At 70.0% G+C, this 115,343-nt stretch carries 91 protein-coding genes and 1 tRNA gene (1 of these 92 cut by a window edge); 57 read left to right on the top strand and 35 right to left on the bottom strand.

Going from position 1 to position 115,343, the window contains the following annotated elements:
* Positions 1-151: 151 nt before the first annotated feature.
* The gene (bamA, locus tag POL67_RS31690; RefSeq protein ID WP_271930923.1) at positions 152-2,809 is read left to right on the top strand and encodes an outer membrane protein assembly factor BamA; all 2,658 of its coding nucleotides are present in this window, start codon (positions 152-154) and stop codon (positions 2,807-2,809) included.
* 109 nt (positions 2,810-2,918) lie between these two features.
* Positions 2,919-3,722 carry a rhomboid family intramembrane serine protease gene (locus POL67_RS31685; RefSeq protein ID WP_271923930.1) on the top strand — a complete coding sequence of 268 codons (804 nt, stop codon included), beginning with the start codon at positions 2,919-2,921 and terminating at the stop codon, positions 3,720-3,722.
* A 48-nt stretch (positions 3,723-3,770) separates the two neighbouring features.
* On the opposite strand, the gene POL67_RS31680 is transcribed toward POL67_RS31685, so the two are convergent.
* From POL67_RS31680 to POL67_RS31640, 9 genes are all read right to left on the bottom strand, one after another.
* Positions 3,771-4,112 (bottom strand): hypothetical protein, encoded by a 342-nt coding sequence (locus POL67_RS31680; protein ID WP_271923928.1) that lies wholly within the window; start codon positions 4,110-4,112, stop codon positions 3,771-3,773.
* Positions 4,113-4,150: 38 nt separating this feature from the next.
* Entirely contained in the window at positions 4,151-6,037 is a 1,887-nt protein-coding gene (gene rpoD / locus POL67_RS31675; RefSeq protein WP_271923926.1) for an RNA polymerase sigma factor RpoD, read from the bottom strand.
* Positions 6,038-6,145: 108 nt separating this feature from the next.
* Entirely contained in the window at positions 6,146-8,071 is a 1,926-nt protein-coding gene (gene dnaG / locus POL67_RS31670; RefSeq protein ID WP_271923924.1) for a DNA primase, read from the bottom strand.
* Positions 8,072-8,186: 115 nt separating this feature from the next.
* Positions 8,187-8,741, bottom strand: coding sequence for an ATP synthase F1 subunit epsilon (gene atpC / locus POL67_RS31665; protein WP_271923921.1), 555 nt, complete (start codon positions 8,739-8,741; stop codon positions 8,187-8,189).
* Positions 8,742-8,743: 2 nt separating this feature from the next.
* Positions 8,744-10,171 carry a F0F1 ATP synthase subunit beta gene (gene atpD / locus POL67_RS31660; protein WP_271923918.1) on the bottom strand — a complete coding sequence of 476 codons (1,428 nt, stop codon included), beginning with the start codon at positions 10,169-10,171 and terminating at the stop codon, positions 8,744-8,746.
* A gap of 104 nt (positions 10,172-10,275) precedes the next feature.
* Positions 10,276-11,100 (bottom strand): 16S rRNA (adenine(1518)-N(6)/adenine(1519)-N(6))-dimethyltransferase RsmA, encoded by an 825-nt coding sequence (gene rsmA, locus POL67_RS31655; protein WP_271923916.1) that lies wholly within the window; start codon positions 11,098-11,100, stop codon positions 10,276-10,278.
* Positions 11,101-11,168: 68 nt separating this feature from the next.
* Positions 11,169-12,821: a DUF58 domain-containing protein gene (locus POL67_RS31650; protein WP_271923914.1), complete on the bottom strand. Its 1,653-nt coding sequence runs from the start codon at positions 12,819-12,821 to the stop codon at positions 11,169-11,171.
* A 2-nt stretch (positions 12,822-12,823) separates the two neighbouring features.
* A complete protein-coding gene (locus POL67_RS31645; protein ID WP_271923912.1) occupies positions 12,824-13,795 on the bottom strand; it encodes an AAA family ATPase in 972 nt (323 codons plus the stop codon).
* Positions 13,792-15,201, bottom strand: a complete 1,410-nt coding sequence (locus POL67_RS31640; protein ID WP_271923911.1) for a DUF4350 domain-containing protein — start codon at positions 15,199-15,201, stop codon at positions 13,792-13,794. Before POL67_RS31640 ends, POL67_RS31645 begins: the two co-directional genes overlap by 4 nt.
* A gap of 777 nt (positions 15,202-15,978) precedes the next feature.
* Between POL67_RS31640 and rpsP the strand changes: the two genes are divergently transcribed.
* Genes rpsP through POL67_RS31595 form a run of 9 tightly spaced genes read left to right on the top strand, consistent with a single transcriptional unit; the run spans position 15,979 to position 22,266 of the window.
* The gene (gene rpsP, locus POL67_RS31635) at positions 15,979-16,233 is read left to right on the top strand and encodes a 30S ribosomal protein S16 (protein ID WP_136930702.1); all 255 of its coding nucleotides are present in this window, start codon (positions 15,979-15,981) and stop codon (positions 16,231-16,233) included.
* Positions 16,234-16,239: 6 nt separating this feature from the next.
* A complete protein-coding gene (locus POL67_RS31630) occupies positions 16,240-16,500 on the top strand; it encodes a KH domain-containing protein (protein WP_153817914.1) in 261 nt (86 codons plus the stop codon).
* Positions 16,497-17,045: a ribosome maturation factor RimM gene (gene rimM / locus POL67_RS31625; protein ID WP_271923906.1), complete on the top strand. Its 549-nt coding sequence runs from the start codon at positions 16,497-16,499 to the stop codon at positions 17,043-17,045. The genes POL67_RS31630 and rimM overlap by 4 nt, the downstream gene beginning before the upstream one ends.
* 12 nt (positions 17,046-17,057) lie before the next feature.
* The gene (gene trmD, locus POL67_RS31620; RefSeq protein WP_271923904.1) at positions 17,058-17,801 is read left to right on the top strand and encodes a tRNA (guanosine(37)-N1)-methyltransferase TrmD; all 744 of its coding nucleotides are present in this window, start codon (positions 17,058-17,060) and stop codon (positions 17,799-17,801) included.
* Positions 17,798-18,364, top strand: a complete 567-nt coding sequence (locus POL67_RS31615) for an RNA methyltransferase (protein ID WP_271923902.1) — start codon at positions 17,798-17,800, stop codon at positions 18,362-18,364. Before trmD ends, POL67_RS31615 begins: the two co-directional genes overlap by 4 nt.
* Positions 18,365-18,404: 40 nt before the next feature.
* A complete protein-coding gene (queG, locus tag POL67_RS31610; RefSeq protein ID WP_271923899.1) occupies positions 18,405-19,562 on the top strand; it encodes a tRNA epoxyqueuosine(34) reductase QueG in 1,158 nt (385 codons plus the stop codon).
* A 17-nt stretch (positions 19,563-19,579) separates the two neighbouring features.
* The gene (locus POL67_RS31605; protein ID WP_271923896.1) at positions 19,580-20,476 is read left to right on the top strand and encodes a lysophospholipid acyltransferase family protein; all 897 of its coding nucleotides are present in this window, start codon (positions 19,580-19,582) and stop codon (positions 20,474-20,476) included.
* Between the two features lie 12 nt (positions 20,477-20,488).
* Complete coding sequence (locus POL67_RS31600; RefSeq protein WP_271923894.1) at positions 20,489-21,220, top strand: DUF72 domain-containing protein; 732 nt, start codon at positions 20,489-20,491, stop codon at positions 21,218-21,220.
* On the top strand, positions 21,217-22,266 hold the full coding sequence (locus tag POL67_RS31595) for a hypothetical protein (RefSeq protein ID WP_271923892.1): 1,050 nt from the start codon (positions 21,217-21,219) through the stop codon (positions 22,264-22,266). Before POL67_RS31600 ends, POL67_RS31595 begins: the two co-directional genes overlap by 4 nt.
* Before the next feature lie 166 nt (positions 22,267-22,432).
* On the opposite strand, the gene rpmB is transcribed toward POL67_RS31595, so the two are convergent.
* From rpmB to POL67_RS31580, 3 genes are all read right to left on the bottom strand, one after another.
* Entirely contained in the window at positions 22,433-22,657 is a 225-nt protein-coding gene (gene rpmB, locus POL67_RS31590; protein ID WP_271923890.1) for a 50S ribosomal protein L28, read from the bottom strand.
* Positions 22,658-22,784: 127 nt separating this feature from the next.
* A complete protein-coding gene (gene hrpB / locus POL67_RS31585) occupies positions 22,785-25,370 on the bottom strand; it encodes an ATP-dependent helicase HrpB (protein ID WP_271923888.1) in 2,586 nt (861 codons plus the stop codon).
* A 14-nt stretch (positions 25,371-25,384) separates the two neighbouring features.
* Positions 25,385-25,702: a PH domain-containing protein gene (locus tag POL67_RS31580; RefSeq protein ID WP_271923886.1), complete on the bottom strand. Its 318-nt coding sequence runs from the start codon at positions 25,700-25,702 to the stop codon at positions 25,385-25,387.
* Between the two features lie 156 nt (positions 25,703-25,858).
* Between POL67_RS31580 and POL67_RS31575 the strand changes: the two genes are divergently transcribed.
* Positions 25,859-26,230 (top strand): response regulator, encoded by a 372-nt coding sequence (locus POL67_RS31575; protein WP_271923884.1) that lies wholly within the window; start codon positions 25,859-25,861, stop codon positions 26,228-26,230.
* A 17-nt stretch (positions 26,231-26,247) separates the two neighbouring features.
* Here POL67_RS31575 and POL67_RS31570 read toward each other — a convergent pair whose 3' ends face one another.
* On the bottom strand, positions 26,248-26,712 hold the full coding sequence (locus POL67_RS31570; RefSeq protein WP_271923882.1) for a YbhB/YbcL family Raf kinase inhibitor-like protein: 465 nt from the start codon (positions 26,710-26,712) through the stop codon (positions 26,248-26,250).
* Positions 26,713-26,875: 163 nt separating this feature from the next.
* Here POL67_RS31570 and POL67_RS31565 point away from each other — a divergent pair, with 163 nt between their 5' ends.
* Both POL67_RS31565 and POL67_RS31560 read left to right on the top strand, forming a co-directional pair.
* On the top strand, positions 26,876-27,979 hold the full coding sequence (locus tag POL67_RS31565; RefSeq protein ID WP_271923880.1) for a hypothetical protein: 1,104 nt from the start codon (positions 26,876-26,878) through the stop codon (positions 27,977-27,979).
* Between the two features lie 166 nt (positions 27,980-28,145).
* Complete coding sequence (locus POL67_RS31560) at positions 28,146-28,619, top strand: hypothetical protein (protein ID WP_271923878.1); 474 nt, start codon at positions 28,146-28,148, stop codon at positions 28,617-28,619.
* A 3-nt stretch (positions 28,620-28,622) separates the two neighbouring features.
* Here POL67_RS31560 and POL67_RS31555 read toward each other — a convergent pair whose 3' ends face one another.
* The 3 genes from POL67_RS31555 to POL67_RS31545 form a co-directional block, all read right to left on the bottom strand.
* The gene (locus tag POL67_RS31555) at positions 28,623-29,636 is read right to left on the bottom strand and encodes a diacylglycerol/lipid kinase family protein (protein WP_271923876.1); all 1,014 of its coding nucleotides are present in this window, start codon (positions 29,634-29,636) and stop codon (positions 28,623-28,625) included.
* A 128-nt stretch (positions 29,637-29,764) separates the two neighbouring features.
* Positions 29,765-30,838 carry a hypothetical protein gene (locus POL67_RS31550; protein WP_271923874.1) on the bottom strand — a complete coding sequence of 358 codons (1,074 nt, stop codon included), beginning with the start codon at positions 30,836-30,838 and terminating at the stop codon, positions 29,765-29,767.
* An 86-nt stretch (positions 30,839-30,924) separates the two neighbouring features.
* Positions 30,925-32,262 (bottom strand): hypothetical protein, encoded by a 1,338-nt coding sequence (locus POL67_RS31545; RefSeq protein ID WP_271923872.1) that lies wholly within the window; start codon positions 32,260-32,262, stop codon positions 30,925-30,927.
* A gap of 186 nt (positions 32,263-32,448) precedes the next feature.
* Here POL67_RS31545 and POL67_RS31540 point away from each other — a divergent pair, with 186 nt between their 5' ends.
* Positions 32,449-33,804 carry an MFS transporter gene (locus POL67_RS31540; RefSeq protein ID WP_271923870.1) on the top strand — a complete coding sequence of 452 codons (1,356 nt, stop codon included), beginning with the start codon at positions 32,449-32,451 and terminating at the stop codon, positions 33,802-33,804.
* On the opposite strand, the gene POL67_RS31535 is transcribed toward POL67_RS31540, so the two are convergent.
* Positions 33,801-35,276: a metallophosphoesterase family protein gene (locus tag POL67_RS31535; RefSeq protein ID WP_271923868.1), complete on the bottom strand. Its 1,476-nt coding sequence runs from the start codon at positions 35,274-35,276 to the stop codon at positions 33,801-33,803. The two genes, POL67_RS31540 and POL67_RS31535, sit on opposite strands and share 4 nt — an antisense overlap.
* A gap of 176 nt (positions 35,277-35,452) precedes the next feature.
* On the opposite strand from POL67_RS31535, the gene POL67_RS31530 reads away from it, so the two are divergent.
* On the top strand, positions 35,453-36,250 hold the full coding sequence (locus tag POL67_RS31530; protein WP_271923866.1) for a hypothetical protein: 798 nt from the start codon (positions 35,453-35,455) through the stop codon (positions 36,248-36,250).
* A 299-nt stretch (positions 36,251-36,549) separates the two neighbouring features.
* Here the strand turns inward: POL67_RS31530 and POL67_RS31525 are convergent, their stop codons facing one another.
* On the bottom strand, positions 36,550-37,824 hold the full coding sequence (locus POL67_RS31525; protein ID WP_271923864.1) for a patatin-like phospholipase family protein: 1,275 nt from the start codon (positions 37,822-37,824) through the stop codon (positions 36,550-36,552).
* Complete coding sequence (locus POL67_RS31520; protein ID WP_271923861.1) at positions 37,821-42,245, bottom strand: serine/threonine-protein kinase; 4,425 nt, start codon at positions 42,243-42,245, stop codon at positions 37,821-37,823. Before POL67_RS31520 ends, POL67_RS31525 begins: the two co-directional genes overlap by 4 nt.
* A gap of 83 nt (positions 42,246-42,328) precedes the next feature.
* Here POL67_RS31520 and POL67_RS31515 point away from each other — a divergent pair, with 83 nt between their 5' ends.
* Positions 42,329-43,504 carry a hypothetical protein gene (locus tag POL67_RS31515; protein WP_271923859.1) on the top strand — a complete coding sequence of 392 codons (1,176 nt, stop codon included), beginning with the start codon at positions 42,329-42,331 and terminating at the stop codon, positions 43,502-43,504.
* A gap of 281 nt (positions 43,505-43,785) precedes the next feature.
* A complete protein-coding gene (gene ftsH / locus POL67_RS31510) occupies positions 43,786-45,522 on the top strand; it encodes an ATP-dependent zinc metalloprotease FtsH (RefSeq protein ID WP_271923856.1) in 1,737 nt (578 codons plus the stop codon).
* A 374-nt stretch (positions 45,523-45,896) separates the two neighbouring features.
* Here ftsH and POL67_RS31505 read toward each other — a convergent pair whose 3' ends face one another.
* Positions 45,897-49,430 (bottom strand): serine/threonine-protein kinase, encoded by a 3,534-nt coding sequence (locus POL67_RS31505; RefSeq protein WP_271923854.1) that lies wholly within the window; start codon positions 49,428-49,430, stop codon positions 45,897-45,899.
* Positions 49,431-49,537: 107 nt separating this feature from the next.
* Between POL67_RS31505 and POL67_RS31500 the strand changes: the two genes are divergently transcribed.
* Genes POL67_RS31500 through POL67_RS31480 form a run of 4 tightly spaced genes read left to right on the top strand, consistent with a single transcriptional unit; the run spans position 49,538 to position 52,300 of the window.
* Complete coding sequence (locus tag POL67_RS31500; protein WP_271923852.1) at positions 49,538-49,789, top strand: MoaD/ThiS family protein; 252 nt, start codon at positions 49,538-49,540, stop codon at positions 49,787-49,789.
* 4 nt (positions 49,790-49,793) lie between these two features.
* Positions 49,794-50,843, top strand: a complete 1,050-nt coding sequence (gene moaA, locus POL67_RS31495; protein ID WP_271923851.1) for a GTP 3',8-cyclase MoaA — start codon at positions 49,794-49,796, stop codon at positions 50,841-50,843.
* A gap of 12 nt (positions 50,844-50,855) precedes the next feature.
* Complete coding sequence (gene moaC, locus POL67_RS53055) at positions 50,856-51,794, top strand: cyclic pyranopterin monophosphate synthase MoaC (RefSeq protein ID WP_308789556.1); 939 nt, start codon at positions 50,856-50,858, stop codon at positions 51,792-51,794.
* Positions 51,791-52,300: a molybdenum cofactor biosynthesis protein MoaE gene (locus tag POL67_RS31480; RefSeq protein WP_271923849.1), complete on the top strand. Its 510-nt coding sequence runs from the start codon at positions 51,791-51,793 to the stop codon at positions 52,298-52,300. Before moaC ends, POL67_RS31480 begins: the two co-directional genes overlap by 4 nt.
* A gap of 2 nt (positions 52,301-52,302) precedes the next feature.
* Here POL67_RS31480 and POL67_RS31475 read toward each other — a convergent pair whose 3' ends face one another.
* The 3 genes from POL67_RS31475 to POL67_RS31465 are packed head-to-tail and all read right to left on the bottom strand — an operon-like array spanning position 52,303 to position 54,810.
* Positions 52,303-53,505 carry a molybdopterin molybdotransferase MoeA gene (locus tag POL67_RS31475; RefSeq protein ID WP_271923847.1) on the bottom strand — a complete coding sequence of 401 codons (1,203 nt, stop codon included), beginning with the start codon at positions 53,503-53,505 and terminating at the stop codon, positions 52,303-52,305.
* The gene (locus POL67_RS31470) at positions 53,505-54,053 is read right to left on the bottom strand and encodes a MogA/MoaB family molybdenum cofactor biosynthesis protein (RefSeq protein ID WP_271923845.1); all 549 of its coding nucleotides are present in this window, start codon (positions 54,051-54,053) and stop codon (positions 53,505-53,507) included. Before POL67_RS31470 ends, POL67_RS31475 begins: the two co-directional genes overlap by 1 nt.
* 4 nt (positions 54,054-54,057) lie before the next feature.
* Entirely contained in the window at positions 54,058-54,810 is a 753-nt protein-coding gene (locus tag POL67_RS31465; protein ID WP_271923843.1) for a patatin-like phospholipase family protein, read from the bottom strand.
* 128 nt (positions 54,811-54,938) lie between these two features.
* On the opposite strand from POL67_RS31465, the gene POL67_RS31460 reads away from it, so the two are divergent.
* Complete coding sequence (locus POL67_RS31460) at positions 54,939-55,901, top strand: prolipoprotein diacylglyceryl transferase (protein ID WP_271923840.1); 963 nt, start codon at positions 54,939-54,941, stop codon at positions 55,899-55,901.
* 70 nt (positions 55,902-55,971) lie between these two features.
* On the opposite strand, the gene POL67_RS31455 is transcribed toward POL67_RS31460, so the two are convergent.
* Positions 55,972-56,856: an acyl-ACP desaturase gene (locus POL67_RS31455; protein ID WP_271923838.1), complete on the bottom strand. Its 885-nt coding sequence runs from the start codon at positions 56,854-56,856 to the stop codon at positions 55,972-55,974.
* Between the two features lie 422 nt (positions 56,857-57,278).
* Between POL67_RS31455 and POL67_RS31450 the strand changes: the two genes are divergently transcribed.
* The 7 genes from POL67_RS31450 to rodA all read left to right on the top strand — a co-directional run bounded on the left by POL67_RS31450 (position 57,279) and on the right by rodA (position 64,492).
* Positions 57,279-58,196 carry an RNA recognition motif domain-containing protein gene (locus POL67_RS31450; RefSeq protein ID WP_271923836.1) on the top strand — a complete coding sequence of 306 codons (918 nt, stop codon included), beginning with the start codon at positions 57,279-57,281 and terminating at the stop codon, positions 58,194-58,196.
* A 239-nt stretch (positions 58,197-58,435) separates the two neighbouring features.
* Complete coding sequence (gene rpmG / locus POL67_RS31445; protein ID WP_136930735.1) at positions 58,436-58,597, top strand: 50S ribosomal protein L33; 162 nt, start codon at positions 58,436-58,438, stop codon at positions 58,595-58,597.
* A 221-nt stretch (positions 58,598-58,818) separates the two neighbouring features.
* The gene (locus tag POL67_RS31440) at positions 58,819-59,853 is read left to right on the top strand and encodes a rod shape-determining protein (protein ID WP_136930736.1); all 1,035 of its coding nucleotides are present in this window, start codon (positions 58,819-58,821) and stop codon (positions 59,851-59,853) included.
* A gap of 123 nt (positions 59,854-59,976) precedes the next feature.
* A complete protein-coding gene (gene mreC / locus POL67_RS31435; RefSeq protein WP_271923833.1) occupies positions 59,977-60,864 on the top strand; it encodes a rod shape-determining protein MreC in 888 nt (295 codons plus the stop codon).
* Between the two features lie 24 nt (positions 60,865-60,888).
* Positions 60,889-61,416, top strand: coding sequence for a hypothetical protein (locus tag POL67_RS31430; RefSeq protein ID WP_271923831.1), 528 nt, complete (start codon positions 60,889-60,891; stop codon positions 61,414-61,416).
* Entirely contained in the window at positions 61,413-63,362 is a 1,950-nt protein-coding gene (mrdA, locus tag POL67_RS31425; RefSeq protein WP_271923829.1) for a penicillin-binding protein 2, read from the top strand. Before POL67_RS31430 ends, mrdA begins: the two co-directional genes overlap by 4 nt.
* Positions 63,359-64,492: a rod shape-determining protein RodA gene (gene rodA, locus POL67_RS31420; RefSeq protein WP_271923828.1), complete on the top strand. Its 1,134-nt coding sequence runs from the start codon at positions 63,359-63,361 to the stop codon at positions 64,490-64,492. Before mrdA ends, rodA begins: the two co-directional genes overlap by 4 nt.
* Before the next feature lie 9 nt (positions 64,493-64,501).
* Here the strand turns inward: rodA and POL67_RS31415 are convergent, their stop codons facing one another.
* The 3 genes from POL67_RS31415 to POL67_RS31405 all read right to left on the bottom strand — a co-directional run bounded on the left by POL67_RS31415 (position 64,502) and on the right by POL67_RS31405 (position 67,851).
* Positions 64,502-65,986, bottom strand: coding sequence for a GTP-binding protein (locus tag POL67_RS31415; protein ID WP_271923826.1), 1,485 nt, complete (start codon positions 65,984-65,986; stop codon positions 64,502-64,504).
* Positions 65,987-66,118: 132 nt separating this feature from the next.
* Entirely contained in the window at positions 66,119-66,829 is a 711-nt protein-coding gene (locus POL67_RS31410; protein ID WP_271923824.1) for a PA14 domain-containing protein, read from the bottom strand.
* Between the two features lie 59 nt (positions 66,830-66,888).
* On the bottom strand, positions 66,889-67,851 hold the full coding sequence (locus tag POL67_RS31405) for a rhomboid family intramembrane serine protease (RefSeq protein ID WP_271923822.1): 963 nt from the start codon (positions 67,849-67,851) through the stop codon (positions 66,889-66,891).
* 144 nt (positions 67,852-67,995) lie between these two features.
* Here POL67_RS31405 and POL67_RS31400 point away from each other — a divergent pair, with 144 nt between their 5' ends.
* The 17 genes from POL67_RS31400 (at position 67,996) to POL67_RS31320 (ending at position 88,824) form a co-directional block, all read left to right on the top strand.
* Entirely contained in the window at positions 67,996-68,802 is an 807-nt protein-coding gene (locus POL67_RS31400; protein ID WP_271923820.1) for an RNA polymerase sigma factor, read from the top strand.
* A complete protein-coding gene (locus POL67_RS31395; protein WP_271923817.1) occupies positions 68,799-69,509 on the top strand; it encodes a hypothetical protein in 711 nt (236 codons plus the stop codon). The genes POL67_RS31400 and POL67_RS31395 overlap by 4 nt, the downstream gene beginning before the upstream one ends.
* Positions 69,506-70,096: a hypothetical protein gene (locus POL67_RS31390; RefSeq protein ID WP_271923815.1), complete on the top strand. Its 591-nt coding sequence runs from the start codon at positions 69,506-69,508 to the stop codon at positions 70,094-70,096. The genes POL67_RS31395 and POL67_RS31390 overlap by 4 nt, the downstream gene beginning before the upstream one ends.
* Positions 70,097-70,104: 8 nt before the next feature.
* On the top strand, positions 70,105-71,079 hold the full coding sequence (locus POL67_RS31385) for a lysophospholipid acyltransferase family protein (protein ID WP_271923813.1): 975 nt from the start codon (positions 70,105-70,107) through the stop codon (positions 71,077-71,079).
* A 41-nt stretch (positions 71,080-71,120) separates the two neighbouring features.
* The gene (locus POL67_RS31380; protein ID WP_271923810.1) at positions 71,121-72,806 is read left to right on the top strand and encodes a J domain-containing protein; all 1,686 of its coding nucleotides are present in this window, start codon (positions 71,121-71,123) and stop codon (positions 72,804-72,806) included.
* Between the two features lie 75 nt (positions 72,807-72,881).
* On the top strand, positions 72,882-74,711 hold the full coding sequence (gene dnaK / locus POL67_RS31375; RefSeq protein ID WP_271923808.1) for a molecular chaperone DnaK: 1,830 nt from the start codon (positions 72,882-72,884) through the stop codon (positions 74,709-74,711).
* Between the two features lie 28 nt (positions 74,712-74,739).
* The gene (locus tag POL67_RS31370) at positions 74,740-76,251 is read left to right on the top strand and encodes a hypothetical protein (protein WP_271923807.1); all 1,512 of its coding nucleotides are present in this window, start codon (positions 74,740-74,742) and stop codon (positions 76,249-76,251) included.
* A complete protein-coding gene (locus POL67_RS31365) occupies positions 76,248-78,311 on the top strand; it encodes a M1 family metallopeptidase (protein ID WP_271923805.1) in 2,064 nt (687 codons plus the stop codon). The genes POL67_RS31370 and POL67_RS31365 overlap by 4 nt, the downstream gene beginning before the upstream one ends.
* A gap of 5 nt (positions 78,312-78,316) precedes the next feature.
* A complete protein-coding gene (locus POL67_RS31360) occupies positions 78,317-79,402 on the top strand; it encodes a hypothetical protein (protein ID WP_271923803.1) in 1,086 nt (361 codons plus the stop codon).
* Between the two features lie 63 nt (positions 79,403-79,465).
* A tRNA-Phe gene (locus POL67_RS31355) sits at positions 79,466-79,538 on the top strand.
* A 203-nt stretch (positions 79,539-79,741) separates the two neighbouring features.
* Entirely contained in the window at positions 79,742-81,172 is a 1,431-nt protein-coding gene (locus POL67_RS31350; protein ID WP_271923801.1) for a carboxypeptidase-like regulatory domain-containing protein, read from the top strand.
* Between the two features lie 40 nt (positions 81,173-81,212).
* On the top strand, positions 81,213-82,367 hold the full coding sequence (locus POL67_RS31345) for an SUMF1/EgtB/PvdO family nonheme iron enzyme (RefSeq protein ID WP_271923799.1): 1,155 nt from the start codon (positions 81,213-81,215) through the stop codon (positions 82,365-82,367).
* A 91-nt stretch (positions 82,368-82,458) separates the two neighbouring features.
* Positions 82,459-84,066 carry a serine/threonine protein kinase gene (locus POL67_RS31340; protein ID WP_271923797.1) on the top strand — a complete coding sequence of 536 codons (1,608 nt, stop codon included), beginning with the start codon at positions 82,459-82,461 and terminating at the stop codon, positions 84,064-84,066.
* Positions 84,066-84,851 (top strand): tetratricopeptide repeat protein, encoded by a 786-nt coding sequence (locus POL67_RS31335; RefSeq protein ID WP_271923795.1) that lies wholly within the window; start codon positions 84,066-84,068, stop codon positions 84,849-84,851. Before POL67_RS31340 ends, POL67_RS31335 begins: the two co-directional genes overlap by 1 nt.
* 20 nt (positions 84,852-84,871) lie before the next feature.
* Complete coding sequence (locus POL67_RS31330) at positions 84,872-85,561, top strand: hypothetical protein (RefSeq protein WP_271923793.1); 690 nt, start codon at positions 84,872-84,874, stop codon at positions 85,559-85,561.
* A gap of 412 nt (positions 85,562-85,973) precedes the next feature.
* Positions 85,974-87,437 carry a hypothetical protein gene (locus POL67_RS31325; RefSeq protein ID WP_271923792.1) on the top strand — a complete coding sequence of 488 codons (1,464 nt, stop codon included), beginning with the start codon at positions 85,974-85,976 and terminating at the stop codon, positions 87,435-87,437.
* 7 nt (positions 87,438-87,444) lie between these two features.
* Positions 87,445-88,824 (top strand): glycogen synthase, encoded by a 1,380-nt coding sequence (locus tag POL67_RS31320; RefSeq protein WP_271923790.1) that lies wholly within the window; start codon positions 87,445-87,447, stop codon positions 88,822-88,824.
* Here POL67_RS31320 and POL67_RS31315 read toward each other — a convergent pair.
* Positions 88,790-89,302: a hypothetical protein gene (locus POL67_RS31315; RefSeq protein ID WP_271923788.1), complete on the bottom strand. Its 513-nt coding sequence runs from the start codon at positions 89,300-89,302 to the stop codon at positions 88,790-88,792. The two genes, POL67_RS31320 and POL67_RS31315, sit on opposite strands and share 35 nt — an antisense overlap.
* A 306-nt stretch (positions 89,303-89,608) precedes the next feature.
* Entirely contained in the window at positions 89,609-90,211 is a 603-nt protein-coding gene (locus POL67_RS31310; RefSeq protein ID WP_271923786.1) for an HAD family hydrolase, read from the bottom strand.
* 662 nt (positions 90,212-90,873) lie between these two features.
* Here POL67_RS31310 and POL67_RS31305 point away from each other — a divergent pair.
* The 4 genes from POL67_RS31305 (at position 90,874) to POL67_RS31290 (ending at position 94,643) form a co-directional block, all read left to right on the top strand.
* Positions 90,874-91,395: a MarR family winged helix-turn-helix transcriptional regulator gene (locus POL67_RS31305; protein ID WP_271923784.1), complete on the top strand. Its 522-nt coding sequence runs from the start codon at positions 90,874-90,876 to the stop codon at positions 91,393-91,395.
* Positions 91,392-92,453: a phosphatidylglycerol lysyltransferase domain-containing protein gene (locus tag POL67_RS31300; RefSeq protein WP_271923782.1), complete on the top strand. Its 1,062-nt coding sequence runs from the start codon at positions 91,392-91,394 to the stop codon at positions 92,451-92,453. Before POL67_RS31305 ends, POL67_RS31300 begins: the two co-directional genes overlap by 4 nt.
* 109 nt (positions 92,454-92,562) lie before the next feature.
* Positions 92,563-93,156: an SRPBCC family protein gene (locus tag POL67_RS31295; protein WP_271923780.1), complete on the top strand. Its 594-nt coding sequence runs from the start codon at positions 92,563-92,565 to the stop codon at positions 93,154-93,156.
* A 140-nt stretch (positions 93,157-93,296) separates the two neighbouring features.
* A complete protein-coding gene (locus POL67_RS31290; RefSeq protein ID WP_271923778.1) occupies positions 93,297-94,643 on the top strand; it encodes a PAS domain-containing protein in 1,347 nt (448 codons plus the stop codon).
* Between the two features lie 46 nt (positions 94,644-94,689).
* Here the strand turns inward: POL67_RS31290 and POL67_RS31285 are convergent, their stop codons facing one another.
* The 3 genes from POL67_RS31285 to POL67_RS31275 form a co-directional block, all read right to left on the bottom strand.
* The gene (locus tag POL67_RS31285) at positions 94,690-96,165 is read right to left on the bottom strand and encodes a vWA domain-containing protein (RefSeq protein ID WP_271923776.1); all 1,476 of its coding nucleotides are present in this window, start codon (positions 96,163-96,165) and stop codon (positions 94,690-94,692) included.
* Positions 96,166-96,818: 653 nt separating this feature from the next.
* Complete coding sequence (locus tag POL67_RS31280; protein ID WP_271923775.1) at positions 96,819-98,186, bottom strand: sigma-54-dependent transcriptional regulator; 1,368 nt, start codon at positions 98,184-98,186, stop codon at positions 96,819-96,821.
* Positions 98,179-99,744, bottom strand: coding sequence for a sensor histidine kinase (locus tag POL67_RS31275; RefSeq protein ID WP_271923774.1), 1,566 nt, complete (start codon positions 99,742-99,744; stop codon positions 98,179-98,181). The genes POL67_RS31280 and POL67_RS31275 overlap by 8 nt, the downstream gene beginning before the upstream one ends.
* A 247-nt stretch (positions 99,745-99,991) precedes the next feature.
* On the opposite strand from POL67_RS31275, the gene POL67_RS31270 reads away from it, so the two are divergent.
* The 6 genes from POL67_RS31270 to POL67_RS31245 all read left to right on the top strand — a co-directional run bounded on the left by POL67_RS31270 (position 99,992) and on the right by POL67_RS31245 (position 111,656).
* Positions 99,992-101,377, top strand: a complete 1,386-nt coding sequence (locus POL67_RS31270) for a TolC family protein (protein WP_271923773.1) — start codon at positions 99,992-99,994, stop codon at positions 101,375-101,377.
* Positions 101,377-102,549: an efflux RND transporter periplasmic adaptor subunit gene (locus POL67_RS31265; protein ID WP_271923772.1), complete on the top strand. Its 1,173-nt coding sequence runs from the start codon at positions 101,377-101,379 to the stop codon at positions 102,547-102,549. The genes POL67_RS31270 and POL67_RS31265 overlap by 1 nt, the downstream gene beginning before the upstream one ends.
* The gene (locus POL67_RS31260) at positions 102,546-105,653 is read left to right on the top strand and encodes an efflux RND transporter permease subunit (protein WP_271923771.1); all 3,108 of its coding nucleotides are present in this window, start codon (positions 102,546-102,548) and stop codon (positions 105,651-105,653) included. Before POL67_RS31265 ends, POL67_RS31260 begins: the two co-directional genes overlap by 4 nt.
* 249 nt (positions 105,654-105,902) lie before the next feature.
* Positions 105,903-107,261: a TolC family protein gene (locus POL67_RS31255; RefSeq protein WP_271923770.1), complete on the top strand. Its 1,359-nt coding sequence runs from the start codon at positions 105,903-105,905 to the stop codon at positions 107,259-107,261.
* Positions 107,258-108,511 carry an efflux RND transporter periplasmic adaptor subunit gene (locus POL67_RS31250; protein WP_271923769.1) on the top strand — a complete coding sequence of 418 codons (1,254 nt, stop codon included), beginning with the start codon at positions 107,258-107,260 and terminating at the stop codon, positions 108,509-108,511. The genes POL67_RS31255 and POL67_RS31250 overlap by 4 nt, the downstream gene beginning before the upstream one ends.
* Before the next feature lie 4 nt (positions 108,512-108,515).
* A complete protein-coding gene (locus tag POL67_RS31245; protein WP_271923768.1) occupies positions 108,516-111,656 on the top strand; it encodes an efflux RND transporter permease subunit in 3,141 nt (1,046 codons plus the stop codon).
* A 12-nt stretch (positions 111,657-111,668) separates the two neighbouring features.
* Here the strand turns inward: POL67_RS31245 and POL67_RS31240 are convergent, their stop codons facing one another.
* From POL67_RS31240 to POL67_RS31230, 3 genes are all read right to left on the bottom strand, one after another.
* Positions 111,669-111,893: a hypothetical protein gene (locus tag POL67_RS31240; RefSeq protein ID WP_271923767.1), complete on the bottom strand. Its 225-nt coding sequence runs from the start codon at positions 111,891-111,893 to the stop codon at positions 111,669-111,671.
* 196 nt (positions 111,894-112,089) lie between these two features.
* Complete coding sequence (locus POL67_RS31235; protein WP_271923766.1) at positions 112,090-112,809, bottom strand: response regulator; 720 nt, start codon at positions 112,807-112,809, stop codon at positions 112,090-112,092.
* Positions 112,806-115,343: the 3' portion of a DUF4118 domain-containing protein gene (locus POL67_RS31230; protein WP_271923765.1), read on the bottom strand. The gene runs 168 nt beyond the window's last position; the window shows 2,538 of its 2,706 coding nt (coding positions 169-2,706); the start codon falls outside the window, past its right edge; its stop codon occupies positions 112,806-112,808. The genes POL67_RS31235 and POL67_RS31230 overlap by 4 nt, the downstream gene beginning before the upstream one ends.

The following is a 115,343-nucleotide window of genomic DNA, read 5'->3' as shown; positions in this document are numbered from 1 at the left end:
ATCAGGCCCCGTCCCCATCGATCCGGCCTCCTTCCGACGGACGCCCCGCGTCCCGGGCGCCCTACCGTCCACACATGGACATGGAAAACCAGTGGTTCCCACCTTGAGACCTCTGGCCCGCTGGGCTACGGGGAGGCGCCCCTTGTTTACGATGCCCACCCCACCCATCCGCCTAACGAGCCGGCTCCGGCTCCTGTGGACGAGCGCCCTTCTGGTCGTCTTCACGATCGTTGGGATCTCGCCTCGGGTGGCCTTCGCGCAAGGGGGTCCGCCCGCAGGCGCAGCGCCGCCCGCAGCGGCGAAAGGTGCGGCGGGACAAAGCGCCGAGGAAGGCGCGGACGAAGGCGAAGAGCAGCCCGCGGCGCCGAATGGAAACGGCACCGGCGCGCCCGGTGCGCGTCCGGAAGAGGCCGCTGCGCCGGTGCCGACGCTCGCGCCGACCGAAGCAGACCTCGCGCGTGGCCAGCCCGTCGCGCGCGTCGTCATCGCGGGCAACCGTCGCATCTCGGCGGACGACATCCGCGCGTATCTCGGCACGGCGCGCGTGGGCAAACCCTTCACGCCGGAAGGACTCTCGCGCGACGTGCGCGAGCTCTGGGACTCGGGCTTCTTCGAGGATGTCGAGGCCGACCTGACCCGCCGCGACGACGGGGTCCACCTGCGGATCCTCGTGCGCGAACGTCCGAACATCAAGACGATCGAGTTCGACGGGAACCAGAACATCAACGCGGAAGACCTCACGGAGGCGCTCAGCGTCGAGGTCAAGACCGGCACGATCCTCAGCTACAACGCCATCCGCCGCGGCATCCAGAAGCTGCGCGACAAGTACGCGGAGGAGGGTTACTTCCTCGCCGAGGTCTCGTATGAGACCGTCCCGCAGCGCGACAACGAGGTGCTGCTCCGCTTCAAGATCAAGGAGCACGAGCGGGTCACGGTCCGGCGCGTCACGTTCATCGGGAACAACAACATTCCCGATTCCGAGCTGCGCGAGGTGATGATCACCGGGCAGGGCAGCTTCTTCGACTTCGGCACGGGCGGCGCGTTCCGGCAGGACGCGTTCGAGCGCGACGTGCTCGTGCTCTCGGCGCTCTACTACGACCGCGGCTTCCTCTCGGTGCAGATCGCGACGCCGCGCGTGATGCTCACGCCGGACCGCACGGGCATCGAGGTGACGCTCACCATCAACGAGGGCCCGCGCTACAAGATCCGACAGCTCCGCGTCTACGAGCGCGACGCCGAGGGCAAGGAGATCGAGCCCATCGGCGGCCGCAGGCGGCTGCGCGAGATGATCCGCGCGAAGAGCGGCGACTGGTTCAACCGCGCCGAGCTCGCCGCGGATCTCGGGCAGATCCAGACGATGTATCGGGATCAGGGCTACGCGAACGTGGAGGCCCCGCCCGCGACCGACCTCGATCCCGAGCGGCAAGAGGTCGACATCATCGTCGCGATCCGGCGCAACCAGCCGATCAAGATCGGGCGCATCGAGATCCGCGGCAACACGAAGACCCGCGACAAGGTCATCCGTCGCGAGATGGAAGTGTTCGAGGAGCAGCTCTTCAGCGAGTCGAAGCTCGAGCGCAGCAAGCGCCGCATCACGATGCTCGGCTACTTCGAGCGCGTCGACATCTCGACCGAGCAAGGCGACGACGCTGAGCACATCAACGTGAACGTCGAGGTGGTCGAGAAGCCGACGGGCACCTTCCAGGTCGGCGCGGGCTTCTCCAGCATCGAGAACTTCATCGCGACGGCGACGGTCCAGCAGCAGAACCTCTTCGGGCGCGGTCAATCGCTCGCCTTGCAGGCGCAGATCTCCGGCCTCCGCCAGCTCATCGACGTCCGGTTCGTCGAGCCGTACCTCTTCGACACGCAGTTCTCTGCGGCCATCAGCGCGTACGATCAGCTCCGCGTCTACAACGACTTCTCGCAGACCTCGCTCGGCGGCGCGCTCACGCTCGGCTACCCGATCATCCAGCCCGAGCTCCGCGTCAACCTCACGTACACCCTCGAGTCGAACGAGATCTCCACGCAGACGACGTCGACGCTCTTCGGCACGGCCTCCTCGGTCAACTTCTTCCAGAGCGTGCCGCTCGCGAACGTCTACAACGACGGCATCACGTCGAGCATCCGGCCGACGATCACCTACGACACCCGCAACAACCAGCTCTTCCCGTCGTCGGGTATCTTCCTCCAGGGCTCGGTCGAGCTCGCCTCGAAGTACCTCGGCAGCGAGCAGCAGTTCGTCCGGTTCCGGAACACCGCGCGCTTCTACTACCCGATCCGCGACTGGCTCGTCTTCAAGGTGAACAGCGAGTTCGGCGCGGTGACGAGCCCCTCGCCCGAGGGCGTGCCGATCTTCGCGCGCTTCTTCCTCGGCGGCATCCTCGACCTGCGTGGCTTCCCCCTCCGCAGCGTCGGCCCGCGCCTGACGCTGAACCAGACGCTCGACCCGAACGCGCGCCCCTTCCCCAACGGGACGAACATCGGCGGCAACCTGATGTACTACCAGAACGCCGAGCTCGAGTTCACGATCCTGGAGCAGGTCGGCATCCGCGGCGTCATCTTCACCGACCTCGGCAACGCCTGGAACCTCGAGCGCAACTACTGCGAGGCGAACCCGGCGTCGCCGTTCTCCGCGACGAACCCCTGCTTCACGGCGTCGCAGCTCCTCAACGTCCGCACGTCCTGGGGCTTCGGCCTGCGCTGGTTCTCGCCGCTCGGCCCGCTGCGCTTCGAGTACGGCTTCCCGTTCAAGCCGCTGCCCTACGAGAAGGCGTCCGACTTCCAGTTCACCATCGGCAACTTCTTCTGACGCAGCGGCTCCGCCACGAGCGGAGTCGACCCCGCTCAGGACGGCTCGAGGTGCCTTTCCTGCGCCCTCCGGTTGCCCGCCCGCGTTCCTGTTGGTAGCTCCATGGACGATGCGCCCTAGCCCCGTCCAATTCGTCCTGCCTCGGCCTGGCAAGGCCATCAGCGGGATGATGATCGGCATCACCGTCCTGTGGGTCGGCCTCGCGCTGAGCATCAACTGGGTGGAGGTCGGCACGAGCGTCGCCCAGTTCATGGCCGGCACGACCTCGGGCGTGCTGCGCGGCCAGGTCTGGCGCCTCTTCACAGCCCCGCTCTTCCACGACACGTCGAGCCCTGGTCATTTCTTGATGACCATCCTCGGCCTGTACTTCCTCGCCCCCACGCTCGAGTCGCGCTGGGGCGCGCGACGGATGCTCATCTTCCTGTTCGGCGCGGGGGCGTTCGCGTTCGCGACGCAGGTCGCCGTGGGCGCGCTCGTGCCCAAGCTGAACCAGGTCGTGTGGTACGGCGGGCTCGGCATGATCGAGGCTGTCGCCGTCGCGTGGGCGCTGCAGAACCGCGATGCGCAAGTGCGAATGTTCTTCGTGTTGCCCGTGTCGGCCTACACGATGGTCGCGATCGTGTTCGTGCTCTCCGTGCTGAACGTGATCGCGCTGAATCGGCACATGCCCGAGGGCCTCGTGACCCCGTTCGGCGGCATGCTGGCCGGCTGGCTCTTCGGCGATCGTTCGCCGCTCCGGCGCCTCTACCTCAAGCTGCGCCTGCGCCAGATCCAGTCGCAGACGGCGGCCCTGCGTGCCGAGGCCGCCGCATCGGCTGCGGCTGCCCGCGCGCGCCGCGCCGCTGGTCCTCCGCTGCGTGTGATCGAGGGCGGCTCGAAGACGCCCCCGAAGGACAAGCGCTACCTCAACTAGGGCGGACGCACAGCGAACCCGGGGCGTGGGGCCGGCGCCCCACCGGGACTAGTGAGCGGGGATCGTCGCGCACGTTCGCACGTCGGCGAGCGTCTTCGCGTGGCTCAGGCAGGAGAACTCGCCGGACGCGCGGGGCTTGCCGAGGAGGTCGCGCTTGCAGTCCGTGACGAACGACTCTTCCAGCCGTTGCCCTTCGCTCTTCACGACGGCGACGGCCTTCTCTGCGGACGGGCTCGCTGCCTCGGGGAACTTCGCCTCGGCGGTCCAGAGCGCGTGCAGGTGCTCGCCCACGGCCTTGCAGTCGTCCTCGTTCACGTTGCGCGCGCAGCCCGCCTGCGCGAGCGCGAGCGCCAAAAAGACGAGGGGCGCTCCCCCCGCGAACCATCGCATCGGAGCACCCCTCGGTTTCATTCGTTCCCCCGTGACGACTAGCTGTCGATGAAGCTCTTGAGCTGCTTCGAGCGGCTCGGGTGCCGGAGCTTGCGCAGCGCCTTGGCCTCGATCTGCCGGATGCGCTCGCGCGTGACCTCGAAGTCCTGGCCGACCTCTTCGAGCGTGTGATCGCTCTTCTCGCCGATGCCGAAGCGCATGCGGAGGACTTTTTCCTCCCGAGGGGTGAGCGTCTTCAGCACCTTCCGGGTCTGCTCGGCGAGGTTCATGTTGATCACCGCCTCGGCCGGCGAGATCACGCTCTTGTCCTCGATGAAGTCGCCGAGATGCGAATCTTCCTCCTCGCCGATCGGGGTCTCGAGCGAGATGGGCTCCTTCGCGATCTTCAGGACCTTGCGAACCTTGTCGAGCGGCAGCTCCATCTTCTCGGCGATCTCCTCGGGGGTCGGCTCGCGGCCGTACTCCTGCACGAGGTAACGCGAGGTGCGGATGAGCTTGTTGATCGTCTCGATCATGTGGACCGGGATGCGGATGGTCCGGGCTTGATCGGCGATCGCGCGCGTGATGGCCTGCCGGATCCACCACGTCGCGTACGTCGAGAACTTGTAGCCGCGCTTGTACTCGAACTTGTCGACGGCCTTCATAAGGCCGATGTTCCCCTCCTGGATCAGGTCGAGGAACTGCAGGCCGCGGTTCGTGTACTTCTTCGCGATGGAGACGACGAGCCGGAGGTTCGCCTCGACGAGCTCGGCCTTCGCGCGCTCGGCCATGCGCTCGCCTTCGCGGATGCTCTCGTAGGTGCCGCGGATGGCCTCGACATCGATGTTGAGCTCTTCCTCGACCTTCTTGAGCCCCTTCTGCGCGTTCTTCAGGGTGGACTCGAGGTCGAGCAGGTCCTCGCGCGAGACGTTCAGCTTCTTCGCGAGCCGCGCCTCGGCGAGCTTGTTGCCCTTCACCTTCGCGAGCTCGCGGCGGAGCTCGGCCTTGCTCATGCCTGTGCGCTTCTCGATCTCGGTCGCGCCGGCCTCGGCCTTCTCCACCTTCGAGATGAGGCCCTTCAACTTCTGCACGATCTTGTCGATCGTCTTCTTGTTGAGGCGCATCTCCTCGAGCGTCGTCACGAGCTCGCCCGTGGTCAACACGACCTCGGCGTCGAGCTGCTTGCGACGGCCGTCGGTCTTGACCTCCTTGCGCTCTTCGAGCAGGTCGGCCTTCTTCTTGTCGAGGCGCTTGACCTTGTCGATGAGGCGGATGATGCGGCGATCAGCCTCCTCCTCGTCGAACTCCTGATCGTCGCTCTCCGCGTCCTTGATGAGCTCCTTGACGCGGATCTTGTGCTTCCGGAGCTTCTCGCCGAGGTCGATGATCTCGCGCACCGCGATCGGCGAGTCGAGGATCGCGGCGTTGACCGACTGCTCGCCCTGCTCGATGCGCTTGGCGATCTCGACCTCGCCCTCACGCGTGAGGAGCGAGACGCTCCCCATCTTGCGCAGGTACATCCGGACGGGATCGTTCGACTTCGAGTAGTAGTCGACGTCCTCTTCCTCGCGATCCTGCGTGACGACGAGCTTCTTGTCGCTCGCTTCTTCGTCCGCGATGCGCTTCGGCGCGATCTTCACCTGCGTCGCGCCGTCGACGATCTCGATGTCCTCGTCGCCGAGGGCGCCAACGACGTCGTCGAGCTGATCGGGAGAGACGTCCGCGGGCAGCGCGTCGTTCACCTCGTCATACGTGAGAAAGCCCTTCGTCTTGCCCGCATCGACGAGCTTCTCGAGCGCCTTGCGCGGATCCGACTTCCCCGCCCCATCCGGTGCCTGCGACTTCGTCCCGCGGTCCCCCCGAGCGCCCTGTGCGGCTCCGCCGCCACTTTTCCCCGCGCCCGATCCGCTTGCCCGACCCGCAGACTGCTTGGCCTTGCTCGCCATCCCATTCGCTCCACCGGGCCCACGTCGGGCCACGTGCTTCAAGGAACCACACCGAGAAAAAAACGTTCGTCACGCTCGCGCGGACTCATGCGCGCGCAAAAAAGCACGTCAGCCGAGCCCCAACTTGGCCTTTGCCTGACGCACCGCCTCACGAAGCAGCGCCGCTTCGCGCTCCACATCCCCCAGCGGCGCGACTCGTTGAAGCTCGTCCACTGTCGCGGCTTTCTCGCGTGACAAGCTCAAGCGTCTCAACTTCCCTGCGTTCTTTAAGAGCTCTTCCCTCGCCACATCGGCCGTCTCGAAGACGGGCGACGCGAGCCGTCCAGCCGCGAATGCTTGGATCGACGCCGGGATGTGCGCAAGAAATTCGTCGGGAATAAGTTGCGTTTCCGTTCCGAGACACTGACGCAACGCGCCAGCGGCCAATGCGAGATCGCCATCCAGCACGTCGAGTGCCTCCATCACTTCAGGGTCGTCGAGCAGAACGGGATGGTCGAGAAGTGCACCCAGGATGTACTCCCCCATCTCTTGGACCTGGGAACGCGAACGCGCTCGGTGACCAGGCACAGTGGTCTCGGCCGCGCGTAGCTCCATGGGGTGTTGCGCGTCGTACCTCGTCGCCTGTTCGAGGAGCTGTTCGACTTGACGCAGATCGGCCGGCGCCGTGCCGCCCACGATGAGCTTCGACGACAGCCGATCGGCGTACGTCTTCAGCATGAGGCGCTTCACGGGGTCCTTTTGCTCCCCGAGGAGGTTTGCCACCGCACGCATGCGCGCGAGTTTGCCGTCGGTCGTGGCGTCGTTGAAGGAGTCGTTCTGGAGCGCGTCCTCGATGAGGTGCTCGTAGAGCTCCTTCGCGCTCTTGAGGACGCTCTTCAGCGCCTCGGGGCCCTTGGTTCGTACGAGCTCGTCGGGATCGAGCTTCGCGGGGAGCGTCGCCGCGCGCCCTTCGAGGCCGCCCTCGTGGACAGGGATGCGCGCAGCCCACGTGGCCTTGCGCCCGGCCGCGTCGCCGTCGAAGAGGACCGTCACGGTGGGCGCGAAGCGCTTGAGGAGCTTCGCCTGCGTCGTCGTGAACGCTGTGCCGAGCGGGGCGATGACGTTGCAGAGGCCGCGCGCGTGCAGACTGAGAACATCGAAATTGCCTTCGACGAGGGTCGCCTGGCCCTCTTGCCGGATCGCGTGCCGCGCCTGGTGCAGCCCGAAGAGGTGCTCGCCCTTCGTGTAGATCGGCGACTCGGGGCTGTTCATGTACTTCGCTGGCGACTCGCCCGCCGTCGATGGTTGGAGCCCCAAGCGTCGCATCTCGTCGGGCGTGGGCTCGGCGAGGCTCCGGCCGCTGAAGGCAATCACGCGGCCCTGCACGTCGGTCACCGCGAACATGAGGCGATGCCGGAACCGATCGTAAAACCCCGAGCCCGAGCCGCGCGCGACGAGCAGGCCCACCTTCTCGGCGACGATCGGCGAGACACCCTGCCGCTTGAGGAAGCTCGCGAGCCCGTCCCAGGCCGGCGGCGCGTAGCCCACGCGAAACGCTTGCAGCGCGTCGGCCATGGGGCCCGTCGCCTCGTGCGTGTCGAGCCCGCGCCGCGCGAGCTCGGCGAGCGCGTAGTGCGCGAGCGGATGCGCGCTCGGACCGCGCATGCTCTGTTCGAAAAACGTCGCCGCGAGGTGGCTGACGGCATACAGGTCGTCACGCGCACGCCGCGCCGCGTTGGCCTCACGCCGCTCGGCCTCGGTCGCGGTCTCGATGATCTCCACGCCGCTGCGCTCGGCCAGCGCGCGCACCGCCTCGGCGAAGTTCATGCCCTCGACCTTCATGATGAAGTCGATGGCCGTGCCGCTCTCCTTGCAACCGAAGCAGTGGAAGATGCCGCGCTCCGGATTCACGTGGAAGCTCGGCGACTTCTCCTTGTGGAAGGGGCACAGCCCGACGAACGATCGACCGCGCCGGGTAAGACGAACGGTCTCGCCGATGAGCGACACGAGATCCGTGCGTTCCTTGACCCGCGCGATCGTGTCAGCGTGAATCATCGTCCTAAGGCATCAAGATAACGACAAACACGCCGATCGTCCCGAGCCCGTGTCTCGAAACGAATCGGCGTGTCCGTGGGATGCACGAGATGCGCCTCCGGGCGTGGAGGCGCTTTCAGGAATCGGGGAATGCGGAGCCCGGTTTCTTGTGATCCGTGAGGCTCTCGTCGGGCGTCTGGCCGTCGACCATCTCGTTGACGGGCGGCGCTTCGGCGTGCGCCGCGAGGAAGCGCGTGTCTTCACGCACGAGCGGCAGCGGCGGATCGCCGATCAGCTCGAGCTGCGTGGCGAGCCACTGCTCCTCCTCGATGAGCGAGCGGCGCTTCGGATCGGTGAGGTCGCCCTGCCAGTGGTCGAGCTCCGTGTCGACCTCCTTCAGGCGCAGGCGAACCCGGACGACGTCGACGTCGTCCTTGTGGACGTACTTCTCCGTGAGGAGCAGCGCCTTGTCGCCCACGACCTCGACGAACCCGTGCGCGACGGCGAGGCGATGCTCCTTGCCGGCCTCGTGGTACGTGACGAGGCCGGTGCGGAGCGCCGCGAGCAGCGGCAGGTGACCCGGCATCACGCCGAACTCACCCGCCACGCTCGGCGCGGTCACGTCCGTGACCTCCTTGCGCAGCGCGACGCCCGTGGGCGTCACGATCTCCAGCATGATGGTGTCGGCCATGATCAGGCTCGCTTGCCGCCCTCGGCTCGGGCCTTCACTTCGTCGATGCCGCCCGCCATGTAGAAGTCCTGCTCGGAGATATGATCGAGCTTGCCGTCGATGATCTCCTCGAAGCCCGAGATCGTGTCCTTCAGGCTCACGAGCTTGCCCTGACGGCCGGTGAACTGCGCGGCGACGAAGAACGGCTGCGAGAGGAACTGCTGGATCTTGCGGGCGCGCTGCACGACGAGCTTGTCGTCCTCGCTGAGCTCGTCCATGCCGAGGATCGCGATGATGTCCTGCAGATCCTTGTAGCGCTGCAGCGTCTGCTGCACGCGGCGCGCCACGGTGTAGTGCTTCTGGCCGACGATCTGCGGGTCGAGCATCGTCGAGTTCGAGTCGAGCGGATCGACGGCCGGGTAGATGCCGAGCTCGCTGATCGCGCGCGAGAGAACGGTCGTCGCGTCGAGGTGGGCGAAGGCCGTCGCGGGCGCGGGATCCGTGAGATCGTCGGCGGGGACGTAGATCGCCTGCACGCTGGTGACCGAGCCCTTCGTCGTCGACGTGATGCGCTCCTGGAGCGCGCCCATCTCCGTCGCGAGCGTGGGCTGGTAACCGACGGCGCTCGGAATGCGGCCGAGGAGCGCGGACACCTCGGAGCCGGCCTGCGTGAACCGGAAGATGTTGTCGACGAAGAGGAGCACGTCCTGGCCTTCCTCGTCGCGGAAGTACTCGGCGACCGTGAGCGCCGAGAGCGCGACGCGGGCGCGCGCGCCAGGCGGCTCGTTCATCTGGCCGTAGATCAGCGCGGCCTTCGAGATGACGGGCGCGCCGGACTCGAGCTTCGACTCGCTCATCTCGAGCAGGAGGTCGTTGCCCTCGCGCGTCCGCTCACCCACGCCCGCGAAGACGGACACGCCGCCGTGCGCCTTCGCGACGTTGTTGATGAGCTCCATGATGAGCACGGTCTTGCCGACGCCGGCGCCGCCGAACAGGCCGATCTTGCCGCCCTTGCGGTAGGGGGCGAGCAGGTCGATGACCTTGATGCCCGTCTCGAAGATCTCGACCTTCGTCGACTGGTCGACGAACTTCGGCGGATCCTTGTGGATGGGCGCGAACTTCTCCGCGTTCACGGGCCCCGCCTCGTCCACGGGCGCGCCAACGACGTTCAGGATGCGTCCGAGACAAGCGTTGCCGACCGGCATCATGATCGGCTTGCCCGTGTCACGGACTTCCATGCCCCGCACGAGGCCGTCCGTCGTGTCCATCGCGACGGCGCGCACGGTCGACTCACCGAGGTGCTGCGCCACCTCGAGCGTCAGGTTGTCGCTCTCCCCGGAGATGCTGGGGTTCGACAACTTGAGCGCATTCAAAATCCTCGGAAGCTGGCCCGCCGGAAAGTCGACGTCGACGACGGGGCCGATGACCTGGGTAATCTTTCCAACCGACATGGGGCGGGGCTCCTCCAGCAAATCGCCATGACGACGAATGCGCGCGGCCACTACCACGGCCATCGTGGACTGTCGAGGGGTCCGGAGCGGATGAACAGGGGCTTCTAGCCCTTCATCGCCGCAATCCGGGCGAAATCCTCGACGGCCAGCGTTTCACCACGCACGTCGAGCGAGATCCCGGCCTCCCGGGCGCGCGCTTCGAGGTCGTCCTTGGACCAACCATAGAGCCCGCGCCAGGCGTTTCGCAGGGTCTTTCGCCGCGCGCCAAACGCCGCACGGACGGCCGCGCGAAACGCTTCGGTCTCCGCGGCACGTGGCGGCCTGTGCGGCGCGAGGACGACCACTGCAGAGTCGACGTCCGGGCGCGGGTAAAACGCGCCGCCGCGCACAGTGAGCAAGCGCTTCACGTCGAACGCGGCCTGCATGAAGACCGAGAGCGCGCCGTAGGTCTTCGATCCAGGAGGCGCGACGAGCCGATCGGCGACCTCGGCCTGCACCATGAACACCGCGCGATCGATGCGATCGGCAAATCCGGTCGCTCGCTCCAGGAGCGCGCCGGTGATCTGATAGGGGAGGTTGCCCGCGAGCACGTGCGGGCGTGGGCCGACGAGCTCGGCCGCCCAGTCGACAGCGAGCGCGTCGGCTTCGAGGATCGAGACGCGCCCTTCGGCGATCGGCGCTTCGAGTTCGGCCGAGAGGAGTGGGACGAGATCACGATCGCGCTCGATCGCCACGATCTTCGCGGCGCGTTCGAGCAAGGGGCGCGTGAGCGCGCCGAGGCCCGGCCCGATCTCGAGCACGGTGCCGCCCGGCGGCGTGGTTGCAGCCTCGGCGATCGCGCGGGACGCGGAGACGTCGACCAGGAAATTCTGGCCGAACCTCTTCTTGGGCGAGAGGCCGCGCGAGCGGAGGCGTTCGGCGATCGACATGGCAGGCTCGTGATCTCGGGAGACGTTCGTTGATGTTCCAACCGATGCGCGGAGGGGCGACGTACCGATCAAGTCGCCTTCGGGTCCGCTGCGTCGGGGCGCTTCGTCGTCGTGGCGCGGATCTTCGTGACGCGCACGCCGAGGCGACGGAGCACGGCCTCGCTGCGGCTGACAGCGACACGCGTGCGGACGAGCACGGCCTCGGCGGCGACCCCAGCAGCTTCCTCCCAGGCGACGCGGCGCGCCCCGTCCGCGACCTCCTCCGAGGGCGAGCCGTCTGCGCGCGTCGGCGCATCCCAGGGCGGGAGCAGGCCCGGATCGAACTGCGGCATCGACCAGGTGATCGACGCCGAGTGACGCCCGAGGCGGCGCAGCGCGTCCATGACGGGTTTTTCCTGGGCGACCTCGGAGGGCGCGGGCGCGACGACGTGCACGACGCTCGGCTTGGGCTTGCTCTTGACGATCTGCGCGAGGACCTCGGCGAGCATGAAGCCGGACTCGTGGCGCTCGGCCTCGCCGCGTGGGGGAGACTCGATGCCGTAGGCGGCGAGGTAGCGACGGAGCGTTCGCTCGCGGGGGCTCCGGCCCTCGGGCGAAGGCGGCGCGAAGGGCGCGCGGGGACGAACCGCGTCGGCGCGCGACGCGAGCCTGTCGAGATCGCCGCGGCGCAGATCGGACAAACCGCGCGCGTCGAGTGGTCTCAGGTGTTCGAGGACCCGGACGGCCACGTCGGCCTCGTCGAGATCGCTGCGCGAGGCGTCGTGCGTGCCCGTCGCCGAGACGAGCAGGTGCGCGAGCTTCTGTCCGTGCGCGGGCCCCTGGTCGGGCAGGACGAACGCGCGCACGGTCGAGGCGTAGACCGCGAGGCCCACGCGATCGCCGCGCGAGAGGTACCGCGTGCAGATCGATGCAGCCTCGTCGATCGCGAGATCAAGCGGGGCGCGGCCGAGCGGGCCGGCCCAGAGCTCGACCGAGGCGTCGAGCACGACCCACACGACGTCCCGCTCTTCCCGCTCGAACTCACGCACGAGCAGGACCCCGCGCCGCGCGCTCGCCTTCCACGCGATGCGCCGGAACGGATCGCCTGGCAGATGCTCGCGCAGCTCGCGCAGATCGCTGCCTTCGCCGCGGGCGCGGCCGGGCCGACCGCTCGACGCGAGGAGCTTGCTGCGACCGCCGCGCGGGGAGGGGAGCCACGCTGCGAAGGGGCGTGGCAGAACCTCGACGCCGAAGGGGTTCGCGAAGGTGAGAGGCACCTCGAAGAGTCCAGGCGCGCCGTGCACCTCGAGCGCGAGGCCGTGCACGCCGTGTTGTCCTACGCGCGGCGCGTGCACCGAGACCTTCACCTTGAGCCGCCCAGAGGCCATCACCTCTCCTGCGGAGGGCTCGATCGTGATCTGGAGCTGCGACGACGCGATCGGCCGGAGGCGCACGTACCGCGCAGCGAGCGTGTCGCGGTTCCGTACTTCGGCTTCGATCTCGATCGTGCTGCCGCGGCCCGTGCGTACGACACGGCGTGGTCCGCTCCAGAGCATCTCGAAGCCGGCGGCGCGGATGCGCGAGACGGAGACGAGCGTGACCGCGCGGGCGAGCGCCATCGCGAGCAGCATCGCTCCTCCCCAGCCGACGATGGCCGGCTCGCGCGCGACGAGGCCGACGCCCGCGACCGAGATCGCGGCGATGCTGAGGTGCGCCGCCGTGCGCGTGGGAAAGAGCTGCATCGTTAGACCGGCCGCACCGCGCGCCGGTAGGCCACGCGCTGCACGGCGTCCTCCACGACCGCGTCCCGTGCGCGCGCGTCGCCTTCGGCCTCGGGCACGAGCACGAGCCTGTGCGAGAGGACCGACGTCGCGACACCGCGCACGTCGTCCGGCGTGACGAACGGCCGACCTGCGATCACGGCCGCGCTCTTCGCGGCCTGCACGAGCCCGAGCGTCGCGCGCGGCGAAGCGCCGAGCAGCACGCGCGCATGCGAGCGAGTGAACGTCGTCAGGCCGACGGCGTACTCGTAGATATCGTCCTCCACGTGGATCCGCCGCGCGATGCTTTGGAGCGAGAGCAGCTCCTCCACACTGAGCACAGAGCGCGCGCGCGGCGGCTCGGCGTTGTGTGCGCGGAGCATCGCCACCTCGTCCTTCGCGTTCGGGTAGCCGATGGCGACGCGCACGAGGAACCGATCGATCTGCGCCTCGGGCAGCGGGTACGTCCCTTCGAGATCGATCGGGTTCTGCGTCGCGAGCACCATGAACGGCGCGGGCAGCTCGAACCGATCGCCCTCGATCGTCACCTGCCGCTCCTGCATCGCTTCGAGCAGCGCGGACTGCGTCTTCGCGGGCGCGCGGTTGATCTCGTCGGCGAGCACGACGTTCGCGAAGATCGGACCCGGCCGGAGCGAGAACGTGCCCTCCTTCGGCGAGAGCACGTACGTACCGGTGATGTCGGCGGGCAGGAGATCCGGCGTGAACTGGATGCGCCGCACCGAGGCGCCGAGCGCCGACGCGTACGCCTTCACGAGCGTCGTCTTGGCGACGCCGGGCACGCCCTCGAGGAGCACGTGGCCCTGCGCGAGCAGCGCGGTGAGCATGAGATCCACGGTGCGCGAGGGACCGATGTAGACGCGCGTGATCTCCCGGCGGAGCGCGTCCAGCCGCTCTTTGGCGGCGGCGATCTCCTCGATGGCGACGGCCTGGGTCAAGTGGCGCTCTCCTCTGCGGGTGCGGGCGGGCTCGGGGTTCGTGAGGGGTTGCTCGTCGGGCTCGTTCCCGCCGGGCGATCGGAAGTCTTCTCTTGGTTCGCGCCGCCGTGGCCGAGTGGCTCTGGGGTGATCGCGCCCGCCCTGGCGAGCACGTCCCTCACGACGGCGGCGGCGTTCCGCAGCGCCGCGCGGGGCACGCGCACCGGCCGGCCCGCGACGACGGAGGCTTCGGCTTTTTGCATCACGGCGAGGACATCTTTCAAGGCCGAGCGGCCACGCTCGTCAAGGCCTCCCGCGCGCTCGGCCGCAGAAATCACCGCGTCTGCCGACGGATCGAGGGGCGCGCCGAGCTTGTGCGAGAGAGCCTCGACGAGCGCGCTTTTCAGCTCGAGCAGGAGCAGCCCCGGTGGCGACGACGGCGCCGAGAGCAAGGCGAAGCGCCCGGCCACGCCTCCCTGCGCCACGAGCGGCACGGGTCGCGCGAAGCGTGGATGCGGGCTCTTGTACGGCCGCCCCGCGGCCCGCGCGACCCACGCGGCCACGCCGACCACCGCGAGCAGCGCGAGCACCCAATGCGCCCAGCTCGGCAGCCCGTTCTGACGCGCCTCCGCGAGGGCGTCGCCGATCGATCGGAGCTGGCCCTCGATGTCCTTGCGCAGCGTCGACTTGCCGCCGAACGAGCCTTCCTCGGAGAAGCGGTTGGCGACGATGAAGAGCCTGCCGCCATGCCGTTCGCCGCCGTCCTCGTCGACGAGGTAGTGCGCGAGGCCCACGGCGAACGAGCGGTTGCCGGGGTAGCGCAGCATCTGGTTGATGAGGCCCGAGGGATCGCTCAGCGCGAAGAGCCGGCCCTTGCCGACCTGGCCCGCGACCGCGACGATCGTCGGGGGCTCGCCGACGGCGCGCACCTCGAGCACGGGCGAGAGGTTCGGGTGGCGGAGCCCCGTCGCGTGGTTCGTGACGAACTGCTGCACGTTTGCGACGACCGGGTGCGGGCCGGTGAGTTGCCCCTTGTCGCCCGTGAGCACGGGCTCGGCGATCGCGAGCTGCGGGTTGTTGCGCAGCGCTGCCACAGGGCGTGAGGGCAGAACGGTCCGCTCGATGTGGAAGCGCCGCAGCGTCTCCTCGCCGCGGCCGTAGTCGTCCACGATCGCCAGGCGCCCGCCGGCCTTCATGAAGGCGGCCGTTTCTTCGGGATCCATGCTCTGGAGCGGGTGCAGGACGAGCACACCGTCGTTCGGCGTGACCTCGTTCCAGTCGAGCACGGCGACGGCCTTGACACGTCCGTCGCCGAGCTCGTTCACCGCGAGCCCGAAGAGCTCCGAGCAGCCCTCCCACGTCGTGTCCGCGACGTCGAACGCGGCGGCGCGTGCGTCCACAGAGGCGAGCCCGATGCCGAGCGCCACGCAGATCACGAGGGAACGGCGTGCCTGCTTCGCCGCGCCCCGCGTTCGCGCCTGGGGCTTCGGCGACGAGGACGAAGCCCGAGAGGGCTGCGTTGCTTGGCGCTCTTGCTCCGGCGATCTCACGCCATCCTGCGTCATAGAGGCGGCGAGCATATCACCGTCGTCCCGGGCGATAAGCTTGACCCCGTTACTCTCATTGCTAGATTCGACTCGTGAACGGGCCCATTCTTGCTAGGCACGTTCATCCGAGCGACGCCACAGACGCGGTGCGGAGGAGTCCGGATGCTACCTCCTTTCATCATCGAACAAATCCGACAACGGGAAGAGAGGGAGCGCCAGCAGCGTGAGGAGAACCGACCGCGCCTGGAACTTCCGCTCGAGCGGTACCCGGCTCCGCGTCGCCCTGGAAGCGGGCCGAAGGAGCCTCATGAGGATGAAGACGACCCGAATCGTGGCGTGATCATCCTCGAGAACGGCTGATTTCCCGTCTGTCCCCGTCGCCGAGCGGATTCCCGCACGGCGCTTCTTTCTTCGTTTCACTCCAACCCCATGTTTTTCGCGGCCGCGGGGTGCGTCCGGGCCGCAAGCTCACGAGAAGTCCAGGCGAGGATCGGACGGGACAAATTTTGCGTCTTGTTCGGCCTTGACCGGTGGGGGGGTTCTGCCTACCCTTCGCCCCCCGTTCCCCTGGCGTGGTGCGCCGGGGGATCGCGAATGCGAGCGGGTCATGCCCGCACCCGGCAAGCGCCGGATCTCCAAGAAGACCGAGGTTCACCGATGGCCGTTCATATCCGCCTCGCCCGGGCGGGCACGAAGAAGACCCCGTTCTACCGTATCGTCGTCGCCGACCAGCGCGCTGCCCGCGGAGGCCGGTTCATCGAACGTTTGGGCACGTACGACCCGCGCCGCAACGAGATCCGCCTGGACACGGCGCGCGTGAAGCACTGGCGCGACGTCGGTGCCCAGCCCTCGCACACGGTCGAGCTTCTGCTGAAGCGCCCTGACGTCGTCGCGGCGACGGTGGCGAAGTAACGAGGCATGGCGCCGTCTCCTGCGTCCTCCACCATGCTGCTGGATCTCGTCGCGCTCATCGCGCGGTCGCTCGTGGATCAACCCGAGAAAGTGACCGTCCGCGAGGTCACGGGCGACAGGTTCCCGCGCATCGAGCTCAGCGTGGCGCGTGAGGACATCGGCAAAGTGATCGGCAAGGATGGCCGCACCGCGCAGTCGATCCGCGCGCTCCTCAACGCGGCCGCCAGCAAGGCGGGCCTCCGGGCCCACCTCGACATCCTGGATTGATCCCGCGTAAACGCGCCACGACCGAGGCCGATGCCCCGCGACGGTTTGTCGCCGTCGCGGAGATCGCGCGCTCCCACGGGATCCAGGGCGAGGTGCGCCTCAAGGTCTACCACGAGGGCTCGGATCTCCTCGGGCACCGGCCGACGCTCAAGCTGCGATTCCCCGACGGCGCAGAGCGCACGGCCGATATCACGTCGATCCGAAGCGCGAACAAGGCGGTGCTCGCGCGGCTCGCGGGCGTCGCCGATCGGGACGCCGCCGACGCGCTGCGCGGGGCCATCCTGCTCGTGCCGAGGGACGAGTTCCCGCAGCTCGAAGAGGGCGAGTTCTACGCGTGCGACATCGAAGGCGCGCGCGCAGAGCTCGGCTCCGGCGAGGTCGTGGGGCGTGTCCTCGCGCTGGCCTCGTATCCGAGCTGCGAGGTGCTCGTCGTCGAACGCGCGGACGGCACGAAGATCGAGGTCCCACTGCTCGACGACTTCGTCGCGTCCGTGGACACCGACGCCGGGGTCGTCCGGCTCGTCACGATCGACGGCCTCACCTGACGAGGCGCGCGCATGCGTGTCGACATCGTCACCCTCTTCCCCGAGATGTTCGAGCCATTCCTGTCGACGGGGATGGTCGGCCGCGCGGCGCGCGCAGGCGCGCTCGACGTGCGTTGCGCGAACCTGCGCGAGCACGGGCTCGGTCGCCATCGCAGCGTCGACGACACGCCGTATGGCGGCGGGTCCGGCATGGTGATCCGCGTCGATGTCGTGGTCGGCTGCATCGAGGCCGTCGAGGCGCGGACACGTGAGGGACGCGAAGGCGCGGATGCGGAACGCTCGCACCGCGTGCTGCTCTCTCCGCAAGGAAGCGTGCTCGACCAGCGCAAGGTCGAGGCGCTCGCTTCGCTGCCGTGGATCACGCTCGTGTGTGGTCGGTACGAGGGCTTCGATGATCGGGTGCACGCGTTCATCGACGAGGAGATCTCGCTCGGTGACTTCGTGCTCGCGGGCGGCGAGGTGGCGGCGATGGCGATCGTCGACGCGTGCTCGCGTCTTTTGCCCGGCGTGCTCGGCAGCGCCGACTCGGCGATGCACGAGTCGCACAGCCCCGCGATGGACGGGCTGCTCGAATACCCTCACTACACGCGGCCCGAGGAGTTCCGAGGGATGAAGGTGCCCGAGGTGTTGAAAGGCGGTAACCACGCGGCGATCTCGGCCTTTCGGCGCGAGCAGGCCGAGGCGCGCACGGCGGCGCGCAGGCCCGAGCTCCTGGAGCGAGCGAAGCGTCTTCGCGCCGAGCGAGGTTCGTCGTGACGAAGGTCGCGCTCGCGCTGGTTCACCACCCCGTGCTCGATCGCGCCGGGGAGATCGTGACGACCGCGATCACGAACCTGGACCTCCACGACATGGCGCGGAGCGCGCGCACGTTCGGTGTGCTCGAGCTTCACGTCGTGCATCCGGTCGCGGCGCAGCGGCTGCTCGCCGAGCGCATCCGTGATCACTGGGTCCACGGCTCGGGCAAGAAGCGCATCCCGGATCGCGCGGACGCGCTCGACGTCCTGCGGATCGTGCCGAGCCTGGAGGACGTTTACACGTCGCTCGCGCCGGGCGTGGGGCGCGCGGGGATCGAGCTCTGGACGACGGCGGCGTCGGCGAAGCGCGGCCCCGTGACGAACTACCCCGACGCGCGTGCGCGCCTCTCGCAAACGGACAAACCCGTGCTCATCACGTTCGGGACGGGGTGGGGCCTCGCGGGTGAGCTCGTCGCGTCGGCCGACGTTCGCCTCGCGCCGATCCATGCGGCGAAGGACACGGGCTACAATCACCTGAGCGTGCGCGCGGCGTGCGCGATCGTGCTCGATCGGCTGTTCGGGTAGCTCGATCGCTGCGCGGGCGGGGCGCAGGGAGGCAACACGGATGTCCGCGAGCGACGTCGATCAGCGGGTCCGGGAGCGCGCGTTCGAACTCGGCTTCGACGTGGTGGGCGTGGCGCGCGCCGACGAGCCGCTCGACGTCGAGCACGGTCGCTACCGCGCGTTCATCGAGGCCGGGATGCACGGCACGATGCGGTACCTCGAGGAGCACGTCGAGGAGCGGCGGAGGCTCGACACGGAGGCGATCCTCCCGGGCGCGCGGAGCGTCGTGTGCGTGGGTCGCCGGTACGCCCGCTCGGCCGAGGCCGAGTCGCACGATCCCGAGGTCGCGCGCGGGATCGCCCGTTACGCGCGCGGGCAGGACTATCACCTCTTTCTTCGCAAGAAGCTGCGCCGGCTCGCCGACTTCATCCGCGGCCTCGGGCCTGGCATCGACGCGCGACCGCTCTGCGACATCGAGCCGCTGATGGAGCGCGCGTGGGCGGCGCGCGCCGGGCTCGGGTTCGTGGGGAAAAACGGACTCGTGATCGTCCCGGGGCAGGGGAGCTTCGTCATGCTCGGCGAGGTCGTCACGACACTCGTGCTCACGCCGGGCGTGCCGATGCACGAGCGCTGCGGAGCGTGCACGCGTTGCCTCGATGCCTGCCCGACGGGCGCGTTCCCCAAGCCGTTCGTGCTCGATGCGCGGCGGTGCATCTCGTACCTCACGATCGAGCAGTACGAGGCGCCGCCCGAGGAGCTGCGCGCGGCGATCGGCGAGCACCTCTTCGGTTGCGACGTCTGCCAGGAGGTTTGTCCTTACAACCGGACCGCGCCGCCGCCCGAGGCGCGCACGCAGCAGTTCCAGCCGCTGCCGCGCTGGTCCGAGATGCGGCTCTCGGATCTCGCGTCGATCGAGGAGGAAGCGTTTCCCGAAACGATCCAGGGGACGCCGCTGCGGCGTGCGCGGCGCGGAGGGCTCGCGCGGAACGCGGCGATCGTCGCGGCGAACCGACTTGCGCGAGATCCCGAGGGGCCGAGCGCCGAGGACGACGTGCGGACGCTGGAGCAGGCCGCGGCGCACGACGACGCGGCGGCGCGCGAGGTCGGGGTGTGGGGGCTTTTGCGGATCGGGAAGACGGTCTCCCGGGAGCCTGGATCCAGCGGCCATGACGAGGACATCGTCGATCCCGACGCGCCGCCCTTTGCGCCGCGCCGTTGAGCCGCTACGGGGGCCCCGTGGGGATCGGAGACGACCTCGGCAAGCTGCTCGACGATCTGCGCCGGCACGACTCGGTGCTCTGGCGCCGCGCGCTCGACGCAGGCGTGACACACGGCCCGCGCCCCTTCGTGCGGTACGCGCCGCCGCTCATCGGCCTCGCCTTCGGGATCGGTCTCGGGCGACAGCGGCGCGCGGTCCGGAAGAACCTAAGGCGCGCGCTCGGGCCGCGGAACGTGCTCGTCGAGAACGTCGACGTCGCGCGGGTCTTCGCGAGCTTCGCGAGCTGCTTGACGGAGGCGTTCCTCGTGGGGCGCGATCGACCCGAGCGCCTCGTCGGGCTTTGCGCGTCGGACGAGAACTACGTGCGCGCGGCGAGCGCAGGGCGCGGCGTGATCATCGCGACGGCGCACACGGGCGGCTGGCAAGCCGCGGGCCCGATCCTGCGCAGCGTGCATACGGCCGACGTCGTCGTCGTGATGGCGCACGAGCGCGATGAGCGCGCCGAGGCGCTGACGGACGACGCGCGCGACAAGGCCGGTGTGCGGATCGTACACGTGGGGACGAGCCCGCTCGACGCGTTGCCTTTGCTCTCGCATCTCCGGCGCGGCGGTGTCGTGGCGGTCCAGATCGACAGGCTCCCGAAGGGCATGCGTGGGCGAGAGGTCACGCTCTTCGACGAGCCTTTCGTCGTCCCTGAGGGCCCGCTCTCGCTCGCCGCCTTGAGCGGGGCGCCGATCGTGCCCGTCTTCACGCGGCGGCTGGGTTACATGCGCTACGAGGTGCGGAGCTGTCCGTCGATCTCGCTGCCGCGCCGGCCCAGCGAGGACGAGCTCTCCCTCGCCGCGCGCCGCATCGCCTCCGCGATGGAAAGCTTTTTGCGCGAGAACCCCACGCAGTGGTTCCACTTCGAGTAAAGAGACCCCGCCATGGCAAGACTCCACGTGGGCCTGCACGCCCTTCAGGGCGACATCAAGAAGTACAAGGAACAGCTCGATCTGGTGGAGATCCGCCCGGTCGACATGTCGCTGCCCGGCGCGCCCGGCCTGCGAAAGTGGCGGAAATCGGTGCCGCCCGCGTTCGTGTTCAGCGTGGTCTTGCCGCGCGTCGTGGCCGAGCTCGCCCCCGGCAAGGAGCTCGATGACGCGCTCGCCACCTCGATCGAGGTCGCGACGACGCTCGAAGCGCGGTGCATCGTGCTCTCGACGTCGACCGAGATCCGGCCGACCGCGGCGAACCGCAAGCGCATCGCCGCGCTCTTCGCGCGGATCCCGGGCGAAGGCACGCTCCGCTTCTGGGAGCCGCGTGGCATGTGGGAGCGTGAAGACGTGATCGACACGGCGCGGGCCGCGGGCGTGCTGCCCGTCTTCGACGCCGCGCGTGACGATCTGCCGCGCGGGTCCGTGGTCTACACGCGCCTCCGATCGCTCGGCGCGCAGACCATGCTCTCGGCCGCGGCGCTCGATCGTGTGGCGCGCAGGCTCGGCGAGCGTCGGGACATTTTCTTGGTGGTCGAAGGAACCCGCGGCGCCGCGATCCGCGCGAAGAGCACGCTCGTCGCCGCGCTCGCGCGATCGAGCCGCGCGCCGGAGGCGGGATCGATCGTGGCGCCGGTCGCGCCGATCGTGCGTCCGCTCATCGCGGAGGACGAGGAGCAGTGATCCGCGGCGCCCTCGCACTCGCGCGCTCGTCGACCACGCAGGGCCCGGCCCAGGCCGCGCTCGACGCCGGAGGCAGCGCGGCCGACGCGGTCATCGCCGGATTTTTCGCGCTCGCCGGTCAAGATGCCTCCGTCCTGCTTTCGCCCGTCGTGGCGATCGTCGCAGGCGGCGGCGCCGGGGCGCGTGTGATCGATGGACGCTCGCTGCAGCCTGGAAGAGGCGCAGCTCGTCCGCGCGGGTGGAAGACCGAAAAAGAGATCCCGCTCGGCGCGTACGTCGCCGTGCCGCGATCACTCGGGCTCATCGCGATCCTGCACGCGGCGCGCGGGCGATCGGGGCTCGGCGGTCTCGCGCGGGCCGGCGTCGCAGCGGCGGAGGCCGCGGGCGCCACGAAACGTGCGGCGCTGATCAAGCGCGTGGGGTCGGCAGGGCCGCTCGCGCTCGCCTCCGAGGAGGCGGTGAGCGCGCTCCTCGCGGCGGGTGGGCCCGTGGCGGGCGGCATCCTCACGGCTGAGGATCTGGAGAGCGCGATGCCCGAGGACGTGCCTGCCCGCACGACGTCGCTCGGGTCCGACGTGTCAGCGCTCAGCGTGCCCTGGGACGCGCCGCTCGGCCGGCTCCCGGTGGCGGACGCGATCCTCGCTTGTGACGGTCGAGGCCTGCTCGCGGCGCTCGTCTTCGTGCCGACGCGGCGGGAGCAGGGCGTGCTCGTGCCGGAGCTCGAGCTCGTGCTCGGCCGGCATGCGCAACCCGTGCGGCGCGGGGTCCCGCGGACGTCGCCGGGCGCGCCGCTCGACATGCCGGCGCCGCTCGCGATCGTGGGCAAGTCCGGGTTTTACGCGGCGGTGGCGTTGCTCGGGAAGGCGGGCGTCGACGTCGCGGCGCTGCGCCCCCTCGCCGAGGGGTGGCCGGCAGAGACGGCCGTCGCGGAGCTGCGAGAGAAGTCGGGCGCGCTCACGGCGATGGCCTTGCTGCGGGATGCGCGGGACGCGCGGTTCTTGGTCTCGACCGGGGACGGGACGGCGCGATCCGCCGACGAATCCTGAGCCGCGGCGGGCCGACGAGCCGCTCGTTCGCCCGCCGCTTGCCGCTCAAAACAACGTAGACAAAAAGCAGGCGCGCCCCCGAATGGAGGCGCGCTCTTCCGTGCCAGCGTTGCCTTCGTCTACACGCACACGCTCTGCACGGCGCGGCGACGAGCCCAGGCCGAGCCTAGAGCGCGACGCCGTACCGCTTCGCGTACGCGACGACGCCCACCTTGTCGATGGTGCGGATGTCGCGCGTCGTGAGGTTCAGCGTGACGTAGCGCTTGAGCTCCGGAACCCAGAGCCTGCGGGTCTGGATGTTCACGTTCTGCCAGCGCTTGGTCTTGATGTTCGAGTGGGAGACGTTCTGCGCCAGAAGCTTCCGTTTCCCAGTGATGTCGCTCTTCGCCATGACGTCCTCAGCAGGCATTTCGCGCGTTGCGCGCGGGACCCGTCGCTCGGGGCTGCGGAAAGTGGCGGAAGAGGCCGGGCATGTCAAGCACGAGTGGAGTCTTTCCATCTCGAACGTGCGCGCGGGCTCAGGACGGGCGCATTCCTTTCGGTAATGGCGGCGTCGCATGCCGGGGATCGTCCGGCCAGGCGTGTTTCGGGTAGCGGCGCCGGAGCTCGCGCGCGATGGCCGGGTAGTGCCGCTCCCAGAAGCCGGCGAGGTCGGTCGTCACCTGGACCGGGCGCTGGTTCGGCGCGCAGAGGTGGAGCACGACCGGCACCCGGCCCCGCGCCACGCGGGGGCCTTCCGCCAAACCAAAAAAGTCCTGCAGGCGCGAGGCCGCCGAGACCGTGCCGTCGGGGCCGTATTCGAGCCGCAGCCGTCGCCCGCCCGGGAGCTGCATCGTCTCGGGCGCCCACTCGGCCACGCGCCGTGCCTGCTCCGGGGTGAGGCGCTCGCCGAGGGCCGCGCCGAGATCGGCCTGCCGCAGCTCCGCAAAGCTCTGCCGGCCCACGCAGAGCGCGCGCAGCGTCTCCACGATCGCGGCCTCGTCGAACATAGGGAGGCCCGCCTCGGGGCAGTGCGTGCGGACGAACGCGACCCGCGCGAGCCATGTGTCGAGGCCGTCGCCGCGGATGAACGTGCGATAGCCGCGGGCGCACGCCGCCTCCGCGAGGGCCTGGCCGATGCGCTGGATCGACGCAGGATCGGTGGCCGCGACGCGTGCCTCCTCCAGCACGAGGCTCTCGTACGCGAGCCGCCGCGTGACCTCGACGCGCTCCTGCGCCGCGTTCCAGCGGACATCCGTGCTGTCGGTGATCGCGTCGGTGAACACGTCGAGGAGCCAGTCGGCTTCGACGGCGCTCGCCGCGCGCACGACGACGCGGCCCTTCGTGCCCTCCGTTCGTTCCTCGACGTCGACAGCGACCACGTACTCCTCGGCGCCGAGCACGCTCGACTCGGCGAGCACGGCCGAGCCGCCGGTGGCAAACACGATCTCGCGGCCGCTCCTGCCCGTCGCCGTCTCGGGTCTGCGCACGCGACCCACGCGATCGGGGTACCCCGCGAGCGTCGCGAGCAGCAGCGCTCGCTCGTGATCGGGCGCGCTTGCGGGCCGCGGGGCCTTGCGACGATCGACGAGACGCGCGAGCTGCTTTGCTGCGCGATCCACGGCGAAGACACGTGTCGGATCCAGGCCGAGCGCGCGGAGCCGATCCGGCGCATGCCCTTCGAGCTCGGCCATCTCCAGTTGATCGAGCGCGTGCAAGAGATCCGATCGGTGCTCCTCGACGCGCCCGCCGCCGCGTCGGTGCGACGCACCCGAGACGCTCACCTCGCGCTCGCCGAGCAGCGCCGCGAGCACGCACCCTTCCTCGGCGACGCCACGCGCCTCGGCCTCCACGATCAGCCGCGCCTGCCGAGGATGCGCCGGGAACCGGAGCATGCGCCGGCCGAGCGGCGTCACGCGGCGCGCCTCGTCGATCGCGCCGAGGCGCCGCAAGAGTTCTTCGGCCGCGGTGACGGCGGCGCGGGGCGGCGGATCCAGAAAGGGCAGCTCTTCGATCGGACCCACGCCCGAGGCGCAGAGCTCGAGCACCGTCTCGGCGAGATCCACGCGCAGGATCTCGGGCGCGTCGTGCTCGGGCCGCGCGAGAAGATCCCCCCGCGTGAAGAGACGCAACGTTCGGCCGGGTCGTGTCCTCCCCGCGCGGCCCGCGCGTTGCGCCGCCGAGGCCCGCGCGATCTTCGCGACCTTGAGCGTCGGCAGGCCCGACCACGGCGCATACGACGCGACCCGCGCAAGGCCGCTGTCGATCACCGCGACGACGCCGTCGATCGTCACGCTCGACTCGGCCACGTTCGTCGAGAGGATGACCTTGCGACGATCCGCCGGACGCACCGCGCGATCCTGCTCGGCCGGCGTGAGCATCCCGTGCAGCGGCAAGACGAGCAGGCGCTCGGCGTCCGCGATCGGCCGGAGCGCCTCGCCCGCGCGGCGGATCTCCGCGGCGCCCGGCAAGAACACGAGCACGTCGCCGTCGAGCCCCTCGCGCACGAGGCGACGCACCGCGGAGGCGACCTGCGCTTCGAGCGGCCGATCGTCCGCGCGTTCGAGGTGCTCGATCGCGACGTCGTACATCCGGCCCATGGACCGTACGATCGGCGCGTCGAGCCACGCCGCGATCGGATCCGCTTCGAGCGTCGCCGACATGACCACGAGCCCGAGATCCTTGCGACGCTCGCGCGTGAGGCGCGCGAGGAGCGCGAGCGAGACGTCCGCGTGCACGTGCCGCTCGTGGAACTCGTCGAGGACGACGACCGAGACGCCTTCGAGCGTCGGATCTCGCACGAGCCTGCGCGTGAGCACGCCCTCGGTGACGAAGCGGATGCGCGTCGCGGGGCTCGACACATCCTCGAAGCGCATCGTGCAGCCGACGGTCTCGCCGAGCTTCTGGCCCATCTCCTCGGCCACGCGCCTCGCCGCCATCCGCGCGGCGAGGCGCCTCGGTTCGAGCACCAAGATCTCCCCCGAACCCGCGAGCCCGGCCTCGAAGAGCGCGCGCGGCACGCGGGTCGTCTTGCCCGCGCCCGGCGGCGCCTCCAGGACGAGCCGGCGTCGCTCGGCGATGGCTGTGCAGATCTCGGGGAGCGACGGCTCGATCGGTAACGTCATCACGTGGTCCGCGGCTACCTCGTACGTTCACGCAGCAGGGTGAGCACGGCCTCGTGATCGGCCGGCGTGAGCGCGATCTTCACGAAGCCGCCCCGGTCGATCACGATGCATCGCTCCTTGCCAGGTCGCTCCACATCGAGGTGGAACCAGTACGGCGCCGGGCCCATGCCCCAAAGCCGCAGCTTGCCCGTGAGCCAGCCCATCGGCGTGTCGTCCACGCGGCGGATCTCGCTGTACGGGATCCGCTTGCTGCCGACGGGAAAGTAATATCGCTTGATGGTGAGCGCATCGTCGTCACACACGACGTGCGGGTCTTCGTACAGGACGGTCATGGGCGTGACGTTGGGGGCAGGTGACCCTGGAGACAATACCCCCGACTTGCGTTCGGGGGAGGGGGAGCGGCGATCCACGCGGCTCGATCTGGCCCGCACCCGGGTCTCGATGTAGAAGGGACGAACGGGCCCTTCGGGGCCGGAGCGAGTGAAATCATGCGAGTGCTCGTCTGCGAAGATCAGGACGCCATCCGCCGGATGATCGAGACACTGGTCGGTTCGAGCGGTCACGAGGTGGTGGGCGTCGCCACGGGCGCGAAGGCCGTGGAGCTCGCCTCGACCGAGCCGTTCGACATCCTGCTGCTCGACCTCATGCTCCCCGGCGCGCTCGACGGCTTCGAGGTCTGTGCGCGCCTGCGCGCGCTCGAGTCGACGAAGGAGCTGCCGATCTTCGTGATCAGCGCGATGGACGACCCCGAGTCCAAGGCGCGCGTGAAGAACGCCGGCGCGACCGCGTTTTACTCGAAGCCCTTCCGGCCGCTCGAGCTCCTGAATGACATCAGGGCCATCGCGGCCACGCGCAAATGACAGGGCAGAGCCGCTGATCAAGCGGCTTTTTCGTACGTGCCCACGAGATGCGCCTGTTCGAGCACGTGCCCTTCCATGGCGCGCTCGAGCTCGGCCTTCGTCGGCGTCCCGAGATCCGGCAGGATCACGTCGAGCGCATAGAGCTTGTGGAAATAACGGTGCCGCCCGATCGGCGGACACGGGCCGCCGTACACGTCGCGGCCCCAGTCGTTGTTCCCCGCCCGCGCGCTCGGAGGGAGCTCCGCGCCTGCGGAGAGGCCCGTCGTCGTGGGCGGTAGGTTGTAGACGACCCAGTGCACCCACGTCCGCTTCGGCGCGCGTGGATCCGGCGCGTCCGGATCGTCCACGATCAGCGCCAAGCTCTGCGTGCCCGGCGGGACCGACGCAAAGGTGAGCGGCGGGGATCGATCGTCGCCCTCGCAGGTGTGCTCCCGCGGGATCGGACCGTTCGGCGCGAACGCGGTGGACGTGATCGTCAGCATGCTCCCTCCCTCCGGCGCCCGGTTTTCGTTTCTGGCGCGGCGTAGAGAGCATCTGCGGCCCACCGCCCCTCCCTCCCATCCCCTGGTCGACGCTTGGGGGGCCTCGCGTGGTCCGGCCCGGTCGGACCTGACACCCTCGCGAAAACGAGATACATCGTGCGCCATGGCTCTACGCGCGAACGTGGCCCGATGCGCGAGCATGATCGCGCTCGGGCTCGTGGTCTCCACGATCGGATGTCAGGAAGAAAAGAAGCCCGCGGCGCCCGTCGCCGACGCGGGCGCGGATGCCCAGACCGGGCCGGTCGTCGGCGGCAAGCTCGGCGAGGCCCTCGCCGCCGCGGCCCAGGCGCCGCCTGCGCAGTCCGCCGGCCCGAAGGACGCCGCAGGGGGGCCGCCCGAGTCCGGCATCTTCGAGTCCGCCGCTGCCGACGCGGCCCACGCCCCCATGGCAACGCCGAAGCTCGAGCTCTTCGGGGACGGCAGTGATCCGAAGGTGCCGCTCTCGTACGCGTTCGCGGGGGGAGACGAGCGCAAGACGACGCTCCTCCTGCAGGTACGCGCGGCGCAACAAGGCCTGCCGCCGCTCATCGTCGAGCTCGTCTTCAAGGCCGACAAGGCGAAGGACGACAAGAAGAAGACCGACAAAGCGGCCGAACCAGCCCCGTCGGGGCAACCCGTGGTCGTGAAGCTCGCGGCGGTGAAGGCGATCCGCGGCGACGTGCCGGCCGAGCTCAAGAACCTGAAAGACAGCGTGATCCGTTATCGGCTCGGGCCCTCCGGGATCGCCACGGATCTGGCGATCGAGTACCCGAAGGACTCGACGCCGGGGATCGAGCTCGTGGTGGGCTCGCTGGTCGACGCGGTGCTCGCGTCGACGGTGCCTTTGCCCGACAAGCCGGTCGGCGTCGGCGCGTACTGGATGGTGACGGATCGGGCGCGCTCGTCGGGCGTGGATGTGCTGCGGTACCGCGTCGCGAAGGTGGAGAAGCTCGACGGCAAACGGGCGACGCTCTCGCTCGAGGTCCGGCAATACGCCGCGAACACGACGCTCGGCCTCCCGGGCCTGCCGAAGGACGTGCCCGTGTCGCTCGAGCGCTACGAGTCGCGCGGCAAGGGCGAGATCGAGGTCGGCGACACCCGGTTCATGCCCGAGCGGGGGCAGATCGCGCTCGTGATGCAGTCGCTGCTGAAATCACCGAATCAGCCGGCAGGTCAGCAGCTCGTGATCCAAACGGAGACGAAAGCCGCGCTCGGGGCCGCACCCTGACGCGCAGGACGGGAGCACGCTGACCGAGCGATCCCGTCCGCTGCGCGACGATTCCGTGCGGCACGTTCCTTCCTCACGGGGAGGGGCGTTGGCGACACTCGTGCATAAAACCCCTGTGGGGAGGCGCGGCGGGCCCGTCCGACGGCGGGGTCCTCGCGGTATCAACATGGGGGACGCCAAGAACAAGGAGACCGCGCAATCGGAGATCCCGGCGAGCCTGTCGAATTTCCTCGCCGATACCTCGCTGACGGACGGCCAGAGGCGGCGGATCGCGCTGTTTCGCAACGTGGAGAGCGCCGTCTGCTCGCGCATCGAGCAGATCTGCGTGACGAGCGGGCTCGACGTCGTGGACGTGGCCGTGCTCGTCGTCGACGTCTCCGCGCACGAGCTGTTCTTCCAGGACGAAGAGCCCATCGGCACGTGCGTGCTCATCGGGCACCGCGACAAGGTCCACGCCTTCCTGCGATCGGCGCTCCCGCCCGCGGAGGACGCTCCGTTCGACCCGTACGAGGACCTCCGCATGGCCGCGCCCGCTCGGTGCGTCCGTGTGATGATCGTCGACCACGAGTCGCTCACCGTGATGAGCTACGGGACGTTCGTCACGGTGCGGCTCGACGCCGCCGACATGCCCGAGGCGTGAGCCTCAAGAATTGCCGGGCTGAATCCAGGGCGGGGGAAACGTGAACGTGCTCCCGCCCGGCGGCCGGATGCCCGCCTTGTGCTCCACGACGATCTGCACGCGCGGCCCCACGCGCATCTCGAGCGGCCCGCGATGCTCGTGGAGATCCCCGTCGAGCACGTACCGCACCACGCCCGAGCGAGCCTCCAGGATCGCGTGCTCGGCGAGGTGGTCGTAGGTGTGCTCCTCGCCCATCGGGCGCGCCTGCCAGATGTCCGGGAGCTTTTTGACGAACCCGAGCGCGCTCGTGTGGATGCCGAGGATGTGGAAGCGGCCGGGGACGTGCCCCGAGCGATAGAAAGGCCGGAAACCGAGGCCAATCTGATCGACCGTGCCCGCCGCGATGCAGAGGTAGTCCCGCATGGGCAAACGCACGCCGCCGGAGAGCTCCACCGAGCCTTCCCAGCGCTCGGCGACCGGCGTCCGGTGCCCGAGCATGACGCTCTTGCTGGCCTCGTAAAGCGTGGACGCGGCGTGGACCGGGTTCGGCTCGGGGTGCCGGTAGTACTCGGCCATGTATCCGTGGATCGCGCCGGTACCGAAAATGAACCCGTAATGGTCGTCGATTCGCATCGTGTTGCGTTCGACCACCCGAAGCGAGGCTTTTCCACGCTCGTTGTAGCGGGCGATCAGCGTCGAGAGCAGGCCGTCGGGCTTGCCGCGGGGCACGCCCACGGCGTTCGCCACCGTGTTCATCGTTCCGCCGCGCAGGAACGCGATCGGCGGGAGCGGCTCGTCGCTGTAGACCTCGAGGAATCCGGTCAGGGTGATGTGATTCGTGCCGTCTCCGCCGGAGATGCCGAGCACGTCGATCTTGAGTTTCCGGAAATCCTCCGCGATTCGCGCGAGATCCTCCCTCGTCTGCGCGGTGCGGACGACGCCTCGATCGCCGAGGGTCCGCGCCAGCCGCGAGGCCGCGGCCGGGTCGCGGCGGTTCTGTCGGGAGCGCGGATTCAGAACGACGCCAATGCCACCCATGTGATCATCCGTTACGGGATTGCGTCGAAACGTCAAGAACTTCGCGACAGCGAAATGCTTTCAAACGCCTGCGAAATGGCCTTCGCGGAGGTGACGATTCGATTACGCGCGTCGTTCGGAGCGCTCGATCACGACTTCCCGCGTGGCGTTTTCCAGCGGGCTTCGAGATGAACACGCACGATATCGGCCATGAGGCCGATGTGCGCGCAGTGATCGGGCTTGTCGTCGCCGGTGTAACCACGGACGTGGAAATCACCCTTGTCGTAACGACGGATGAGGTCGAGCCCGAGCACGTCCGCGCGCTTGGCCTTCTTCGGCTTGCCCTTGAGCTCACCGATGACGTAACTCGCGACCTCCGTCGTCGACGCGTAGCCGGGCGGGATGATCGACGAGTGGCTCAGGAACATGAACGCCTGCTTCTTCGCGGCGCGCTTGGCGTAGTCCACGAAGACGTCGATCTGCCCCGTCTTCAACGCCTTCGAGCGCTCGTCGATGTACCCGGTGTGCAAGGAGTCGAGCAGGATGACCGCGTCGACGCGCTTGCCGGCCGGCTGGCGGAGGATCTGCTCGATCGCGCCGTACCCCGCGCTCCACGACGAGAGCGCGAGCTTGCGGACATGCGCCTTGGGGTTGCCCGTCTTCTTCGCCATGGCCGCCTCGACGCTCGCGAGGAGCTGCGTGAACGTGTTCGGCGCCGCGAACCCTTGCGCGTACGCGCCCGAACCAATGCCGAGGTCGATCCCCACGAGCACCGAGCCCTTGGCGGTCTTGACGAACTCCTTGCGGATCGGCTCGTGGCCGTGGAAGTGGACGACGAGGTCGAAGCCGCCGCTCTTCGTGATGCCGCCCTTCTTCGGGGCGATCATCTGGCCGATCGAGGGCTCGTTCGACCAGCGGTCGTAGATCCCGAAGCCCGGGTCGGGGGTCATGCAGGGGTGGATGCCGCCCCGGCGCTTCTTGGCAGGCGCGCTCGCCTGTTTGCCTTCGGCCTTGGGGGCCTGCGCCGCGGCCGGCTCGGCCTTGGGCGCGACGAGGACCGCGGGCTTGTTGTCCGCCTCTTTCGCGGCTTCCTGGGCCTCGGGCTTGGGCGCGGTGTCCTCGGCCGATGCGGGCAGGGACGCGAGGAGAGAGGTCGCTCCGAGGAGCGAGACGAGCGCGCCGATGCGGGAGAGGCTCTTCGAGGAAAGGGAAAAGAAGCGCATCCGGGTCTTGGCCTCCTCGCATGAATACGGCGGAGAGGCGAGTTTATTGCCGCGGACGGCCGAGCTCGTGAAGAAAGTTCGGTGGTTCAGCGACCGGGATAGCCGCCGCCCGGGGGAAAACCGCCGCCCGGGGGCATGCCGCCCGGGGGAAAACCGCCGCCGGGATAACCCTGGGCCATGGCCTGCTGCGGGTAGGGCTGGGCCGCGCCGGCGTCGGCGGCGGCGAGGATCTGCTCCTCGGCCTGGGAGGCGAGCTGCGCGACCGTGGCGGCCTGCTCCTGCGCGGAGAGCTTGCTGAAGAAGGCCCAGAACTCGGGCTCGCGGCCGAGGTGCACCGTGGAGAGGACGAGCACGATCGGGACCGCGGGCTTCTCGATGTCCGCGAGCTCGGTGGCGCGCCTTCGCCAGTTCGAGAGGCCCTCGAACATGCGCACGGTCCACTGGAAGCCGAGGCCGAGGAGGAGGCCGACCATGACGCCCGCGACGAAGATGTCGGCGTCGAGCGGGAACACGAACGCCGCGATGAGGCCACCGACACCCGCGCCGATGACGAGCCCCGGCTCGCCGCCGTTGTGCTGCGAGGCGAGCGTGAGCAGCGCCGCGGCTTGCATGCCGGAGTTGCCCGTCTTGGCGGCCTCGCGCAGCGGCAGGAGCGTCTGGAGGCGCCGCGAGGCCGCCGCGCGCACGCTGAGGAAGCTCGCGAGGAGGGCGAGCACGCCGATGAGCACGCCGAGGCCCACCGCGAGCTCGCGCGAGAGCAGGCCCTTCGGCAAGGGCTCGCGCACCTGCGCGGTCTTCGCCTTCTCCTGCTCGGCGTCGGCGGCTTTCTTGAGCGCCGCTTCGGTCTCCTTCGCCGCTTCGAGCACCTTGTCGACCGGCGCTTCGCCGAGCGCCGCGAGCAGCTTGCGCGCGGCCTCGACCTGCGACTTGTAGTCCTCGCCGGGCGCCACGGCGGCCGCGCTCGTGACCGCCTCCCAACCCCGCGTCGCTTCGGACTTCGCGCCGGTCACGCCCTCGACGAGCGGCCGACACGGCGCGAGCAGCTTGACCTGCTTGTAGGACGGGAGCGCCGAGGGCCAGGCGAGATCCACGTCGGGCTCTTTCTCCTTCGGCGGCGGCGGCTTCTTGCCTTTCACCGGCGGCGGCGTGGCGCTCGGCGCGGCCGTCGCGGCGAGGCGCGCGGCCTTCGCGGAGGCCTTGAACACGGGGATCTCCGTGTTCAGCCGATCGGCGGCGGTCTGGCAGGCCTTGGCCTGCTGCGCCTTCGTGTCCGCGGCCTTCGCGGCGGCGATCGCCGCGGGATCGGGGATCAGCCGTCCTTCGGCCGTGACGAGCCGCACGACCGCGCCTCCGAACGACAGCACGAGTACGGTCAGCGCGATGATCGTCCAGCGCATCTCCTCGCGTCGGGTGTAGACGTTCACCGCGCTTCCCCCATCCCGGAAACCGTGGCCCCAGAGCGGCGCCGGCAGAGCCTCGACATGTCGTCTCCACGTCTAAACGAGATGGCCGAAAACCGCTACCTTCTGGACGAGGCCCCCGGTCTTTCCGCGGTGCGTCGGCCAGAAGGTGGGCCCGCCGGAGCTTTCTGTTGTAGGGGACTCGGCAACGTGTCCGTCGTCGAACGAGCGTCCGCCCGCGCGGAGGTGGCCTCTCCGGGGTCTTCTCTCGAAGAGGTCTACACGCCTTCGAAGAGCACGCCGCCGGACGAACCGCGGCGCGAGGCCGAGGACAAGGCCGCGGAGAGCCCGCTGCGGGCGGCGCCGTGGGTCGCCACGACGTACTTCGGCGAGGGGCTGCCGTACTCGATCGTGCATCAGGTGAGCGCGGAGCTCTTCACGGCGTTCGGCGCGAGCCTGCAGGCGATCGGGTACACGGCGCTGTACGGCTTCGCGTGGAACGCGAAGTTCCTCTGGAGCCCGCTCGTCGACATGTACGGCAAGAAGCGGGGCTGGGTCGTCGCGACCCAGATCGCGCTCGGGCTCGCGGTGCTCGCGCTCGCGATGCCGGCCGATCGCGGGGATCTGCCCGTGGTGGCGTGGGGGCTCATCGTGGTGTCGGTGCTCGCCGCGACACAGGACATCGCGGTGGACGGCTTCTACCTCGACGCGCTGCCGGAGAAGCGGCAGGCGGGGTTCTCGGGGCTGCGCGTCGCCGCGTTCCGGGTCGCGATGCTGGTCGCGAAGGGCGGGCTCGTGGTGCTCGCGGGGATCGCAGGCGGTTGGCGGTACGCGTTCTTCGCGGCGGCCGCGATGATGCTCCTCCTCGGCGTGGGGCATGCGCTGTTCTTGCCGCGTCCCGTGGCCCCCGCGCGAGCCGAGGTCGAGGCGCGCGCCGTCCGGAAGGCCGACGCCTCGTACGTGCAAGCGTTCGTCACGTTCCTGCGTCAGCCCAGGGTCGGGCTCGTGCTCGCGTTCATCCTGACGTTCCGCGCGGGCGACGCGCTCATGTTCGCGATGCACACGCCCTTCCTGAAGGATCTCGGCCTGGACCTCGCGCAGCGCGGGTTCGTGAGCGGCACGTGGGGCACGGTCTCCTCGATCGCGGGCTCGATCCTCGGCGGGATGGTGGTCTCGCGGCTCGGGCTCGAGCGGACGCTCAAGCCGATCGCGATCCTGCAGAGCGCGGCGATCCCGCTCTACGCGTGGCTCGCCTGGACGCGGCCGGGGATCGTGGCGATCACGGCCGTGGTGCTCGTCGAGCAGTTCGTGGCCTACGCGGGATCGGCCGCGTTCATGGTCTTCATCATGCGGCGCTGCCAGGGCGCCTACCGCGCGTCGCACTTCGCGATCGGCACCGCGCTCATGTCGCTGGCCACGACGCTCGCAGGCTCGGTGAGCGGGCACCTCGCGAAGAGCGTCGGCTTCACGACGTTCTTCCTGCTCGCGTTCGCGGCCTCGATCCCGGGCGTGCTTCTGTCGATGTTCGTACCGACGAATCGCGCGGACGAGGCGCCGGCAAGCTAAACGGCGCGGGCGTCGTCGCTCCGGATCTCGGGCGTCTCGCTGCGCAGGATGGCCTCGCTGCGCGGCGGCGCTTCGGCCTGCGGAGCGCGGACGATGCGGGGCACGATCGCCCCGCGCTTCCAGGCGTAGAGCCCGCCCGTGAGCGCGCCGTGATCGTCGCTCGTCAGCCAGACGAAGGGGTGCTCGCCGACGCAAGGAGCGCCGTCGGGGCCCGAGGTGGCCGCGGACCACGAGCCGCTGTTGCCGATGAACACGTCGCCCTCCCACGAGCCCTCGGGGGTGTGCGTGTGGCCGAAGACGACGGCGCGCGCATCGTGGATCCGCGCGACGCTCCGCATCACGCGGCCGACGCGGCGCCACGTCTCGGCGAGCGGAGGCTTGGGGACGAGGCGATCGTAGAGCACGAAGAGCAAGAGCGGCACGAGCGCGCCGAGGAGCCCGAGCGGCATGCCGACGACGCCGATGAACAGGGCGCCGAGCGCCGCGCCGACGAGGATCACGAACACGTGATCGACCCAGAGCTCGCGCACGACGCGGAGGAGACGCGACTCGGCAGGAGGCTCGAAGAGGCGGGCGTGGCGCATGATGGTCGCGACGCGCTCGCCCGTCTCGCGGGCGCAGGCGATCACGTTGCCGCGGTACCGCGCGCGGCAGAAGGGCCGGCGTGCGCGCCAGAGGCGGCCGAGGATCCGCGCGGCGCCGAACGCCCAGATGAGCGCGAGCCAGCGGCGCGAGAAGAGGTAGTAACGCGCCCAGTGCAGGAAATACCCGAGCTTCGTCATCATGACGGAGCTGTCGTCGTGCGGGTTGAAGTAGCCGAGGCGCGAGACGAGCAGCCGCGTCCCCATCGAGCCCATCGTCGCCACGATCTCGCGCCCGCCGTCGTCGAACGGGGCCATCGGGTAGCGGTAGCTGCAGTAGGGATCGTAGAGGTGGCCGTGCTCGATGAGCACACGATCGGGCGTCACGTGCATCCACGCGCGGAAGTGGATCCGCGCCGCGATTGCGGCACGCGCGCTCGGGCTGCGATCACGCGCCACGAGGGCGCACGCGGCGTCGCAGAGGCGCGCTGTGAGGTGCACGCGGACCTCGGGCAGCGTGAGCAGGACGTCGTGGTTGCCTGACACGATCACGATCTCGTGCCCCTCGTCGAGCACGCGCCCGAGCGCTTCGAGGACGATCGGGTGATCGTCCAGGATCGCCGCGATCGCCGGCACGCCATGGTCGGCGTCGCGCGGGAGATCGTGGCAAGCGCTGCGTCCGTCGATCACGCGCGGGGCGTCGAAGTCGAAGACGTCGCCGTTCAGCACGAGCGTCATCCGCTGCCCGCGGACGGCGTCGAGCACCGCGCCCAACATGCCCGCGAGCTCGCCGTCCGGCAGGAATGCGCGCTGCCGATGACGCATCCACGGACCCGTCCCCGGCTCCACTTCGCAGAGGTGGATGTCGGAAATCACGAACGTGTGATGCATTACGTTTAGGATGACACGACGGCGAGGCGCACGCCTGCCAGGGAATCTCCTAACGGCTCGAAATCATTGGGAACGGACGGGGACCGTCGGCGGCGGTTCGGGGGGATTTTCGGGGCCGCAAGGGCTTGCGGAGGGGTGGCGCGGACGCCCAGGTTCTACCGAGACGGAGGGGAGCGATGCGGGCAACCGAGGCGTTGGGGCGGGCGATGGGCGGGCTTTTGTCCCCGATCGCAGGGGAGGGGAGCCTGCTGCGGCGAGCGCGGCTCTTCCATCCGGACGGCGTCTTGTTCCGGGCAGACGTGCGGCCGCTCGCGCGCGAGGGCGCCGCGGGAGAGCTCGCGCAGCGGCTCGCGGGGCCCGCGCTCGTGCGGCTGTCCTCCGCGTGGTGGCGTCACGAGAAGGAGCTGCCGGACGCGCTCGGGATCGCGGTGCGCTTCTGCGGGCGCGCGCCGACGGCGATGTCGGTGGAGGTCTCCGCGCGGGATCAGGACCTGCTCTTCGCGACGTTCCAGCACATCTGGTCGCTGCCGTTCGCGCCGCTCACCACGAACGTGCACGACTACCTGGCGAACGAGTACCACGCGATCCTGCCGTTCTACGTGCTCGGGCTCGGGCGCGTGAAATTCAGGCTCGTGCCGGCGCGGCAGAGGGAGACACGAGGCAGCCGGCGCGAGCGGCTCGAGCGAGCCGTGGCCGCAGGGAACGCGGTGCTGCGGCTCGAGGTGACGCAAGCAGGGGCGCTCGGCGCGCGGCTGCGTTCACCGGAGCAGATCCTGCGGATGTCGCGATGGGAAGCGGTGGCGCTGATCGATCTGGAGGAGCGATCGCTCGTGGATCAGGAGGCGCTGTCGTTCACGCCGTTCCACGCAGGTCGCGGGATCATGCCGGTCGGTCCGTTCCAGATGCTCCGCGCCGCCACGTACGCCGCGAGCCGCGCGGGGAGGAAGGTCGCGTCGATCGAGGGCTCGTCGTGATGACCGAGGGGGTCGACGCGTGGCGACCCCCTCGGTCGACGATGACCAGCGGGTGTCGACACGAGGCGACCCCTTCGGTCGACGACGACCAGCGTGTGTCGACGCGAGGTGACCCCTTCGGTCGACGACGACCAGCGGGTGTCGACGCGTGGCGACCCCTTCGGTCGACGACGACCAGCGGGTGTCGACGTGTGGCGACCCCCTCGGTCGACGATGACCGGCGTGTGTCGACGCGTGGCGACCCCCTCGGTCGACGATGACCGGCGTGTGTCGACGCGTGGCGACCCCTTCGGGACGACTCAGTCCACCGGCGGCGGGATCGTCCAGCTCGTGTTCTCGGCGTGGCGCGGCTCGTCGTCCTCGTCCGCGCTGCCGAAGAAGTCGGCGATGTCGTGCCTGCGCGCCTCGGCGTCGGCGCGGCCGAGATCGATGAGCCTGCGCGCGAAGGCGCCGTCGAAGAGCAGGTAACTCGCGAGGTCCGCTTCGGTCGCTTCGCCGACGTCGACGAGCGTGAGCATGCGCCGCGCGAACGCCGGGCCGCCGTGGATGTTGCCGCGACGCACGTACTCGGCCGCGAGCTTGCCGATGTCCTCGCTCGGGCGCACCACGAGCGAGTGGATGCGGTTGTACGGCATGCTGCCGCGTCGCTCGGCGCTGCCGTTGACCTTCTGCAAGAAGTCGCCGCCGAAGGTGCTCTCCGCGTCCTCGATGATGTGGTTCAAGCGCGTCATCACCTCGAGGTCCGTCTGGATGTGGTCGAGGAGGAACGCGTTCAGGATCTTGCCGAGCAGGAAGGCCGCGCCCGGCGGCTTCTCGTCTTCGGGCATGGTGCTCGGGCCCGTGAGCTCGCGCGAGAGGCCGATCGCGAAGACGTGCGTCGCGCCGAGCCGGAGCGCCGGCGCGATCGGCGTGTTCTGCCGGACGCCGCCATCCATGAAGAGCTCGCGGCCGATGCGGACGGGCGGGAACAAGATGGGGATCGCCGCGGAGGCGAGCGCGTGCAGCGGGCCGATGTGCGCGCCGCGGATGAGCGTGCGCGGCGGCGCTGTCGTGGGCAGCGCGCCGTCGGGGCCGGTCTGCATGAAGATGACCGTGCGGCCCGACGCGACCTCGGTGGCCGAGACGCTGAGCGCGCCGAGGTGGCCACGGCGCAACGTGCGCGCGATGGCGCGCCACGGGATCTCGCGCTCGACGAGCTTGGCCATCGGCGTGACATCGAAGACGCCGGCCGCCATCTTGCCGCCGCCGAGGAGGACACGCGGCAGGCTCACGGCCTGGCGGAGGCCGAAGCCGAGCACATCCGGCAGATCGAGCTCGGTCCAGAGGTTCGCGAGGCGGCGGATGCCGGTGGTCGCATCGCTGAGATGCGCGGCGAGGAAACACGCGTTGATGGCGCCGACCGAGGTGCCGCAGAGGATGTCGATGCGCGGGACCGCGCCGCGTACGCGCGCGAAGTTGTCGAGCACGTACGACAACACGCCGACCTCGTACGCGCCGCGCGCGCCGCCGCCCGACAAGATCAACGCGACCTTTCGTCGGCCCGCGCCCGCTCGCTTCGTGGTCTTCAAACTCATGCGATTCCGCCGCGACGGAGCGGATCCGACCGAGGAGAGAGGTCCGATCCGTCTGCCTCGGACAGAATGCGCTCGACGACGGGTCTTCGCAAGAAGAGCCCGCGGAGACGACCATCGCGAACGTAGCCGGCGACCTTGCGTACGTGCGTCGCGGCGCGGAGCAGCGCGTCACGAGCGCCGCTGGTGGCGCCTTTGCGCAGCGCTTCGATGCAGAGCGCGCGGACCTCGATGCCGTACTCGGAGAAGCTCGTGGCCTCGATCGCGCCGAGCGCCGTGCGAGCGAGCAGGACACCGGTGTGATGCTCGCCCGCGTCGACGCGCGCGGCGGCTTCGATGGCCGTCGCGTGAATGTGGTAGCTCAAAAGACCTTGCGGCTCGGCGAGCTTGCGGGCGGCCTGCGCGTGGACGACGGCCTCGTGCGGGCGACCCTCGGCGCGGGCGAGGAGCGCGCGGACGATGCGCTCGTGCACGGTGTCGTATGCGCTGCCGGTGACGGCGACGAGCGCGCCCGCGTCGCCGCACATGGTGGAGGCCTCGGCGACGATGCCGAGCTCGAGGAGGATCTCCGCGGAGCAGAGGAGCGTGTCGGCGCGCGAGTCCTGATCGGCGTACCGCTCGTGCGCCTCGCGGGCGCGCTTGAGGTAACTCAGGCCGCGCTCGGTGTCGCCGAGGCGCGCGTAGGCCTGGCCCACGTTGCTGAGCGTCTTGGCGATCTGGAAGCGGCCGCCGATGGCGAGGTCGATGCCGATGGAGGAGAGGCCAAGCGCGATCGCGTCCTCGAAGCGCTCCATGACGAACATGGCGTAGGCGAGCGCGTTCTTCGCGCGTGCTTCGCTGCGGCGCGCGCCGACGGCGCGGAAGACCGCGATGGCCTCGGCGTGCGCCGCGGCGGCCTCCTCGACGCGTCCGATGCGGCGGAGCAGGACGCCCTTCGAGCGGAGGACCTCGGCGCGCAGGCGCGGCTGGAGCTTGGCGGTGTGCGTGACCTCGAGCGCGCGCTCGCAGGCGTCGATGGCGCCCTGCACGTCGCCGAGATCGCCGAGGACCTCGGCGAGGATCGTGTACGCCTCGACCTCGAGCGCGGGCTGGCGCGCGAGGCGCGCGATCTCGGTGGCGCGTTGCGCGGCGGGCAAGCCGCGCGCGAGGTGGCCGTCGTCGCAGTCGAGGCGCGCGGTGCGGACGAGGGCGAGCGCGACGCCGCGGGCCTTGCCGCTCTGCCGCGCGAGCTTGCGTAGCGCTTCGAGGTGCTTGCGGCGCTCGCTCCGGCGGCCGAGGTGCCGGTAGATCGCTTCGAGCGCGGCATGCGCGTTCATGCGGCGCGCATCCTCGGGCGGGAGCAACGAGAGCGCGCGGAGGTAGTAGCGGAGCGCGAGCTGCTCCTGGTGGGTCGCGCGCGCGGCGCCCGCGGCTTCGAGGTACATCTCCGCGGCGGGCACGGCCGCCTCGCCGCGCGCGAGGTGGCGCGCGACGATCGCCGCAGAGAGGCCACGCGCGAGCGGGGTGCGCGACAGGTGCTCGCCGAGCGAGAGGTGCATGCGCGAGCGCTTGGCCGTGTCGAGCGCGAGGTAGGCGACGTCGCGCGCGAGCGGGTGGCGGAAGTCGACCGAGCCCGCGCGCCGATCGCAGAGCCCGCGCGCACACAGGCGCGTGATCGCCTCGTCGTCGGGCAGGCGCGCGAGCGCGAGGATGTCGGTCTCCGTCAGCGGTCCTCCGGCGGCGGCGAGCCAGTCGACGACGTCGTGCTCGGCGAGCGGGAGCTCTCGCAGGCGATCCCCGATGAGCTGTTCGAGCGTGGAAGGGAGGGCCTCGCTGCGCTCGCCGGGGCGCTCGTGCCGCACGAGCTCGTGGACACCGTCGCCGCGCTCGACGATCTCCAGCGTGCCGCGCTCGAGCAACGCGTCGACCATCTCCAGCAGGAAGAAGGGGTTGCCCGCGACGCGCGGGACGAGCTCGTTGCACACGGCCGCGACGCCTTCCCGGACGCCGAGCCGCGCCTCGACGAGGCGCACCTGCTCTTCCGGTTCGAGCCCACGAAGCTCGATCCGCACGAGGCCCTCGACGTACGGCAGCACGCGCTCGTCGGCGCGGGTCACGAGCACGACGAGGATCGGGAGCGGCTCGGGCCTGCGGAGCAGCTCCTTCAGGAGTTCGAGGCTCGCGCGGTCCGCCCACTGCAGGCCGTCGACGACGACGACGATCGGCTGCCTGCGCCCGAGCCCGGCGAGCAAGTGGCGGATGCCCTGGACGACGAGGTCGTGGCGGTAGTTGCTCGCGTCCTCTTCCTGGTGATCGCCGTGTTTGCCCGTCACGAGCTCGGCGAGGCGCAGGATCTCGCGCGGCGCGCTCGGGATGCGCGCGAAGGGGCCGAAGACGTCGCGCAGCGCGCCTTGCGCCTCGTCGAGCGAGTTGTCGAGGCCCATGCCCGTCACGTCGCGCACGACATCGGCGACGGTGGCGAGCGGCAGCTCCATCTTCACGGGCGAGCACTCGACCTGCACCACGAGCACCCCGCCCGGCAGCTCCGAGAGGAACGTCGAGACGAGCGCGGTCTTGCCGATGCCCATCTCGCCGACGACCACGCGCGCCACGAGCTCGCCGAATACCCTGCGCGACAGGGGCGCCGCGTCGAAGGCCTGCGTCCTCGGACCACTCGGCGACTCCTGCGCGCCGTACGCCTCCGAGGAAGGCGGCGAGCCCGGCACGCCGCCGAGCGGCGGTGAGACGGCGCGGTGATACGCGGCGTAGAGGTCCGCCTTTTCGGCGTCGCGGCCGACGAGATCACTCTGGCCGAGCGCGAGCTCCGCCGTGCGCTCTTCCCGCGTGAGCAGTCGATCGAGCGCGTAGAGGCGCATCTGCGCGGGGACACGGTGGCCACCCGTATCGCCGAGCGTGAGGCTCGGCGCCTCGCCCCAGCGGAAGTCGCGCCGCACGAGGCGGTAGACGCCGCCCGCGACCCACGTCGTGCCGAACGGCGTCGCTGCGCCCACGCGATCCGCGAGCAGATCCGCAGGCTCCTGCAGCGTGTGCCGCACGAGGTGGCCTTGGGGATCCCGCTCGCCCGAGGCGATGCCCCGCACGATGCCGATCGACGCGCGCAGCGGCGCGGGCAGGTCCTCGCTCGCGCCGTCGAGCGCTTCGTGCACGTCGATCGCGAGCGTCGCGGCGTCTGCCGCGGCGCGGGACGGGTTTGCCATGAGGCCAACGACGGCGCGCGCCGACCAGGGCGACTCCCACGACCACACCGCGCCGCGCTTGAACGCGATGTCGTCGAGCGTCTGGCGGATCGACGCGCCCATCCGCCGCGCTGCCTGTTTGCCTTGTGCGCTTTCGAGATCGACCGCGCCGTCGATGCGCAGCGTGACGACCGCGACGTGCCGGACCTCGCGGGCGACGCGCGTGGGCTTCTCTCCGTTCGTGCCTTCGGACGGCGTCCGCGCGAGCGGCACAGCGGCGAGCGTCGCGGCCTCGGGGGCCTCGCGCGGGCTCGCGAGAGGCAGCTCGAGCTCGCGGCCAAAGAGCTCGAGGAGCATCGCCTCGATCGACGCGGAGTCGACGAGCTCCTGCTTCGCGAGCAGGGTGCGCATGATCGCCGCGCTCATGTCGCGCGCGGTCTGGAAGCGGTGCTCCCGCGGCCCTCGCATCGCCTTGAGGATGATGGATTCGAGCTCGGGGGGGACCTCGCCGACGTGCGTCGACGGCGGCTGGAACGCGCCTGTCTTCACGGCTTCGAGGAGTGCGTCGTCGTCGAGCTTGCCGTACGGCGATCGCAGCGTGAGCATCTCGTACAGCACGACGCCGAGCGCGTAGATGTCGCCCCTTCGATCGACACGCTCGCCGCGCGCCTGCTCGGGCGACATGTACCCGAACTTGCCCTTCAGCACGCCGGCCTCTTCGCGGAAGAGGTTCGCGCTCGCGATGCCGAAGTCGGCGATCTTCACCGCGCCTTCGTACGAGACCAAAATGTTCTGCGGCGAGATGTCGCGATGGACGATCGCCAGCGGCACGCCGCGCTCGTCCTTGCGCTCGTGGGCGTAGTGCAGACCCTTGGCCGCCTCGGAGACGATGTGCGCGGCGACGAACGGCGGGATCCGCGTGCCGATGCGCCGCGCCGTCGACATGATCTTGCCGAGGTCGAAGCCCTCGACGTACTCCATCGAGAGCAAGAGCCCGTCGTCGCCGTGGTCGCTGAACTCGTAGACCTGGACGATGTTCGGGTGGTTCAGGCGCGTCGCGAGGTGTGCTTCCTCGACGAACATCGAGCGGAACCGTCGCGACGAGCCGTGCGCGGGCAGGACGCGTTTGACGACGAGCAGCTTGTACGTGCCCTCGGCGCCGCGCTTTTTGGCGAGGAACACCTCGGCCATGCCGCCTGCGCCGAGGCGGCGCAGGATCTCGAAGTCGGCGAGCTGGTCGGGGTGCATGGCCATCGTCGCGCGCGCGCCGGGAGGGAGACGGACGCGGCGGCTGCATGGTAGCGTCGCTCCCCACTCCCGTGACATCGAGCATGCTACGCCCCACGCCTTTCTCCTGCAGCAAGCGGAAGCTCTCCGTTGGCCTCTCCGCCTTCACCCTCGCGCTCGTCGCCGTGCCCGCGCTCGCCTTCGGCCAGGCGCCGCCGAAGACCGGGACCGACATGGAGCTCGATCCCGATTCGAAGCCCCCGCCGCCGGCCGAGCCCCCGCCGCTCCCGCCCGCGCAGGAGGGCGACTGGGGCGTCGGCGGCGCGGACGAAGAAGGAAAATTCGCGCCTTCGGGCAAGACGGGCTCGAAGAAGCGGGAAGAGGAAGAGAAGGCCGAAGAGGCGAAGGCCGAGGACTACCGCGCGCTCCCACCGCGCGAGGTCGGCGTCGACATGGTGATCGGCTTCGGCGAGATCCGTAATGTCCTCAGCGACACGGATCCCACCGACGTCACGGTCGCGTCGTTCGTTCCTTACTTCTTCTGGCGCCTGAACGAGACGTGGGCGATCGGCGCGCGTGTGCCCTTCGCGACGGGCAGCATCGACGGCCCGATCGAGAACCCGGTCGACTCGTTCGCGCTCGGCAACATCGAGGCGAGCGTGCACGCGCGCTTCAAGTTGAAGCGACGCATGACGCTCCCCGTGAGCCTCGCGATCACCGTGCCCACCGCGCAGGGCGACATGTTCCCCGAGCAGGACGCCGCGGGCGCGAGGCCGCAGGCGCTCTTGAACCAGGCCGTCGCGGGCGCGCGTGGCTGGGAGGAACAAGCGCCCTACACGCCGAACCGCCTCGGCGCATCGCCGAGCGTCGGCTTCGCCTACGACACGCGCCTCCTGCACTTCGCGGCGAGCACGAAGTTCGAGCTCCTGATCAAGACGGGCGGCGGCACGCCCGAGAGCGAGGCGACCGGCACGCTGCACGCGCCCGCCTACAACTGGGTGACCAGCGCGTCGTTCTTCTACGACTTCCTCGACGGCATGATCTCGCCAGGCCTGCGCGCGTGGCTCGCCGTTTCGCAGCAGCCCGTCACGAAGGGCACGAGCGATTACTCCGGCGCGCAGTTCGTGATCGAGCCCGACGTGAACAGCACGATCCCCGTCGGCAAGTCGCTCGCCGTGCGCGCGGGGCTCGGTTTCATCGTCCCGCTCGGCGGACCGCTCGGCGGCTCGAACAGCGCGACCATCAACGGATTCCGTCTTCGCGCAGGGCTCGCGTTCTGACTTCCGGACAAACCCGGAGAGCTCCCGGAGCGGGCCGCTCGCCGAGTCTGTAAGTCACGGAAATCAGAAAAGAAAACATCATCGTCCACGCTGGCGGACAACCTCCTCGCAGCTATCGTGCTTCGCCCCGGCTGCAAACCACCGGCCGCTGCGACCGTTTTGGTCGGCTGCGCGACGGATGGATGTGCCGGGCGATGAGGTGCGACGCGATGGGATGGCTCTCGAGATTCGAAAAGCGGCTGGGGCGTGTAGTCGGTCCGGTGGTCGTTTTGATCATCGCGGTGACGATCGGTGCCCTCGTCTACTCGCTGCGAGGACCGCGCGAAGGGACGATCTCTTACACCGAGCTCACGCAGATCACGGGATCGCAGGCGATCACCGAGGTGCGCGTGGAAGGTGAACGCTTCTCGATCCGAGGCGCGGACGGCTCGCTTCGCGTGGGCATCGTCGGCGACGAGGAGGCACGGCACGCGCTCGTCGACAAGTTCGCGGCCGCGGGCATCGCCGTCGAGTACGGCTCGCGCGAGGGCTCGACGGGCGCGCGCGCGGCGACGGCGCTCGCGCCGATCGCGGTGATGCTCGCGCTCGGCGCCGTCGGCCTCGGCATGCACCGCCGCAAGAGCCGCGCGCACTTCTCCGAGGGCCAGGCGTCCGGCGTCGGCAAGGTCCGCTTCACGGACGTCGCGGGCATGGACGAGGTGAAGGAGGCGCTCGCCGAGACGGTGGAGTTCCTCAAGAACCCGGAGCGCTTCGGGCGCCTCGGCGGACGCGCGCCGCGCGGCGTGCTGCTCACAGGGGAGCCCGGCACGGGCAAGACGCTGCTCGCGCGCGCCGTCGCGACCGAGGCCGGCGTGCCTTTCCTCACCGCGTCGGGATCGAGCTTCCAGGAGATGTTCGTCGGCGTGGGCGCCTCCCGCGTGCGCAACCTCTTCGCCGAGGCGCGCCGCGTCTCGCCCTGCATCGTGTTCATCGACGAGATCGACGCCGTCGGCCGCTCGCGTGGTCGTGGGGGCGACTCGGCCTCCGCCGATCACGATCAGACCTTGAACCAGCTCCTCGTCGAGATGGACGGCTTCGATCACACGACGGGCATCGTCGTCATGGCCTCGACGAACCGCGTCGACGTGCTCGATCCTGCGCTCCTGCGCCCCGGCCGCTTCGACCGTCAGGTCGTGGTGCCGCTGCCGGATCTGCGCGGCCGTCGGGAGATCCTCGAGGTGCACGCGCGGCCGATCGTGCTGAAGGAGGACATCGACCTCGCGCACGTGGCGAAGGTGACGCCGGGCTTCTCCGGCGCGGAGCTCGCGAACCTCTTGAACGAAGCTGCGATCCTCGCGGCGCGCAGCGGCGCGGACAAGGTCGACCTCGAGCACATCGACAAGGCGCGTGATCGCGTGCTCATGGGCGAGGAGCGCAAGAGCCTCGTGATGGACGCGGAAGAGCGGCGCGCGACGGCGGTGCACGAGGCTGGTCACGTGACGGTGGCGCTCTCGTCGAAGAACGCCGATCCGGTGCACAAGGTCTCGATCCTTCCGCGCGGCCGCGCGCTCGGCGTGACGCAGGCGCTGCCCGAGCGGGATCGGCTGCTCTACACGAAGGAGTACCTCGAGGATCAGATCTGCATGCTCATGGGCGGGCGCGCGGCGGAGATGGTCGTGCTCGGCACGATGACCGCGGGTGCGGCGGACGACATCCAGCGCGCGGCGTCGCTCGCGCGGAAGATGGTCGCCGAGCTCGGCATGAGTGAGCTCGGGCCGATCAACGTGACGGATCATCCGGGCCACGTGACGCACAGCGAGCATCTGCACGCGCGGGTCGACGAGGTGGCGCGCAAGCTCGTCGAGCATCAGCTCGAGCGCGCCTGCCGCATCGTCCGCGAGACACGCGACGGCGTCCTCCTCCTCGCCGAGCGTCTGCTCGAAGAGGACACGCTCGTCGGCGCCGCGATCGTCGCGTGCTTCGAGAAGCGCGCCGATGACGCCGAATCCGCGCCCGCGGAGCTCGCTGCTTCCGCCTGAGAGGGTGCACGCCGCCTCGGTCCAGGCCGTGCCCTGAGCATGGGTCTCATCGCAAAGCCGTCACGCCGCCGGGGCGCCGCCCCGGACCCCGCGGGGGGCTGTCCGCCCCCTCGACCCCGGACCAGGCACGGCCTGGACCGGTGATTGAAAAACTGCGCTCCGCGCAGTTTTTCAAACGGGCCGACGAAGAAGCCGGGGTGCCAGCAGAACCCGCAGCGCGGCTGTCTTGGTTGGCAACGCCGAGGCTGGTCTTGACCGGGCCTGTTCGATGAACTGCGCGGAGCGCAGTTCATCGAGCTTGGGTCCAGCGCCTCGCTGGTCCGGGGTCGAGGGGGCGGACAGCCCCCTGCTGGGGTGCGGGGCAACGCCCCGCGCTAGCGACTGGGCTTCACGGAAGCCGGCGCTGCGGCGGTTTGCTCCGCAGGCGGCGGCGTCGAGAGCGGGCTCCGCGTGGAGAGCGCGCGCGTCCATGCCGCGATCGTCTCGCTCGCGGGCGCAGGCCAGCCCATGCGGCTGAACCTGCGCAGGAGCTCGGGCGTGTGATCCCCGGTGCGCCTCGGATCCTGGAACGTCTTCCGCGCGAGATCGAGCTCGTTCGCGGCGTCCTGGAACCGGCCTTCGTGGTACGCGAGCCACGCGCGGGTGAGCGCGAGGTGCTGCTTCGGCTCGGCCTCGGCGAGGCCGGTGGCTTCGCACTCGGCGAGCGCCGCGCGCGCGACCTCCGCCTGCCCACGCTCGAGCGCGATCTGCGCGACGATGATCTTGATCTCGACCTGTCCCCACGGATCGGAGAGCCGATCGAAGAGCGCCGTCGCGGCGCGCGCGTGCGCGTCCGCCATGTCGAGCTGACCTGCGTCGAACGCGGTCATCGCGAGCAGACGCTCGCACGCGCCCTCGCCGCGCGGGTTGCCGAGATCGCGGAAGCTCCGACGCGACAGGAGCGCCACCCGCCGCGCTTCTTCGAGCCGACCTTCGCGATGATCCGAGTGCGCGAGTGTCACGTCGCACTGAGCCATGCCGAGGCGATACCCGATCGCGTCGAACTCGGCGCGCGCCGTGCGGAGGAGTGCGCGCGCCTTCTCGGGTGAGCCGCCGGCTTGCTCGACGAAGCTGTGCAGCACGAGGCACTGCGCGTGGCCGAGGCGATCTCCGACGGCCTGGAACTTCGGCCCTGCGCTTTCGAGGATGCGGGCCGCGTCGAGATGCGCGCCGAGCAGGAAGTCGATCTCCCCGAGGATCACCTCGCAGAGCGCTTGCCCGTGCGTGTCGCCGAGCGACTGGAACATCTCGAGCGAGCTCGCCACGAGCTTGCGACCCTCGGCGGGCGCGGCGAGATCACTCGCGGCGTGACCGAGGAGCCGGAGGCACGCAGCCTCGCTCTCGGGATCCCCAGCCTCGTGGAAGAGCCTGCGCGCTTCTTCGCCCTCGCGTCGGCAGTCTTCGAGCCTGCCCGCGTGCCGCAGCGCTTCGGCGCGCCACCTGCGGTGCCGCGCGAGCAGCAGGCCTTCGAGGCGACCGTCGAGCAGCGACAGATCCCGCAGCGTCGCCTGGACGTCGCGCGTGCGCCCCCACGAGTCGGCGATCGAGTGGTGCAGGAGCTCCGCGGCCACGTTCACGTCTCCGGCGCGGACGAGGTTCGTCACGCGGTGGCGCACGATGCGGCGGCTGCCCGCGTCGGGGTGATGGCCGAGCGCGTTCGCGGCGGCGCGCAGGACCGCGGCTGCATCCGGTTGCACGAAGAGCTGCCCGAGCAGGTGCTCTTGCAGGAGCGCATGGGGCCACCGCAGGCGCTCTTCACCGGATGCGAGCAGGATCTGCGCGCGCTTCATCGCGGCCACTGCGCGCTCCGCGTCCACGCCGAGCGCCCCGAGCTCGATCCGCAGCACGTCCTCGCGGATATCGCCGCCGAGCGCCGCCGCCGCGCGCGCGCCGCGCCGGAGATCCTCGGGGATCGCGCGCAGACGATCCTCCCAGAGCTCGGCCGTCGTGGCCGCGCGCATCGCGAGCTTTGCTTCAGGCACCACGTACCGCCCGTCGCGAAGCTCGATGTGCCCACCCGTCGCCCACGCGTGAACGATCTGCAGCGCGAACAGCGGGTTGCCTTTGCTGCGTTGCGCGGCCTCGACCACGGCGGCCTCGTCGAGCGGCAACGTCTCGCGCAGGAGCGCGTGCGTCTGCGTCGGGTCGAGCGGCTCGAGCGTCAGGCGATCGCCGCCGAGCTCGCGCAGGAGCCACTCGACCCACTCGCGCGCGACGGGGTCCGTCACGATCGCCTCGTCGCGCACCGTGCCCACGATGAGCAGCCGCAGGCCCGGCGTCTCGCGGTGCAGCCGCGTCATGCCCTCGAACGTCGTCGGCGAGCCGTGATGCAGGTCGTCGAGCATCAACAGGAGCGGACGGTTTTTCGCGATTTTTTGCAGCGCGTACTGCATCACGCGCCAGCGCGTCTCCGACGAGAGCGCAAAACGTTTGCCCGTCGGGCCGATCGCGTCGCCCTGCGCCGAGGGCCGGATCCACTCGGCCGTCGCGGCGACCCACATCTTGCCTTCGTCGTCGTCGGGCGCGACCTCCCACTGGTTCAGGAGGACCTTCTCGACGACGTCGCGCCCTTCACGCTCCAGCCGGTAGTGCTGCACGATCGCGCCGACCACGCCGTCGAGCGGCGCCGCGATCTTCCGGTACCGCGCGCGCAGCGGCACCACCAGGCCACGCTCGTGCACCTCCTCGCAGAGCCACTCCGCGAGGCGCGACTTGCCCACGCCGGCTTCGCCCGACAGCAACAGGAAGCGGTGCTCCGGGGTCTCCGACGTGGCGATCTGCGTCGCGATGTCGAGCAGCCGCGAGCGCTCGGCCGCGCGCGCAACAAAGGGGCTCGGCCGGAGCCCGAGCAGCCCCGTCGTGGTCACCTGCGAGTCGAGGTAGGTGCTCTCGACGACGAGCGGCGAGTCGCGCAGCGGCATGGACATCGGCGGCGCGGCCGAGGGCCTCGGTGTCGCCGTCGGGTCTCCGCTGCGCGGCCGCATCCGCCAGAGGAGAGCGCGCGCGTCGGCCGCGAATTCGAAGCGCTGCCACGGCCGCTTGTTCATCAGGCGCCGCACGAGCGGCACGATGTCCGGCGGGAGCCCGGGGCGCAGCGGCACCTCCGGCAGCGGCGCGCTCTTGTGCTTCGCGAGCAGCTCCTCGTCCGTGCCTTCGTACGGCTCGCGGTTCGCGATCATCGTGAAGAGGACACAGCCGAGCGAATAGAGGTCTGTCGACGGACCCACGTGCGGCGCGGCGTAACGGATCTGCTCCGGCGCCATCCACCCCGGCGTGCCTGCGCCCCAGCGGATCGTCGGCTTCGAGACGGGCGAGCCGTCGAGCCTGTGGTCGACGCGATCCTGCATGAGCCATGCGAGCCCGAGATCGAGCACGTGCACCGTCGGCGGCTCCGTGTCGTCGTGCGGGATGTCGACGAGGATGTTCGAGGGCTTGAGATCCCCGTGGATGACGCCGCGCGCGTGCGCGTGGGCGAGCGCCGCGAGCACGTCATCGGTGATCTTCCAGATGAGCGGCCACGGCAGGCCGCCTTCCTCTTGCGCGAGGTAGAGCCACTCGTGGAGCGAGCGACCCGGCACGGCATCCATCACGAGAAATGGCGTCCCGTCGGCGAGCGCGCCGAAGTCGCGCGCGCGCACGATGCACGGATGCGAGAGCGCCGCGAGCGCGCGGGCCTCCTCGTGGAACCACCATGCTTCTTCGGCGCGTGGTCGCGCGCCCGGTCGGCTCAGGACCTTCACGGCCACGCGGTCGTCGGCCACGAGATCACGGCAGAGGTAGACGACCCCCATGCCGCCACGCCCGAGCTCCCTCCGCACCTGGTACCGTCCGGCCAAAATCTTGCCGATCGTGCCGGTTTGCTCGCTCATCGGACGGGCGAATATATCGCGGCCCTGGCCGCCCGGCACGGCGGCGCGTCGGCCTGTTTTCGCGCCCGAACTGTCAACGACAATTCATCAATGCTACGTTACGGAACATGTCGAACACGGTGAGGCTGCTCGCGTTCGCGGGGGCGCGGGACGTGCTCGGTGCTTCGGAGCTCGTCTTTCCGCTCGACGCGCCGTGCACCGCGGAGGAGCTTCTTCACCACGTTTGCGGCCGATTTCCTGCGCTCGTGCCGTACCGGCGATCGATCCGCGTCGCGGTCAACGGCGCGTATGCGCGGCCCGACGAGCAGGTCCGGGCGGGCGACGAGGTTGCGTTGATCCCGCCCGTCGCGGGAGGGTGAGGCGATGGCGGCGATGAACGATCCGGCAGCCGAGAAGCGGCGATCCTTGCCGATGCTCGGCGCGCGCGCGCTCGTGCCGACGCGCGCCTCGGCCGGACCGCCGCCGCGCAGCGTGCGTGTCTCCGTGACGGATCGGTGCGACTTCGCCTGCACGTACTGCAGGCCCTCGCGGAACGATGGCTACGCGGACGGACGCCTGATGACGTCGGCGTGGAAGACGATGTTCGAGGCGCTGCGCCGCGCGGGCGTCCGTCGCGTGCGGCTCACGGGCGGCGAGCCGCTCGTGCATCCCGAGATCGTCGCGATCGTCGCGCACCTCTCCTCGCTCGGCTTCGAGGACCTGGCGCTCACCACGAACGCCTCGCAGCTCGCGCGCCTCGCGCGGCCGCTGCGCGACGCCGGCCTGCATCGCGTGAACGTCTCGATCGATACGCTCGACCCCGTGCGCTTCCGTGAGGTCACGCGCGGCGGGGATCTCGATGCCGTCCTCGCGGGCATCGACGCCGCGATCGAAGCGGGCTTCTCCCCGATCAAGCTGAACACGGTCGTCCTGCGCGGCGTGAACGACGACGAGCTCGAGCGCATCCTGCTCTGGGCCTGGGACAAGCGCCTCTTGCCGCGCTTCCTCGAGGTCATGCCCATCGCCGAGGGGGCCAAGCTCGTCGCGGATCACCTCGTCACGGCGGCCGAGATGCGCCGCGCGCTCGCCGCGCACGTCCTCGCGGAGGAGGCCGTCACCGATCCGGGCCTCGGCCCCGCGAAGTATGTGCGCGCCCGCCACGATCCGGCGCTCCGCGTCGGGTTCATCACCGGCACGAGCGACACGTTCTGCGAGACCTGTGATCGCCTGCGCGTCTCGTCGACGGGCGTCTTGCGGCCTTGCCTCGCCACGGACGACGGCGTGGATGCAGGGGCACCCGCGCGCGCGGGCGACGCGGAAACGATCGTCGAGCACATCGGGCTCGCCTGGTCGATGAAGCCCGACGGGACGGTCTGGAAGGGCTGCACCGAGGAAACCGCCGCGGGCGTGTCCATGCGCGCGATCGGCGGGTAGGATCCGGCCGCTGTGAACGAAGTTTTTTCATTCGAAGCCGAAGAGATCGGGCCCGCGCTGGATCTCGTCCCTCTGGCCGCGCGACGCGCGCTCGATCACGCGGGGCTCCGGCTGCCGCTCGAAGGATGGCGCTCCCTCGCGTTCGAGGATCGAAAGCGGATCACGCGCGCCGGCGCCGAGGCCGTCGTCGACGTCGCGACCGTCAGCGCGATCGTGCAGCAAGCCCACCCGCCCGCGCTCCCGATGCCGCTCGCCGCCGACCCGAGCCCGGATCATCTGCCCGAAGGCTGGCGCGAAGCCCTGCCGAAAGGTCGATCGATCGACGTGCGCACGTGGGCCTCGCTCTCGGGTCTCGTGCGGTTTTCCCTCGTGCACTGCGTCCGCCGCGCGGCGAAGCGTGGCGACCCGGCGATCCTCTCGGCTGCGCTCGACGTCCTCGTCCCTCGTGTGGCTGCGCAAGAGGCCGACGCGACGAGCCTCTCCTCGCACCTCGGCCCGCGCGGCGACGTTCGGATGGTCGACGTCGCCGAGAAGCAGCCCACCCAGCGACGCGGGGTCGCGGTCGCGCGTGTGCGCATGCGGCCCGAGACGGCGTCTCGCCTCGCGCGCGGCGACACGCCGAAGGGCGAGGTGCTCGCGACGGCGCGGATCGCCGGCATCATGGCCGCCAAACGCACGCCGGAGCTCATCCCGATGTGCCACGCGATCGCCCTGACGCACGTGGCGATCGCGCTCGACGTCGACGAGGCCGCTGCGCGCGTGACGATCACCGCGAGCGCCGAGGCGACGGACCGGACCGGCGTGGAGATGGAAGCGATGGTCGCCGCGTCGGTGGCCGCGTTGACGTTGTACGACATGCTCAAGGGCATCGACCGCGAGATGGTCGTCGAGGACGTGATGCTGGTGGAGAAGAGCGGCGGCCGATCGGGCCATTTCCGGAGGTCTCCGTGAGCGCGACGCGTATCCGCCGTGAGGCCCTCTCGCTCGATGAGGTCATCCAGATCGTCGCGCGCCCCGAGGCCGGCGCGATCGCCACGTTCCTCGGCGTCGTCCGCAACATGAACGACGGCCGCAGCGTGAGCCTGCTCGAATACGAGGCCTACGGCACCATGGCCGAGGCCGAGCTCGAGCGGATCCTCGAAGAGATCGAGCGCGAGATCCCCGGCGTTCGTGTCGCGGCCACGCACCGCATCGGCGCGCTCCACATCGGCGACGCCGCCGTCGTTTGCGCTGCGAGCGCTCCGCATCGCGGCGAGGCGTTCCGCGCCTGCCGCGAGCTCATCGATCGCATCAAGGCGAGGCTCCCGATCTGGAAACGCGAGCACGGCCCCGACGGGCCTTACTGGGTCGGCTGGGAAGACGCGCGGTGCGCGCCCGATCACGGCGAGCATGGGCATCACGGGCACGCGCATCACGAGCACGCCCATCACGCGCCCGCGCACGACGAGAAGCGCTGACCTCAGAACGCGTCGATTCGGATCGCTTCGAGCTCGCTCCCGTCCTCGACGCGCCCTTGGCTCGCGGGCACCACGACGAGCACCTCCGCCTCCGCAAAACTCGTCACCGCGCCCGACGCCTGGTTCGGCAGGATCCGCGCGCGCGCCGGGACCGCGCCTGGTTCGATCCGCGCGCGGACGAACTCTTCGCGTCCGGGCGTGCGCTCGTACGCGCCCGCCACCACCACGCGCTCGCGCCGCGGGAGCGGCGCCGGATCCCCTTGCAACGCCCGCACGAGCGGCGCGCCGAAGAGCAGCCACGTGAGCGAAGCGCTCGCGGGGTTCCCTGGCAACCCGAGCACGTGCGTGTCCCCCGCGCGACCGACGGCGATAGGCTTGCCGGGTTTGAGCGCCACGCGCCAGAAATCGAGCGTCACGCCGGCCGCCTCGAACGCGGGCCGCATCACGTCACGATCGCCCACGCTCACGCCGCCGATCGTCACCAAGAGATCACTGCCGCGCAGCGCTTCCACGACCGCCGCGCGCGCGACGTCGAGGTCGTCCGGTACGTACGCGCCGACCCGCGCGATCGCGCCGATCTGCCGCGCCGCCGCCGCGACGAACACGCCGTTCGACTCCGCGATCGACCCGGGTTTGCCCGGCTCACCCGGCGATCGCAGCTCGTCGCCCGAGCACAGGATCGTCACCACGGGCCGCTGCGAGACGAGCACGAAAGGACGATCGAGCGCCGCCGCGAGCGCGGCGTGGCCCGGCGTCATCCGCGCGCCCTGCGCGATCGCCACCGCGCCCTCCGCGAGATCCGAGCCACGCAGGCGGATCCACGCGCCCGCGCGCGGCGCTTCCCGCATCACGATCACGTCGCCGCGCCGTTCGACGTTCTCCTGCATGATCACGGCGTCCGCGCCTTCGGGCAGCCGTGCGCCCGTGAAGATCCGGCACGCCGTCTTCGGCGCGAGCGCGGGCCTCTCACCGCCAGCCGAGCTCTCTCCGACCACGGGCAACTCGAACGGCCCGGCTCCCTCGAAGTCCGCGGCGCGCACCGCGTAGCCATCCATGGAGCTGTGATCGAACGCTGGCATCGGCGCGCGCGCGACGAGGTCCTCGGCGAGCACGCGCCCGGCGGCATGATCGACGCTCACGCGCTCCTTGCCCACGGGCCGCGCCGCGGCGAGCAGGCGCGCGAGAGCGTCGCGATAGGAAAGCATCAGTGCTTTCTCCCGTGCTTGCCGTGGGGAGGACCGTGTGCGGCGTGCTTGCCGCCCCGCCCCGAGGCGAGCGCGATCGCGTGCGACAACGTCGGCGCGAGCAGCGCGTCCACCGCGAGCTCGACGGCGCTCGGGCTACCCGGCAGCGCTGCGATCACCTTGCCTCGTACCACGCCAGCGATCGCGCGCGACAGGATCGCACGGGGCCCGATCTGATCCCACGAGAGCCTGCGAAACGCCTCGCCGAAGCCGTCGATCGTCTTGTCGAGCATGGGCTCGATCACCTCGATCGTGCGGTCGCGCGGCGCGATCCCCGTCCCTCCCGTCAGCACGATCGCGTCCGCGGCGTCCGCGTCGCACACGTGCGTGATCGCCTCGCGGATCTCGTCCGGCTCCTCGCGCAGGATCACGTGCGATACGATGGAAAAGCCCGCCGCGCGCAGACGATCGACGAGCAGGCGGCCGCCCACGTCGTCGTTCGGCGTGCGCGTGTCGCTGAGCGTGAACGTGGCGACCCTGAAGGCCTCGGGTTGTTGGTTTGTGCTCATAAATTCAATGGCTCCTCGGCTCGATGACGACCGAGCGGTGCGGCATCGTGAGCGCCTCTTCCATGGGTCCCGGATCGAAGTCGAAGTGACGCTGCCTGAGCGGACGCTCGGGGAAGAGCAGACGCAGGCGCACGTGCGGCGGCGCCGTCGGAGGCTCCTCGGACGAGAAAAGCGTGCGCGCGATCTTTCCGCCCGGGAACGGCGAGATCACCGTGATGTCCGTCGCGCCGCGCGCAACGAGCGCGTCGATCAGCGTGTTGTCCGCGGCCCCTCCATCGAGGTGCACCTCTCCGTCGAGCCGCGGCACGCGGGCGTACACGACGGGGATGAAGCACGAGGCCACGAGCACGTCGTGCATGTCGCGCCGCTCGTGGTTCGAGTGCACCACGAGCGCGTCCTTCTTCCCCGCGAAGAAGCGCCGCGCGTGGGTCGTCGCCACGAGCAGCTCGGTCTCCGTCCCGTGCAGCTTTTCTTCCGGCAAGAACCGCTCGAGCGCGCCGCGCAGCACTCCGCTCATCCCGAACGGGCTCCGCTCGCTCCGCAGGTAGCGCCGCGACACGACGGGCGTTTTCGCCATCGATCGCCAGAGGTCCGGCCCCACGGCTGCGAGACCCGCGACGAGCGCCGCGCCGGAGATGGATCCCGACGAGGCCCCCGCCACGAGATCAAAGCGCTCGCCCGCGGCCACGAGGCGCGAGAGCACGCCGAACTGGAACGCCGCCCGGCAGGCGCAGCCGGGCAAGGACAGCGCTCGCACGCCGAGGTCTTATCAGAGCCCGTGTTCGACGTCACCCTTCGCTGGGGCGGGGGCCTCCGGCGCAGAAGCGTCCGGCGCAGCGCGCGCGTCCATGGCGTCGGCGCGCGCGCTGCGCTACGCACGTCCGCGTGGCAGAGCCGCTGATCCCCTACATCTCGCTCCCCGAGATCCCGCTCGGTTTCCTGCTCGACGTCCCCGTCCTGGGCAAGCTCTTCGACGCGACGAGGCCGCCGTCGATCAAGCCGTTCGGCACGCTCGTCGCGCTCGGCGTCTACATCGGCTCGGTCATCACGATGCACCGCGCGAAGGAGCGCAACCTCGACACGAAGAAGATGAACGAGTTCATCTTCTGGGTCGTCGCCGCGGGGTTCGTCGGCGGGCACGTCCTCGACGCGATCTTCTACCACCCGCAGCGCGTCGCGAAGGATCCGCTCTACCTGCTGATGCTCTGGGATGGCCTGTCGAGCTACGGCGGGTTCATCGGCGCGATCCTCGGCTGCTTCGCCTACAAGTTCATCAAGCGCGAGAAGATCCTCGCGTACGCGGACGTCGTTGTCGCGACCTTCCCGATCGCCTGGATCTTCGGCCGCGCCGGTTGCTCCGTCGTGCACGATCATCCGGGCCGCCTCTCCGACGCATGGTTCGCGGTTCGGTACCCGATGGGCAGCGGCTGGGTCGGCCGCTACGACCTCGGCCTTTACGAGTTCGTCCTGACGATTCCGCTCGCGATCATCGTCACGCTGCTCTGGCGTCGTGGTCCGCGGCCGCCGGGGTACTTCACCGGCGTCATCTGCATGGCCTACGCGCCCGTGCGCTTCGTGCTCGACTTCTTCCGCGAGGAAGAGGGCGCGAGCATGCTCGGCGGCGATCCTCGGTACGGCGGGCTGACGCCGGCGCAGTGGGCGTGCTTCGGCCTCTTCGCCATCGGCGCGTACTTCACGTTCGTGCTCGCCAAGAACCAGGCGGCGCCGAGTGACGGCGCGCCGCCCGCGGCTGGCAAGAAGAAGCGCAAGAAGAAGGCTCGCCCTGCGGAGAACACGACTACGGGGGAGAGCGGCGAGAGCAGCGACGCGGCGGGGCAGGAGAGCTAGAGGGCCGCACGGGCGTCACGCGACGTGATCCACGCGGTTCGTGGCTCGCGTCGCGTGGACCTGTCGAACCTCACTCGGCGTCGAAGAGCGCGGGCTCGGCTTCGACCTTCGACTGGCTCTTGGCGCGGAAGTTCCGCGGGAACCAGGCGTCGGGTGCTTGCCGGATGTTGTGGCGCTCGGCGAACTTCGTGAACAGGTCGAACCACTCGAGCCCGGGCAGCTCGCGGATCTTCTGCTCGATGCGCGCGATCGACTTGCTGCCCACGCCGTCGAGCAGGAAGCGGATCGCGTGGACGACCTCTTCCTTGGGGCACATACCATCACCGACGGGCGTCCAGGCGAGCTTCAGCGCCGTCGAGACGACCTTGCGGGTCATCGGGTCGCGTTGCAGGCGGCGCTTGGCGTGCTCGCGGTAGAACGCGTAGTGCCGCAGCTCCTGCTTCATGATCCGCTGGCAGATCTTGTTGAGGATCGGGTGATCGATCCGCTCGATGAGCGCCTGGTAGGCGCTGTACGTCGTGAACTCCTGGATCGTGCCCCAGGTCATGTGCACGGCGGGCCAGTGGTCCGGGAAGATCTTCCCGAGCATGTTCTGGCCGAACTCGTCGAGCCGCTCGCCGGGGCTCCGCGACAGGAACATGTCGCGCCGGTACGTCGGGGAAAGGGGCTCGCCCAGCGCTTCCATGAAGCTGCGGAACGCACGTCCGTGGAACTCCTCCTCGTACATCCAGACGCAGAGGAAAGGCGCGATCTCCGGCTCCTCGTACACGGCGTCCGTGGACATGAGGGCCTTGACATAAAAAAATGTCGAGTTCTCCGTCAGCAGGAAATACCGCAGGCAACGGATCGCCTCGGGGGTCATCGGGTGCTTCGGGACCTCGGACCAGTCGATGTCCGAAAGGTCGACCCTGCCGGACATATCCATCAAGCGCTCGATGTTGAAGTGCTCCGCCATCGCGTTTTGAACCTCGGGGAACGGGTCGTAACACGATTTACGTCTGGCGACGCAAGCGGATCCTCCGTCCCGGTCGCCCGGGCGTCAAAGCGCATCTTTGCCTGTTTTTTCGCTGCGTAGAGCGCTTCGCGACGCGGTTTTCAGCGAGCGAACGACCAGGCGGGGAGGGGGTGATGCCGCGGGCCGGGCAGGGGCTCGAGGGGCCTCTCGCGGAGGAATCGACGCGCGGGGACGAACGGGCCGCGAGAGGCTCCCTTGACGCGGGAAGTGGGCCATATATCGTGGGCTGTAGCTCGTCCCAGGAGGTACGCTCCTCGCCATCGTGATGCGAGACGCGCCTCTCAGGGAGAGCGTTCGAGGCGAGCAAGAGGGCGCGAGCCTCGAAGGCGAGGCGCTAGGATCGATGGTGCGCAGGTTTTTCGATGGCTGAAGATTCTCGTAAGTTGTTCGTTGCAGGACTGCCCGACTCCATTACCGAAGATGTTCTCCGTGGGCTCTTCGAGGCGACAGGCGGCAACGTCGTCGAAGTGAGCCTTCCGAAGGATCGCGCGACGGGTCGGCCGCGCGGTTTCGGGTTCGTGACGCTCGCGACGAGCGAGGAGGCGAATGCCGCTCGCGAGTCGCTGGACGGCTCGTTCCAGGGCGGCAAGTCGATCTCCGTGCGGCCCTTCCAGGCCGAGCCACCGCGCCGTGAAGGTGGCGTGGGCGGCATGGGCGGCCCGCGGCCGATGGGTGGTGGAGGTGGTGGCATGGGCGGCGGTGGGCCTGCTGCGGCAGCGCCTGACCGCACTCTCTACGTCGGCAACCTCCCGTACGACGCAAGCATCGAGGAGGTCGAGTCGATGATCACCTCGGCTGGCGGAGGCCCCGTCGTGCGTGTGCACTTGCCGATGGACGCAGACGGACGCAAGCGCGGCTTCGGCTTCGTCACGATGGCGAGCGCCGAGGCGGCGAAGGGCGCGATCGAAGCGCTGCGCGGCGTGGACGTGCGTGGCCGTCGGCTCGTCGTCAACCTTGCGCATCCCAAGGGCGAACGTCCGGCTGGCGCCGAGCGTCCCGGCGGCGGCGGTTACGCCGGCGGCGGCGGCGGTTATGGCGGCGGCGGCGGCGGCGGCGGCGGCGGCGGCGGCTATGGCGGCGGTGGTGGTGGGCCGGGCGGCTACGCTCCCGCGCCTCCTCCGCCTCCGCAACGCAAGACGTTCGACGATCGTCGTCGTCGTGGCGGCGGTGCCGGTCACGACGGGGACGGCCCGGGGGGCGGTGGTGGTGGACGTCGCTCCAACAACAAGAACTGGGGCCGCGACGACGACTGGAGGGACGGCGGAAAAGACGACGAGTGATCGGGCTGGGCGAGCGTCCGAGCATCGGCTCGAGCTCGCCCGTCACGGCTCGTTTGCGATCTTTGCCGAAGGTCGTGCTCGCCGACGTTGACAGCGGCGGGAAATTCCGTAGGTTACCGCCCTCCTTCGGGCCCCCCCGTCGCGGCGGGGTTGTGGAGAGCGGCGTTTCGCAGCGCGCTCGCACGTGAGCGTGCCCGTGACCGAGCCGGCGCGAAACCGGTGAGTTTCAGGAGAGAGCCATGCGCGACATCATCAAGCTGACGTGCGGCAATTGCAGCCGGGCGAACTACCACACGACGAAGAACAAGCGGACGATGTCGGACAAGTTCGTCATCAAGAAGTTCTGTCCGGTGTGCCGCAAGCACTACGAGCACAAGGAAGGCAAGATCTCGAAGGGCTGATCGGCCTTCTCGGATCTGCCTGTGCATGTGCGAACGTGATTGACGGGTGGATCCATGGCATGGCCATGGGTTCACCCGTGCTTGCTGCTGAACGGGTGTGCCCGACCTGAGCAGGTGCTCTCGTTGCGACCACCCACCATGGATGATAGGACCGCCGCCTGCCCGTGCGGCATGAATGCACGTCTCGGGCGGACCGGACCCCAAGCTTCAAGGGCGATGCGATGATCTTCGACTGGCTCTACGGCCTGTTCTCGAACGATCTCGCGATCGATCTCGGCACCGCCACGACGCTCATCTACGTGAAGGGCAAGGGCATCGTCTCTTGCGAGCCTTCCGTGGTGGCCGTGCAGCGCGACAACCGCGGCGGCAAGAAGGTGCTCGCGGTCGGCCGTGAGGCGAAGGAGATGCTCGGGCGCACGCCCGGGAACATCCAAGCCGTGAGGCCGTTGCGCGACGGCGTCATCGCCGACTTCGAGATCACCGAGGCGATGCTGCGGTACTTCATCGCCCGCGCGCACAACCGCCGCACGCTCGTCAAGCCGCGCATCATCATCTGCGTGCCCTTCGGCATCACCGAGGTCGAGAAACGCGCGGTGAAAGAGAGCGCGGAGGGCGCGGGCGCGCGCGAGGTGTACCTCATCGAGGAGCCCATGGCGGCGGCCATCGGCGCGGGCCTTCCGATCACCGAGCCCTCGGGCAACATGGTGGTCGACATCGGCGGCGGCACGACGGAGGTCGCGGTCATCTCCCTCGCCGGCATCGTCTACTCCCAGAGCGTGCGCGTCGGCGGCGACAAGATGGACGAGTCCATCATGGCGTACATGAAGCGCAAGTACAACATGGCCATCGGCGAGCAGACGGCCGAGCGGATCAAGATCACGATCGGCAACGCGTACCCGCTCGAGCAGCAGCTCACGATGGAGGTCAAGGGGCGCGACATGGTCGCGGGCATCCCGAAGACCGTGGTCGTGAACTCCGACGAGATCCGCGAATCACTTGCAGAACCAACGAACGCGATCGTCGACGCCGTGCTCGTCGCGCTGGAGCGCACGCCCCCTGAGCTCGCGGCGGACATCGTGGACAAGGGGATCGTCCTCACCGGCGGCGGTTCCCTCCTGAAAAATCTCGACGTGCTGCTCCGCGAAGAGACGGGCCTGCCGGTGATGGTTTGTGACGATCCGATCAGCGCCGTCGTGCTGGGTAGCGGAAAAGCGCTCGATCACCTCGAGCTGCTGAAGGAAGTCACGATCAGCTGACAGCCTGTTGACCGGAGCGCGTGTGCAGGTAGCGTCCGCGCGTCTCTCGTGGCATCGAGGGAAGAGCGGGGACCTCTCCCGCGTGATCCGAGCCGCTTTCCCGGCGGCCTCGCCGCTCGACGCATGAACTTCAAGCGATACCGCGACCTGGCCATCGTCCTGCTCGCCCTGGCGGTGCCGTTCTGGTTCCTCCGGGCCAGCATGCGTGATCCCGGGAAGGTCACGGGCGCCGACAAGGTGATCGTCCGGATCGCCACGCCCCTCCAGTACGCCGCGGCGACGCTCGCGCGCGGGCTCTCGAACATCTGGGGCGACTACATCTACCTGGTCGACGTCAAGGAGGACAACGCGCGCATCGCCTCACAGAACGCGCGCCTCCGCGAGCGTGTGCGCAAGCTCGAGTCGCTCGAAGAGGAGAACCGGAGGCTCCGGCGCCTGCTCGATCTGCGCACGAGCGTCCGCACCGACGTCGTGAGCGCGGTGGTCACGGGCAAGAACACGAACGAGTTCTTCCGCGTCGCGCGCGTCACCCTCGACAGCGAATCGAACGACGTCAGGCCGAGCCAGCCCGTGATCTCGCCCGACGGCGTCGTGGGCACGACGCTCAAGGTCTCGGGCGACACGATCGACGTGCGGCTCATCGTCGACGCGGGCAGCGGCGTCGACGTCGTCGTGCAGCGGACGGGCGCGCGTGGGTTCGTCCGCGGGACGGGCGACGAGGCGAAGTACCTCTGCAGCGTGGAGTACGTGCAGCGCACCGACGAGGTGGAGGTCGGCGATCTGCTCGTCACGAGCGGCGTCGGGAAGCGGTATCCGAAGGGCATTCCCGTCGGCAAGGTGACGCAGGTCGTGAAGCGGGACTTCGGCATCTACCAGCAGGTCTACGCGACGCCTGCCGTGGATTTCTCGCGGCTCGAAGAGGTGCTCATCGTCACCTCCGCGCCTCCGGAGGAGGCCCAGCCCCAGGCGCCCACGCCAGGCGCGGCTGGCTCTTCCACGCCGCGGCGGTAAGGTCGGAGGGGAGGAGAGAGGACGATGCGAAACACCGCATTTCTCGCTGTCGGCATCGCCCTTCTCGTCATCCAGTCGAACCTCTACCGGCTGATCGGGCGGCTGCAGATCGCGGGGATCACGCCGAGCCTGCTCCTGCCGCTCGTGGTGTTCATGGGCGTGCACGAGTACTCGATCGCCCGCGGCGCGGCGCTCGCGTTCTTGCTCGGCTACCTGCTCGATCTGTTTTCGGCCGCGCCCATCGGTCTGTTCACCTTCATCACGGTCGCCACGTTCGTCGTCGCGCGCGCCGCGGGCGTGCGCCTCGCCGCGCAGACGCTCCTCACCAAGGTCGCGCTCGCCTTCGCCTTCGCGCTGCTCGAAGGCGTGCTCATCATCGTGCTGACGGCGATCTTCGGGACCGACACGGCGAGGCCGCGCGCGCTGGCGACGCTCGTCGCGCCGCACGCGATCGGCACAGCGATCTTCGCGCCACTCGTCTTCAGCCTCGCCGAGCGCGTGCATCAAGCGACCATCAACGTGCCGAGACCCGGGGAAGGAGGTCAGCGATGAGCCTCGTCGTTCAGCGCTCCGACGTCAGCGAGTTCAGGCGCCGCTTCCGCTGGATCGCGCTCGCGATGGTGGTGCTCCAGCTCATCCTCATCGGGCGCCTGTTCCTGCTCCAGATCATCGAGGGCGACGACAACAAAGCGATCGCCCGCGAGAACATCGTCCGTCGCGTCACGCTCGCGACGACGCGTGGCCTCATCCGCGATCGGAGCGGCAAGATCCTCGCGGCGAGCCGGCCCTCGTACAACCTCTACGTCGTCCCCGAGAGGATCGACATGCAGGTCGTCTGGCCGAAGCTCGTCGAGTACCTCGGGGTCGGCGTGGACGAGCGCGCGCGGCTCGAAGCGCTGCTCACCACGCTTCGCGCGAGCGATGGGCCCCGGAAGAGCCAGCAGATCCTGCTGAAGGAAGACATCTCGCGCGACGCCGTGGCCACGCTGCGCACACATGACGCGGAGCTTCCCGCGGTCGACGTCGTGCCCGTGCCGGTCCGCTATTACCCGTACGAAGAGGTCGGCGCGCACGCGCTCGGCTACATGGTCGAGGTCGACGCGGAGAAGCTGAACCAGCTCCGCAGCGCGGGCTACGTCGAGGGCGATCGTGTCGGCGCGACGGGCATCGAGCGCGCGTGGGAGAGCTACCTGCGCGGCACGCGCGGCTGGGAGAAGGTGCTCGTCGACGCGAGGGGACGGCGAAGGCCGGGCGGTGAGGGGATCATCGAGGATCCGCGGCGCGTCGATCCGATCCCGGGTCGCGATCTGCGGCTCACGCTCGACGCCGACATCCAGCGCGCGATCGAGAAGGCGATGCGCCCTGAGCTCGCGGGCGGCGTCGCGCTCATCGACGTGCGCACGGGTCGCATCATCGGCCTCTACTCGAAGCCGAGCTACGACCCGAACGCGCTCTCGGGCGGATCGGGCAAGCAGGTCATCCGCGACGCGTTCCGCAGGCTCTACTCGGACCCGCTCAAGCCCGCGCTGGACAAGACGATCTCTGGCGCGTACCCGCCGGGCTCGACGTTCAAGCCCTTCACGGCGCTCGCCGCGCTGGAGAAGGGGCTCATCGATCCTCGCGCGGCGACGAACTGCCGCGGCGGGCTCACCTTCGGCAAGCGCCCGTTCCGGTGCACGCACGTCCACGGACCGGTGGATCTGCACAAGGCGATCGCGGAGTCGTGCAACGTCTACTTCTACCGCCTCGCGGCCGAGCTCGGCGTGGGCATGGACGTCATCGCCGAGATGGGGCAGCGCTTCGGCCTCGGCGCGAGGACGGGTCTCGGCGTGAACGCGGAGGCGGCGGGGCGCATGCCGACGCGCGCCTGGATGACCCTGCGCAACAAGGGCCAGTTCCGGCTCGGCTTTGGCCTCAACGCGGCGATTGGGCAGGGCGCGACGACGGTGACCGTCCTCCAGCTCGCGCTCGCGTACGCGGCGCTCGCCAACGGCGGCACGCTCTACCAGCCGCAGATCGTGCGCGCGGTCGAGACGAGCGCGGGCACGGTGGTGCAGGAGTTCGCGCCGCGCGTGCGGCGGCAGATCGACGTGAGCCCCGAGAACCTCTCGCTCGTGCAGAAGGCGCTCTACGCGGGCGTGAACTCCGAGGCGGGCACCGCCTTCAAGGCACGCGTGCTCGGCGTCGACATGGCGGGCAAGACGGGCACCGCGCAGGTCTCGCACAAGCTCGCGCGCGGCGCCGAGGCCGAGCGCGTGTGGTACTTCAACCGCGAGCACGCGTGGTTCGCGGGCTACTCGCCATCCCGCGCGCCCGAGGTCGCGGTCGTGGTCCTGGTCGAGCACGGCGGCGCCGGTGGTAAGCACGCGGCCCCCGTCGCCTTCGAGGTCGTCCGCGCCTACAACGAGCTCTCGCGCGAGCGTGTTACGCGCGCCGGTGGGAACAACGGCGGTAGCGCACGCACGCAACCGAAGCCCGATCGTGGAGGTACGCCTTGATTCGCGGCGACGTCTCGCCCCGGGCGAGGGATCACTTCGACTGGCCACTCTTCATCGCTGCGGCGCTCATCGCCGTGCTCGGCGTGGTCAACCTCTACAGCGCGACGAGCGTCTACCAGGGTGTGCGCGCCGAGCTCTACATCAGCCAGATCTACTGGCTCGTGCTCGGCGGCATCCTCGGCGGGATCCTCGTCGCCATCGACTATCGCCACCTCGAGCGTCTCGGCTACGCCATCTACACCTTCGGCGTCTTCTCGCTCATCCTGGTCTTCGTCTTCGCGAAGGACTTGCGCGGCTCCAAGCGCTGGATCGAGTTCGGGTCCTTCCGCTTCCAGCCGAGCGAGTTCATGAAGGTCTTCCTCGTCATCGCGCTGGCGAAGTTCCTTCACGACGATCCACGCAGCGAAGGGCGCACGTTGAAGGACCTGCTCGTCCCCGCGCTGCTCACGGGCGTGCCCGCGCTGCTCATCCTGAAGCAGCCCGATCTCGGCACCGCGTCGATCCACGTCCTCGTCTTCCTCATGATCGCCGCGCTCACGCGGGTCCGGTGGAAGAGCGTGCTCACCTTCATCGTGACGGTCGCAGCCGCGGCGCCCATCGTTTGGTACTACGTCCTGCTCGACTACCAGAAGGCGCGCGTGACCGTCTTTTTGCGGCCCGAGGACGACATCCTCAAGACCGGCTGGCACGCGCATCACTCCCGCGTGGCCATCGGCAACGGCGGGCTCTTCGGCAACGGGTACATGAAGGGCACGCAGAACCAGTTCAACTTCCTGCCCGACCAGTTCTCGGACTTCCCGTTCCCAGTGTTCGCGGAGGAGTGGGGCTTCGCCGGCAGCGTGCTGCTCGTCTTGCTCTACGGGTTCCTCTGCTTGTGGTCGATCCGCATCGCCTCGCTCGCCAAGGATCGCTTCGGCGCCGTGCTCGGCGTCGGTTGCGGCGCGATCCTCTTCTGGCATGCGTTCATCAACGCAGGGATGGTCTGCGGCATCCTCCCCGTCGTCGGCGTGACCTTGCCGCTCTTTTCCTACGGCGGCTCCAGCGTGACCACGATGCTCATGTGCGTCGCGCTGCTCATGAACGTGTCCATGCGCCGCTACTCGGTCGTCCCCGCTCCGGACCGCCTCTAGGCGGTTCCTTCAGCGAATCGAGCTTCGCGCGAGCCGCGCGTCGACCGCGAACGCGTAGGCCGCGAGCGCGTCGCGCGCGGTCATCTTTCCGCCCCCGCGCGCCGTGCGCACGGTCGCGCGGAAGGACAGGTACCGGCGTCCATCGAGCCCGAGCAAGAGCGGCACCGCCCCAGGATCCCGCGGCGCATCCGAGGCGCCGAACAAGCTCGCGGCGCTCGCGAGCTGGCGCGCCACGAGCCCATCACACTGCTCGATCGCCTCGGCGTAGCGACCGCTCGCGATGGACGCTTCGACGTTGTGCACGAGCGCGTGATCGCCGTCGGGCCAGAGCTCCGCGAACGAAAGCCCGGTGCCCCTCGGCGCCTCGACGTGCACGGCAGCTTCGGCCTTCGCCGCGATGTTCACGGACGTTTGGTTCGTGGCCGGCGCTGACGGCGGAGGCGCCGGCGCTTGCGGGACGAGCGGCGCGAACGGCTTCGGCGGAGGGAAGACGGAGCCACGCGTCCGGCTGCGAACCGACTCGGGCGCGCGCGGCCTGCCAGCCGTGGGCGGGGACTGCACGGACGGGGGCGGCGCGGGCCGCACGGACTCCGTCTTCGGCAGGATCGGCGCCTCGGCGGGCGGCGCGATCGCGAGCTGCGCGCTCGACGGCGTGGGCTCTTCCTGGGCCTCGGGGAAGCTCGTGACGGGCAGGGGAGGCGGGCGCATCGCGGGGCTCTTCAGCTCCTCGGGCTCCTCGATGCCCGTGTCGGGCGGCACGCTGCCCCAAGCGCGGCTCGGGGCCACGCGGTTGATCATCGCGGCGCTCACGGGCGGACGATCGCTGCGCGAGGCGTCGCGCAGCGCCGCGGCGAGCCCTTCTTCGGCCGGATCATAGGCCTCTGCGGCGGCGGCGCGCACGGACTCGGGGATCTGCGACTCGAACGCCGCGAGCACGACCTGCGTGATCCGCTCCAGCGTCTCGTACACGCCCATGCCCGTCTTCGCCGACGCGGGCAGGGATGGCGCGCGGAAGCGGTTCAGCATCCTGTCGAGCTCCTCCATGGGGAGCACGTCGGGCAGGTCGCGCTTGTTGTGCTGGAAGACGATGGGCATGTCCGCGACGTTTCGGCCTTGATCGGCGAGGTTGTCGCGCAGGTTGTCGAAGCTCTCGAGGTTCGCGTCGGCGCGCGCGATTTGCGAGTCGCTCACGAACACGATGCCGTCGGAGCCCGTGAGCACGAGCTTGCGGGTCGCGTTGAAGTAGACCTGCCCGGGGACGGTGAAGAGTTGCAGCCGCACGTTCATGCCGCGGATGGGCGGCAGGCGCATCGGTAGGAAGTCGAAGTAGAGCGTGCGGTCGACGGGCGTCGCGAGCGAGACGAGCTTGCCGCGGTGCTCGGGCTTGGCCGTCGCGTGGATGTACTCGAGCGTGGTCGTCTTCCCGCCGAGCCCCGGGCCGTAATAGACGATCTTGAAGACGAGCTCCCGCGAGAGCGGGTTCACCGACGCCATACGCGAGGCGACGATAGCATCATGGCCACCCGCCGCGTCGAATAAGCCGCAGGATCGAAGGCGCTTGCGAGGGGTTGGGCGAACGAAGGGCGGAGAGAGTCGGGATCGTGGGGAGATGCGCGCGCGAGAGAGCTAGCGAACGCCCACGAGGGGACGCGGCGCGGCGTCGCCTTCACCCACCGAGAGGGTGAGAGCGACCGTACCCTTCTTGCCCTGCATGTAATCGAGGCGGAGCTGGTGGCGGCCGGTCTTGAGGGTCTTCGTGCCCGCGGCCTCCTGGGGCGCGTGCAGGCCGTCGTTGTCGACGAGCTTCTCGCCATCGATGTAGAGGATGGCGCCGTCGTCGGAGACGAGCTTGAACGTGTAGGGGGAGTCGCGCGGGACGTCGAAGGCACCCTCGTAACGAATCGCGAACCACTCTTCCTGGGCGAGGACGCCGGGGAAGCCGCCGGAGAACTCCTGGCGCTGGACGATGAAGCTGTCGGTGAGCAGCGTCGCGAAGGGGACCATCTTCGAGAGGTCCGGCAGCTTCGTCGTCGTGTCGGGGATCACGTACGCGTAGCCCTTGAAGGCGCCGAGCGAGCCGTTGCCGAAGGCGGTGCGGCCGTTGATGCGCGGGGGCTCGACGACGGGCTTGGTGGTCCCGGTTTGTGTGCCGGTCGGCGTCGTGGTGGTGGGCCGCTGAGCGTTCGTCGGGCGGCGGATGCCGCGGGACGGCTGCCGTGCCGGCTGCGCTTGCTGCTGCTGCTGGTTCGTCGGCGGGCGGTTGTTGACGTAGACGGTGCAGCCGCCAAGGGCGACCGCGGAGGCGAGAAGGGCGAGCCGAAGCGAGCTGTGCGACATGGCGTCTCCTGGGGAAGAAATCGATACGAGGCGGTAGACGGTCAGAGCCGAATTTGCAATCACCGCTTCGTCTGGAAATCGACAGCCCCCGTTTGAACCGCACGTCGCGACGAACGCTCTTCGCTCTGTTGCAGCTCGCGCCACGTCGGCGAGAGCTGTGCCAGGACGAGCGAAGCCACGCACGTGAGCAGGCCGAGACCCGCGGCGACGTTCATCCCGAGGTCGGATTTCCCGCTCCCGCTGGAAACTCGCACGGGTCGAGCAAAAATCACGCCGAGCAGGATCCCGACGGCGAGGCCGCCCAGGTGGGCGATGTTGTTGATGAGCAGGCCGACGTTCGCCTGGTTGATGGCGAAGCCGAGCACCACGTTGAGGAGCACGGCTTGCAGGGCGAACCGCTTCCACTGCGGGTTTCGCTGTCGATACAGCATCCCCAGCACGAGCCCCATGATCCCGAAGACGGCGCCGCTCGCGCCCGCCGTGAGGGCCCCGCCCGAGGGATCAAAGAGGAGCGTGTAGGCCATCGAGGCGACGAACCCGAAGACGCCCGCCGCGACGTACGTCAGGAGGAAGCGCGCTGGCCCCACCGCGGGCTCGGCGATCCGGCCGAGCCACGAGAGCACGAACATGTTGCCGAGCAGGTGCAAGGCGCCGAAATGCACGAAGATCGCGGAGACGAGCCGCCACGGCTCCGCAAAGACGAGCAGCACGTGGACCGCCCCGAACCGGAGGGTGTCGATCGGCGCCGGGCGAAGCAGCGCCGAGAGCGCGTCCTCGGAGCCCCGCGTGCGGAGCGCGACATACACCTGCGCCGCAAACACCAGGAGCGTGAGCCCAATCACGAGCTTCGAGGCGAGGAGCGCGTCCGGATCGAGCCGCGCGCCGAGGCGATCGACGGAACGAGCGACGGTGGAGAGCGCCTGCCCGCAGCGGACGCAGCGATCGAAGCCGGCTCCGTTCAGCGCGCCGCAGCGCGCGCAGGGCACCGCCTTCGTCCGCGAGGAGTGAGCTTCTTCGGTCAAGTCGTCGCTCCCTTGGTGGAAACTCCGGCCTTTGCAGCGAGAAAATCCGTTCGAGGCCGGAGGATGGGGCGCGTGACCGCGCGCCGGGGCTCAATGTGGTGGCGATCGCCCGTAAGGTCGAGCGGCAAAGGCCGTTCTCCGGGCGTGCAAGCGTTAGCCCTCGCGTTCCGTCCGCTCGCGCCGCCCGCCCAGGATCCGATGGCGGCGCTTCTGCTCGCGGTCGGGCTCGGTCGTCGTCCGGTGCCCTTGCCGCGCGCGGAGAAGCCGTCGCCGGTCCAGGCTGTGCGGCCGAGGCCGAGTCCAGGTATGGTGGCGTCCGTGGCCGTTGCGCGTACGGATCTCGAAGCAGAGCGCGAGCTCTGCGAGCGCGCGAGGGCCGGGGATCGCGCGGCGCTCGGGCAGCTCCTGCGTCGCTACGGGCCGATCCTCTACCGCTCGGTGCTGCTGCCGCGTCTCGGGCGCGAGGCGCTCGCGCAGGACGCGCTCGCCGAGACGTACGCGCGCGTCGTGGAGCGGTTCCATCAGTTCCAGTGGCAAGACGCGGGCGTCTACCCGTGGCTGCGCGTCGTGGGTCTGCGCATCGCGTACGACATCCTGCGATCACGCAAGCGCGAGACGCTCTACGAGCCAGACGATCTGCAGCGCGAGATCGACGCGGCCGAGGCCGATCCACAGACAAACGGCGAGGCAGAGCTCTGCGAGAAGCGTGACCTCGCCGAGGCGCGCGCGCGGGTCGAAGCGGCCTTGCGATCGATCCATCCGCGGTACGCCGAGGCGATCCGGCTGCGCGTGCTCGAAGAGCGATCCCGCGAAGAGGTGGCGAGCGCGCTCGGCGTGACGGTCTCGACGTTCGACGTGGTGCTGCACCGCGCGCTCGCAGCGCTGAAGAAGGCGATCGACGTGCCTCGCGTGGCCGAGGGCAAGCTCGCGTCGAGGGAGGCTCCGCGATGAAAAGGGAGCACAAGCTCAGGTTGGTTCGTCCGGACGAGCGCGTGGCGTTCGAGGACGAGTCGCCGCCGTCGCCCGAGGAGCTCGCGGAGGCCGAGGCGCTCCGCGCGTCGCTGGAGAAGGGAGAGCACCCGCTCGCCGTGGTGCTGCGATCGGCGAGCGCGCCGGCGTCGCTCGACGACGCGCTGAACGACGCGCTGATCGAGCGCGCGCTCGGCAAGAGCGAGGCGCGCGCCGAGAGCGAGGACGAGCCGCCGACGGCCTCCGAGCGCGCGGGTGCCACACGGTTGCGTGATGCGCTCGACGCGCCTCGTGGAGAGGAACGGAGGGCGCCGCTCGCGGAGCTGGCGGAGGCGCTCGTCGCGGCGCACAAGCCGCGCGCGATCGAGCCGCTCCGGAACGAGGCGCTCATCGCGCGCGCGCTCGGACGAACGTCGGCGCAGCCGCGCAAGGGGCGCGTGCTTTCGGTCGTCACGGCGGCGGTCGTCATGGCGGTCGCAGCGGCTGCGGGCTTCGTGCTCACGCTGCGTCCTTCGACGGAGAGCACGGTCGCGGAGGCTTCGGAGCTTCAGCGATCGCGCTCGGCAGGCGAGCTCTTCGACACGCCGTTCCCGCGTGTCGGCGGCGCGTCGGCGCGCGTCGATCGCATCGCGAGCGCGCGCGCCACGGAGCTCCGGCAGAACCGCTTCGCCTTGTGGGGTGTGCGATGAAGCGCAGCTCGGCGAAGATCACGATCGCGGCGCTCGTGCTCGCGGTGATGAGCGCCGTCGGCGTGAGCTGCGCGCGATCGGAGCGCGCAGCGACGCAGCCTTCGGCGTGCGAGCCAGGTGCCACGCCGGTCGTCGACTCGGTGCTGCTCGCGTTCCTGTCGAAGGCGCGCGCCGCGCACCACAAGGCCGATCTCGCGGAGGCCTCGGGCGACGTGGCAGGCGCGATCGCCTCACTGGAATCGCTCACGGGCGGCGCGCGCCCCGGCGGCGCGACGCCTCTGCCCGAGGCGAGCGAGGTCCTCTCGGACACGTACGCACGCCTCGCTGATCTGCGCAGCGCGCGCAGCGAGTTCGACACGGCGCTTCGCGACGTCGACGCGGGGCTCGCGCTGGCACAGGAGACGACGTACTTCCGTGGCCACCTCTTCGAGGTGCGTGGGCTCGTCGAGGAGCGGCGCGCGAAGTCGCTTCCCGAGGGCGCCGATCGCGATCGCGCGCGCAAGGCCGCGATGGATGCGTTCGACGAGGCCGTGCGGATCCAGGATCAGGTGATCTCCTCGGCGCTCGGCGACGGCGGCGCGCGCTGAGCACGCGCGTGGCGAGCGAAGAGCCCGTCGCCGACGTCCGCGAGGGAGGGACGTGGACCCCGCGGCAACGGCTGAAGAACGACGTCGTGTACGTCCTCGTGCGGGCCCTTCTGGCCTTCGCGTTGCTCCTCCCGCGGCGTGCTCTCCGAGCCGTTTGTCGCGCGCTCGGGCTCGTCGCGTACGTCGTCCTCCCGCGCACGCGGCGGATCGTCACGACGAGGCTCGAAGCCGGGCTCGGTCCCTCAAACGTTCGTGCTCAAAGTGTCTTCACGACCGTCGCGGAGATGCTCGCCGACACGCTCGATCTCTTGCGGCCGGGCGAGCGCGCAGGCGCGCGGCTCTCTCTCGATCCGGCGTCGCATCGGGTGTTCGCGGAGGCGCTCGCGGAGGGGCGCGGCGTGGTGTTCGTCGCAGCGCACCTCGGGCCCTGGGAGCGCATGGCCGCGCTCCTCGTCGAGGAGGGATTCCCGGTGGCCACGGTCGCGCGCGAGAGCTACGACCCGCGCTTCACCGAGCTCTACGAGCGGCTGCGTCGTCCGCGAGGGGTTCGTTCACTCTACCGGGGCCGGCGCGGCGCCGCGCTGTCCATCGCACGCGAGCTTGCAAAAGGCCGCGCCGTGGGATTTCTCGTCGATGTCCCCGCGCGTGTACCCTCGGTCACCCGACGCCTCTTCGGCGCGGATGTCCTTGTTCCGATCGGCCCCGCACGGATCGCGCTCGCGCGTCGAGCCGCGGTGGTCGTGGGCACGTGCGCGCCGGCTGCGTCGGGGTCGAACGCCGCGGGTTCGTCGCTCCCGATCGTCCAGATCTCCCGCGTTCCCCTCGACGATCTTGGTCCGGATTCTTGCGCCGAGGGCGTTCTCATGACGAGAATCACGGCAGAGCTCGAACGACGCATTGCAGCATGGCCGGAGGCGTGGCTCGGGAGCTTCGTGCCTCTCGGGCGTCCGGTTGCGTTGCGGGGCGCGCTCGATCCTCACTAGACTGAACGCTCGGTTTCGCGTCCGCTACGTCCGGTTCCCCCATGGTGCGTGTTCCTAGGCCGGTGCCCGGGTGCGACATCAAGTCGCTGCCGCTCAGGCCCGACGAGGCTTACCTGCTCTCGCGCATCGACGGCGTGGTGAGCGAGCGTGAGCTCTCGCTCATCACCGGCCTCTCGCAAGCCGAGGTGACGACTGCGCTGGATCGGCTCTTCGTGCTCGGCGCCGTCGACTTCAACGAGCCGAGGGCCCCGGTGTCCCGTCGCGCGCACCCGAGCGTGGCGCCGGCCTCGGGCGCCGCGTCGAGCCGGGGAACCGAGGGCCCGCCGAGCCGCAGTTTCGAAGGCAGCTTCGGCGCGGGGCCGTCGTCGCGGAGGTTCGAGCCGACGGTCGATGCGCCGCCCGCGAGCCGCCGGAGCTTCGAGCCGCTCGCGGATCTGCCGCCGCCGACCCGGCGTAGCATCGAGCTCTCGGCCGAGCGCCGCAGCGGCGTCGACGCGGGCGTCGACGCGCCGCCCGCAACACGGCGCGCGATCGAACTCACGGTCGAGCAGCCGCGGATCGTCGATCCGGAGCTCGAAGAGCCCGTCGATCTCGATCACGCGAAGAAGAAGCGGGTCATCGAGCTCTACAACGCGCTCGACGAGCGCAACCACTACGAGCTGCTCGGCGTCCCCATCGACGCGGACAAGAAGCAGATCAAGAGCGCGTACTGGGTGCTCGCGCCGGAGTTCCATCCCGACAAGTACTTCCGGAAGAAGCTCGGCACGTTCAAGCAACGGATCGAGGCGATCTTCGACAGGCTCACGCTCGCGCACGACGTGCTCACGTCGAAGCAGCGCCGCGCGGAGTACGACGCGTACCTCGAGCAGACGCGTCGAAACCGGACGATGGCCGCGCTCCTGGAGCACGATCCGACCGACATCCCCGCGGTCGTCGCAGCCGCCGAGGATACGCCGGGGAGCGGGCCTCCGACGTTGCCTGGGCGCCTCGTTGGCGAGGATGTGAGCGGGAGCCCGGAGAGCGTGCGGATGCGCCGTTCCTTCAGCGCGAAGCTCGCGAGCCATTCACTCCGGCGCGCGGTGCCCGACATGGCCGGCGGCTCTACCGCGCCCGCGACGCCTTCCCAGCCCGCGGGGGATCCCTTCCGCCGCTATGACGCGACGAGGAACGAGGCGCGGCGGCTGCAACTCGAGCGGTACGTGCTGGCGGCGAAGGTGGCCCTCGAGCGGAGGGATCTCGCGGCCGCGGCGAACGCCTATCGGCTCGCGGTGGCTCTCGCGCCCGAGGACGAGGGCCTCGCGCGCAAGGCGACCGAGGCCCAGCAGCAGGCGGCGGCGGAGCTTGCGGAGGGCTTTTTGCGGCAGGCCGAATACGAGGCCAGCCAGGGCCGCTGGTCGGAGGCGGCCATGAGTTTCGCGAACGTCTGCAAAGCGAGGGGAGATGACCCCCGACCTCACGAGCGCGTAGCGTTTTGCACACTCAAGAGCGGCCAGAACAACCGCCGCGCCCTCGATTTCGCACGGCGCGCGGTGAAGCTTGCGCCTGGTGTCGGCGAGTACAGGCTCACCCTGGCGCGGGCCTACATGGCAGCCGGGCTGGAGACGACCGCGCGGGTCGAGATGGAGCGCGCCGCCGAGCTTTCGCCGAACGATGCTAGGATGCGTGAGGCGATCGCGCAGCTTCGCGCGCAGATGAAGAAACCAGACGGCGGCGAACCGGAGAAATGATCCCCGGCGGCAGCGGTCTCGCCGTACTTTTGCACGACTCTCCCCGGCACCCCCCTCCACGGAGCACCTGAATCGATGGAGCGCGTCATCGGAATCGATCTCGGCACCACGAACTCGTGCGTAGCCATCGTCGAGGACGGCGTACCGACCGTCATCCCCAACCGCGGCGGTTACAAGACGACCCCTTCGATGGTGGCGATCACCGAGGCTGGCAAGCGCCTCGTCGGTCACATCGCGAAGCGGCAGGCGATCACGAACGCGGAGAACACGGTCTACGCCGCCAAGCGCCTCATCGGGCGCAAGTACTCGTCCTCGCAGGTCAAGCACGCGATGCTCTCGGCGTCGTATCGCATCGTCGAGGGGCCGCACGGCGACGTGCGGATCCAGCTCCGCGACAAGACCTACTCGGTCCCCGAGATCAGCGCGATGGTGCTGCAGGAGATGAAGCTCTTCGCGGAGGACTACCTCTCGGAGCCCGTCACGAAGGCCGTCATCACCGTGCCCGCGTACTTCAACGATGGCCAGCGCCAGGCCACGAAGGACGCGGGGCAGATCGCGGGGCTCGACGTCATCCGCATCGTCAACGAGCCGACCGCCGCCGCGCTCGCGTATGGCTTCGAGCGCAACGTCGAGAAGACCATCGCGGTCTTTGATCTCGGCGGCGGCACCTTCGACATCTCCATCCTGGAGATCGGCGCAGGCGGCGTCTTCAAGGTCATCGCGACGGCAGGCGACACGTTCCTCGGCGGCGAGGACTTCGACGCGCGGATCATCGACTGGCTCGTGCAGGGCTTCCGCGATCAGACGAGCGTCGATCTCCGGCAGGACCGCATGGCCCTGCAGCGGCTCAAGGACGCCGCCGAGAAGGCCAAGTGCGAGCTCTCGGGCGTGCGCGAGACCGAGATCAACCTGCCGTTCATCATCTCGAGCGGGCGCAACGAGGCCTTGCACCTCCAGCGCACGCTCACGCGCGATTCGATGGAGTCGCTCTGCGGCGACCTCGTCGAGCGCTGCATCGAGATCTGCCGCCAGACGCTCGAGGACGCGCGCATCGAGCGCGAGGAGATCGAGGACGTGATCCTCGTCGGTGGCATGACGCGCATGCCGCGTGTGCAGGAGGCCGTGCGCCAGTTCTTCGGCCGCGAGCCTTGCAAGGGCGTGCACCCCGACGAGGTCGTCGCGCTCGGCGCGGCCGTGCAGGGCGCCGCGCTCGTCGACGAGTCGAAGCAGATGGTGCTGCTCGACGTCACGCCGCACGCGCTCGGCATCATGACGCACGGGTCGAACTTCGATGAGCTCATCCCGATGAACACGACCGTGCCCACGAGCCGGTCGAAGATCTTCACGACGAGCCGCGACAACCAGACGGCCGTGAAGATCCTGGTCATGCAGGGCGAGAGCGCGCAGGCTGAGGGCAACGAGCTGCTCGGCGAGTTCGTCCTCACGGGGCTCCGGCGCGCGCCGAAGGGTCAGGTCGAGATCGAGGTGACGTTCGCCATCGACAGCGACGGCATCGTCTCCGTCGGCGCGAAGGACCTCGAGACCGGCCAGCAGCAGTCGATCCAGGTCACGGCTTCCAGCGGCCTCACGAAGGAGGAGGTCGGCGCGATGATGGAGGCCGCCAAGGAGTACCTCGTCGAGCGTCGCTCGAACGACGAATTCGAAGGGGTCAAGCAGGAAGCCGAGAAGGTCATCGCGGACATCGAGAAGATGTTCCCGAAGGTACAGGCCATCGTTCAGTCCAGCGATTTCGGGCGTGACGCCATCGAGAAGGCGCGCGCCATCCTCGAGCGTTGCCGCGATGCGATCGCCCGTAAGGATTTGACCGCGCTTCGTGGTCAGATGGACTCGCTCGCCCGCACGCACCGGATGTTCAAGGGCGTCATCGCCAGGCCGCAAGGGTGAGCACGGCGCGACGCTTGGTCGGGGTGTGATGTCGCAAAAGCCTCCCGAACGATCGAACGAAGAGACCGGAGACCAGGGACTGGGCCCGGAAGGCAAGGCCGCCGCGGATCGCGGCGCGCGGAAGCCAGTCGTGCCGCGAGGCCTCGGCCTCGCCGGTGACACCGTGCGTCCGCCGCAGCCCGTGGTCTCGGTCTCGTTTGGCGACGCCGAACCGCTGCCGGAGTTCATCCAGGAGCGCGAGACGTTGCCGCCGCCCATTCCCATGGAGCAGCTCGTCGAGCAGATGATGCGGCCCGAGGCGAGCGACGAGCCGCGCGGGTCCTCCTCCGCGGCCGCCGAGACGATCCCGCCGCCGGCGAGCGACGTGGACACGGTGCGGCCGCGCGGCGACGACGCAAAGACGATCCCGCCGCGCGGCGACGACACGATCCCGCCGCGGCCGCTCCACGAGGCGAAGACGATCCCGCCGCGCGGCGACGACACCGAGCCGCCGCAGCGGGACGACGCGAAGACGATGCCGCCGCGTGGCGACGACACCGTCGACATGCGGCAGGACGATCTCGCCACGATGCCACCGCCGATGCTCGATCAGGACACGCTCCCGGGCGTGGCCCCCGGGCTGCTCGAAGAGCACGAGCCGCTCTATCGCGGCATCGCCGCGCGCGAATCGTCGTCGTCGCTCACGGCGCGCGCGCTCGACACCGCGGATGCCGTGTTCGAGGAGCTCGGCGTGGAGTTCTTTCGCGCGCGAGACACGATCGAGACCGAGCCGCCGCCGCGGACGCTCGAAACGGAGCCTCCGCGCTCACGCCCGACGGAAGAACCTCCGCGCTCGCGTCCGACGGAAGAGCCTCCGCGCTCACGCCCGGCGGAAGAGCCCATGCGCGCGCGTGTACCCGCGCCAGCGCCGACGCCCACGCCGGCGCCCGAGGAGACGCCTCGCCCTCGCCCGATCGACGAGCGTCCGCGCCTCGCGTCACGCCTCACGCCGACGCGGACCGTGAAGCCCACGCTGGACGCGCCGCCGCCCGCGCCGCCGAGCAATGCAGGGCGTCCGTCGCACCGCAGGCGTGGATCCGAGACGGGATCACGCAGCGCCGAGTCGCTCATGTCGGGCGAGCGCTCCTCGCCCGTGCCGAGCGTGCCCGTGAGCGAGCGGCTCAACGAGGTGCGGTCACGTTACGAGGCCGGGGATCATCGCGCCGCGCTCGCGCTCGCGGAGGCGATCCTCGCGGACGCTCCGGACAACATCGGCGCGCTCAGCTACGCCGAGAGTTCGCGGCAGATGCTGAAGCAGAAGTACATGGCGCGCATCGGCGAGATGAGCCACGTGCCGCGGCTCAGGGCCTCCATCGAGGAGCTCGCGCGGGGCCTCGACGAGCGTGGGCGCATGATCGTCGCTTCGATCGACGGCGCGGCCTCGATCGAAGACATCATCGGCGCCACGGGCCTGCCGACGATCGAGGTGCTGCGGGTCGTCCACGATCTGCTCGTGGCGAACAAGCTCGATCTCGCGACGTTCCCGAGAGGAAGACGATGAACCAACGACAGGGGGGGCGGGGTGGGTGGGGCCGGACGGCCCTCGCCATCGCCGTGGGCCTCGGCGCGACCTACGGCGCAGCGCTCGCGGCGACTGCGAGCGTCTCGGCAGAGCCTCCCGCTGCGGCGGGCGTCGAGCTCGCCGAAGCCGTGATCCCTCCGAGCAGCGCGGGCTCCGGCGCGCTCCCAGCGTTCGCCGCCGAGCCCATGGCCGCGCACGCGGATCCCGTCGCGAGCTACACGCTGCGCGCCACGCTCGATCCGACGCTCCACCAGGTGCGTGGCGAGGGCACGATCGTCTGGCGCAACGCCTCGCACATCCCGCAGCGCGAGATCTGGCTGCACCTCTACCTGAACGCCTTCAAGAACGAGAAGACGAACTACATGCGGCAGCGCGCGCGGGGCTTCCGCGGCGGCGGCGCGCTCGCCGACTACGGCTGGATCCGCGTCTCGAAGCTCTTCGCACGCGAGCTCGACAGCGAGCTTTGGGACAAGGCCGATCGCCACACGCCCGGCGATCCCGACGACGAGACCGACATCCGCGTGCCCTTGCCGCGCGCGATCGAGCCAGGCGAGACGCTCACGCTCGACGTCGCGTTCGTCTCCGATCTGCCGAGCGTCACGCTGCGGACCGGGTTCGCCGAGAGCTTCCACATGGTCGCGCAGTGGTTCCCCAAGCTCGCGAAGATCGAGCCCGATGGGCGCTGGGCGCACTTCCCGTTCTATCGCTTCTCGGAGTTTTACGCGGACTACGGCAACTACGACGTCACGATCGACGCGCCCGAGGGCTTCGTCATCGGCGCGACCGGCAGGCTCGACAAGGAGACCGCGAAGGGCGGCCGCATCGAGCGCCGCTTCCTGCAGGAGGACGTGCACGACTTCGCGTTCACCGCGTGGGATCACTTCCGCGAGGTCACGGCGACGACAGCGGACGGCGTCGCGCTTCGTTGCCTCTATCCGCCGGGCTTCGATCGCGTCGCGACGATCGAGCTCGACGCGGTCCGGTTCGGGCTCGAGCACTTCGGCGCGGCGTACGGAAAGTACCCGTACGGCACGGTCACGATCGTGCATCCGCCGCGCGGCGCCGGTGAAGCCGGCGGCATGGAGTACCCCACGCTGATCACCACGGGCGGCGCGTGGTGGACACCCGAGACGGGCGCGCGCGCCATCGAAGGCGTGACCCTCCACGAGCTCGGGCATCAGTGGTTCTACGGGCTCGTCGCGACGAACGAGCATGCCTTCCCGTTCCTCGACGAGGGCCTCAACACGTACGCGGAGGGCGAGTCCATGGAGGCGCGCTGGCCCGGCAATTCGGCGCTGCGCTTGCCGGGGGGCTTTGGTGTCGCGCTCCCCTCAGCCTACCGCGTCGCCGCCGCCGAGGTCGAGCACAACGACGCCGTCGCGCAGTCCGCCGCGCGCTTCGCGAGCGGCAGCGACTACGGCTCGCTCGTCTACTCGCGCACGGCCACCATCTTGAACACGCTCGCGGGCGTCTACGGCCCGGATCGCGTCCGCGAGGCGATCGGCCGTTACACGCGCCGCTACCGCTTCCGCCACCCTGGGCCCGAGGAGCTCCTCGGCATCCTCCGCGACACGCTCGGGCCCGACGCTGAGCTCGCCGCGCGTCAGGCGATCTTCGAGCGCGGCTGGGTCGACTACTCCGTCGCCGAGATCAGCTCGAACCGGATGGAGCCGCTCGGCGGCCTGTTCGGCGATCCGCAGAGCCCCTCCGCCGCGCCCGTGCTCGACACGTACGGCTACCGCGGCCGTGTCCTCGTCCGGCGCCGCGGCACGCTCGTCTTCCCCGTCGACATCGACCTCGTGATGGAGGACGGCTCGACGAAGCGCGTGCGCTGGGAAGGCAAGGGCGTCACGCACGAGGTCGACTACGAGGGCGAACGCCGGCTCGTCGGGGCCATCATCGATCCCGAGCATCGCGTGCTGCTCGACGACGACCTCTTGAACAACGCGCAGAACGAGCGAGGCGGCGGCGTCGGCTCGCGTGTGCTCGAGCGTGGCATGTTCGGCGCCGAGCTCCTCCTCTGGCTCCTCGCTCCGTGAGCACCATGAACCACGCGCAAGGCACGATCGAAGACAGACCCCTCGCGCGCAAGCGCCCCGGGGTCGTGTTGCTCGTCTACGCGTTCCGCCTCGTCGCGGCCTTCCTGCTCGCGTGGCCCTTCGCCGTCACGCTCGGCGGCGCCGTCTCCGGCTACCCGCGTGGCGACGCCGTGCTCTTCGATCAAGGCGGCCTGCTCCTCCTCGAAGCGTTGCGCCGTTCAACCGGAGCTCTCCGCCCTTCGAGCGCGAGCACGCTCCTGCTCTTCGTTCTCGTCTGCTTCGTCAGCCTCTTGCCGCTCGGCGCGCTCCTCGGCGCGCTCGGCGCGAAGGGCCGCGTCGCCGCCCGTGATCTCGGCGCGTGGGCGCTCCGCCCCCTCGGCACCTTCTCGCTCCTGCTCGGCGCTGCGGCGCTGATCGAGGCGCTGCTCGGCGGCGTCATGATCGCCATCGGCAACGCCTTCGCGCGCAGGCAGACGATCGACTTGCGCGCCGCGGATCAGGTGCGCGTCGGCTTCGTCGCCGCCGCGATCATCCTCGTCCTCCTCGTCTCCGTCTTCCACGACATCGCGCGCGCCGCGGCCGTCCGTGGCGAGCTCGGCATGCGTGCCTCCATCAAGCGCGCCTTCGCGGCTGTTCGCAGTGCTCCGCTCGCGCTCCTCGCCGGTTGGTTCTGGCGTGCTGCGCTCGGCGCCGTGTTCCTCGGCGCTGCGGTCGTCCTCGGCTCCCGCATCGGCGTCGAGCGCAAGGCGCAGGTCTTCGCCGCATTCTTGGTGCACCAAGCATCCGTGCTGGCGGTCTTGTTCCTCCGCGCTTCCTGGCTCGCGGCGGCCCTCCGCCACGTCGATCGTGTCCTCCCCCAGACGACGAACGAGCCAGTCGTCCCGGTCTCGCTCCCTGCATCCCCTGCCGACGACGACGCCGAGCCCCCGCGGGCCGCGCTTCCTTCCGCCGCCGATCCGGCCGAGCCCCCGGCGCCGGTCGACGACCTCCTTGCGGAAAACCCCGCGAAAAACCCTTCGACGGAGGCCCCGAGCCCGCTGCCCGTTCCCGCGGATGAAAAAATTGTCGTGGAAGAACGATTGGACGCTTGACTTAGAAGACGGTCCGCGTAACGTACGCGGTCCGCGGAGCTCGCAAGAGCAACCACGGACGACGCCCAGGTAGCTCAGTTGGTAGAGCAGCGGATTGAAAATCCGCGTGTGGTTGGTTCGATTCCGACCCTGGGCACTACGATTCATCGCCGGACGCTGCCTCCCCTTCGAGGCGGCGTCCTCCGAAGAACGCCTCTCCCGTCCCTCACGTGACGGCGATGCAGTGCTCTCGCGGCTGATGCACAATGCAGACGGCCGGGTGAGCTGCGATCGCTGCCTTGCTCGGTGCGCGCTCGGGTTCTTTGCTTGGCGCCGCGGCGCCGGGAGAGAGGCAGCAACATGAGAGGCAAACACGCGGTTTGCGTCGGGATCGGCGCGACCTTGGCGATCCTCGTCGGGCTTTCGGCGGGCGCTTGTGGCGGGGGTGGCAGCTCCACGCCCACTGGCTCGGGCGGATCGGCGGGCACGGCCCAGGGCGGCATGGGCGGCATGGGCCAGGGCGGCACGGGTGCCGACGGCGTCGGCGGCATCTTCACGGGCGGCGGGCCGCCTTGTTCGAACCTCGAATGCCAGCAGGTCAACTGCGCCGGCGGCGCCAAGACCACGGTGACCGGCAAGGTCTACGATCCGGCCGGCAAAACCCCGCTCTACAACGTCACCGTCTACATCCCGAACGAGGAGCTGAAGCCGCTCCCCGCAGGCGCGAGCTGCGATCAATGCGGCTCCGTGCTCTCCGGTGACCCGGTGGTCACTGCGCTCACGGACACCCAGGGCAGGTTCGTCCTGGAGGACGTCCCTGTCGGCAAGGACATCCCGCTCGTGATCCAGGTCGGCAAGTGGCGCCGGCAGATCATCCTGCCCGAGGTCACCGAGTGCGTCGACAACGCGCTCACCGACGCCAACGTCACGCGCCTGCCGCGCAACCAGTCCGAGGGAGATATCCCGCACATCGCGCTCACCACCGGCGGCGCTGATCCGCTCGAGTGCCTCCTGCGCAAGATCGGCATCGACGACGCCGAGTTCACGCCTGCGGACGGCAATGGCCGTGTCCAGCTCTTCTCGGGCCCCGGCGGCTCGAACAAGTACGCCGCGTCGCTCAACAACGGCGCCTCGTTCGCCGCCGCGACCACGCTTTGGGCCAACGTCGACAGCCTCAAGAAGTACGACGTCATCCTCATGGCCTGCGAGGCCGCTCAGAACGGCTCGCAGAAGCCCGCGGCCGCGCGTCAGGCCATGTTCGATTACGCCTCCCAGGGCGGGCGCATCTTCGCCTCGCACTGGCACAACTACTGGCTCGAACAGGGCCCCGATCCCTTCCCGGACACGGCCGTCTTCAACCACCAGCCCGACCTCGCGAACCCCTTCACCGCGAAGATCGACGACTCCTTCCCCAAGGGCGCCGCGCTCCGCGACTGGCTCGTCAACGTCAACGCCTCGACCACCGCTGGCCAGCTCGTCATCAAGGAAGGACAGCACACGGTCGACGAGGTCAATCCGGCCATCTCGCGCCGCTGGATTTACGGAGAAAACCCGGGCTCGGTCCAGTACCTCACGTTCAACACGCCGATCGGCGTGGCCGAGGAGAACCAGTGCGGCCGCGTCGTCTTCAGCGACATTCACGTCTCCTCGGGCGACGAGATCGGCGCTGCGTTCCCGAACGGGTGCAAGACGACGGATCTCTCGCCGCAGGAGAAGGCGCTGCTCTTCATGCTCTTCGACCTCTCGGCTTGCATCCAGCCCGACGACGAGCCGCCCGTCCCGCCGAAATGAGGCTGGCGCCCGATCCCCGCTCGACTATGGGAGGGCGGGTATGCGGATCGTCTCGTCCCTCCCTTCGATCGTCGCGGCCCTCGTCTTCGTCGCCGCGTGTTCCGCCGCCGCTCCCGAGCCCGTGATGGGCGGCTCTCCGCCGCCGCCCCCGCCTCCTGCGCCGCCCCCTGCGGCCGCCATCCCCACCGAAAAGCCCGCGGACGCGGCGCCCGCAGACACGACCCCGAAGACCGCCGAGCCCGCGCCGGCGACGAGCGCCATGGCCACGCCTGCGCCCACGCCCGTGGCTTCGCCCGAGCCTTCGGCGTGCCCGCCCGACATGAAGCTCGTCGAGGGCGAGTACTGCACCGAGGTCGAGCACAAGTGCAAGAAGAGCTGGTTCGACAAATCGAACAAGAAGACCGTGTGCGAGGAGTTCGAGCCGACGAGCAAATGCGTCGGCAAGAAGGTGAAGAAGCGCTACTGCGTCGACACCTATGAATGGCCGAACCAGAAGGGCGTGCGGCCCGAGGTCATGAATCGCTTCCACCAGGCGCAGATCAAGTGCGCCTCCGTGGGCAAGCGCATGTGCACCGAGTCCGAGTGGAACTTCGCCTGCGAAGGCCCCGAGATGAAGCCGTTCCCGCACGGCTACGTGCGCGACGCGGCCAAGTGCAACGGCGACCACCTCTGGGACGATCCCAACATGAAGAAGGTCGCCGCGCGGGACGGAGACGAGCTCGCGCGCCTTTGGAAGGGCGTCCCGAGCGGCTCGCAGGCGAATTGCATCAGCGATTTCGGCGTCGCCGACATGCCGGCCAACACCGACGAGGTCGTCGCGAGCGAGCAACCCAAGGGCTCGCGGCATGCGCTCTACGACAGCGTCCACACCGGCGGCCCCTGGTACAAGGGCGTCCGCAACCAGTGCCGCCCCAAGGTCTACACACACGACGAGGATTTTTATTATTATTTCTTGAGCTTCCGCTGCTGCGCCGAGGCCGACGGCAAACCCACCGACGCTCGTACGCCGTGGCAGATCCGGGACAAGTGGACCGTCCAGAAGGTCGAGAAGCGGGCCGGGTTCACCATCGCCGAGATGCAGAAGAAGCTCGACCAGAAGAAGCAGGGACAGTGCACCTGCGCCGCGCACGACATCCTCTGCAAAACCATGTGCGGCACGTTGCTCGGCCCCGGCGCCGTCGACGCAAAACACTGACCGCCGGGTCAGCCGGATCGTCGAAAGACTGCCGATCTCGTAGCGCCGGGTGTTTGTGGCGAGAGCGGCAAAGGTGTACCCTCGGGATCCCATGTCGGAGTCCCAGGACGTCCCCGAGCGCCTCGGTCGCTACGAGATCGTAGAGCGACTCGCGTCCGGCGGCATGGGTGAGGTCTTCCTCGCGCGCTTCGTCGCGCCCGGCGGGTTCGTCAAACCCGTGGCGGTCAAGCGCATCCACCCGTTCCTCGCCGAGGACGAGACCTTCATCCTGATGCTGCACGACGAGGCCAACGTCGCTGCGGCCATCCGGCACCCGAACATCATTTCGACGATCGACGTCGGCTCCGAAGCGGGAAACCACTTCGTCGTCCTCGACTACGCGAACGGCGACCCGCTGCAGCGCATGCTGCGGGACATCCGCAAGAACCACGGCACGGCGTTCCCCGACTGGATGGTCGCGTGGATCGGCGCCGAGGTCGCCTCCGCGCTGCACGCCGCGCACGAGGCGAAGAACCTCGAAGGCGAGTCGCTGGAGATCATCCACCGCGACGTTTCGACCTCCAACGTGATCCTCTCGGACGCGGGGCACCCGATGCTCTTCGACTTCGGCGTCGCGAAGGCGAAGCAGCGCATGGTGCAGACCTCCCACGGCGAGCTGAAGGGAAAGCTCCCGTATATGGCCCCCGAGACGTTCCGCGGCGCGGCCGTCGATCGGACCGTCGACGTCTTCAGCCTCGGCGTGATGCTCTACGAGCTCTGCACGGGCAACTCGCCCTTCGCGCGGAATTCGGATCTCGAGACGATCATGGCGCTCCAGAGCGCAGTCGTGGAGCCGCCGAGCCAGGTGCGCGACGTGATCCACGCCTCGCTCGATCCCATCGTGATGCGCACGATGGCGCGCGAACGGGCCGAGCGATATCCGACGGCCCTCGCCGTGGAGAACGATCTCCGCGCCTGGGCGCGCGCCCGCGGCGCCCCGCACGATGCTGCCTCGGCCGCGGCGTGGATCGCCGAGACGTTCCCGGAGCGGTGCGCGTGGCGCAAGGCCCTGCTCGCGCGCGTCGCGAGCAATGCCCCGCGCGCGCAGATGAGCTCGGCGCCGCGCCTCAACACGCTGACGCCGGGCGTGTTCACGCCGCCGTCCCATCCCGCCGGGCAGCTCGCGACGCCGGCCCCGCCAAGCGCGCGGCTCGGGACGCTCACGCCCGGGCAGGCCCCGCAGATCCCCGGCCCGCAAGGGCACACCCCGGCGCCGAGCAGCTACGTGCCGTTCCCGATCGGCCCGGAGCAGAGCGGCACGACGAGCTCGTCGATCCCGGGCATCGCGCAGAGCGACCCGCACGCGCTCGGGCTCGGGACGGCGCGTCCGCGCGGCGCGTATTCGATGCTCCACGTCTTCCTCGCCGTGTTCGTCACGCTGCTCCTCGGCGGCGGCGCGTTCGTCCTCCTCCACGCGCGTGGCGGCGGCGACGACGCGCAGATCGCGGCCGCAGCGCCCGCGTCGGTCGTCGTCTTCGTGCCTGCGCCGTCGTCCTCGGTGATCCCCGCTGTGCTGCCCTCATCCTCGGCCGCGCCGGATCCGCTGGCCGCGTCGGCCAAGCCTTCGGCGAAGGCCGGCGCGACGGCCCCAAAGGCGGGCTCGACGTCCTCGCCCCCGCCGACGAAGAAGGGCGGACCTCTCGTCCGGAGCTACGACTGATGCCTCGTTCGCCGCTGCGATGGCTCGCCGTCGCCCCCGTCGTCGCATGTCTGCTCGTCGCGCCCGTCGCGCTCGGCGCGGGCCCTACCAAACCCACGCCCGAGCAGCGCGAAGCGCGCGCCCTCTTCGACCAGGGCCTCGCGCTCAGCGACGAGGGCAAATGGGCCGAGGCCCTCGAAGCCTTCCGCAAGTCCGACGACATCAGCCCCTCGACGAGCGTCCGCTTCAACATCGCCGCCTCGCTCCGCGCCCTCGGCCGGTACGTCGAGGCACGTGACATCCTCGACGGCGCCGTCGTCGACGCCGAGACGCGCAAGGCGCCCATCAAGCCCTCGCTCAAGACCGAGATCGACAAGCTGCGCGAAGAGGTCTCGGGCAAGATCGTCCGCATCGAGCTCCAGACGAGCCCCGCAAACGCGGACGTCACCGTCGACGGCGCGCCCATCAAGCTCGCCGCCGACGGCCGCGCCGAGCTCGACCCCGGCAAACACGTCTTCGTGATCGGCGCCAAGGGGCACGACACGACCACGGTCACGAAGACGCTCGCGCAGGGCGACACGGCCCTCACGCTCACCGCGCCGCGCTCCGCGACGACCGAGGCGCCCAAGCCCAAGGATCCGCCCTTCTACAAGCGGCCCTGGTTCTGGGGCACCGTCGGAGCCGTCGTGGTCGGCGCGGCCGTGGCGACCACGATCGTCGTCGTCACGAGCCCCGAGACGCCCGCCGCGGCCTTGCCCCCGACGAGCACCGTCGACCGCGTCTTCCCCGCCATCGTGAGGTTCTGATGCCCGACGCCGCTCGCGACATGCCCCGTTCTCGCCGGCGCGCGGCCCTCGCCCTCGCCGTGGGCGCATCCCTCCTGGCGACGACCGGCATCCTCGTCTCGGCGTGTGGATCGGACGACGCCGGGAACCCGAGTTACCTGCTCGTCGAGCTCGTCCCCGTGGAGACCCCCGCGAAGCCCGGCGCCGCGCGCATCGTCGTCACGAAGGGCAGCACCGAGGTCGCCGCGCTCTGCGTGAACCTCACGGGCGACACCCCGGCGAGCTTCGTCCTCAAGCGCGACGCGGAAAACCCAGCCTCCGAGCGCATCAACATCGAGGTCCTCTCCTTCGCAACCCTGAAGGGCCAGGAGAACGCGGGGCCGGGCAAGGAGTTCGCTTGCCCCTCGCCCCTGCCGCCCATCCTCGGCGACATCCAAACCATCGACACGGACTTCTGCGAAGCCGCGACGCGCAAGCTCGTCTTCCACGTCGGCTCCGTATGCGGATGCGACGACGCAGACGCAGGCCCCAGCGACGACGCAGGCGACGACGCAGGCGATGACGCAGGCGATGACGCTGGCGACGGTGGGGACGTCGACGCGGGCCCGTCCTCGTGCGGATGCGGCGCCGGCTTCTCCTGTGGCGCGGGCCTCTCCACCACAGGCCAGGTGTGCGGCGCTTCGACGTGCTGCGGCACGAGGCTGTCCTCAGCCTGCGCGCTCGGGAGCTGAGCTGAGCTGAGCCGTCGCGCCGGGGCGCTGCCCCGGACCCCGCGGGGGCTGTCCGCCCCTCGACCCGGACCAGGCACGGCCTGGACCGAGGGTGGAAGAACTGCGCTCCGCGCAGTTCTTCCAACGGGCCGGTGGCAAGACCATGGAGGTGGGTTCCAAGCCGGCGACGCGCACGCTGCCGGGTGAACCTGCGGCGCTGCGGTTGCTGTTGGCAGGGTCGTTTGCGGTCTTGCCACCGGCTGTTCGATGAACTGCGCATCGCGCAGTTCATCGACCCCGGGTCCAGCCCCTGGCTGGTCCGGGTGCAGGGGCGGATAGCCCCTGCTGGGGCCTGGGGCAAAGCCCCAGCTCCGCGCCCTATGACGAGCCCGTTCGGATTGCGAAAGCCCTGCGATTGGCGCGACGATGGGACATGTCCCGGCCGACTGCTCCTCTTGCGCTTCGTGGCGTTGTCGTCGCTGCGCTCGCCCTTTTCCTTGCCGTGTTCGGCTTGCAGTGCGGCAGCGACGTCGCGCCTTCGGCGACCACCGACGTCACGCTTGTGATGGGCGTCGGCACCGAATGTGCGGCGCGCCTTCGCTCCGTCACGGTGCAGGTGGAGACGGGGGATCGCATCGACCTCACGGAGACCATCCCTGTCGCGAGTGCTGCTGAGCTCCCGATTGCGCGCCGCATCTCGCTCTCGGATCCCGAGGGCACGAAGCACCGCGCGTCGGCCACGTTCGACCTTGCGCGGGATGACGACACTGTTTCCTCCGAGACGATGTTCACCGAGTTCCCTGCGGGCACGATGGGCGTCGTCCCGCTCAGCTTGCCGTGTGTTTGCATCGAACACCCTTGCCCGACGGGGTACGCCTGCGAGGAGAAGCCTCCGGGCAGCGGCACGCCTGCGTGCATCCCGCAGATCAACTGCGGCGACGGCGCGTGTGTGCCTGGCGAGTCGTGTGGCTCCTGCCTCGTGGATTGCCCGTGCAACTGCGGCGACGACGTCTGCGAAGGCACCGAGACGTGCGCGAACTGCCCCGGCGACTGCGGCGTCTGCTGCGGCAATGGCACGTGTGACACGGGCTTCGGCGAGAACTGCGCGAACTGCGACGACGACTGCGGCGCGTGTTGCTCGAACGGCAAGTGCGACACGAACTTCGGCGAGAACTGCTCGAACTGCTCCGCGGACTGCGGCGCCTGCTGCGGCGACGGCGCCTGCAACTTCGGCGAGAAGTGCTCCACCTGCTACGACGACTGCGATTGCTGTGGCAACGACGTCTGCGAGGCCGCCGAGATCCTCTGCGGCGCGTGCGTCGAGGACTGCGGCGCGTGCCCGGCTTGCGGGGACGGCGTCTGCCAGAACTTCGAGAACCACGCCAAGTGCCCGACCGATTGCCCCGTCGCCTGTGGCAACGGCACCTGCTCGGCGGGCGAGACGAAGTCGAACTGCCCCAAGGACTGCGGCGAGCTCTGCGGCAACAAGTCCTGCGGCACCGGCGAGACCTGCCAGAGCTGCGCGGCGGACTGCGGCGCTTGCTGCGGCGACGGCGTCTGCAACTTCGGCGAGACCTGCCTGACCTGCGCGCAGGACTGCACCGGCGCGTGCTGCGGCAACGGCTCCTGCGAGACCGGCGAGACGTGCATGGGCTGCGTCGCGGACTGCGGGCCCAAGTGCGGCGACGGCATCTGCCACTGCAGCGAGACCGTCACCTGCGGGGCGGACTGCGTCGGCTTCTGCGGCGACGGCGTCTGCCAGCCCTTCGAGACCTGCCTGGACTGCCTCCAGGATTGTGGCGCCTGCACCGGCACGTGCGGCGACGGCACCTGCACCGCGAAGAGCGAGAACCAGTGCACCTGCCCCGCGGACTGCGGCGGCAAGTGCCCGCCCTGAGCTGCCCTTGAAGCTCCTCCACGTCGCGGCCGAGCTCGCGCCCCTCGTCCGCTTCGGCGGCATCGCGGACGGCGTCGCCGGGCTCGCCCGCGCCCTCGCGCGCCTCGGGCACGACGTCACCGTCGTGATCCCCGCGCCCCCAGGCAGGCCCCTCGAACCGGAGATCCCGATCGCGCCCGGCGTCCGCGCCCGTGTCGTCGTGCTCCCCGACCTCCCCGCGCACCTCGGCCCCTACGGCCGCGAGGGCGACGGCGAGCACGAGACCGCGCGCCGCTTCGCCCTCTTCGCGCGCGCGGCCGCCGCGATGGCCGAGGGCTTCGACGTCGTCCACGTGCACGACTGGCCCGGCGCAGCCGTCCCGTACCTGCTCCGCGAGGCCCGAGGTCCGCGCCCGCGCACCGTGCTCACGATCCACAACCTCGCCTTCCAGGGCGTCTTCCCGAAGGAGACGCTTGTGTCCCTCGGCCTCGGCCCCTCGCACTTCCACCCGGACGCGCTCGAGTTCCACGGCCGCGTGAACCTGCTCAAGGCCGGCCTCCTCGCCGCCGACGCCATCACCACGGTCTCCCCCACGTACGCGCGCGAGATCCTCGATCCTGCACACGGCGAGCTGCTCGACGGCGTCCTCCGCGCGCGCGCCCAACGCGACGGCCGCGGCATCCTCGGCATCACGAACGGCATCGACCTCGACGCCTGGGATCCCGCGCGCGACCCGGCCCTCGCCGCGCCCTTCGGCCCCGACGACCTCGCAGGCAAGGCACTCTGCAAGCGCGCCTTCCTCGCAGAGACCGGGCTCGACATGGACACGGCGCGCCCGCTCGTGGCCTCGCTCGGCCGCGTCGTGCCGCAAAAAGGCGCAGACCTCGTGGCCGCAGCGATCCCCGACCTCTGCCGCGCCGGCGCGACCATCGTCATGGCCGGCGCCGGCGACGCCCCCCTCGAACGAGCCCTCGCCGTCGCAGCCGCCGCGCACCCCGCCCACGCGCGTTTCCTCGGCGCCATCCCGGACCCGATCGCGCGCCGCCTGCTCGCAGCCGCCGACGTCTTGATCATGCCCTCCCGCTTCGAGCCCTGCGGCGTCGTGCAGTTCGAGGCCCAGCGCTACGGCGTGCTGCCCGTCGCACGTCGCACAGGCGGTCTCGCAGACACGATCCTCGACGAAGCCATGCACCCAGGCCGCGGCACAGGCGTCCTCTTCGACACACCAAGCGCCGACGCCCTCGTCCTCGCGGTCCGCCGCGCCCTCGCGCACCTCAGCGGCCCCGAGGCCACGTCGCTCCGTCGTCGCGTCCTACACGCCGCGCCGGGCTGGGCTCGCCCGGCGAGCCTCTACGCGCACCTCTACGGTCGTCTCAATGCGTCGGGAACGGCGCCGTGTACCGCATGAAGCGTCGCAAGTAAGGCGTGTCGAACTGGACCTTCGTGATCCGCTCGGCAGGGATCATCGTCGGCGACTCATCCCAGCGTCCAAGCGCATCGACGTAATGCAAGAGGATGTTCTCCTCGCCGACCTCGAGCAGCCGGCCCAGGTAGAAGTCCCCGTCCTCGTCGCCCTCATCCTCGCACTCGATGATGACGTCCGCGTGGTGCCCCTGGACCGATCGAAGCGCCGAAGAAAAACCGCGCAAGTCGACCTCGAACGGAAGACGCAGCCCCCCGAGCAGTCCCTCGCTCGCAAGCATGCGATCCCAGTGCTCCTCATGAGCACCACGCTCATGCGCAAGCACGTCCTCCAAGCGGAAGAGCGTGTACCCATCCGGCTCGAAGTCATCAAAGCAGTGGATGAGCCCAAGCTCCGGCCCAAGCCCGAGGAGGTACCCATGCAGCGACGGCTCGCCCGACAAACGGCGCTCGAGCCGAATCATCTTCCCCGTCCCAACATGCTCGACCAGCGACGCGTACATGGCTCTCCGCACAAAAAACCAGCAGAACGCCGCCAGCATAGAAGCAGGGGCAGAAGGCCGGCAAGCTTCCACGGTTTCATCGGGGGCGTCGCGCCGGGGCTCTGCCCCGGTCCCCGCGGGGGCTGTTCGCCCCTCGACCCGAACCAGGCACGGCCTGGACCGAGGGTGGAAGAACTGCGCGATGCGCAGTTCTTCCAACGGGCCGGTGGCAAGACCAGGGAGGTGGGGTTCAAGCGGGCGACGTGCGCGCTGCCGGTGAAACCCCGGCTAGCCTGCGACAAGCCCTCGCTGCGCGAGTTCTTCGCGGAGCTGGTTGGCGCTGTTGAACACGATCGCCTGCATGCCGATGGCGCGGGCGCCTTCGCAGTTTTTGGCGCGGTCGTCGATGAAGAGGGCTTGTGCGGGCTCTTCGCCGAGGCGCTTGCAGGGGACGAGGTAGGCCGCGGGGTCGGGTTTGCGCGCGCCGGTTTCGTAGGAGAGGAAGGCGCCGTCGAGCAGCTCGTCGAGGTCGCAGCGCTCGGCGATCCAGCGGTACCAGGGCGGGTAGTTCGAGAGGGCGTAGAGACGCACGCCGGGCGCGGTTTGGCGCAGGTCTTGGAGCAGGTCGCGGATGCCGGGCAGGAGGTGGTAGCTCTCGCGTACGACTTTGCAGAAGCCTTCGGCGTCGAAGGAGCGGCCGGGCAGGAAGCGGGCGAGGAAGGTGGGCTCGTCGATACGCCCGAGTTCGAAGTCGACCCAGGCTGTGGGGTGCTTGCGCTGGAGCAGCTCGGGCAGGCTCATCCCGAGGAACGAAGGCATGACGTCGTGGAAGGGGTCGCGGACGAGGGTGTCCATGACGTCGAAGAAGATGAGCTGCGGCCTTGGGGACACGGCGGGAGGATGGCAGCGGGGGGCGGGGCGGGGAAGGGGAGGCGCCGAAGAGGGGTCCGGGCGTCTGGAGAAAGGCTTGGAGCGGGAGCGAAGCGGGGTCCCGGCGTCTGGAGGAACGCTTGGCGTGGGAGCAACGACAGGTCCGAGCGTCTGGAGAAAGGCTTGGAGCGGGAGCGAAGCGGGGTCCCGGCGTCTGGAGGAGCGGTTGGAGCGGGAGCAACAACAGGTCCGAGCGTCCGGAGGAGCGGTTGGAGGGGGAGCGAAGCGAGGTCCCGGCGTCTGGAGAAAGGCTTGGAGCGGGAGCGAAGCGAGGTCCCGGCGTCTGGAGGAGCGGTTGGAGGGGGAGCGAAGCGAGGTCCCGGCGTCTGGAGGCGTGCTTGGAGGGGGAGCGATCGCAATGCCGGGTGATCGGAACGGCCTTTGGAGCGCCTCGCGACCTTCCTGCTGCCTTTTCAACTGGCAACCTGGTCCCTGGTCTTGCCACCGGCCCGTTGGAAGAACTGCGCATCGCGCAGTTCTTCCCCCTCGGTCCAGGCCGTGCCTGGTCCGGGTCGAGGGGCGGACAGCCCCCGCGGGGACCGGGGCAGCGCCCCGGCGCGGCGCCTTCGGGACAGACACCGTTGCGGGAGGGTCCGTCCGGCTCTACGCTGTTCAGCAAAAGCATGGGCTCCCATGGATCGGATCCGGCCTCCGCCGGGAACCCCGAGGTGACTGCGGCGCTCGACGCCCTCCGCCACGTTGTGCGGGCGCTTCGGCTCTCGTCGACGGCCGTGGAAAAGGCGCACGGCGTGAGCGGGGCGCAGCTCTTCGTCCTCGGCGAGCTCGCGAGCGGCAAGCGTTTCTCCATCGCCGAGCTCGCGGCCCGCACCTCCACCGACCCGAGCTCCGTCTCCGTCGTGGTCGCGCGCCTCGTCCAGCGTGGCCTCGCCGCGCGCCACGTCTCGCCGGACGACGCGCGCCGCGCCGAGGTCGTCATCACCCCCGCCGGCAGCACCCTGCTCCGCGAGACCCCACCGCCTGTCCAGCTCAAGCTCATCGCCGCGCTCACCGCCCTGCCCGCGGACGAGCTCGCGGCGCTCACGCGGGGCCTCGCGCACATGGCCACCGCCATGGGCGCGCCCGAGGAGCCCGCGCCCATGTTCTTCGAACCGGAGCCAGCCCGCCCGCGCCGGCGGAAGGCATGATCCCCGGCGTCGATCCCCCGGCGCCGCCCCTCCCGCGCGCCCCCACGCCGTCCACGCTCGCCGAGGCCGTGTTTTGCTTCGGCCGCGAGACGGTGGCGTTCCAGTCCCTCGCGCCCGGGATGCGCGCATGGAGCGACGGCGCGGGGGCCTGGGTCGCCTTCGCGGACACGGGCCAGGCGTGGCTCGCGGTCGGCTCGCCGCTTTGCGTGCCCGAGCAGACGGGGCGCGTCGCGCGCGCATTCGTGCAGGCGGCGCGCAGGGCGGGGCGACGCGCCGGGTTCTGCGCGGTCGAGGAGTTTCCGCGTGACGGCTTCTTCGAGCGATTGCCCCTCGGCCGGCAGCCGGTTTGGGATCCGCTGCAATGGGATCGGGTGCTCGCCGGGCGCAGGAGTTTGCGCGAGCAGATCCGCCGCGCGCGCGCCAAGGGCGTGCGGGCGCGTGTCGCCCGGGTGGAGGAGCTCGGGGGCGCGCTCGGCGCGGCCATCGAGGCGCTCTCGGCGCGCTGGCTCGCGGGGAGGAGGGGCGGCCCCTTGGGGTTTTTGCTCTCGGTGGACCTCTTTTTCAGGCCCTCCGAGCGGCTTTACGTCGTCGCCGAGCGGGGCGAGCGTCTGGTCGCCGTGCTCGTGGCGGTGCCGGTGCCCGGCCGGGGCGGCTGGTTTTTCGAGGACATTCTCCGCGCGGACGACGCGCCGAACGGGACGGTCGAGCTCCTCGTGGACGCGGCGATGCGGGGGCTCGCGGGCGCTTCGTGCAGGCGGGTCACGATGGGCCTCGTCCCGCTCGCGGGGCCCTTGCCGCAGGGATTGCAGATCCTGCGGCGCCTCGGGCACGACATCTACGATTTCGAGGGCCTGCGCGCATTCCGCGCCCGCTTCGCGCCGGACGCATGGGAGCCGGTCTGGTTCGTCCGTCCGCGTGGCACGAGTGAAATCGTTGCGTTGTGGGACGTGGCGTCGGCGCTCACCGGCGGCCATCCCCTTCGTTTCGCGCTGCGGGCGTGGGCCGAGGGGAGGCGACGCCGGCTTCGCCGCGGGGGGAGCGGAGCGTCGGTCGGCTGACGCGTCGTTTTACCGGGACGAACCTGCGCGGCATCGGCGTGGGCGTTTCCATTCTTGACGCGTCTACCCTCCCTCTGTAGGACGGTTTGTCCGACAGAGGGAGGTTTCATTGAAAAAGGTCGCCATTCGCGTGGGGCTCGGTCTCGCGGCCGTGATCGTCGTGTTCTTGATCGTGGTCGCGACGCGCCCGTCCGCGTATCAGGTCGAGCGCCACGCCACCATCGCGGCGCCGGTGGACCTCGTGTTCAACCGGGTCAAGGACTTTCGGACGTGGGAGGCCTGGTCGCCCTGGGCGAAGCTCGATCCCAACATGAAGACGACGTTCGGCGGCACGCAAGGCGAGGTCGGCGCCGTCTACGAATGGGAAGGAAACGACGACGTCGGCGCGGGCCGGATGACGATCGCCGCCATCAAGCCGAACGAGCGCCTGGACATCAAGCTCGAATTCCTGAAGCCGTTCGCGTCCAAGACCGACAATGGATTCAAGGTCGAGGCGGCAGGGAACGACACGAAGATCACCTGGTTCATGAGCGGCGAGAACGACTTCATCGGGAAGATGTTTTGCCTGTTCATGGACATGGACGCGATGATCGGGAAGGACTTCGAGAATGGCCTCGGCAACCTCAAAAAGGTCGCCGAAGAGGCCGCCAAGGCGCAGAAGCCCGCCGAGGCCGGAACCGTGAACGCCGCCGCGCCGAAGTGACCCGCGCTCCGAAGGCGGAAAACCGCGGCGCAGGCACGCTTCTGGCACCCCCGTCACGTTGACGATCCAGGAAATCGGCTGCTATCGTCAAAGGCTTATGTGCCCACGACGATCCATCCCGGGGCACGAGGAAAGATGTCATGTCGCACCCTGGGTTGGAAGAGGAATGCGCGGCGCTCCGCGCGCAGGTCGCCGAGCTTTCGGCGCGCCTCGCCGCGACAGCACCGGCCGGGGACGGCCCGCCGCGTGAGGAGCGCGCGCCCGACCCGGAGGGCGAGCTCGCGGTCCTCCGGGCGGCGTTTCGAGATCTCGCCGACGCCGTCATCATCTCCGACCACGAGGGCAGGCTCGTCCACTGCAATGACGCGGCGACGAAGATGCTCGGGGCAGGCTTGGCCCACCTCCAGCCCGCGGATTGGGCGGACACCTATCACGTCTTTCTCCCGGACGGCGTGACCCCGTTCCCGTCGAGCGAGTTTCCCCTGCAACGAGCCCTCCGAGGCGAGATCACGGAAGGCGTGGGGATGCTCGCGCGGAGCGAGGCGCTGCCGGAGGGCGTATCCCTGTCGGTGTCCGGCCGGCCCATTCGTGACAAGGACGGCGAGCTCCTGGGCGCCGTGGTCGTGTTCGGCGACGTCGGCGTGCGGAAACGATACGAGGCCGAGCGGGAGCGTCGGCGAAATGCCGACGCACAACGCATCGCCGCGGAAAAGGACAGGCTCCGGCTCGCGCGGATCCTCCAGGGGTTCCTCGACAACCTGGACGTGGTCGTCTGGGCCATCGACGACAAAGGAATCTGCACCTTCCACGACGGCCGCGGCGTGGAATCGGCGGGCCTCACGCGGGGACAACTCGTCGGGCAGAATTTCTTCGAGATCTATTCCGGTGACCACCTGCAACGCGCGCTCGCAGGCAACCACGTTCATGTCATCGACGATGGGGAAGGGGTCATCTGGGAGCACTGGATGGTCCCCGTCGCCGAGGAAGACAAGCGCATCTCGGGCGTGATCGGCATGAGCGTGAACGTGACCGAGCCCCACAAGGCCAAGCTGGAGCTGGAGGGGAAGCTCGCCCTGATCCAGCGGCAGCAGGAGGTGATCCTCAATCTGGAGACGCCGATCATCCAGGTATGGGATCACGTGCTCACGCTGCCCATGGTGGGCGTCGTCGATAGCCGCCGCGCCGCGCGGGTGACGGACGACCTGCTCGCCGCCGTCGCCCGCACACAATCGCGCTTCGCGATCCTCGACCTGACAGGCGTCGAAGTCGTCGACACGGCGACCGCCGCGCACATGCTGAACATCCTCAGCGCCGTGCGGCTCCTCGGCGCAGAAGGAATCATCACCGGAATCCGGCCGACCGTGGCGCAAACGATGATTTCCCTCGGCCTCGATTTGTCGCGCGTGCGCACGCTGGCGACGTTGCGCGATGGCCTCGGCTTTGCGATCCGGCAGCTCGGGTCGAAAGGGGCGAGGTCTCCGTCGTAGACCCTCGAGCGCCGTCACGCGGGACGCCACCGGCACGCAGGATCCATCAGCTCCCGAACGAGTTCACGACGACCGACGTCGTGTCCACGGCCGGGCCGTGGCCCTGGTCGTGCGGGACCCCGACGTTCGTGGTGCCGGTGCACGTGTCGCCGTTCTCGTCGCGGACGGTGAACGAGATCCGATAGACGCGGCCGTCACCGCCCCCGCTGCGCTCGGCCCGCACCTTCACCCGGTCCCGGACGGCGTTGCTCACCCAGGCGGCATCGGGCGTGGTGTCGCCGTCCCCGGTGCCGTTGAGCGCCTCGTCCTGCGTCACCCCGGTGATCGTCAGGGTGGTCGCGTCCCCGTCGGGGTCGGTGGCGCCGCTCAGCACGACGGTGACGAACTTGTGGTTCGGCGACCACAGCTCACTCGGGCCGGCCCTGACGCCCGTGCACACCGGTGGCTGGTTGAGGATCGGCTGGATCGTATTCGTCTCGACGAACGCCGCGCCGGCCGACAGGCCATTGAGGAGGAAGTCCACGGTGCACGTCAGGGCGGCGGGGTGGGTCACGCCCGCGTCGAGCGTCAGCGTCTCGGCAAACGTGACGGTGGTGCCGCTGAGCACCGTCTCCTCCGCGGGGTCGAACGTCGCGGTCAAGCCACTGTCACAGGTCGCCGTGGGTGTCACGGTCACCGGCAGGCTGGCCAGACCGGCCAGGATGGCGTCCGCCACATCTTCCGGCGCGACGTCCTTGAACACGAGCCCGCCGGTGGCATTCGCGATGCGGGTGGCCTGTCCCGGGCTGCCGCCGGGGCTGCCGCAGACTTCGTAGTCGGACGAGCTGGCGACGGGGTCGCCATCAAGGCCGTCGGGGACACCGGTCGTGCTGGACACGGCAATGACCTGGATGTTGGCGGCCTGCAGCTCCGCAATCACGGAGGCCTCGGTGACGGTCGCCTCGCCGGAGATCGCCGAGCACACGGGGTCGTGTCCGGGAGCGTCGCCAAACCAGACGACGATCCCGCTCGAATCGGGCCGGAAGCCGGCCTCGGTCACCAGCTTGTGCAGGGCGAACAGGTTCGCCTCCGGGAAGTCGCCGCCGCCAGACGCGGTCCACGCCCCGATGGCCGCCAGCGCGGCGGCGCCATTGTCGTCCGTCGACGGGATGGCGGCGTCATTGCGATAGGCGAAGCCGCCGCCGGTCGGGAAGTCCCGGTACTGGCCGGCGCCGTAGCGCGGGTCATTGGCGGTGGCATCGACCGCGGCCAGGATGGTCTCGGCATTGGCGATGACGTTTTCGAGCACCGGGGTCATGCTCCCGGTGGTGTCGGCCAGGAAGTAGATGTCCGGCTTGGGAAGGATCTCCGGCGTGGTGACGGTCTTCGTAATGGTGACGTGCTCCCCAGGCTCGAGCGACGCGGAGAACGTGGACGGCGTCACGCCGTCCGCGGCCCGTGCGGGGACGGCCGAGGCGGGGACGACCGCCACGGCGGCGCCGGCCGTCACGACCCAACGCGGGATGGCTCGAACAATCGACATGATGGTCCTTTCAATGCATATGCCAAAATAGGGATGGGCTCTACGACGCGCCGGCACGGGCGAACAACCGCGAATCGACCGGGGCAAGCGGTGCGGCTGGGCGGCTGTTCGAGGTACCGCGCGCCTATGCTTCGCCGACTCCGATGCCCGCATCCGAGCCTTCGGTTTCACGTGTTTGCGGCACAAGCGGGACATTCGCCGAATCCTTGGCGAGCCCCTCCCGTCCGCGAGCGCTCGCGCTCGATGGCTTCCGCGACAAGAGGGAAGAAGCGGAGAAAGCGGCTGCTCGTCCAGGCGTCGCGCCGGGGCTCTGCCCCGGACCCCGCGGGGGCTGTCCGCCCCTCGACCCGGACCAGGCACGGCCTGGACCGAAGGGGGAAGAACTGCGCGGTGCGCAGTTCTTCCCATGGGCCGGTGGCAAGACCCTGGAGGTGGGTCTCAACCTGGCGACGCCAACGTTGCCAGTTGAACCGGCAGCGCTGCGGCCTTGATTGGCAGGATCGTTCGCGGTCTTGCCAGCGGCTGTTCGATGAACTGCGCACCGCGCAGTTCATCGACCCCGAGTCCAGCGCTTGCGCTGGTCCGGGTCCAGGGGCGGACAGCCCCGGTGGGGCCTGGGGCAAAGCCCCAGCTCCGCGCCTTCAGCATGCGGCTCAATCCGACGCGTCGTCGGCGAGGTATTTGGCGAGCGTTTTGACGTCGATGCCCAGACGATCGGCTGTGCGTGATTTGTTGCTGCCGAGCTCGGCGAGGGCCCAGCGGGCGTAACGTTGCTGCACTTCGCGCAGGGGCAGCACGGGGCCGACGAAATGGGGGCCTTGTGCTTCTCCTGGGGCTGCTTGCGGCAACGCTGCGTCGGCGAATTGCGCCTCGGGCCCGTGGCCGAGCAATACGAGACGCTCCATGGCGTGCGCGAGCTCGCGTACGTTGCCGGGCCAGGGATACGCGAGCATGGCGAGCATGCACTCGCGTGAGAGACGCTCGACGTGGGAGGTGGGGTGGCGTGCGCGTGCTTTGGCGAGCAGCTCGGCGGCGAGCTCGGGGAGATCTTCGCGACGCTCGCGCAGGGGGGGCACGTTGACGGGGACGACGTCGAGCCGGTAGAGCAGATCCTCTCGAAAGAGCCCCTCGGCGACGCGGCGGCGCAGGTCGCGGTGTGTGGCCGTGACGATTCGCACGTCGATGGGCGCCTCCTTGGTTGCGCCGACGGGGCGGACGACGCGCCGTTCGAGCACGTCGAGCAGCTTTGCTTGCAGGGAGGGCGCCATTTCGCCGATCTCGTCGAGGAACATGGTGCCGCCTTCGGCTTCGGCGAAAAGACCGAGGCGGCGCGTGGTTGCACCGGTGAATGCGCCCTTGGCGTGGCCGAATAGCTCGCTTTCGAGCAGCGGCTCGGGCAGGGCGGCGCAATTGACCGTGATGAAGGGGCCCCGCGCGCGGCCGCTCTCGGCGTGCAGATATCGGGCGAGCAGACCTTTCCCCGCGCCCGTGGGGCCCATGAGCAGCACGGGCGCGTCGCTCGGCGCCACCCGGGCGAGCACGTCGAGCGCGGCGCGCATTGCGGGGCTCCGCGCGATGATGCCTGCCTTCGTCGCCTCGTCGCGCAGCGACTTTCGGAGCGTGCGGGCCTCGCGCCGGATGCGCGACTCGTCGAGGGCGCGGTTCAGATACACGACGAGCTCGTCGAGCTTGAAGGGTTTCGTCAGGTAATGGTAGGCGCCGCGCCGGATCGATTCGATGGCGGTCTCCAGGGCGCCATAGGCGGTCATCACGAGCACCGGCAGATCCGGCACGGCGCGGCGCGCGGCGGTCAAGAGCTCGATGCCGTCCATTCCGGGCATGCGCAGGTCCGTCACGAGCGCGTCGACCGGCTCTGCCTCGATGCGCGCGAGGGCTTGCTTGCCCGTGGCCACGGCGAATGCCGAAACACCGTGCTCGGCGAGGCCGTCGGCGAGCATCTCGGCCATTTCGAGCTTGTCGTCCACGATGACGACGTGCGGGGCGTGGGATCGATCAGGCATCGGGGCCCTCCTCGCCTTGGGCGGGGATGTGAATGCGCGCGCGGGTGCCGCCGCCCTCGTGGGGTTCGAGCACGAGCGCGCCGCGGTGGATGTTCACGATCTCGTGGACGATCGCGAGGCCGAGGCCCGAGCCTCGGGGCTTCGTCGTGAAAAAGGGCTCGGTCGCGCGGGCGATGTCCTCGGGCCGGATGCCGGCGCCGCGGTCCTCGACGACGAAATCGACGCCCGCCTCCGCGCCGCGCACCGAGAGCGCGACCTGCATCCCGGGGCCGCTCGCCTCGCAGGCATTGAGCAGGAGGTTCACGACCGCGTGTTCGAGCAGGCGCAGGTCTCCCGCGAGCGTGGGCAAATCGTCGTCCACGAGCGTCACGAGCGCGACCCGCGCGGCGACGAACCGATGCTCCACGAGGCGCAGGGCACCACGCGCGACGTCGCCCGGGTCGACGGGGCGCAGCGAGGGGGAGCCGCCGCGGGCGAGGTCGAGAAAGCCCCGCACGACCTGGGTGATGCGATCGGCCTGCTCGCCGATGGTGCGCACCGCGCGCGCCGCCTTCGGATCCTCGCCGACGCGGGCCGCGAGTTGCTCGGCGCGGCCGACGATGACCCCGAGCGGCGTGGAGATCTCGTGCGCGATTCCCATCGCCAGCGTGCCTGTCGTGGCCGCGCGGCTCGCCCGTGCGAGCTGCTCGTCGCTCTCGCGGACCAGCGCGGCGAGGGCGAGCTGCTTTTCGAGCTCGAGCTCGCGCCGCTGCCGCCGCAAGGCCGTCGCGCCGAATGCGACGATGAGCGCGCACGGCACGAGCACGCCGATGAGCAGGCGGCTGCGGGCCCGCTCCCAGCGGTCTCGCTCCTGCGACGCGCTCGCCACGACCGCGGTCGTCCACCGGCCGAGCGTCCCTGTGTCGGTGGCGTCCACGGCGGCCACGGCCCTTCGGTCCGGCAGCCCGAGCGCGACCGCGTCGGCCCGCTCGATCCGCGTCGTGTCGTGGCCCTCGTTCGCCGCGCGCGTGAGCGGATCACTCTGGATCTGCCGCCCGTCGGCCGCTTGCCACAGCTCCTCGTCGGGCGGCCGGACGAGGACCACGAGCTCGTCCGGGCGCTCGATCCGCGCCGAGGGGCCCATGACCCACGCGACGGGCACCGTCAGCTCGACGGTGCGCCCTTCGGTCGAGGGCACGCGTACCGACATCGTCCGCGGCGGGTGGAGGCTCGGCGCGCTCTCCGACGCGGAGCGGATCTCGATGCTCGGGTAGGCCTTTCGCATCCCCTCCGAGGGCCCGTGGCCGGCCGAGACGTCGTCCGCCACGAGGAGGGCATCCCGCCGCACCGCCGCGAGCCGCGCCGCGAGCTCGTCCGAGAGCAGGAGCGCGAGCATCTGCTGCTGCTGCGTGAGGGCCACGAGCGCGCCTTCGTACTCGCGTTGCTCGTCGAGCAGCGCGAGCGTCGTGATCACGAGGACCCCGAGCGCCGCCGTCCAGACGAGCCAGCCGCGCCCGATCGACCGCGTGATCTGCGCAGGGAGCGTCCGAAGGGGAAGGGGAGGCGAGGAGGAGCGCATGGCGAGGGCGTGTTCCCGCGGCGGATCTGCCTGCAGCGCGCATGCCACCGCGGAGCGAGGCTCCATCCTGCGCGGGGCCGGGAGCCCGTGCAGGGAAAAATTCCCTGACCGATGGGGAAATTTTCCCGTCCCGGGGCCAGGGTCGAACCCCGGATCTCCAGCGATTCGGCGCGCCGGACCCGTTGGCATCGTTGGTGCTCCTACGGCTGGCATGCTTCACGAGGATCGCGCCGTACGGTGGCGGTGGATGGCTCTGCTTTCGCTCGGCCTGCTGCTCGTGCCGCGTGCCTCGTCCGCGCAGGAGGCCGCCGTCGCCGTCGCCGAGGCGCCGGGCGTGCGGGCGTTTTCGCTGCGCGAGGCGATCACGTTTGCCGAGAAGCGGAATCCGGATCTCCTCGTGGTGCGGGCGCGTGTGCAGGCGGCGCGCGCCGCGGCGCTCGTGCCCCGGGCGCAGTGGCTTCCTTCCGTCGGCGCGACAGCGCAGATCATCGGCTCGACGGTCAACAACTCCACGGCGACCATCCTCTCGAACCCTCGCGTCGACCTGCCGCGGATCGGCGCGACCCGCATCTCGCCCGAGCCGGACTTCACGCCCTACGCCTCGACCCTCGTGGCGGTCGGCGTGCGGCAGGAGATCTTCGATTTTGGCCGGATCGCCGCGCAGACCGCGGCCCTCGACGCCCAGGCCGAGCTCGAACGGCAGCGCGCCGAGGGCGCGAAGCTCGACGTGGCCTTGCAGGTCACCGAGGCGTACTGGGCCGTGCGCGCGGCGAAATCGGTCGCTCGAGCCGCCGACGAAGCCGCGGGCAGGGCCGCGGCGCATCGGGACGCGGCGCGCGCGGGCGTCGGCGCGGGCCTTCGAACGCCGGTCGAGCTCGCCCGCGCCGAGGCCGAGGTCGCGCGGTTCGAGGTCGCGAAGGTGCGGGCCCAGGGCTCGCTCGCCGCCGCGCAGGCCGTGTTCGCGGCCGTCGTGGGCGTGCCCGACGCGGCGCTCGACGCGGGCGACGAGGCGAGCGAGGAGGAGGCGCTCGGATCCCTCGACGAGCTGCTCGAACGCGCGCGGAGAGGCAGCGCCGAGATGCACGAGGCCAGGGCGCGGGTCGACCTCGCGAAGGCCGAGACACGCGCGGCCGCGGCGATGATGCGCCCGGACCTCTTCCTGACCGCCGCGATCTCGGGGCGCGCGGGCGGCGCGCCGCCGTCGAATGGGTCGACCGTGGGCGGGCACGGCTTCGCGCCGCTCGTGCCGAACTGGGACGTGGGCGTGGTGCTGAGCGTCCCGATCTACGATCCGGTGCTCGTGGCCCGGCGCGACGCGCTGCGCGAGGTCGAGGACGTGCGCGAGGCGGAGCTCCAGGCGACACGCGTGATGCAGGAGGCGGCCGTGCGGCAGGCCCACCTCGGCCTCGTGGCCGCGCGCCAGGCGCTCGGGGCCCTCGAGCGCGCGGCGGCTGCGGCACGGGCGAACCACGAGCAGGCCGAGGCGCGGTTCAAGGCCGGCCTCGGGACGATGCTGGAGCTCGTCGACGCCGAGGCGTTGCGGGTCGAGGCCGAGGTCGAGCGGGCGGTTGGTGGTTTTGCCGTGGCGAGGGCGCGGGCTGCGCTCCAGCGGGCCGTGGCGGAGGTGCGCTGATGAAGCGGATGGATCGGCGGTTGATCGGGGCGCTCGGCGCGACGCTGCTCGTGGCGCTCGGCGGAGGCGCGGCGCTGCTCGTCCGGGCGAAGGCGTCGAACGTGACGCCACTCTCGGCGCAGCCGAAGGGCGCGACCGTGGTGCCGGCGCGCGAGGCCACGTACCGGCCCACGCGGCGCTTCGTGGGCACGCTCGCGCCGTGGCAGGAGGCGAACGTCGGCCCGCAGCTCGTCGCGGCCTATGTCGAGACGGTGCTCGTGCGGCCGGGGGACGTCGTCAAGCGCGGGCAGGTGCTCGCGACGCTCGATTGCCGGAGCGCGTCCACGGAGAGCCAGAGCGTCGCCATGCAGGCCCGCGCGCTCGATCAGCGGCAGCGGGCCATCGCGAGCGAGGCGGCGCGCGTGCAAGGCCTCGTCGACGACGGATTCGTCTCCAAGAACGAGGCCGAGCAAAAGATCGCGCAGAGCGCCGCGGCCGAGGCGCAGCTCCGGGCGCTCCGGGCCGAGCTCGCGGGCAAGGCGCTCGAAGTGAACGATTGCGTGCTCAAGGCGCCGTTCGACGGCGAAATCACCCGGCGCAACCTCGATCCCGGCACCTTCGTCCGGCCCGGGACGGCGCTCGTCTCGATGGTCGATCGCGCCATCGTCCGCGTCACGGCCGACGTCCCCGAGGTCGATTTCCAGGCGGTCACGCCGGGCGCCGAGGTCAAGCTCCGCTTGCTCGCGACGGGGAAAGAAATGGCGGCGCGTGTCGCGCGGCGCTCCCCGGCGGCGGATCCGGTGACCCGTACGTTGCACGTCGAAATCGACGTACCCGACCCGGAGCGCACGTTGCCCGTGGGGACCACGGCCGAGGTCTTCACCGAGGTCGGCGCGCCCGCGCCCGCCATCGAGCTGCCGCTGCGCGCGGCGACGGTGCGCGGATCCAAGGCGACCGTGGTCATCGTCGAAGGAGACATCGCGCGAAAGGCCACGGTGCGTGTCCTCGGCGAGACCGGAAAGAGCCTCTTCGTCGAGCCCTCGATCTTGCCCGGCTCCCTCCTCGTGGTCGAAGGCCGGGCGCAGATCCGCAATGGCGACGTGGTGCGCGCGAAGGTCGAAGGCTCTGCCGCGCCCGTGCCGTCCCTCGTGCCCGTTTCCGCGCCGGCGCCCTCGGGAGGCGCGGTCCGATGACCCGCGTCGCGCTCCGAAATCCGCTGGCGGTGCTCGTCCTCAGCATTGCATTGATGGTCTTCTCCGCGGTCGTCACGCCGCGGATGGCCGTCGACACCTTCCCCGAGCTCACGCCGCCCGTGCTCATCGTCGGCACGCTCGCCTCGGGGCTCGGGCCCAAGGACGTCGAAAAGACGATCACCTGGCGCCTTGAAAAGTTCATCGCGGCCACGCCCGGCGTCGACCACATCAAGAGCGAGTCCCGAAACAGCCTCAGCATCATTTACGTGTGGCTCAAATGGGGGACGGACCTCAACGCCGCGCAATCGCTGGTGCAGCAGCAGGTCGCGTTCGCGATGTCGTCCGTCCCGAAGACGCTCGGCGTCTTGCCGCCGTTCGTTTTGCAATACGATCCCTCGAACGCCCCGCTCATCCAGATCGCCGTCCACGGGGGCGGGCTCACCGGGCCGCAGCTTTATGATTTTGCGGTCAACACCGTCGAGCCCATCATCGAAGGCATCCCGGGCGTGGCCAGCGCCTCGCCGAACGGCGGCCGCGAGCGTCAGATCAACGTCGTCGTCGACCCCGTGCGCGCCGAGGCGCGCGGCGTGACCTCGGGCGAGATCGCCGCCGCGGTGGACAAGGCCAACGCGCTCCTGCCCTCAGGCCGCTTCATGGGCGCGGGCTTCGAGGCGAATGTCTATACGAACGCGGTCGCGCCGCGTGTCTCGGACATCGGCGAGGCCGTCGTGAAGATCGTGGGCGGCCACCCGGTGCTCGTGCGCGACGTGGCCACGGTCGAGGACGGCGGCACGCTCCCCACGCAGTTCGTCTCCGTCGATGGAAAACCGGCCGTCTACCTCAACGTGCTGCGGATCCCCGGCGGGAACACGGTGCAGATCGTCGAATCGATCCGCGAGGCGCTCGCGCACCTGCCGGAGCTCCCGCCCGGGATGGTCGTGCAGCCCATCTTCGATCAATCGACGTTCGTCGAGGGCGCGATGAAGGGGCTCGGGCGCGAGATCGTGCAGGCGCTTTTCCTCATCGCGGGCGTCATCCTGATCTTCCTCCAGAGCGGGCGCTCGGTGCTCATCGCGGCCATCTCCGTGCCGCTCAGCTTCGCGGTCATCCTGCTCGTGCTCTACGCGACCGGCCAATCCCTCAATGCCTTCACGCTGGGCGGGCTGACGCTCGCCATGGGGCCGCTCGTCGACATCTCGGTCGTCGTGCTCGAATCCATTCACCGCAGGCGGCTCGCCGGTGAGGACGACGCGACGGCCGCGCTCCGGGGCGCGAACCTCGTCGCCGGGCCCGCGCTCGCCGCGTCGCTCTGCACGATCGCGGTGCTCCTGCCGGTCGTCCTCTTGACCGGGCTCGCGAAGAAGCTCTTTTCCCCGCTCGCGCTCACCGTCGCCTCGGCGATGGTCGCCGGATACTTCGTGAGCATGCTGGTGACGCCCGTCGCCTGCCGTTACCTGCTCGGCCACGGCGAACCGGGGAAACTCGCGCGTGGGCTCGAACGGGCCGTCGAGAGGCTCGCGGGGGCGTATGCGGCGGCGCTCCGGGCGGCGCTCGAACACCGGGGCGCGGTCGTTCTCGCGGCCGTCGTGCTCGTCGTGGCCAGCGCCTACGGCGCCACTCGCCTTCCGAGCGCGTTTTTCCCGGAGATCGACGAATCGATGGAGCGCGTCTACGTGCGCCTCGCGCCCGGGACCTCGCTCGAAGAGTCGACGCGCATTTTCCAGGAGATCGGGCAGGCGCTCCGCGAGGAATTGCCCAAGGACGAGGTCGAGCTCGTGCTCATGAACGTCGGGGCCCCGAGCAAGGCCCGCGCGAAGATGAACAGCCCGAACGCCGGCCCGCACATGGGGTTTCTCCGTGTCGCGCTCGTGCCGCCCGAAAAGCGCTCGCATTCGCAGCGCGAGATCGCCGACAAGATGCGCGGCATCCTCGCGCGTCGTTTTCCCGGCGTGGAGTTCTTGCAGGCGCCCGGCGGGCTCGTGGCCAGCGTCTTCTCGAATGGATACATGGCCCCGCTCGTCGTCGAGGTGCGCGGCGACAACCTCGAAGAGCTCGACGCCCAGGCCCGCGCCGTCTCCGAGGTCGCGCGGACCGTGCCGGGCGTGCGCGACATCTACACCACGCTCGACCTCGAGTACCCGGAGCTCCGCCTCGCCACCGACCGGCAGGAAGCCGGCCTCGTCGGCGTGACCGCGCGCGCCGCGGCGCAGACGACGCTCGAAGCGACGCTCGGCAACATCAATGCGCCCTCGGTCTGGGTCGACGGCTCGAATGGCCAGTCGTATTACGTGGTCACCGCGTACGATCGCGGGATCGTGAGCGAGGCCGACCGGCTCCGCGAGATCCCGATCCGCGCGACGGCCTCGGGCGCCGTCACCCTCGGCAGTTATGGCACGATCGAGCGATCCGCGGGGCCCATCTCCATCGAGCGCAACCACCTCCAGCGCGTCGCGCACGTCCTCATGCAGACCGAGGGGCGGGATCTCGGCAGCGCCGCCGCCGACCTCGAAGCGCGGCTCCGGCAGGATCCTCGCACCCGCGACGTGCATTTCGCCATGGCCGGGCAGGTCGAGCTCATGCGCACGACGTTCGGCGGCCTCGGGGTCGCGCTCGGCCTCGCCGTCATGGTCGTCTTCATGATCATGACCATTCAATTCAAATCGCTTCGCCTGCCGCTGGTCATGTTGTTCACCATCCCCGTGTGCCTCGTCGGCATCGTCGCGGCGCTCCTCGGCGCGCGCGAGGGGTTTTCCATTCCCGCGCTGATGGGGATCCTGATGGTCATCGGCATTGCCGTCTCGAACGGCATCTTGCTCGTCGACCACGCGAACCGCGCGTTCCAGGAAGGGAAAGACGTCCTTGAAGCGGCCGTCGAGGCCGGGCGCGCGCGCTTCAGCCCGATCGCCATGACGAGCCTCGCCACCATCATCAGCTTGCTCCCGACGGCGCTCGGCCTCGAACACGGGACGGAGTCGAACCGCCCCCTCGCCCTCGCCGTCACCGGCGGCCTTGCTTCGTCCACCTTCCTGTCGCTCTTCCTCGTGCCTTCGATGTTCGTGTTTCTCGCCAAGCGAAGGACCGAGGACGTGCTGCCCGTCGAATGAACGGAAGGCCCCTACCAGAGCCACCGCGGCTTTGCGCGCAGCCGAGCGGCAGGAAGAATTCCCGATCGGCTGGGAAAAATTCCCTGCCAGGGCGTGGGCCCAGCGCTCGATTGGGGCCTCGTTTTGCGGTGGCACGCGTCCTGCTCTGCGCCTCGTCGCGGTCGCGCTTCCTTCGGCATTCGGCATTGCCGCTGCTTGCTCCGCTCGAACGACATTTTAACGCCACCCCTTCGGAGTTGAACCAGCCTGATGAAATCGTTTGCGACCCAATTGATTTCGGGCGCGGCGGCCCTTTCACGCGCGCGGCGGCGCTCGCCCGTGCTGGCCGCGCTGCTTTCGAGCCTGCTCGCGGCCGGCGCGGCAGGCGCGGACGAGCGCCCCAGGACCTCTGCCGCCCTCCGCGGCGACGCGGCGTCCCCCCCGGACGCCGCCGCGCTGCCCGCATCGGATGCCTTTCCTTCCCTCGGGCGCGCCATGGCGCTCGCGCGTGAACGCGGCCCGGAGGTCGTGCGCGCACGGGGAAGCGTGGGCGTCGCGCAGGCCTCGTACGCAGGCGCGCGGCTCTCGGCGCTCGACAACCCCTACCTGGAGGTCTTCGTGGACCGCGGCCTCCAGGGGGTGACGAAGGACGCGGCCGTGCAGGCGAACCTCTGGCTTCCGCTCGAAGTGTCCGGGCAGCGGGCCCGGAGGATCGACGAGGCGGACGCGCTCGTCGCCTGGCAAAGGACCCTGTTCGAGGTGACGCAGTTCTCGGCCGAGGGCGACGCCGTGCGGGCCTATGGTGCCGCGCTCGTGGCGGGGGCGCGGGTCCACACGCTCGAAGGGATCGTGCGCGACGCCGGCGCGGAGGCGGAGGTGTATCAGCAGCGGCGCGAAGCCGGCGACGCGACCCTGCAGGAGGAGAAGCTCGCGCGCATGGAGCACGCGCGGTACATGGTGATGTTGCAGGAGAGCCGCGCCGATCTCACGCGCGCGCTCGTGGATCTCGCGCGCGCCACGGGGCGCATGTTCAAGCCACCCGACGGCGCGTCCGCCATGCCCCCCGTCCCGGGCGAGACGTACGGAGAAGCCGGCGCCGCGCAGATCGCGGACGCGTCGCCCCACGTGGCCGCCTCGACGCGCGAGGCGAGCTTTTACGCGCGGGCGGGGCAGCGCGCGGCGATCGAGGCCCACCCGCCTGTGAACTTGATCGTGACCGCGGGCCGCGGAGACCTGGGCGAGCCGCGCTTCGGCGGCGGCCTCTCGTGGACCTTCCCTTTCGCGCGGCGCAAGCAAGCCGAGGTCGCCCGCGCGGACGCCGAGCGGGCGCGGGCGCTCTCCGAGGCCGAGGTGAAGCGACGCCTCGTCACGCAGGGCCTCTCGGGCCTCGAGCTCGAGCGCGCCGAGGTGCGCCGCGCCCGCGAGGTGATCGACACGACCGCCCTGCCCGCGGCGCAAGCATCCGCCGACGCGGCGATCGCCACGAAGACCGCCGGCAAGGGGGAGATGCTCCTCGTGCTCACCGCGCGCCGCGACCTCGAGCTTTTGCGATTGCGACGCCTGGAGCTCATCGCGCGGGAATGGTCCATTCTCGGCGACATCGTCGCATGGACGGGAGAATTGCCGTGACAAACGAGACGAACCCGATCGACGAGGGCGCGGAGACCCTGCTCCCCGCGGACGAGGGCCTCCCGGAGGGCGACACGCAGCCCCCCCGAGCGCCCACGCAGGAGCGCAGGCCGCGATGGGGGCGCTGGGGCATCGCCGCGGGCCTGTCCGCGCTCGCGGCCGCCGGCGTGCTCGCGTGGCTGCGCGGAGGCAATGGCGAGGCCGATGTCCCCGTGACGAAGGCCGACGTCCCGCACGTCGAAGGCAAGGCCATCGTGTTCTCGAAGGCCTTTGGCGAACGCGCGGGCATCGAGACCGAGCCCGTGCGCCTCTCGCCACTCGTCCCGCGGATCAAGGTCGTCGGCACCGTCGATTTCGACCCGGCGCACGTGGCCGCGGTGGGGACACGGATCCCTGGGCTCGTTCGCTCGCTCGCGAGGGTCGAGGGCGTCAGCGTCAAGAAGGGGGACGTGCTCGCCGAAATCGAGAGCGCGGACCTCGGCACGGCGCAGGCCAGCGTGGCCGTGGCCAATGCGCATCGCAAGGCCGCCTCGATCAACGAGAAACGTGAGCGCGAGCTCGCCGAGCGAGGTCTGTCGACGGCGCGCGAGCACGAGGTCGCGACCGCGACGCACGAGGAGCAACGCGCGGTCTTCGAAGCCGCGCGACAACGCGTGCACGCCATGAGCGGCTCCCCCGGCAGCCCGTTTGGCGTGTACATGCTGCGCGCGCCGCTCGAAGGGACCGTGGTCGAGCGGCATATTTTCGCGGGCCAATCCGTCGACGCCCACCTCATCGCTTTCCGCGTCGCCAACCTCGATCATCTCTGGGTCGATCTCTCGGTGTTCGAAAGCAACGTCGACGCGATCCACAAGGACGATCCGGTGGAGATCACGCGCGTGGGCGGCGAGCCGATCCCCGGTCGTGTCGCCCACGTCGGTGATGTCGTGGATCCCGTGACGCGCACGGCGGAGGTGCGTGTCGCCGTTTCGAACCAAGAACGGAAGCTCCGGCCGGGGCAATCCGTGACCGCGATCATCCAGGCCTCAGGCCCTTCGCGCACGATGCTCACCGTGCCCATGACGGCCGTCACGTACATCGACGGGCGGCCGACGGTGTTCCTCGCCGAGAGCCCCGATCGTGTCGTGCCGACGATGATCGAGCTCGGCCCGAACGACGGCACGCACCAGGGCGTCACCGCGGGCCTCTCCGCGGGGCAGCTCGTGGTGAGCCGCGGCGTGTTTGCCCTGAAGAGCGAGCTTTACCGGTAAAACCATGCTGTCACGTATCGTCCTTGCCTCGATTCGCCTGCGGGCGCTGATGCTCGTCCTTTTCGCGTTGCTCCTCGGCGTGGGGGCCGTGGCCGTGCGCGCGCTCCCCATCGACGCGATGCCGGACGTCTCGACGATCCAGGTCTCCGTGCTCACGAGCGCTTCGGGCCTCTCCGCCGTCGAGGTGGAGCGGACCGTGACCATTCCGGTCGAGAATGCGCTCAATGGCGTTCCCGGCGGCACCGAGCTGCGGAGCGTCTCGCGCGGCGGTCTTTCGGCCGTGACGGTGGTCTTCGCCGACGGCACGGACGTGTGGTTCGCGCGCCAGCTCGTCCTGGAGCGCCTGCGCGCCGTGGAGCGCGAGCTGCCGGCCTCGGCGGGCACGCCCGAGCTCGCCCCCGTCTCCTCGGGGCTCGGCGAGATCTTCCAGTTCGTCGTGCGAAGCTCGCAGCACTCGCCGATGCAGCTCCGGACGCTGCTCGACTGGGAGATCGTGCCCAAGCTCCGCGGCGTGCCCGGCGTGATCGAGGTCAACACGATGGGCGGGGAGCTCAAGCAGTTCCAGGTCGTCGTGGATCGGGCGCGCCTGAACGCCCAATCCATGACCGTGCAGGATGTGATCGAGGCCCTCCGCACCGCCAACGTCAATGTGGGCGGCGGCTACGTCGAGCGGCGCGAGGAGTCGTTCACCGTGCGCGGGCAGGGCATGCTGCGCGACGAGCAAGACATCGCCAACGTGGTGCTGCGCGCGGACGACGGCGGCGCGCCCGTGCTCGTCAAGCACGTCGCGGATGTGCAGATCGGCGCGGCGCTGCGGTATGGGGTCATCACCCACGGAGGCGAACGCGAGGCGGTGACGGGCATCGTGATGATGCTCCTCGGCGGCAACAGCCGCGAGGTCGTCGCCGCCGTCGGGGAGCGGGTGAAGGAAATCGAGGCGGAGCTGCCGCCCGGCGCGTCGATTGAGGTCGTCTACGATCGCGCCGATTTCGTCGGCCGAACGATCAGCACCGTGCTGAAGAACCTGGCCGAGGGGGTGATCGTCGTGACGATCGTGCTCGCGCTCTTCCTCGGCACGTTGCGCGGCGCGCTCGCGGTCGTCCTCGGGATCCCCGCGGCCATGACGGTGGCGGTGCTCGGGATGCACGCCTTCGGCGTGACGGGCGATCTGATGTCCCTCGGCGCCATCGATTTCGGCTTCCTCGTGGATGGGCCGATCGTGATGCTCGAAGCGGTCATCGCGGCCGTGGCGGGCCAAAAGCTCGCGGGCGACGCGCGGGCGCGGGCCTATGCCGAAGCCGCGCAGGGGGTGGCGCGGCCGGTCGCCTTCGCCGTGGCCATCATCATGCTCGTGTATGTGCCGCTGCTCTTCCTCGAAGGCATCGAGGGAAAGATGTTCCGGCCGATGGCCCTGACCATGGCGTGCGCCCTCTTCGGCGCCCTCGTCTATTCGGTCCTCTTTTTCCCCGCGCTCCTCGTCACGTTGGTGCCGCCGGCCGAGGGCCATGGGCCGCGGTGGATGGAGTGGATCACGGCGCGGTACGAGCGGATCGTCGGACGTGCCGTCGCGCTCCGATGGCCGCTGCTCGGCGCGTCGGCGGTGGCCTTCGTCGTGACGACGTTCTGGTTCGCCCAGGCCGGCGCGGAGTTCGTCCCCCGGATCTTCGAGGGCGACGCGGTGGTGACCATCCGTCGCGCGCCGAGCATCTCGCTCGACGAGGCGCGGCGGCTCGACCTCGCGACCGAGAAGGTGCTGCACGGCTTCCCCGAGGTCGTGAGCACGCTCGGGATGACCGGGCGCGCCGAGGTCGCCATCGATCCGGTGGGCAACGACAACACGGACATCCTCGTGAGGCTCCGCCCGACCGAGGAGTGGTCGACGGCCCGCGATTTCGACGAGCTCTCCGAGGTCTTCAAGGAGACGGTCGAGGCCCGCGTGCCGGGGACGTTCGTCTCCGTCTCGCAGCCCATCGAGGACCGCACGAATGAGCTCATCAGCGGCTCGCGCGCCGACATCTCGATCAAGGTGGTCGGCAGCGACATCGAGGAGCTCGCCGCGGTCGCCGACCGGATCGGCGCGCGGGTGAAGGCGATCCAGGGCGCCGGCGACGTGCGGGTCGAGCGCCTCCTCGGCCAGCCCGTGATCAGCGCTGTCGCGGACCGGGCGAGCATGGCGCGGTACGGCGTGCGGGTCGAGGATGCATTCACCGTGATCGGCGCGGCGCGCGAGGGCGTGCGCGTCGGCGACATCTACGAGGATCAGCGCAAGTTCGACCTGCGCGTGCTGAATCCCCCGTCCGAGCCTTCGGCGGCGGCGCTCGGCGAGCTGTTCGTGGAGACCTCGCGCGGGCGCAGCGTCCCGCTGCGGGAGGTGGTCACGCTCGCCGAGGGGGACGGACCGAGCTCGATCCGAAGGCAGGATCGCGAACGGACGGTGCGTGTCGACGTGAACCTGCGGGGACGCGACCTGGTCTCCTGGGTCGACGAAGCCAAGGCGGCCGTCGAGCGCGACGTACCGCTCCCGACCGGCTATTACATGGCGTGGGGCGGGCAATTCGAGAATTTCGAGCGCGCGCAGAAGCGGCTCGCGCTGCTCGTGCCGGCCGTCGTGGTGCTCATCTTCGGCATGCTGCTCTGGATGTTCCAGAACGTGCGCCTTGCCCTGGCCGTCTTCATGATGGTGCCGCTCTCGCTCGTGGGCGGCATGCTGGGCCTGCTCGCGCGTGGGTTGCCCTTCAGCCTGTCGGCGGCGGTCGGGTTCATCGCGCTCGGCGGCGTGGCGGTGCTGAATGGGGTGGTGATCGCCAGCGAGGTGCGCAGGCGTTTGTCTGCGGGCGAGGCGCTCGACGTGGCGGTCACGCGTGGCGCGACGGCGGTCGTGCGCGCGGTGCTCACGACGGCCGCCGTCGCGGCGCTCGGCTTCATGCCGATGGCGGTCGCAGAGAGCGCGGGCGCCGAGGTGCAGCGCCCGCTCGCCACGGTGGTGATTTTCGGGATGTTTTTCGGGACGATCACGACGCTCGCCGTGCTCCCCGGCGTCCTCCGGGCCGCGCTCGCGGGCCAGCGCCTCGCCGAGCGCGCCGTGGAGGAGGCACAGGGCCGCGCGTATTCGCCGGTCGATTGCCCCGGTGCCTCAGGGGGCTAGAGGAGAGAGACGCTACAGGCGCGTGCAGCGGTCGCTCGTGCAGGAAGAGCCGTCGAGGCAATCACGACCGTCCTTGCAGGAGCGCGCGCAGAGGCCAGCGACGCATGTATTGCCCATCCCGCAGCCCGCATCGCTCACGCATTCGACGCAGCGCCGTTCGAGGCAGTACTGGAACGCCACGTTCTTGCCCTCGCAGTCGCCTTGGTTCGAGCACGGCACCGATTTCGGCTCGGGCACACAGGCAGCCCCTGTGACGATGATTCCAACGGAAACAACGAACCAGCGTGTGAAGGAAGGTTTCACGTAGAGGACCTCCAACCGCTCGTCCGCAAAAGCAGAGAATATGCCACGGGGGGGAGCGTGGGGATTTCGCACGCGCGCGTGGGGGAATGTTTCCCGGGCAGACCGGAATGGCGCCGGCCCTGGACGGCGCTTACGCCCCCGCGTCGTCCACGCTTCGATCCCGCAGCCGATACCCGACGCCCGGCTCCGTCACGAGCCACTTCGGCCGCGCTGGATTTGCCTCGATCTTCTTTCGCAGCTCGGCCATGTGGACCCGGACGTAATGCGGCTGGTTCGCATACGCCGGCCCCCATACCTCTTTCAGGATGTGCTGGTGGGTCAGCACCTTCCCGGCGTTCTGCGCGAGCAGCACGAGGAGCTTGTATTCGATGGGCGTGAGGTGCACTTCCTGGCCGCCTTTTTTCACCTCGCGCCGCACGAGATCGACCCGGAGCTCGCCGAGCTCGATCGTCTGCACCCCGCTCGACGTAACGCCCGCGGCCGCGTGCCGGAGCGCGACCCGCATCCGCGCGAGCAGCTCGTTCACGCCGAAGGGTTTGGTCAGGTAATCGTCCGCCCCCGCGTCGAGCGCGGCCACCTTGTCATCCTCGCGCCCGCGCGCCGAGATGACGATCACGGGCATCCGTCCCCATTCGCGGATCCGGCGCGTGAGGTCGATTCCGTCGCCGTCCGGCAGGCCGAGATCGAGCAGCAAGAGCTCCGGATTGTGGGTGCTCGCGAGCATGAGCGCCTCCGCGGAGGTGCCCGCTTCGAGCAGGCGATAGCCGTGCGACGTGAGCGTCGCGCGCATGAACCGGCGCATTTGAGGTTCGTCCTCGACGAGGAGGACGAGCGGGCGGAAGTCCGTCATGGGCGCGCCTCCTCGACGTGCGCGGGGATGAGCGGGGCGACGCCGGGGATCGGCACGTGAATACGAAAGTTCGCGCCGCCGGAGGCGCGGTTCTCCGCGGCGATCGTGCCGCCGTGCGCCTCGACGATCGCCTTGCAGATCGCGAGCCCGAGGCCCGCCCCCACGGTGCCCGTATGCCCTCCGCGATAAAACTTCTCGAAGATACGCGACTCGCTCCCCGCGGGCAGCCCCGGGCCCGCATCGGCCACCTCGACGACGACCCCGCCGGGCTCGCCGCGGGCGATGACCTCGATCGGAGATCCCGCGGGCGTGTAGCGCGCTGCATTCTCGAACAGGTTGATGAACACCTGCTCGAAGAGTACGGGATCCACGGACAGGAGCGGTAACGCTTCGGGGAACACGACGTTCACGGGCCGGTCCCCGAGCTTTCGTTCGAGCCGCGTCAGCGCGGAGCCGACGAGCTCTTCGAGCGGCACCCACGCGCGCTTCAGCGCCACCGGGCCCGATTCGAGGCGCGTCATGTCGAGCAGGTTCGCGACCAGCCGTTCGAGCCGCTCGGCCTCCTCGCAGATCGAGTCGAGCAGCTCGGCGCGGGTGCTCTCGCCGAGGCCCCTGTCGTCGCGCAGCGCCGTGGCCGAGCCCGTGATCGCCGAGAGCGGCGTGCGAAGGTCGTGCGAGACCGCCGAGAGGAGCGAGCTCCGCATCTCCTCCGTTTTCGCGCGCAGGGCCGCGCTGTTCGCCTCGCTCGTGAGCCGCACCCGCTCGAACGCGAAGGCCGCCTGCCTGCAGAAAGCGTCGAGGAACGCGCGTTGCTCGGCCCCGAGCGGCGTCGCGCTCTTCGGCGCGAGCACGAGCACGCCGAGCGGCGCGCCGCGCACGGAAAGGGGCGCGCATACGACCTTCGAGCCCGGGAGTGTATCCGTGCCCAGGCCCGAGGGACGCGCGTGCTCGAAGGCCCAGCGGGCGACCGCGAGATCGGCCGAATCGAGGGACGCCGCGGCCGGGGCGACGGCGACAGCCTGAAGCGCGCCGTCGTTCGCGGATTGCAGCACGTGCGCCGCCGCTTCGAAGACCTGCTCGGCGTGGCGCGCGACGGCCGCGGCGACCGCTCCGGTATCGTCCGCCGCCGCGAGATCCCGGCTGAGATCGTAAAGCGCGGCGGTCTGCGCCTCGCGATGCCGCGCGTCTTGCTCCTGCCGCTGGATGCGGGCCGTCAGCGCGCTGAGGAGCAGGCTGACGCCGAACATCATGGCGAACGTCAGGAGATACTTCGCATCGGCCACGTCGAACGTGTGGAGCGGCGGGACGAAGAAGAAATCGTAACAAGCCACCGCCAGGACCGCCGCGAGGATGGAGGGGCCTCGCCCGAAGCGCACGGCTGCGAGCATGACGCAGAGCACGTAAAGCACTTCGAGATCGGGGACGGGGTAGATCACGCGCACGGCCGCCGCGAGCACGGTGGTGGCCGCGACGAGCAGCACGGCCGACCCATACATCACGGGCCGCGCCGATTCCTTCGGCAGCTCCGGCGGGGCCGGCGTGGTCTCGGCGCTCTCGCTGCCGCTGATGACGAGCACGTCCACGTCCCCGCTGCCGCGCACGACCTCGTCGAGCAGCGAGCCGCGCAGCCGGTCGCGGAGGCGAGAATGGGTCGGCTTGCCGATGATGATGCGCGTGACGTTGTGCTTGCGCGCATAACGCAGGAGCGACTCGGAGATCCTCGCCCCGGAGAGCCGCGTCACGGCGCCGCCGAGCGTCTCCGCGAGGCGCAAATGGGCTTCGAGCCGCGCCCGATCGGCCTCGCTCGGCGCCTTCGCCGCCGGCGACGCGACGTACGCGGCGACCCACGGCGCGCGCAGGCCCGCGGCCATCCGCGCCGCCGCGCGCAAAAGCCGGCCCGAGCTCGGCGCGGGGCTGATGCACACGAGGATCCGCTCGCCGGCAGGCCAGGGCGTGATCACGCCGTGCTGCTCGCGATACTCGCGCATGTCCACGTCGACGCGCTCCGCCGTCCGCCGCAGCGCGAGCTCGCGCAGCGCGAGCAGGTTGCCGCGCTGGAAGAAATGCGCGGCCGCGCGTTTCGCCTGCTCCGGTAGATACACTTTTCCTTCGCGCAGGCGCGCGAGCAGCTCCTCGGGCGCGATGTCCACGAGCTCGATCTCGTCGGCGCGATCGAGGATCGAATCAGGGATCGTCTCGCGGACCTGGATGCCCGTGATCTGCGCGACCACGTCGTTCAGGCTCTCGACGTGCTGCACGTTGACGGTCGTGTAGACGTCGATGCCCGCGTCGAGCAGCTCGATCGCGTCTTGCCAGCGCTTCGCGTGCCGTGATCCCGAGACGTTCGTGTGCGCGAGCTCGTCGAGCAGGAGGATCTTGGGCCTTCGCGCGAGCGCGGCGTCGAGGTCGAGCTCGTCGAGGGCGCGCCCGCGATACTCCACCTTGCGCCGCGGCAGCACGTCGAGCCCTTCGAGCAGGGCTTCCGTCTCCGCGCGCCCGTGTGTCTCCACGATCCCGGCGACGACGTCGACCTT

It is taken from the genome of Polyangium mundeleinium (assembly GCF_028369105.1).
GTDB lineage: Bacteria > Myxococcota_A > Polyangia > Polyangiales > Polyangiaceae > Polyangium > Polyangium mundeleinium.
Note: the sequence above shows the minus strand (reverse complement) of the source record. Positions and strands in the feature narration are given on the sequence as shown.

Excerpts from the sequence above, each read along its gene's own strand:
- bamA (WP_271930923.1), top strand. The coding sequence starts at position 152 with ATGCCCACCCCACCCATCCGCCTAACGAGCCGGCTCCGGCTCCTGTGG.
- POL67_RS31685 (WP_271923930.1), top strand. The coding sequence starts at position 2,919 with ATGCGCCCTAGCCCCGTCCAATTCGTCCTGCCTCGGCCTGGCAAGGCC.
- POL67_RS31680 (WP_271923928.1), bottom strand. The coding sequence starts at position 4,112 with ATGCGATGGTTCGCGGGGGGAGCGCCCCTCGTCTTTTTGGCGCTCGCG.
- rpoD (WP_271923926.1), bottom strand. The coding sequence starts at position 6,037 with ATGGCGAGCAAGGCCAAGCAGTCTGCGGGTCGGGCAAGCGGATCGGGC.
- dnaG (WP_271923924.1), bottom strand. The coding sequence starts at position 8,071 with ATGATTCACGCTGACACGATCGCGCGGGTCAAGGAACGCACGGATCTC.
- atpC (WP_271923921.1), bottom strand. The coding sequence starts at position 8,741 with ATGGCCGACACCATCATGCTGGAGATCGTGACGCCCACGGGCGTCGCG.
- atpD (WP_271923918.1), bottom strand. The coding sequence starts at position 10,171 with ATGTCGGTTGGAAAGATTACCCAGGTCATCGGCCCCGTCGTCGACGTC.
- rsmA (WP_271923916.1), bottom strand. The coding sequence starts at position 11,100 with ATGTCGATCGCCGAACGCCTCCGCTCGCGCGGCCTCTCGCCCAAGAAG.
- POL67_RS31650 (WP_271923914.1), bottom strand. The coding sequence starts at position 12,821 with ATGCAGCTCTTTCCCACGCGCACGGCGGCGCACCTCAGCATCGCCGCG.
- rpsP (WP_136930702.1), top strand. The coding sequence starts at position 15,979 with ATGGCCGTTCATATCCGCCTCGCCCGGGCGGGCACGAAGAAGACCCCG.
- POL67_RS31630 (WP_153817914.1), top strand. The coding sequence starts at position 16,240 with ATGGCGCCGTCTCCTGCGTCCTCCACCATGCTGCTGGATCTCGTCGCG.
- trmD (WP_271923904.1), top strand. The coding sequence starts at position 17,058 with ATGCGTGTCGACATCGTCACCCTCTTCCCCGAGATGTTCGAGCCATTC.
- queG (WP_271923899.1), top strand. The coding sequence starts at position 18,405 with ATGTCCGCGAGCGACGTCGATCAGCGGGTCCGGGAGCGCGCGTTCGAA.
- POL67_RS31600 (WP_271923894.1), top strand. The coding sequence starts at position 20,489 with ATGGCAAGACTCCACGTGGGCCTGCACGCCCTTCAGGGCGACATCAAG.
- rpmB (WP_271923890.1), bottom strand. The coding sequence starts at position 22,657 with ATGGCGAAGAGCGACATCACTGGGAAACGGAAGCTTCTGGCGCAGAAC.
- hrpB (WP_271923888.1), bottom strand. The coding sequence starts at position 25,370 with ATGACGTTACCGATCGAGCCGTCGCTCCCCGAGATCTGCACAGCCATC.
- POL67_RS31580 (WP_271923886.1), bottom strand. The coding sequence starts at position 25,702 with ATGACCGTCCTGTACGAAGACCCGCACGTCGTGTGTGACGACGATGCG.
- POL67_RS31575 (WP_271923884.1), top strand. The coding sequence starts at position 25,859 with ATGCGAGTGCTCGTCTGCGAAGATCAGGACGCCATCCGCCGGATGATC.
- POL67_RS31570 (WP_271923882.1), bottom strand. The coding sequence starts at position 26,712 with ATGCTGACGATCACGTCCACCGCGTTCGCGCCGAACGGTCCGATCCCG.
- POL67_RS31565 (WP_271923880.1), top strand. The coding sequence starts at position 26,876 with ATGGCTCTACGCGCGAACGTGGCCCGATGCGCGAGCATGATCGCGCTC.
- POL67_RS31560 (WP_271923878.1), top strand. The coding sequence starts at position 28,146 with ATGGGGGACGCCAAGAACAAGGAGACCGCGCAATCGGAGATCCCGGCG.
- POL67_RS31555 (WP_271923876.1), bottom strand. The coding sequence starts at position 29,636 with ATGGGTGGCATTGGCGTCGTTCTGAATCCGCGCTCCCGACAGAACCGC.
- POL67_RS31550 (WP_271923874.1), bottom strand. The coding sequence starts at position 30,838 with ATGCGCTTCTTTTCCCTTTCCTCGAAGAGCCTCTCCCGCATCGGCGCG.
- POL67_RS31535 (WP_271923868.1), bottom strand. The coding sequence starts at position 35,276 with ATGCATCACACGTTCGTGATTTCCGACATCCACCTCTGCGAAGTGGAG.
- POL67_RS31530 (WP_271923866.1), top strand. The coding sequence starts at position 35,453 with ATGCGGGCAACCGAGGCGTTGGGGCGGGCGATGGGCGGGCTTTTGTCC.
- POL67_RS31525 (WP_271923864.1), bottom strand. The coding sequence starts at position 37,824 with ATGAGTTTGAAGACCACGAAGCGAGCGGGCGCGGGCCGACGAAAGGTC.
- POL67_RS31520 (WP_271923861.1), bottom strand. The coding sequence starts at position 42,245 with ATGCACCCCGACCAGCTCGCCGACTTCGAGATCCTGCGCCGCCTCGGC.
- POL67_RS31515 (WP_271923859.1), top strand. The coding sequence starts at position 42,329 with ATGCTACGCCCCACGCCTTTCTCCTGCAGCAAGCGGAAGCTCTCCGTT.
- POL67_RS31505 (WP_271923854.1), bottom strand. The coding sequence starts at position 49,430 with ATGAGCGAGCAAACCGGCACGATCGGCAAGATTTTGGCCGGACGGTAC.
- POL67_RS31500 (WP_271923852.1), top strand. The coding sequence starts at position 49,538 with ATGTCGAACACGGTGAGGCTGCTCGCGTTCGCGGGGGCGCGGGACGTG.
- moaA (WP_271923851.1), top strand. The coding sequence starts at position 49,794 with ATGGCGGCGATGAACGATCCGGCAGCCGAGAAGCGGCGATCCTTGCCG.
- POL67_RS31475 (WP_271923847.1), bottom strand. The coding sequence starts at position 53,505 with ATGCTTTCCTATCGCGACGCTCTCGCGCGCCTGCTCGCCGCGGCGCGG.
- POL67_RS31470 (WP_271923845.1), bottom strand. The coding sequence starts at position 54,053 with ATGAGCACAAACCAACAACCCGAGGCCTTCAGGGTCGCCACGTTCACG.
- POL67_RS31455 (WP_271923838.1), bottom strand. The coding sequence starts at position 56,856 with ATGGCGGAGCACTTCAACATCGAGCGCTTGATGGATATGTCCGGCAGG.
- POL67_RS31450 (WP_271923836.1), top strand. The coding sequence starts at position 57,279 with ATGGCTGAAGATTCTCGTAAGTTGTTCGTTGCAGGACTGCCCGACTCC.
- rpmG (WP_136930735.1), top strand. The coding sequence starts at position 58,436 with ATGCGCGACATCATCAAGCTGACGTGCGGCAATTGCAGCCGGGCGAAC.
- POL67_RS31440 (WP_136930736.1), top strand. The coding sequence starts at position 58,819 with ATGATCTTCGACTGGCTCTACGGCCTGTTCTCGAACGATCTCGCGATC.
- mreC (WP_271923833.1), top strand. The coding sequence starts at position 59,977 with ATGAACTTCAAGCGATACCGCGACCTGGCCATCGTCCTGCTCGCCCTG.
- POL67_RS31430 (WP_271923831.1), top strand. The coding sequence starts at position 60,889 with ATGCGAAACACCGCATTTCTCGCTGTCGGCATCGCCCTTCTCGTCATC.
- mrdA (WP_271923829.1), top strand. The coding sequence starts at position 61,413 with ATGAGCCTCGTCGTTCAGCGCTCCGACGTCAGCGAGTTCAGGCGCCGC.
- POL67_RS31415 (WP_271923826.1), bottom strand. The coding sequence starts at position 65,986 with ATGGCGTCGGTGAACCCGCTCTCGCGGGAGCTCGTCTTCAAGATCGTC.
- POL67_RS31410 (WP_271923824.1), bottom strand. The coding sequence starts at position 66,829 with ATGTCGCACAGCTCGCTTCGGCTCGCCCTTCTCGCCTCCGCGGTCGCC.
- POL67_RS31395 (WP_271923817.1), top strand. The coding sequence starts at position 68,799 with ATGAAAAGGGAGCACAAGCTCAGGTTGGTTCGTCCGGACGAGCGCGTG.
- POL67_RS31390 (WP_271923815.1), top strand. The coding sequence starts at position 69,506 with ATGAAGCGCAGCTCGGCGAAGATCACGATCGCGGCGCTCGTGCTCGCG.
- POL67_RS31380 (WP_271923810.1), top strand. The coding sequence starts at position 71,121 with ATGGTGCGTGTTCCTAGGCCGGTGCCCGGGTGCGACATCAAGTCGCTG.
- dnaK (WP_271923808.1), top strand. The coding sequence starts at position 72,882 with ATGGAGCGCGTCATCGGAATCGATCTCGGCACCACGAACTCGTGCGTA.
- POL67_RS31370 (WP_271923807.1), top strand. The coding sequence starts at position 74,740 with ATGTCGCAAAAGCCTCCCGAACGATCGAACGAAGAGACCGGAGACCAG.
- POL67_RS31365 (WP_271923805.1), top strand. The coding sequence starts at position 76,248 with ATGAACCAACGACAGGGGGGGCGGGGTGGGTGGGGCCGGACGGCCCTC.
- POL67_RS31360 (WP_271923803.1), top strand. The coding sequence starts at position 78,317 with ATGAACCACGCGCAAGGCACGATCGAAGACAGACCCCTCGCGCGCAAG.
- POL67_RS31350 (WP_271923801.1), top strand. The coding sequence starts at position 79,742 with ATGAGAGGCAAACACGCGGTTTGCGTCGGGATCGGCGCGACCTTGGCG.
- POL67_RS31345 (WP_271923799.1), top strand. The coding sequence starts at position 81,213 with ATGCGGATCGTCTCGTCCCTCCCTTCGATCGTCGCGGCCCTCGTCTTC.
- POL67_RS31340 (WP_271923797.1), top strand. The coding sequence starts at position 82,459 with ATGTCGGAGTCCCAGGACGTCCCCGAGCGCCTCGGTCGCTACGAGATC.
- POL67_RS31335 (WP_271923795.1), top strand. The coding sequence starts at position 84,066 with ATGCCTCGTTCGCCGCTGCGATGGCTCGCCGTCGCCCCCGTCGTCGCA.
- POL67_RS31330 (WP_271923793.1), top strand. The coding sequence starts at position 84,872 with ATGCCCCGTTCTCGCCGGCGCGCGGCCCTCGCCCTCGCCGTGGGCGCA.
- POL67_RS31325 (WP_271923792.1), top strand. The coding sequence starts at position 85,974 with ATGTCCCGGCCGACTGCTCCTCTTGCGCTTCGTGGCGTTGTCGTCGCT.
- POL67_RS31315 (WP_271923788.1), bottom strand. The coding sequence starts at position 89,302 with ATGATTCGGCTCGAGCGCCGTTTGTCGGGCGAGCCGTCGCTGCATGGG.
- POL67_RS31305 (WP_271923784.1), top strand. The coding sequence starts at position 90,874 with ATGGGCTCCCATGGATCGGATCCGGCCTCCGCCGGGAACCCCGAGGTG.
- POL67_RS31300 (WP_271923782.1), top strand. The coding sequence starts at position 91,392 with ATGATCCCCGGCGTCGATCCCCCGGCGCCGCCCCTCCCGCGCGCCCCC.
- POL67_RS31290 (WP_271923778.1), top strand. The coding sequence starts at position 93,297 with ATGTCGCACCCTGGGTTGGAAGAGGAATGCGCGGCGCTCCGCGCGCAG.
- POL67_RS31285 (WP_271923776.1), bottom strand. The coding sequence starts at position 96,165 with ATGTCGATTGTTCGAGCCATCCCGCGTTGGGTCGTGACGGCCGGCGCC.
- POL67_RS31280 (WP_271923775.1), bottom strand. The coding sequence starts at position 98,186 with ATGCCTGATCGATCCCACGCCCCGCACGTCGTCATCGTGGACGACAAG.
- POL67_RS31275 (WP_271923774.1), bottom strand. The coding sequence starts at position 99,744 with ATGCGCTCCTCCTCGCCTCCCCTTCCCCTTCGGACGCTCCCTGCGCAG.
- POL67_RS31270 (WP_271923773.1), top strand. The coding sequence starts at position 99,992 with ATGGCTCTGCTTTCGCTCGGCCTGCTGCTCGTGCCGCGTGCCTCGTCC.
- POL67_RS31265 (WP_271923772.1), top strand. The coding sequence starts at position 101,377 with ATGAAGCGGATGGATCGGCGGTTGATCGGGGCGCTCGGCGCGACGCTG.
- POL67_RS31260 (WP_271923771.1), top strand. The coding sequence starts at position 102,546 with ATGACCCGCGTCGCGCTCCGAAATCCGCTGGCGGTGCTCGTCCTCAGC.
- POL67_RS31255 (WP_271923770.1), top strand. The coding sequence starts at position 105,903 with ATGAAATCGTTTGCGACCCAATTGATTTCGGGCGCGGCGGCCCTTTCA.
- POL67_RS31245 (WP_271923768.1), top strand. The coding sequence starts at position 108,516 with ATGCTGTCACGTATCGTCCTTGCCTCGATTCGCCTGCGGGCGCTGATG.
- POL67_RS31235 (WP_271923766.1), bottom strand. The coding sequence starts at position 112,809 with ATGACGGACTTCCGCCCGCTCGTCCTCCTCGTCGAGGACGAACCTCAA.